This is a genomic window from [Clostridium] fimetarium (genome assembly GCF_900111235.1).
In the GTDB taxonomy this organism is placed as follows: Bacteria; Bacillota; Clostridia; order Lachnospirales; family Lachnospiraceae; genus Clostridium_N; species Clostridium_N fimetarium.
In genome coordinates this window covers 1-115,343 of record NZ_FOJI01000002.1, presented here as the reverse complement: position 1 = coordinate 115,343, position 115,343 = coordinate 1, and the positions used below count along the sequence as shown (strand labels likewise).

Genomic DNA, 115,343 nt, shown 5'->3' with positions numbered 1-115,343 from the left:
TACCCTGTCACCAAAGTTTTCAAAACATGTTCTGGCATAATGTTCAAATGCATCAACTGTCTTTCTGCTCTTCCATCCACCAAGTTCTTCATATACCCATACCGGTAAGTCATAATGGTAAAGTGTAACAATTGGTGTAATATTATTTTTTAAAAGTTCATTTATTAAATCATTATAGAATGCAACACCCTCTGGATTAACTTTTCCATCAGAACAAGGTATGATTCTCGACCATGCAATTGAAAAACGATATGAACCAAAACCACACTCAGCCATTAATGCAACATCCTCTTTATATCTATGATAATGATCAGCACAAATTGAATCATCTGCATATGGAGCTTTTTTCTTACTATTTAAATCTATCATAGCCGGTGTTCTTCCACCCTCTGCTACTCCGCCTTCAACCTGCCATGCGGCACTTGATGCGCCCCACATGAAATTTTTAGGAAATTTTGGATTTTCTTTATAATACATATTATTTCTCCTTATTCTCGAATGGGAAACATTCCCTTTCGCCTTTTAGTCTCTGAATCTCAGAGTCATATTTCTGAATGTAAGTGCTGTAAACAACATCAAACATGTAATCAATCCCATATTTTCCATATACAGATTTCTCCATCGATAAATCATTTGCACTTAGATGAAATACTCTGTCATAATTCTCCAGGAAACTCTGATCTCGATTCACTGTAATAAGAAATTTATATGCCTTACTGTTTTTAACTATATCCTTCGCTGCATAAGCCAACCTACCAGATGATGAAACAGTAATCAAACAATCTCTTTCATCAAGGCTTTCTAAAAGCTCATTATCCGTATACATTTCAGAGACCAGTCTGACCACTTTATTGCAAATAATCATTGCCTGCTGAAAATCTCTAATTCTTGCGGTTGTTGTGTTGGAAGTGATAAATACAATATTTCTGCTGTTATGCAGCCGCTCTACAAATCTGTCAACGCCTTCATTATCCATTCTGCGATTCAGTTCTTCCAGCATCGAATGGATGGATGCCGTGAGATGTTCTCTGTAATCTGGTCTATAAAAATGATTTACATCATCCTTGAATTCTTCATCAAATGAGTAGGTGTCTGATTTAAGATCCTTAAAGTTGTCATATCCAATAGACTGACAGAACCTTCTAACGCTTGCTCGCGATACAAAACACTCATCCGCAACATCATAGATATTAAGAGTATCCAAACCTCTATAATGTTCCAAGAAATAATGTGCCAGGACAAAATAGGAATCCCCCTGGTTATTTTCATTAATTACACTAAATAATGAATTAAGTAAACTAAGTCGATTAATTCTCATATCGACCTCCTCTCTCAAGAAGTATGACCTTTGATTCTTACAATTATAATATTAAATCTGCGCATTTTTAATATCAATGTTACCTACAAGTACATTCTATCATAACATTTGTACAAAGGTGGGGCATATTTTGCACCGTATTTGTGTATTATTACACAGCAATATCTATAATTGAATGTTTCGAAACTAAAATTTATCCAAACTGAACAAAAGTTCTTTTTGGATATAATGCCAATATGCAACTGTATTTCAGGCACAACAAAATTATGCCCACTTTAATTGTAATTATAAAATAGTTCACATGGAATAGAACCCAAAACGACCGTTTTGGGTGGGGAAAATAAGAATTTTAAAGGCTCATTTTAGTTTTTCTTCCTTATAACAGGAATCCATACTTCATATTTTGCATTTTCTGGATCTGGATTTAAGTAGACTTCAACATCTGGACCGTTATCATACTCATAACCAGAGGTAGGAAGCCACTCAGTAACGATTTGCTTTTCAAGTTCTTGTATTGCCTGTGGGCATTGTCCTTCTCCCGAAAATATAGCCCATGTAAAAGATGGAACCATATATTCTTCCAATGCGTTATCAATTATTTTTGTACTAGCAACCGCAATAAAGTATCGCCAATCGGCAAAATCATTGCAAATGCTTACCCCTAATATTCCCATTGGCTGACCATCCATCATAGTTGCTAATTTCTGTAGCGTACCATCCATTGCTACCTTTTGCCACATTTGTGGTACAATTTCAAAATTCTTCTCAATTTCTTTTTCTAGTGGTCTAGCTATTCCTACAATTCTAAATGCTTCCTTCTTTTCAATTCTGTAGTTCAATGCACAATCTCCTTTTATTGTTATTTTGAAGCTAATGGGAGGAAATGCTTTGAGAATCACACCATATTCTTTTGCCTGTGATGGCGCGATGCCATGAACACTTTTGAATGCACGATTGAAAGCGGTCGGTGAACCATATCCATATTTCAATGCAATATCTATCACTTTACAATCTCCACCTTGTAAATCAACGGCTGCAAGAGACATCCTTCGTCTTCGTATATATTCAGATAACGGTATATCTGCCATATACGCAAACATTCTTTGAAAATGATAAGTTCCACAACAAGCGATTTTAGCTACTTCTTCTAATTCAATTTCATCATAAATATTTTCTTCAATATAGTTTATAGCGCTATTTAATCGTACAATCCATTCCATCCTATTATCCCCCTCAACAATAATATACTCTGTTCTATCAACGCATGCCTCTCACTTTCTGCCCGATAAAGAGAGTGTTTTCGCAAAAATGAGGCAAGCAATTGAATGCTTACCTCGTTTTTTACCACATGTTCATGATTTCTTTAAATTTTTTGACATTTACAGCTGCGTCGCCGTTGAATATGGCTGAACCGGCTACGATTATGTTAGCACCGGCTTCTAGCGCGGATGGGAGGTTATCTATATTGATACCACCATCGATTTCTATATCCGTTTTCAGTCCTTTTTCGTTCAGTAATCGGCGAATTTCTTTTACTTTATCAAGTGATTCTGGAATGAATTTCTGTCCACCAAAACCCGGATTAACACTCATTACCAAGACCATATCTACGATATCCAGATATGGTGCAATTGCGGAAACTGGAGTCGGAGGATTAAGCGTAATACCGGCTTTTGCGCCGTTTGCTTTGATTTTTTCAATTGTACCCACAAGATCACTGCAAGCTTCAACATGAACAGAAATAATGTTCGCACCTGAAGCAACAAATTCCTCAATATATCTAATTGGCTCATTTACCATCAAATGAACATCAAATATTTTATCTGTTGTTTTTCTAACTGACTTAATTACAGGCATACCATATGAGATACTTGGTACAAATTGACCATCCATTACATCAATATGGATATATTCTGCGCCCGCCTCATCTATGGTTTTTATTTCTTCGCCTAATTTCGTGAAATCAGCTGATAGTAATGAAGGTGATAATATATTCATGTAAGCTCCTATCCAATCTGCTTAATGCGAATTTCATCCGCACTAGTATTTCTTTTGATCCTTTAATTCGTTATATATTTCCTCATAATTATGATATCTTGTTTTATTGATTTTACCAGCAGCTACTGCCTCTTTGACTGCACAATCTGGCTCATTAATATGAACACAACCATTAAATCTACATTTACCTTGATAGTCCGTAAATTCTTCAAAATAAAATCTTGCTTCCTCTTTTTCAATACTCGGCAAAATCAAAGATGAAAATCCAGGCGTGTCCAAAATATACGTATTTCCAGATATATTAAATATCTCTGTATGTCTTGTGGTATTCTTTCCTCGTCCAATTTTTTCACTAAGACCGCCGACTTCTACGTCGTTGCCTTTTGGTAAAATCAAATTCGTAATTGAAGATTTTCCAACACCCGAAGGGCCTGCAAAAACGGTTGTTTTATTCTCTAGCAATGCTCTTATCTCATCAATGCCTTCATTTTCGTAAGTACTTGCAAATACCATAATGCATCCGCTATCTACAAAAATGTCTTTTAGTTCTTTTATCTTTTCATCATTGACAAGTTCTTGCTTATTGAAACAAATAATCGTTTTAACTTGTTGCTTATTCATCATTAAAATAAATCTGCTGAGCAAGCTGATATTCGGATTTGGCCTTGTAACTGCAAATATAACAAGTGCTTGATCAATATTTGCAACCGCAGGTCTGATCAATTCATTATTTCTCGGTAATATATCTATAATATTACCGAGAAATTTTTCTTTATCCAGTAAATCGATTTCAACATTATCGCCTACCAGTGGTTTAATGTTTCTATTTCTAAAGATTCCCTTTGCCTTGCATTCCACTACACCCATACCAACCACATGAACGTAGTAGAATCCGGCAATACCTTTTACTATTTTTCCTTGCATGTTATGGCGTCACTGGTGCTACTGGGGCTACTGTTGCTGCTGTTGATTTCGTAGTAACACTCAATTGGCTTCCAGGACTAACAGACTCACCAGCTACTGGTAGCTGCTCTGTTACAAGATCAGTATCCTTAGCATCCTTTGTAGCAGAAGTTAAAGTCAAATTTCCTCCAGCTTTTGCTAAAGCAGCCTTTGCATCTTTTAGAGTCATATCTGTAAGCCTAGGCACCACTACACCAGTACTAATAGCCAATGTAATTGTACTCCCTGCAGTAGCTGTTCTACCTGCTGAAGTGTCCTGTGATATAACATTACCTATTGCAACCGTTTGACTTGCAGTTGGTTTTGATACTACTTTAAATCCAAGTGCATCAAGTGTCTGCCTTGCTGAACTTTCTGTCACATTATTATTGCCAGTCACATCTGGTACTGTAACATCTTTTGTTTCTTTGCCTCGACTAATATAAAGTTTTACAGTATCTCCTGCTTTTATAGTTCCGCTTTTTGGAGACTGATCTGTTACTATTCCTAGATCAACTGTTTCACTCCATACACGATCAATTGACCAAAATAGTCCTGCAGCCTTAAGTGCAGCTATAGCATCATCCTCTGTTTTTTTCACTACAATTGGAACAGTAGCTTGATTTGGACCTGTACTAATCGAAAGTGTTATTGTAGCATTCAAAGCAACTTTTGAACCTGCTACTGCACTTTGTTGAATAACAATTCCGCTTGGAATTGTTTCACTCGCCTGAAGAGCAGCCTTATAACCTATGTTAAATGAATTTAGCTTTTCTTTTGCCTGCTCTTCTGTAAGACCCTCTACTTTTGGAACTACAACCATGCTAGAACTGTCAACAGATGAGGTTTCAGCTATTGTTGATGCAGCGGAAGTTGTTTCTGGAGATGTTCCTCCACCACCAAATGCACCGGCAAGCTTAATAACTGCAAATATCGCAACGATTATAATAAGCGCTACAATTCCGATTCCAATCCATTTCATTATTTTGTCTAATTTTTCATTGCTACCATCTTCAATGTCTTCATCATCGTCAATTAAATCCTTGCTCTTATCAGAATCCTCTTCATCTTTGAAGAAATCATCATCATCTTCATCATCTTCATCACCAAGCAATTCCATGTCATCCTCATTACCATTAGATGAATTAATCATATCAGTCTTAATGCCTGCTGCTTCTACATCTAAAGGTTTAAGATCACCATATACTGGAGCCATTTTCACAAAATCTACATTTGGCATAACTAAAGATTTCTTCAAATCAGCAATTAAATCCGTAATATTTTGGTATCTTCTCTCAGTCTTTTTCTGTGAACATTTCTCAAATATCTTGTCAACGCTAATTGGAATATCTTCTGTGACTTGTGAAGGTGGAGCGATTTCATCTTGAATATGCTGAACAGCTACTGCAACTGTTGAATCTCCATCAAATGGAACTTTACCAGTAAGCATTTCATATAACGTGATACCAAATGAATAAATGTCACTTCTTTCGTCACTGTAACCACCACGCGCTTGTTCTGGTGAAATATAATGAACAGAACCCATTGCTGATGATGTGATTGTATTTGTTGTTGCTGCTCTAGCAATGCCAAAGTCTGTTACTTTAACCTTGCCTTCTTTAGAAATAATAATATTTTGTGGTTTGATATCTCTATGAATAATATGGTGCCTATGTGCCGCTTCAATTCCTTGTGCGACTTGAATTGCAATGCTGACAGCTTCTTTACTTGAAAGTTTACCTTTCTTTTCAATATATTGCTTTAATGTAATACCTTCCACTAACTCCATTACGATGTAATGTATTCCATTCTCTTCTCCAACATCATATACATTTACAACATTGGGATGAGTAAGTCCAGCTGCTGATTGAGCCTCAATTCTAAATTTTGATACAAAATTCTTATCTTGGCTAAATTCCTGTTTTAATACTTTAATCGCCACAAAACGATTTAGTTTATGACACTTTGCCTTGTAAACATCTGACATACCACCAGTACCAATCTGGTCGATAATCTCATATCTGTCAGCTAAAAACATTCCTTTTCTTAACATAAATTCACCTTTCCGCTTATGGTTCTATGATTATAATTGAAATATTATCTTTTCCACCATTATTATTTGCAGTTTTAAGTAGTTCAACTGCTGCATCTTCAACATTATTGCTGCTTTTTACTATTTGACCAATTTCATCATCCTCAATCATATTCGTAAGTCCATCTGAGCACATAATTATCCTGTCTCCTGGCTTAATATCAACTGAAAAGAAGTCGGCCATTACTGATCCCGAGCCACCAATTGCTCTCGTGATAATATTTTTTTGTTCATGCGTTCTTGCATCTTTTCTTTCGATTTCCCCTAGTGCTACCATCTCTTCAACTAACGAATGGTCTCTTGTAATCTGTTGAAGTTCTTCATTCATAACATACAATCTGCTATCCCCTACATTTGCGACATGTAAGACATTCCCTATTATAGTAGCTACAACAAGCGTAGTTCCCATACCCTCATAGTCCTCAGATTCCTTTGCTTTTTCAATTAGATTTTCATTAACGCTATTAATCGTTTCATCGATTAAAGTAATCTGATTCTTTTCATCGGAAGCTTCTACCATTTTAATAAAGGTATCAACAGCAAAGCTTGACGCCATATCGCCAGCCTTATGGCCACCCATGCCATCTGCAACAATGAAAAGATTTGGCAAAATGCCAACCGGCTTTTGTGAGCAATACACGAAATCCTGATTCATTAGTCTTGCTTGACCAACGTCTGTGATTGCAAATGCCTTCATATCTGCTCCTCCTGCTTAATATTACATTTTTCAACATAACTTTTTCTTAACTGTCCACAGGCACCATCTATATCTCTGCCCATTTCTCTCCTAATAGTAACATTTATTCCAGATTTTTCAAGTTTATTTTTGAAAAGTTGTATTTCTTTTTGTCTTGTCTGCTTAAAGTCCCTCTCTTTAATTGGATTTACAGGAATCAGATTAATATGACAATTTAATCCTCTGACAAGCGATATCAGCTGCATTGCACAACTTTCGCTGTCATTCACATTTTGTACAAGACTGTATTCAAATGTAATTCTTCTTCCTGTCACATCTATATAATATCGGCATGCTTCTATAATTTCTTGAATAGAATATTTATTTGCAATTGGCATTAGTGTTCTTCGCATCTCATCATTTGGTGCATGAAGAGATATTGCTAATGTAATCTGTAATTGCATATCTGCCAATTCTTTTATTTTTGGCACCAACCCACAGGTTGATACTGTCAGATTTCTAGCGCTAATATTAAGTCCATTTTCATCATTTAATAATTGTATAAATTTAATAAATGCTTCAAAGTTATCAAATGGTTCACCAGAGCCCATAACCACAACATTATCAACTCTTTCACCAGTTAAAGCTTGAATTCTGTATATCTGGTCCAGCATTTCTGATGGTGTAAGGTTTCTTTCCAGTCCATCTAGTGTGGACGCACAGAATCTACAGCCCATCCTGCATCCAACCTGTGAAGAAATACATACTGAATTACCGTGTTTATATATCATCAAAACACTCTCAATTACATTTCCATCATACAACTCAAATAAGTACTTTGTAGTCCCATCCAGCTGTGATACTTGAACACTAACAGGTACTAATGCTGTAAGCCTACAGGTTTCCTTCAGTTTTTCTCTAAAATTAACAGGCAAATTGCTCATCTCATCAAAACTAACCACCAGTTTTTGATGAAGCCATTCATATATCTGCTTCGCCCGAAATTTCTTATCTCCCAAACCAACCACAAACTCAGTCAATTCCAAAAGATTATACGACTTAATATCAACCTTATTCAGTTCCTTCGTCTCTAACTTAATATCATCCATTGAATTTTCTATTCTTTCTTTCCAAATTATGTGCAACTTCATTTCCCACCCGCAAATGAAGCCTACTAAAGTTACTTTCCGGTATCTTTTCTCTGTTCGTTTTATGTCTATTTTTCACTTTTTCTACTTGCTCTACTTTTTTTCCATACTGCTTTTTATACTGTTTTGCGTACTGTATTTTGTACTGTTTTCGTACTTTTTTCGTCCTATATTTTGTACTGTTTTCGTACTGTTTTGCGTACTGTTTTCGTACTGTTTTGCGTACTATATTCTGTACTGTTTTCGTACTGTATTTCATACCGTTTTGAATAGTTATTTTGCGCAGATTACTGTTTAGCGTCTTTTTTACATAGATTTATTTACTGTACAGATTGTTTTTTGCATAAATCATATGTTGCGAAGTTTTGTTTTCACGTTAGCCAATGTTTTAACGCCCCTCCGCATAAAAAAAAGTAAACGGTGAATATTAATTTAGAATCATAAATTTCCCCGCAGACCGGCTGAAAGCAGCGCCTATATTTTTTCCTAGACTCAGATGAAAAATCGAACGAAGTGAGACTTTTCATCATCTCTGAGGCTAGCAAAAAAATATACTGCTTGAAGGAAAGGCAAGGAGAAATATATGATTCTAAATTAATATTCACTCACCACCTTCTTTTGATCCTAAATCATTCCGTCCGTCTCAACTTCGCCACAAAAAACCCATCAGTTCCGTGAACCCCAGGAAGAAGCTGAACATATCCTTCTTGGATGGTTTTTTCGTCCTTAAAAAATGGAAGTTCCGCCTCTAAGCTTTCCAGTTCAAATGGAAAATTACTTGTAAACCATTTTAGATTTCCAGCATTTTCATCTTCATTAATTGTGCATGTGCTGTATATGAGTTTCCCACCTGGTTTCACATATTGCTGAATTGTCTCTAATATTTCTCTTTGTAACTTAACAAGATTCGCTTGTTTTTCAGGTGTCATTTTATATTTTATGTCCGCTTTTCTTCCAATTATTCCTAAACCTGAGCAAGGAAGATCTGCAAGAAGCACATCTGCTTTCTCTAAGACGTTCGTATCAAGTACTCGCGCATCCCAAGTTTTTAATGAAATATTAGGGGTTTTTAGCCGACTAATGTTCTCTATTATAAGACTGACTTTCAAATCCGTCAAATCTCTTGCATCAATATGACCACATTCTTCTGATTTTCCTGCATTTCTATTTGCAGTCACAAGGCTCTCCGCTGCGTGAATACACTTTCCGCCTGGTGCTGCACATGTATCAATCACATATGCACCAGCCTCAATTCCGGCTGCAACGCCTGCAATCATTGAGCTAATATCTTGAATCTGAAACATGCCATTTTGAAAGCTTTCAAGCTCTCCTAAATAATTATATCCACTTATTTCCAAAGCATAATCCACATATGGAACTTCTTTTACAATCACATTCTCACTCTCAAGTTTTGCCACTAGCGAAACCTTATCTGTAATTGCCCTGTTACATCTAATATATGTATGTTTGTCTTGGTTAAAACCATCCAAAATCAATTCTACAGTATTTTTATCATAAGATTTCAACCACTTATCCACAATCCATCTAGGAATTGAGTGCTTTATCGACAAATACCCTGCGAAATCATTTTCTTTTGGTGGATACTGTATTTCATTTATTCCTCTTGCTATATTTCTAAGCACTCCATTCACAAATCCTTTGAGCGTAGAAAATCCTCGCTTATTTGCCAATTTTACGGCCTCATTACATACCGCTGAATCCGGTACTTGCGACATATATTTAATTTGATATACTGACATTCGAAGGAGATTTCGAATAAGCGGTTTCATCTTCGTTATTTTGGTCTTAGAAAAAAAATCAATAATATAATCTAATTCGATCTGCTTTTCTATGGTTCCTCCTGCCAATCTTGTAATAAATGCTCTCTCATTTTTATCAAGATACTGATATTTGCTCAAAGCATTATTCATTACAATATGACTATATGCGTCATGTTCATTGACCTCTAATAAGATATCAAGAATGACAGCTCTTAAATTAACTGAATCAGTCACGTTTACGTCCTCCAAATTTTCACTTAACAAATGTAAGGCATTATTAACCCAATATTGTACCATTTCCCAATTCATTTCCTCTAAGAAATGCATCTGTTGTCATACGTTTTTTTCCTTCTAACTGCACTTCATTGATCTGAAGTGCTCTCTCACCACATTTTACGATGAAATTTTGTTTATTAATATCAACAATTGTTCCAGCTAAGCCTGCATACTCTTCATCCACAATATCTGCATCCCAAATTTTTAAAGTTTTACCGTCAATATGTGTAAATGCACTTGGCCAAGGATTCAGTCCTCTAATTAAACGTTCAATATTCTCGGCACTATTGTTAAAATCAATTTCTCCTAATGCTTTATCAAGTCTTTTTGCATAGTTTGATAATTCATCTTCCTGCTTCGTTCTAATTGCTGTGCCATTTTCCAATGCTGTAAGCGTCTCAACAAGTAGTTCAGCGCCGATGACGCTCAGTCTATCAAAAAGGCTTCCGCCTGTTTCTTTCTTATGAAGCGTGAGTTCCCTTTGCATTAATATATCACCGGTATCAATTCCTGCATCCATAGCCATGGTTGTAACACCTGTCTTTTTTAGGCCATCAATCACTGCCCACTGGATTGGTGCAGCACCTCTGTAAGCTGGTAATAGTGACGCATGAACATTTATACTTCCGAACTTTGGAATTTCAAGAAGTTCCTTCGTTAATATCTGTCCAAATGCTACTACTACAATTACTTCTGGTTTTAATTGTCTAATATCCTCTATCACTTCTGGTTTTCTAATTTTCTCTGGCTGAAACACAGAAAGATTCAGTTCTAACGCTTTTTGCTTAACAGGGGACATTGACATTTCTTTTCCTCTGCCCTTGGGTTTATCTGGTTGCGTAAAAACGCCAACCACTTCATGACCAGACTCTACTATTTTCACCAAAGTTCCCGCAGCAAAATCTGGGGTTCCCATAAATACAACTCTCATTCTTTTTCCTCCAACACGCAAGCAGATCACTTCCATTCTTTCAAGCGAGTCTTCAATTCGTTTTTTTACAAATCAAGTTCATCTTCATCTTCGTCGATTTCATCTTCTTCAAGTTCACCTTCTATTTTATCAACATACATAACTCCATCAAGATGATCGATTTCATGACACAAACATCTAGCAAGTAACTCAGTTCCTTCAATTATATATTCTTCCATATTTTCATTAAATGCTTTTACTTTTACATAATTAGGTCTGGTAACCGTTCCTGATTTTCCAGGAACACTAAGGCAACCTTCTGGTCCAGTTTGTTCACCGCTTTTTTCTAAGACTACTGGATTAATAAGTACATATGGAACCTCTTCAACTTCAATTACTACTACTCTTTTTCTAACTCCAACTTGTGGTGCTGCAAGACCAACGCCAAATGCTTCATGCATTGTATCAAACATATCCTGAATCAATTCTTTTATCCTAGGTGTAACTTCTATAACTTCTTTTGCTGTCTTACTTAAAATTTCGTCTCCATCTTCTCCTAAGATTCTGATATTTCTTATTGCCATCTCTGTAACCTCTTTTCCTATCGTTATTAACATTTATTGTATTTTATTATGTATTTATCCACTAAATGCATTTGTGTTATTCTATTTTAATTAAATTGTATCTACATATTCATTGGATTAAAATCAAACTGTACACTGATTTTTCTAAAGTCTACGTTATCCTTAGCGAATAGCTCAATTTCATCCTTATATTTTGTAAGCAATTGATATGACTTCGCTTTTATATATATAACTTTATTATAAATATCATTTGCCTTATATAAAGTAGCATTTACAGGACCAATCACTTGAATATTATCTGTTTCCTTGGGTTCTATCTTACCTTCTGATTCAACTTCTATCTTAACTTCGCTTTTACGTCCTTCTTCATCATGTACTACCCCACCGATCTTGGGTTTTATATTATGCCCAATCTTCATCGTACTTGTGGCAGTTTCTAGCGCTTTTTCATCTTTCGAAGATAATTTCACCAAAAGCATATTACACACTGGTGGATAATTCAAAAGAGTTCGATACATAATTTCTTGTTCATAAAACGCCTTATAATCCTGGCTCTGAGCAGTTATTATGCTGTAATGTTCAGGTGTATATGTCTGAATTACTACTTCACCTGCAATCTCACCTCTTCCAGAACGTCCTGCTGCTTGTGTAAGTAACTGAAAAGTGCGCTCTGCCGCTCTATAATCACTCGCATATAAAGACATATCCGCTGCTAATATTCCAACTAATGTGACATTTGGAAAATCATGTCCTTTTACAATCATCTGGGTTCCAATCAGTATATCAGCCTCTTGATTAAAAAATGCAGCTAGTATCTTTTCATGCCCACCTTTTTTAGAAGTTGTATCCATATCCATACGAAGAACTTTCGCCTGCGGATACATCTTCTTTACAGATTCTTCAACCTGTTGTGTGCCTGCACGAAATCCTGATATATACTTTGAGCCACATTTTGGGCATGCTTTTACCATTGGCTGTTCAAATCCACAAAAATGACACACAAGTTTTCCATTGTTATGTGAAGTAAGTGAAATATCACAATGCGGGCATTTCATTACATGTCCACAGGCGCGGCAAGATATAAATCCCGCATATCCTCTTTTATTTAAAAACAGCATGATTTGCTGTTTCTTTTCCAATCTATCGGTCATTAATTCCTGTAGCTTCGTACTAAATATCGAACGGTTTCCCTCTTTCAATTCTTCCCTTAAATCCACTACATATACGCTCGGAAGCTTACTTTCCTTTGCCCTCTCATCTAGCGTATATAACTTGTATTTTCCTGTAAGTGCATTGTTATAAGCTTCAAGCGAAGGAGTTGCCGAACCCAATATTACAGATGCATTATTCATTCTAGCAATCTCAATAGCGGTTTCTCTTGCATGATACTTAGGGGCATTTTCACTTTTGTATGCGCCTTCATGCTCTTCATCGATTACAATCATTCCGATGTTTTCAAATGGTGTAAATAGTGCAGATCTTGGCCCAATCATGATGTCAATTTCGCCCTTTAATGCACGTGTAAACTGGTCATAACGCTCACCTTTTGATAGACGAGAATTCATAATGGATACTCGATCACCAAATCTTCTATAAAATCGGATTACTGTCTGATATGTCAAAGATATTTCTGGAATCAGCATAATAACTTGTTTTCCTTGCTTAATCACATGTTCAATCAATTCCATATAGACTTCTGTTTTTCCACTTCCAGTAATTCCATGAATCAGATAAGTCTCACGTAGACCGTCATCATACTCTTTTTTTATAGAATCGGTTATATATTTTTGTGTGCTATTTAATCTATTTCTAATCTCATCTTTGGGCTTGATTTTTATTGGATTTCTATAGTATTCTTCAACGGATATTTCTATAATTCCTAAACCTTCAAATGATTTGATTGTCTGTGCTGCAATATTTAGCTTTCCTGTCACAAGACCATATTCAATTATTTCATCTTCAATTAACGATTCCATAAATCTGACTCTTGCGCCATTGTGTTTTCTTTCGAATTCAGCCAGATATTCCTTTGCTTTTTCTATTGGAATAATAAGTTTTATAGCCTTTTTTTCTTTTTGCTTCACGCTTTCCTTAATTGGAATTACAGTCTTTAGCGCTTGATTCATAGTAGATCCATAATTTTGCCTAATCCAAGCTGCAAGCTGAATCAGCTTACCTTCTACCTTCACTTTACCTTCTACCGCACTGGTGATTGGTTTGATTTTTGTAACATCAAATTCGGGAATATCAGTTATTTCTACTATGTATCCAGTCAACATACGGTTGCCCTTACCAAATGGTACATTAACCTGCATCCCAACCTGAATCTGGTCCTCTAATTCTGAAGGAATTAGATATTGAAATGTTTTATCCAGTTGTTCATGCGAAATGTCTACGATTATGTTTGCGTACATAGTTCTCCTAATTCTTTCGTTCTGTTGTTCCTTATAATTTACTTCTTTCGTTCGTTCTTCTGTTGGTTTGTTCTTCTGTTCGTTTGTTCTTTTTTACATTTGTTTTTTTTTACGTTTGTTCGTTTGTATGTTAGTTCTTTTGTACGTTAGTTCTTTTGTTCGTTCATACTTATGTTGTTTTATGCTTCGTTTTTTAGTTCCTCAAGCACCTCTGCAATAAGGACTCTCTCATCCATAGGATGCTTAACGCCTTTAATTTCTTGGTAATCCTCATGTCCTTTGCCTGCAAGAACAATAATATCACCTGGTTCTCCATGTTCAATTACATACTTAATAGCTTCTTTTCTATCTATAATCGTCACATATTTTCCTAAAGTCTTTGCCATACCCGTTTTTATGTCTTCTATGATTGCCTCGGGCTCTTCAAATCTAGGATTATCCGAAGTGATAACTGTCAAGTCAGCTAACGTTCCCGATACTTCACCCATCTCAAATCTTCTCAGTTTTGAACGATTTCCACCACAACCAAACAAACTAATTAATCTATGTGGATGGTACTCTTTCAGAGTTTTTAATATACTTTCCAATGCCATTGCATTATGCGCATAATCGATCATAAGTGTGAATTTATCCGATACAGGAATGATCTCTATTCTACCCTTTACTTGAACTTCATATAAAGCCCTTTTTAATATTTCCTCATCAACCTTAAAATGTCTTGTTACTGCAACTGCACAAAGAGAATTGTACACACTAAACTTTCCAGGTACTTGTAACTTAATATCCATATTTACTAGTCCGCTTGCTCGGTACTGAGTGCCAATCTTACCAGGTTCATGTAAAAATTCGATATTTGTAGCTCTAATATCTGCTGTATCGCCTAGTCCATATCGTTCTACCGTACATGTTGAATTTTTAAGAATTGCGTCCACATGCTCGTCATCAGCATTTACGATTGCAATCTTTGATTGTTTGAATAACATTGCCTTACATTCTAAATACTGTTCAAATGATTCATGTTCATTCGGTCCAATATGATCTGGCTCAAGATTCGTGAAAACTCCAATATCAAACGTAATACCTGCTGTTCTATGAAGCATAAGTCCTTGTGAAGAAACTTCCATTACCACTGCCTTGCAGCCAGCCTCTACCATCTTTGCAAATGACTCATGTATTTCATACGACTCTGGTGTTGTATTGCAAGCTGGCTTTTTATCCTCACCAATAATTGTTTCTATTGTTCCAATCAGACCAGTCTTGATGCCACATGCATCTAACACATTTCTAACCATATATGCAGTGGTTGTTTTACCCTTCGTACCTGTAATACCAATTGTAAACATTTTACTTGCAGGATAATCAAAATATGCGGCTGACATGAAGGCAAACGCATATCTTGTATCCTTAACCTTGATTATTGTTAAACCCTCAGGAAGCTTTGATTCTGACCAGATTTTTGTCAAATCCACACCATCTTGAACAATAATAGCTGAAGCGCCTTTTTCTACGACAGCATTTATATATTTGTGCCCATCTGATACTGCACCAACGATACATATAAACACTGTGTTTTCTTTTGCTAATCTTGAATCAGAAGTAAGATTACCAACCTCTACCTCAAGTTTTCCGTTCATTATCTCATAGTCCAAATGTTCCAGTAATTTGATTAATTTCATTACATAGCCTCCTGCTCTTTATAATCACTTACTTCTCTGAATTTCAACTGATTCCACACAATTATTCATAAGCATTGCAATCGTCATTGGTCCAACGCCACCTGGTACTGGTGTGATTGCACTTACTGTATCAATCACATCGTCAAAATCAACATCTCCACAAAGTTTTCCATTTTCCATTCTATGGATACCAACATCAATAATAACTGCTCCGTCTTTTACATATTCTTTATTGATGAACTTTGGCTTACCAATTGCTGCAACTAAAATATCCGCTCTCTTCGCAACTTCCTTCAAGTTCTTCGTTCTTGAGTGTGCAATTGTTACTGTTCCATTCTCTCTCAAAAGAAGAAGTGCCATCGGTTTACCCACAATATTGCTTCTACCAATCACAACACATTCTTTACCTTCAATATCAACATTAGAACGTTTCAGTAATTGTATGATACCAGCTGGCGTACATGATACAAATCCCGGCTGACCAATACATAATGCTCCAACGCTCTCTGGATGAAATCCGTCAACATCCTTCTTCGGATTAATTGACTTAATCACTAAGTCTTCATCAATATGCTTTGGCACAGGCAACTGAACTAAAATTCCATTCACGTCATCTCTATTATTCAAATCACATATTATCTTAAGTAATTCTTCCTGCGTAGTTTCATCACCAAGTTCATAAGCCAAGGACTTAATTCCAATATACTCACAAGCCTTCTTCTTATTATTCACATAAACCGAAGAAGCCGGATCACAACCAACCTGTATAACCGCCAACGTAATCTCCACGCCCGCCGCCTTATAATCCGCAACCCGCCCTTTCAATTCATCCTTAATCCGTCCCGCAATCACTTTCCCATCAATAATCTGTGCCATTATCCCATTTCTCCTTAATTCCCAACATTAATCCAAAATACTTTATTATATTTTAAATTTTGTTATTTGTATTCTTATATTCTTATATAGTTTATTCTTTTATTCTTTATTTTTTATGCTTTTATGCTTTTATGCTTTTATGCTTTTATGCTTTTATGCTTTTATGCTTTTACGCTTTTACGCTTTTACGCTTTTACGCTTTTACAGCCAATAACCGCATCCCCGTCGTTCTCACGTAGCCAGAAACTTACGTTATAATTATAGATTTTGCCGTAATCCGGCTGAAAGCAGCGCCTATATTTTGTCAAGACTCAGATGAAAAATGAGCGCAAGCGAGTCTTTTCATCATCTCTGAGGCTTGTAAAAAATATGCTGCTTGAAGGAAAGGTAGGCAAAATCTATAATTATAACGTACGTTCCGCCTGCATCAGAACAACCCAGTTATCTTATCGGTCTCACAATCAAAATCAATCCCCTCCGCTGCTGGAACCTTAGGTAGCCCTGGCATTGTAAGTATCTTACCCGTGATTGCAACAACAAATCCCGCACCAGCGTTTATATATACTTCTCTTATATCAATCGTAAAGTCACGTGGTCTACCGAGCAGATTTGGATTATCTGAAAGTGAATACTGCGTCTTAGCCATACATACAGGCATATTTTTAAATCCAAGGCTATCAAGCTCTGCAATGGACTTCTTAGCAACATCAGAATAAGTCACACCTACTGCACCATAAATTTCTCGTGCTATCGTCTCTATCTTTTCTTCTACTGATAATTCAAGTTCATATAATGGTGCAAAATCACTTGGCTTAGTTGCAAGTGTATTAAGGACTTTCTGTGCGAGGTCTATTCCACCTTTTCCGCCGTCTTTCCATACATTTGCAAGTGCAAATTCACATTGCGCATCTTCACAATGTTTTCTAATAAACTCATATTCTGCTTCTGTATCTGTAACAAATGAATTAAGCGTCACTATAATAGGAACTCCATATTTTTTGATATTTTCAATATGCTTATCAAGATTAACAATCCCTTTTGCTAAGGCTTTAAGGTTCTCCTGACCTAATTCACTTTTTGCTACGCCACCATTATATTTTAATGCTTTCACTGTCGCTACAAGGACTACTGCATCTGGTTTCAAACCTGACAAACGGCATTTTATATCAAAGAACTTCTCTGCACCTAAGTCTGCGCCAAATCCTGCCTCAGTAATAACAATATCACCAAGTTTCATGGCCATCTTAGTAGCTCTTACACTATTACAACCATGTGCGATATTCGCAAATGGTCCACCATGAATAATTGCTGGATTACCAGAAAGTGTCTGAATAAGGTTCGGTTTGATTGCATCCTTTAGTAATGCAGACATAGCACCGGTTGCTTTAAGGTCATCTGCTGTCACAGGCTTCCCATTAGAATTATACGCAACAACAATCATTCCAAGACGCTTTTTAAGATCTTTCATATCTTCTGAAAGACAAAGAATTGCCATTATTTCTGAAGCAACAGTAATGATAAAATGATCCTCTCTCATTACGCCGTCAGCTTTTCCTCCCATGCCAATAACAATATTTCTAAGGGCTCTATCATTAATATCCATACATCTTTTCCATGTGATTCTTTTTGGATCGATATTAAGTGCATTCCCATGCTGAATGTGATTATCAAGCATAGCCGCAAGCAAATTATTTGCAGATGTGATTGCATGAAAATCACCTGTAAAATGAAGATTCAAATCTTCCATCGGTACAAGCTGTGAATATCCACCGCCGGCAGCTCCACCTTTCATTCCAAAGCAAGGTCCAAGTGAAGGCTCTCTAAGAGCGACAATTGCATTCTTTCCTAACTCACATAATGCTTCTGTAAGCCCGACACTAATTGTTGTTTTTCCTTCTCCAGCTGGGGTAGGATTAATTGCCGTTACAAGAACAAGTTTCGCATCTTCATTATCTTTGCATTTATCATACAAATGCTCGGAAAACTTAGCCTTATATTTTCCGTATAACTCCAAATCATCTTCTGACACACCAATCTTTGCTGCAACATCCTTAACATTAAGCATTATAGCTTCTTGAGCTATTTCAATATCACTCTTCATAGGTATTCTCTTCCTCTCATATTCTTAGTTGGATTGCATATTTTTTAACAGTTCTATAATTTGATAAAAATTATGTATTTATAGAATTCTTCAATAAGAATTCTTCAAACTCTTCAATTGTCATTAATATTTTTCTTGGTTTAGTTCCTTCTTCAGGACCAACAATGCCAGCATCCGCTAACTGATCCATAATTCTTGCTGCGCGGTTAAAACCAATCTTATAATATCTTTGAAGCATTCCTATCGAGCCTTTTTCTTTTTCAATAATAAACTTACCAGCTTCCGCAAAATATGCATCTTTTTCTACGCCGAACGCCTGACTGTCACTCATTGATGCACTCTCGATTTTAGTGGAAACTTCTTGATTATATACTACATCACCAATATGTTCTTTGAGGAATTTCACAACTCTGCCAACTTCTTTATCCGATACAAAGGTACCCTGAACTCTGACCGGTTTTGGATATCCTGATGGATAGAACAGCATATCACCTTTTCCAAGAAGCTTTTCGGCACCATTCATATCAATAATCGTTCTTGAATCAACACCAGATGATACTGAAAATGCAATTCTTGATGGAACATTTGCTTTAATCAAACCTGTGATTACGTTAACAGAAGGTCGTTGTGTAGCAATTACCAAATGTATTCCAGCCGCTCTTGCAAGCTGTGCTAGACGACAGATTGCCTCTTCTACTTCACCAGGCGCTACCATCATAAGATCTGCAAGTTCATCTATAATAATTACGATTTCAGGCATCTTCTTCGGTCTCGTTTCCTCATCCAAATCCTTGCTATAAGATACTTTTTCATTATATCCCTTGAGATCTCTTACATTTTGTTCTGCAAACTTGTTATATCGGTCTGTCATCTCAGCCACTGCCCAATTAAGCGCCCCTGATGCTTTCTTTGGATCAGTCACCACCGGAATCATAAGATGTGGAATTCCATTATATACACTTAATTCAACAACCTTAGGATCAATCATGATCAGCTTAACGTCTTCTGGATCTGATTTATATAAAATACTCATAATAATTGTATTGATACAAACAGATTTACCGGAACCAGTTGCACCAGCAATCAGTAAATGAGGCATCTTCGCGATATCTGCAATGATAATCTGCCCAGTTATATCTCGTCCAGCTGCAAATGCAATGGGCGAAGGGTGCTTTGTAAATGGATCGGATTCCAATAATTCACGAAGCATTACACCTGTCGTTTCCTTGTTAGGAACTTCAATTCCGACAGCTGCTTTACCTGGGATTGGTGCTTCAATTCGAATATCTGCTGCAGCGAGATTAAGCTTAATATCGTCTGATAAAGATACTATCTTGCTTACTTTTACGCCTTGTTCCGGTTGAATCTCATACCTTGTAACAGAAGGACCACAGCTAATATTTGTGATTGTAACTTTAACGCCGAAATTTTGCAACGTCTGCACAAGCCTTGCCGCTGTCTCATTATTCTCTCTGTTTTGATTAATATTCTTCTTTGTTACATTTCTATCAAGAAGACTAATTGGTGGAAATATATATTCTCTCGTTTTTGTGTTTTTTAAATGATCGTTGATTTTGCCAGGGCCTTCCTCTATTGCTGTTTCAGATGTAGCAATACTTTCCTGCTGAAACTGTTCTTGTGCCTCTGATACTGCATCATAAGCCTCAGAATTCTTGATTCGAGACTTTCTCGAACGTTTTCTTGTGGTTTCTATGTTATCACTATTATCTGCAAATTCATTGCCTTCGTTATTCATAGGAACTGTTTCTAAATCTGGATCATATATATCGTTTGAGAATTCATCTTGCTTGTCAAAATCCATTGATATTTCATGTAAATCAATATTTTTCGAAGTGTTTTCTTTGGGGATACTTGTATCAAGCGCTACACCCTTAACTTTATTGTCCATTCTCTGAATCCGTTCCAATTCAGCTTCTTCTTGCTCTTTTTCCCGCTCTTGTCTTCGTTCATCAGAATGCTCTTTGTAATTTGCATAATCTTCCTTTGCAGACTTAAACACTTTTGTGCCACCATTCGTTACACCCTTAATAAATGATTTCTCTGTAATAAGTATTATACAAATTATTATAAATATGATCAAAATTACAAATGACCCAGCTGTTCCTAATGGGCTCAATGTCTTACATAATAATCCTCCTATGAACCCTCCGCCTAACTTCTTTTCTGCAGAATATGTAAAAAATGTTCCAACAGAACTTATCTTAGCTGGTGTACTCATAATAAGCTGAACAAAACCACATAAAAGCAACGTAAATACATACGCTGCCACAGTTTTAATCTTAGCTACACCCAGTTGTTTATTTGCAATTAAAAACAAAACACTTATCAGAACAATAAGTGGTAATATATATTCAATTATTCCTACCAACCCAAACATAAACCAGTTAATTCCAACACCAATGCTTCCAGCCAGATGGAAATTACTAAGTAACAAAATAATAGCAAATGCAAAGGTGAATAATATAATAATCTCATCCCTCAATTCGCTAGATTTAGACTTACTATTATTCACATTTTTAGTGCCAGTTCTTGTATTATTCGGTTTTGTCGATGCCTTGGAATTTTTGCCTCTTTTACGTACATTCGAAGCCATTAGACTACCTCCTGACATACTATCTCATATTAAAACCAGAACAATATTATAGCATTTCCCATTAATTTGTACAAGGATAGATTAAATATCCCCCAACATAAAGCAACCCCAATATGCAAAAAAACTTATCTCACATACTTGGGGTATTGTATTTATTCTTTTTTATCAGAATCTATTTGTTCTTTCTGAATCATAGATTTTATCTTATCCAAAGCTTCTTTGATACCACCAACTTCACTAATTAATCCCTCACGAACCGCATCTTCTCCAACAAGAATCGTCCCGAGGTCTTTGGAAAGAATTCCAGTATTCATCATCATTTTCTCTATTCTTTCCTTTTTACATTTTGAATGATGTGATATAAATCCTACGATTCTATCTTGGATTATTTTAAAATAGTCATATGTTTGTGGAGCACCTATAATTGTTCCGCTCATTCTAACTGGATGAATAATCATCGTTCCTGTTGGTACAATAAATGAATAATCTGTAGCAACTGCTAGCGGAACACCTATCGAATGAGAATCACCTAATACTAATGATACAGTTGGTTTTGAAAGTGAAGCTATCATTTCCGCTAATGCTAACCCTGCGCTCACATCTCCACCAACCGTATTAATCAAAAACAAGATGCCTTCTATTTCATCACTGTCCTCCAACGCGGCTAACTGTGGTAATAAATGTTCATATTTAGTAGTTTTTGTCGTTGCTGGCAAGGCTTCGTGCCCCTCAATTTCACCAATTATGCTGATTAAATTGATCTTTTTATGTTGCTTGTTTTTATCTAAAATAACTTGTCCATAATCTTCTATTCGTTTATCTTTTAACTCTTCTTTTTTATTATCATTATTATCATCCGTATTAATATTTATGTTACTTTCATTTTTTCCCATTGTCACATACTCCTTATTGATTTATAAGTAGTATTTGAAATATCGTTTACTTTATACATACGATATTTTTATAATATTCATCACTTATTTGGATATACTAGTTTTATTATATAATTCTATTTGTTTTGGGAAGGTTTAATTCGTGATGAATGAAAAAGTTAATATCAAGTCATGGCACATTATCGGTATATTTTTTACACTAATTCTTGGGACACTTCTGCACTTCACATATAAATGGTCTGATTATAACCCTATTGTTGGCTTTTTTAGTGCAGTGAACGAAAGTACTATCGAACATTTAAAAATGATATTTGTACCGTTTTTTCTATTTTCAATCTTAGAGTACTTCGCATATGGCAAGGGCATATCTGGCTTCGTTTTAACGAAAGCTTTGTCTGTTTCCATCGGAATAATTACGATTGTTGTAGTATTTTATCTCTATATTTGGATTGTGGGAACTGACTTACTTTGGATGGATATCGCTATTTTTGTACTAGCTATTGTTGTTGCCTATTTTGTTAGTTATAAGTTGTTGAAGAATCAGAGGGTTATTCTTATCTAATTGTCGTAAACAAGAAATACCACTATATCAGCATCACACGGATATAGTGGTATTATTTAGACGATTTTATGAAATCAACCACTGATTTTTTTTGTATACATTTTCTCAATTCGATTTATAATACTGTACAAACCAATTGCAATTATGCATAGAATTACAATGCTCATGATTACCCAATCTAATTTAAATACTTGCGAACCATAGATTATCAAATATCCAAGTCCAGCCTTTGCGGCAAGAAATTCGCCAATAATAACGCCGACTAGGGAAAGTCCTATATTAACTTTCATAGTACTAATAATCATAGGCAGTGAACTAGGAAGAATCAGCTTAATCAGAATGTCTTTTCTATTACCCCCGAGTGTATAAATAAGTTTTATTTTTTCGGTGTCAACTCCCTTAAAACTGGTGTAAATACTTATAATCGTCCCAAATACGGCTACCGATACGGCAGTAACGATGATTGTTCTTGTATTGCTGCCTAGCCATACAATCAAAATAGGCGCAAGTGCAGATTTGGGGAGACTATTTAACATTACAAGATATGGCTCAATTGTTTTTGAAAATAGTTCACACATCCAAAGTAAGATTGCCATCCCAAGTCCTATTAAGATAACTAAAGAGAAACTAACCAACGTTTCTATTAAAGTAATGCCTACATGAAGAAAAATTTGTCCATTTTTGCACATGTTTATAAATGTAATTAAAACGCGTGAGGGCGAACTAAATATAAATGAATCAATCCATTTAAAACGAGTTGAAACTTCCCATGCACCGATAAATATAACAAATAGCATTATTCTAAAAAATAGAACTTTGTATTTCTGCTTTTTGAAATTTTTGATATATTTTTCCTGCATTTCAGACATTATCAGTTAGCTCCTTCCATATTAAGTTAAAATAATCCTTAAATTTAGGGGAACTCCTTGACGATATTGGCGTACGATTTGGAATTTCCATATCTATTTCTACAATTTTTCGTATTTTACCTGGACGCTTTGAAAGTACAACCACAATATCTCCCATTGAAATGGCTTCTGATAAGTCATGTGTGACCAAAATTGCTGTTTTACTTTCTCTTCGTAAAATAGCGCCAATATCATCACACACTTCTAGCCTCGTTTGATAATCCAACGCGGAGAACGGTTCATCCAGAAGCAAAATGTCAGGTTCTAACGCTAGTGTCCTAATCAAGGCAACCCTTTGCCTCATTCCACCAGACAGTTGTGATGGTCTAGCATCTTTAAAGTTCTCAAGACCATATGCTTTTAACATTTCATTAATCGTTTCTGTGGTAGATTTGGTGATTTTGTTTTGGATTTCTAATCCTAGAAGTACGTTACTATATACAGTACGCCATTCAAAAAGGTTGTCTTTTTGAAGCATATATCCAATATTGGTATTTGAATCTTCAATTTTTTTTTCATTTATTTTAATCGAACCTGAATCTGGCTTAATTAGACCTGAAATAAGTGAAAGCAAAGTAGATTTTCCGCAACCAGATGGACCTACTATAGATATAAATTGTCCGGGCATAACAGATAGGTTAATATCGTTTAATGCCGTGGTTTCACCTTGTAGTGTATGGTAAGAATAAGTTACGTTACCGATTTCAAGGATTGGTTTCATATTACCTCCTATTGTCATATTAAGAACGAAAAGTTCTTATCATATAGTTTATGAAAAATTGCGAAGTAAGTTCTTATAAAAAGGAACTGATTTAATAGGAATCTGCCTAATATCAATCTTTTGTTGAAACTAAAGTGAATATTATGTATAATATGAAGATTGAACGGTAAAATACTAATAACATATTTATTATATGATAAGGAAAAAATATAAAATGACTAAATTGGAAGAAATAGTAAAATGTATAAGTGGGAATCACATATACATTCAGACACATAATTTTCCTGATCCTGATGCGATTGCTAGTGCATATGGTATTCAGAAACTGTTAAAATGTAAGAATATAGACTCAACAATTTGTTATTATGGGAAAATTGATAGAAGTAGTACATGCAAAATGGTTAGTCAGCTTGGAATTGAAATTGTTAATATGGATGATATGGATGATATTCGCACCCTGAATTCTGAAGATATGATAATTCTTGTAGATGGACAAAAAGGGAATTCTAATATCATTAATATACCCGGTGTTGAGATTATATGTATTGACCATCACAAAACATATGATAAAGAAAAAATAAATTATCTATATTCAGATATAAGGCCTGACGTTGGTGCATGCGCATCAATCATTGCAGAATACTTTTATGAAAGCCAAATTGAAATTGACAAGAATCTAGCGACTGCATTCATGTTTGCCATTAAAGTAGATACGGCAAATATGTCTAGGGGAGTATCTGATTTAGATTTGGAAATGTTTTATAAATTATATAAGCTCTGTGATCGCGACATTATTAAATCATTAGAAATGGGTACGATCCAATTTGATGATTTGCACGCATATGTAAATGCAATTAGTAGCATTAAAGTATATAACAATATTAGCTTTGCAAATACTGGAGCCGGGTGCCCCGAAGCACTAATTGCAACAATTTCAGATTTTATGCTTGCATTAGATGAAGTTAATCTGTCAGTTGTATATTCTGAAAAAGAGGATGGAATTAGGCTTTCAATCAGAAGCCAAAAGCAATATGATGCAGGTTTAATTGCGACCAAAGCATTACTTGGCATTGGAAATGGTGGTGGCCATGAACTTATGGCTGGAGGATTTGTACCCTCACAACAAGGAATTGATACAAATACATTGATTTCTGATTTAGAAAAAAGATTCCTTGATACTGTTTATGAACTTTATGCCAAATAAAATCATTATAAATTTAAATCAAAAAATTGGCTAGTCACTATATTACAAAGTGACTAGCCAATTTTTGTTTCATTTAATAATTACTATTTTAATATTTCTATTTAAAATTTCTAATTTAATATTTTCTATATAAAAAAGGCAACTGCGAGGGAGGAAGTTGCCTTTAAGGGGAGTATAAAGAATAAAAAAGGTTATAAAAATATTCTGAATATTCTTATGTTTTTAGTATACATCAGATATTCTATAATTACAAGTATCACGTTATACTTTTCTAAAATTATTTTACAAAAGTAACAAATGTAACTTTTACAAGCATTTAAAAACCGCAAGCCCTGTAATATCTTGGACTTGCGGTTTTTAGAATGATTAAGCTTCCGAAGGGACTCGAACCCTCGATCTACTGATTACGAATCAGTCGCTCTACCACCTGAGCCACGAAAGCAAACTAACCTTCAATACTATATTATATCCGGACTTTATTGTCAATACCTAGCTTTGTCTAAGGTCATGACAATTTCAATTGTATTATTATTTTTTTAATGTTGCTAGTTTATAAAATATGTAATAAAATAAACTTCTAACATATCAAATCATTGATTGATTTGATATACTTTGTTTCTTGTATTTATTCCATATAAAATAAGGGGAAATAATAATGAACTTCAGAAAATATTTTTCAAATAAAACAGAGGTTATACTTTTTATTTTGGTAATGAGTCAGATTTTGGCTTTAACCTTCTACAACCTCTTCCGGCTATCCTATATTCTAGATTTTGATTCAGCACCAGCTTTAATTCAGGCTGTAAAATCTTGGGAACAAAAAAGCCTATTTTTAAATGACTGGTGGTATACAACAAACTTGGGATGGGATACCTCTATTCCACTTGCGGCACTGTTGTATGGAGTTTTTCATAAAATCTATTTTGCATATGGAATGGCAAATAATATTATATTATATGCATTCCTATACATTTATTATCGAATATGTAAGAGAATTAAAATTAGCAGAACTGGAAAACTAGTTGTATTTCTGCTATTACTGACACCTTATTCCATTGGACAGCTTGATTATATGAATATGCTCTTGGCTTCACAGGCTTCTTATAATATCAGGGCACTTCTTACGATGATGTTTGTTAGTATCATGTTGGAATTTTACGCTGGAAAAACTTTACAGAATCAATGGGCGATATGCCTTGCTTTTATTGTTTTGTTATTTACATCTAGCTGTTCTTCTTCGTTGTATGCATTAATCAGTTGCGTGATTCCGATTGTAATATTTGTGTTTGTGAATTATATTCGCGAGGACAATTTTAACTTGAAATGTATTAAAAACCCAATCGTGTATTTTCCATTTCTATCAGTTATAATAGCAAGCATTGGAATTTTAATTTCGAAATTCATGAATATGACAGATGCAGTCGAAGGGAAAGCATTTACAACTGGAGTCAATTTTGGTCGAAACTTTATTAATACGCTTGTGGGGATTTTTGAATTGTTCGGTGGTATTAAATCAGATAAATCTGTTGCTGTCCTAAGTGCAGAAGGGATTTCTCTAATGCTAAAACTAATATTAATTTTTCTAATGTTATTTTCATTATTTTTTATCATTAGGAAAAGCTTTCTAAAAAAAGAACATGATAAATTTATTGAAATGTCACTAGCTCTCATCATTGTCAATTTGGGAATTTTATTCTTTGTAGATACAACTTATGGAAGTGTGACATTTGAATACCGATATCTAATTATCCCTATACTTCCGTTATTTATATATGTTGGTTATCTTACAGACTTCATATCTATGCATCATAACAAATCTCTTCGAAATATATATTTTGTTGGATTAGTTTCCATTTGCTTGATACTCAACATTGGACTATTTTCTTATGCATATCGTATAAATGACGGCTATGATCAATTAAAAGCAATTAAAACTGACATTGATAATCAAGGAATTGGACTAGTCAATGTTATCCGTGATAGTGCAGTTCAAAATGAGGTAGATGGAAAGATTTTAAAGACTATGGATGACTCTGAATTCATTGTTTCTGATGGAAGCAATGTCAGTTGGTGGGTGATGTCCGACACAAATCTTGAAAACAGCAATTATGTTGGAAAAACTGCAATACTTACCCAAAAGAATATCTTCGAAAGTCTTCCTAGCTACTACAAGGACCATGCTGTCCTAATAGATTCTTTTTCATACCATGACTATAATCTTTACGAATTACAGTCTAACCCATTTGATTATATTTCTGGATTTCCAAAAAGGGACAGAAGCAAGAGCTTTGATTTTCCTTATTCTTATATGTACAATACACAAAATGCAGTCATAGATACGAATGGAATTCTTCACTCCAATGGAACTGCAGGAACAGTACTAAGTGGTACAGTTCAAGCAATAAAAGGTGAATATTCAGTCATATTACATTACCGCATGGCTAGCAATTCTCAAGGCTCTAGTATTCTGAATCTTAGTGAAAATGATCAGATACTGTCTTCCGTTCAATTAGCACCTGACAAAACAGATTGTGTTTTACAAAATATATCGATTAAAAGCACAAAGATTCTAACTATTTCAATCGAAATCCCAGAAGGAACGATCATTGAGATTGAATCTATAGAATATAAAAGAAAATATCTTATCGTGAATTAAAATGAGGGGTGCGTTACAACAAAACGCACCCTTCATTTTACAATTTACTTATATATAATTATTTCAATGTAAAAACATTTACTCATTCTATTATTTATGGTTCAATTGTCGACTCAATGACCGATTCAACGACAGGTTCAACTACAGGTGCATCCGCTGGCTCATCTACTGATTCAACTACTGATTCAGCTACTGGCTCAGCTACCGGTTTAACTGTAGGTTCAACTACTGGCTCTTCTACTGGCGCAACTACTGGCTCAGCTACTGGTTCAACTACTGGTTCAACGACTGGGACAACTACTGGTTCAACTACTGGTTCAACGACTGGAGCAACGACTGGTTCAACTGCAGGCTTATCCACTGGTTCCACGATCGGCACAACGACTGGCTCAACGACTTGTTCAACGACGGTCTCAACGACTTGTTCAACGACTGGAACAACGACTGGTTCAACTACTGGTTCAACGACTGGTTCAACTACTGGTTCAACTACTGCTTTAACCACTGCTTTAACCACTGGTTCAACTACTGGAACAAAGACTGGAACAACGACGGGCGCAACGATAGGCGTAACAGCTGGTTCAGCTTTGACAACTTCACCCTTGATTTTAAGATAGAAGTAGCCGGTTGTTACAAGCATATATGGAGTCAACCATAAATATAATATGCCAAATGTGAAATTTGCTAATATTGCCCATCCTATAAAACTCAATTGCAATACAAACAAGCTCCACTTATATCCCTTTGTCATTTTCTTACTTAAAGCGATTGCTTCCATAACTCCTATTTCGGGATTATCTGCTAGTATGTACATTGCCATAGAATACCTATAAGATGCTATAATACCTGGAATAATAAGCAAACATGTCCATAAGAATGTAAATAACCCTACCATAAAGGTTACTGCAAACGCTTTAAAAATAAAATTAAATCCGCTAAACAAATCTGATACCTGAACAGATTCTAACCTCGCTATCTTTAACACCATCATTATCAATCCCAACTCAATTGACGGTACAATTAATATAGTTGCGATTAATCCAACAATTGGTATGATTGCAACCAATCCCGCAGCAACGCATAAAACAAAATAAACGACAATGGTCAAAGCCATTGTTCCCCCTTTACCTTGTAGTGCACTTTTGGCCTTCCCTTTTAATTCTGAACGATCAATATTCATTTTTTTCCTCCCTGGGATGATTTAGTAGTGTCAGTTAATATTTTATTAAGATTACTGGTGTTTTATTATATGTACAAGATTCGCAATAAAGTCCAAAAAAATAGTGGGGTATCTAATCTTCTTTAGATACTCCACCAGTTCTTTTCTCCTTGGATATTCCACCAGTCATATGTGAAACTTCGCTTTGTAAAAAGCTCGCTCGTTTTATTGAATCTTCCCCATACTTATTACGAATATTATCGACCGCCTTATCAAGCTTTGAAAGCTTATCGTAATTGTTCATATCAAACAAATCATATTGACGAAAGCACTCCAATGATACCTTACTAGATTGCACGCCAAGTTGCCTAATTGGTGCTTTCTTATCCCATAACTCAAGGAATATCTCGCAAGCTTTTTGATACAATTCATTTGTAACATCTGTAGCGTTTAAAAACTGCTTCTGATGTGTGGAATAACAAAATTCACAATCTGTAATAGAAACAGCTAAACATAAGGTCTTGACACCATCCACCCTAAGACGTGAAGCAACTGTCTCACATAAAGAAAGTAAAACTTGCTTTGCAGTCTCATAATCTGTTATATCAATTGCAACCGTAATAGAATTACCGTACCCCTTATTCGCTTGATGTTCAGTCACTACCGAAGTAAAATCATAACCATTCGCATAATTATAAATCACTTCACCATGTTTTTTAAAATGACTTTTTAGTATCATCACATCAGTATTTGCCAATTGTCCAATTGTTTTAATGCCTAAGTTGTAAAGCTTCTTTTCTGTGGAACTTCCGACAAAAAACAAATCTCTTACCGGTAATGGCCACATCTTTTCCTTGATTTCACAAGGAAATAATGTGTGAACTTTATTGGGTTTTTGAAAATCACCAGCCATCTTTGCAAGGAGCTTGTTACTGGAAATGCCTATATTTACTGTAAATCCTAATTCAGAATATATTCTATCTTTCAAATAATTCGCAGCCACTACAGGCGTCCCATATATATTTTGCGTTCCTGTCATATCGCACCACACTTCATCTATGGAATACTGCTCAACACATGGTGCAAACCCTTTCAGTAATTCTATAAATGCCTTAGATGCTTTCACATAAACGTCGAAATTAGGTTTGATAATGATTAAGTTAGGGCACTTTTTTCTTGCACTAGCCAACGGTTCTCCAGTCTGAATATTGAACTTCTTAGCAGGTGTTGACTTCGCCAAAACAATTCCATGCCGTTTTTCCTCGTCGCCTCCAACTACGGAGGGAACTTCTCTTAAATCAACAGTCTCTCCTAGCACATCCACTCTATACGCAGCTTCCCAGCTTAGAAATGCTGAATTAACATCTACATGAAATATAACGTTTTTTGATTGATCCATAATCTTAATTCACCCCTATATTTCTTAACCTCTTAACATTAGAGTCGGTTTATTTGCAAACGTTTGTTCGTATATATTTTATCAGATTATACGGTGTTTGTAAATGTCTTATTTTAAGTTTAGGACCCCTTTACACAAAAAAGAACCTACAGCAATAGACTTTTCGCAGTCCATTCTATAGGTTCCTTAACAAGTAATTATTTATTTTTTAATAATATGTATATCCGCGCTTTGGAACCATTGACATTATAGCTGCTCCAAATATTATAAGAATTACAATATAAATTGCAATTCCAATCAAAATCATTATTAAATATGCTTTAAAGAAATTCGATTTGCTTTTTTTCTCTGAACTACTAAATGCCCAAACGAATGCCAATACAATATTCACACAAGGAATACACATAAGCAACATTGTAACTAGCCAATCGCCTAATGACATAGGTTCTTCTAAATTAGACTGATTACAATTATACATTACTGGCTGTTGATATGGACGTTGTTGGTATAACGGTTGTTGATTCACTGGTTGCTGATTTACTGGCTGTTGATTTACTGGTTGTTGATTTACAGGTTGTTGATTTACGGGCTGTTGATTTACTGGTTGTTGACCTTCTTGTTGTTGACCTTTTGGTTGTTGACCTTCTGGTTGTTGACCTTCTTGTTGTTGACTTTCTTGTTGTTGGCTGGTCTGTTGTTTGCAATTGCATACCTGACCGTCCTCTAATTTTGCTCCACAATCTCTACAAAACGTCATGTGATTTTCTCCTCATAAGTTAAAACTAGTTCTATAATAGCATATATTATTATTCCTGTGCAATAATATTTATCCAAAAAATGTAAATGATTTTTAGAACCTAATGTAATTTCAGTAAATTATTGATAATATTATCTTCCCTATAAATCATTGGTGCAGTGGAAGGAAATACCGTAAACATTCTATATACATAATAAGCCATCATCGCCACACAAAGGCATCCCATGAACAGATAAATACCCTTCACACGCTTTCCTTTCACATATCTTACATAAACAAACCAAATCCCCAATAGAATCCAAAAAATCGCAAATGGACTTAATGCAAAAGACCTGCCAAATTGTCCCGTTAACAGGTAAAAAATAGATCTAGACATACCGCACCCAGGGCACGGAAGCCCCGTCACAATAACCATAGGGCAAAAGGCATGAAATACCTCATGGGTTAACATATAATAGATTACAAGGCAAATGATTGCCCACTTAAACTCAAGGACATCTTTCACTATTCGTTTTTGAATTACTTTTAGGTTTGTCTTTGGTTTCATCATCTTCTCGATTCTGTTTGCATTTTCATTACAAAACTCTCTTATCTAAAATACTCATTACAAAATATTCCAAAATGGTATGTAGTCAAATTATTTTATATTCTTTCCCTCTGAAATACAAGCATAAAATCCACCTACTCTTGATAATAAAAAAGGCAAGGTCAAACCAAAGTTTGTTCCTCACCGATTCCATATATTACATATTTATATGTTTGCATTTTTACTTTTTTACTTTTTACTTTTCACTTTTTCTTTTTGCATTTTTCTTTTTTACATTTTTACATTTTTATTCATTTTATTTTTATAGCACACAGCTATGTATCTTTTTATACTGTAACGATGATACCACCTTCATTTGCATACATACTACTTACTCCAGCAGTATCCACAATAATTATATCCTTAAATTTCATCAACTTCGAAATCTCACTCTTCACATATTCAGCACGTTCAAAACAATTGCAATGTGCAATCGCTAATATCTTATTTTCACAATCAACCGTTTTTTCTTTGATCATCGCTATCATCTTTGCTAACGCCTTATTAACACCTCTAGCCTGGTCGAGTTTGACAATCTTACCACCCTCAGCTGACATTAAAGGCTTAATATTAAGGGCACTTGCAATAATTGCCTGAAGATTTGTCAATCTTCCGTTCTTTCTTAAAGTTTCAAGAGATTCTAGCACAAAATATGTTTTCATATGTTGTGTAAATTCTTCAGCGATTGCAACAACTTCGTCAAATGCTAATCCCTGCTCAACTAGTTCTTTGACTTTCATTGCTATAAGAGCTTCTCCACAAGAGGCAGACATTGAATTAAATACATGCACATTATTGGTTCCACCCTCTTCTATATATAAGTTGCGTCCAAGTTGTGCGCTATTATAACTTCCGCTTAATTCTGCTGATAAAGTAACTACATATACGTCTAAGTTTTCTCCTACAAAATCATTCATATAACGCTCCGGAGATGGGCAAGCTGACTTCGGGCAATTCTTGCTTTCACGTACTTTCTTCAAGAAATCTGCCTGATCAAATGTTTCATCATCTATTATACTAAAATCATCTACCATTAATGTTAACGGTGCAAATGAAAAATGATCGTCCTTGGCTATTTCTTTTGGTAGGTCGCAACAACTATCAACAACTATTTTATAATTCATAACTATTTCCTCCGTTAATCAGTTCAATATCATCTAGTTTTTAATACTATGTAAGAATACCATATATTTCAATGTTTGTGAAGAGGGTTTTTATCTATTTATAAATAACTTTCTTTTTATTATTGCTTTTAAATGCAGGATTCCCTATAATACATTTAAGGTTACTTTTAAAATATGTACTATAACTATTACTACATAATTAAACTGCTTGGAGGTCTATATGATCGCTCTTAAAATTAACAATACCAAGGATTTTATGACGAAGCTTCTAGTGAAAGATACTTTTGATAATCTATATGTTTCGGAGGCTACTATTTCCACATACAATACCTTCCAAATCAATGGTCTAATCAATAAGAATTTCTATACGTCAGAAGAACCAGAATCAAACGATAGTGCTGAATATTCATTATGGAAGAAGCTTCGTCCCTTTTGCTTTGAATTAATAAAGGGTAGCAAAACACCTTCCTTTTTGAAAATAATATTTCTTCTTGCCACAAAAGATATTACAACGCTCATTGAAACAAACAATTTAGGATTTTCTTTAGATGATATTAATGGCCTTGTTTTAAATATTAAATATGCTGAAGGAGTGATTACCTGTATCACAGGCTCTTCTATCAAATTATTTACTATGGACAAGTCGCTTGAGCATGCGTTCGACTCCTATGTAAAACAGTTTTTATCTCAGAATAATATTGATTTTGAAGAACTTTAGCGCCACCTTTGTTAGCACTCTTTGTGAATGAGTGCTAATTTTATCTTGACAATCTAATATATGCGTACTAATATATGAAATATAGTTTAAAATATATATTAAAGGAGTAATTTATAATGAAAAATGAACATGGTAGTCTTTCAATTAACAGCGAGAATATTTTTCCAGTAATTAAAAAATGGTTGTATTCAGATCATGATATTTTCTTTAGAGAACTTATTTCAAATGGTTGTGATGCAATTACAAAATTAAAGAAGTTAGAAATCATGGGTGAATACAATGCACCTGAAGATCAAGAATTTAAAATTTTAATAAAATTAAACGCAGAAGATAAAACAATCAAATTCATCGATAATGGTATCGGTATGACTTCTGATGAAGTCAATGAATACATCAACCAAATTGCATTTTCTGGCGCAGAAGCTTTCCTAGAAAAATACAAAGATAAAACCAATGAAGATCAAATTATCGGTCACTTCGGTCTCGGATTCTATTCAGCATTTATGGTATCTGCTAGAGTTGCAATTGATACACTTTCATTTACAGAAGGTGCTAAAGCAGTTCATTGGGAATGTGATGGCGGTACTGAATACGATATGGAAGATGGAACAAAGGAAACTCCTGGTACAGAGATTACGCTTTACCTAAATGAAGATAGCTATGAATTTTCAAATGAATTCCGTGCACGTGAAGTAATCGAAAAATACTGCGCATTTATGCCTGTTCCTATATTCCTTGAAAAAGAGAATGGCGAACCTGAATACGAAACAATTGACGAAGCTGATGTGACTGAAAAAGATACTGTTATTGAAACAATTATCGAAGAAGCAAAAACAGAAGAAATTGAAAATGAAGATGGCACAAAAGAAACCAAGGAAACAGTTCCTGCAAAGAAAAAAGCAAAGATTTTAAAAAGACCTGTTCCATTAAATGAAATTCATCCTCTTTGGGCAAAGCATCCAAATGAATGTACAGATGAAGAATACAAGGAATTCTATCGTTCCGTATTTAAAGATTACAAAGAGCCATTGTTCTGGATTCATTTGAATATGGATTATCCATTTAACTTAAAAGGTATTCTATACTTCCCTAAATTGAATACACAGTATGACACTATGGAAGGAACGATTAAGTTATACAACAATCAGGTATTTATTGCTGATAACATTAAGGAAGTTATTCCTGAATTCTTACTTCTATTGAAAGGCGTTATCGACTGTCCTGATCTTCCACTGAATGTATCAAGAAGTGCTTTACAAAATGACGGATTTGTCAAAAAGATTTCTGATTATATAACGAAAAAAGTTGGCGATAAGCTTTCAGGTATGTACAAGACTGAAAAAGAAAGTTATGAAAAATACTGGGAAGATATCAATCCATTTATCAAATATGGTTGCTTAAAGGACGAGAAATTCTATGAGAAAATGAAGGATTATATTATATTCAAAAATCTTGATGGGAAATACCTTACAGCTGCTCAGTGCCTAGAAGAGAACAAAGAAAAACATGAGAATACTATCTTCTATGTAACGAATGAAACTGAACAAAGTCAATATATCAATATGTTTAAAGAGGAAGGTATCGATGCCGTTATCCTTACACAAAACATCGATCAACCATTTGTAACTCATATTGAAAGTAAGAATGAAAAGATGAAGTTCGCAAGAATTGATGCAGACCTGTCAGACGTCTTCAAAGAACAAACTACTGAAGATGAATTGAAAGGACTCACTGAAAGTTTAAGTGAAATATTTAAAAAAGCGCTGAACAATGATAAACTTGAAATCAAAGTTGAGAAGTTGAAAAACGCTAATATCTCTTCAATGATTACACTTTCTGAAGAAAACAGACGTATGCAAGAAATGATGAAGATGTATAATATGAGTGGTATGGATCCTTCTATGTTTGGTGGCATGGGTCAAACGCTTGTACTAAATGCTAGCAATCGTTTAGTTCAGTATATTATGAACAACAAAGAGAGCGAAAATACAAATATGATATGCGAACAGCTCTATGATCTTGCATTACTAAGCCATGCTCCTCTTACTCCTGATCAGATGACTAGATTCATTGTAAGAAGCAACGACATTATGATACTACTTGCTAAATAGTCTCTAAAATAAAAATTGTCCTTTTTAATTAAAACGGTTATAATATTAAGAGTTAGTGTATATATTTTACACTAACTCTTTTTAGTTTCTAAAGGCTAATGGTGACATAAAAAAAGAAGAAAAGAAGAGGGATATTATGGGGAATATAAAAGAAAGTGCTGCAAAGACAACGAAATACACATCTTCACAGATTTTTAAAGAATTAGTAGGCTATGCAAAAATAATTATATTAGCAATTGTTATCGCATTAATATGTAATAATTTTGTTATTGTAAATGCTCAGATTCCAAGTGATTCCATGTGTAATGGAATCAAAACCGGTGACCGCCTGATTGCCTTTCGTCTATCATATATTACCTCATCACCAGAACGTGGTGATGTTGTCATTTTTAAATTTCCAGATGATGAATCCATAGATTATATAAAACGCGTTATAGGTTTACCTGGTGACGTTGTACAAATCAAATCAGGGGTTTTGTACATTAACGAAGAAATATATAATGAGGATTATTTGAAAGAACCTATGACTGGAAGTTTTGGCCCTTACCTCGTTCCAGATGATCATTATTTTATGCTAGGTGATAACAGAAACGATTCAAAAGATTCACGACGTTGGATTAATACTTATGTTGCCAGAGATAAAATCATTGGCAAAGCCCTCTTGAAATATTATCCATACCTAGGAACTATCGAATAAAAGCATTGTTCTTTTAAGTAAAATAGTCTATAATTACATAATTCAGTTATTATTGATTATTTCAGTTATTATCGCTTATCGAGATTTTAATTGGTTCTATAATACGAATACCGCAATTAACTTTAAGAATATACGATTTGTATTTCCGATAGTTAAATTTTGCACGAAAGGTTTATACTATGACAACTAATAATGAATACGACGATTTAGAAGAAATCGAATTATCTGAATCTGATAAACCTTCTTTTGAAAATAATAGCAATAATGAAGAAAATCAGACTGGTAATAGTATTTTACGAGAATTTTTAAGCTATATGAAAATAATTGTAATTGCTATTTCAATCGCATTTATATGTAATCAATTTATTATTGTTAATGCAAAAGTTCCTACTGGTTCAATGAAAGATACTATTATGGAAGGAAACCGACTTATCGGTTTTAGACTGTCTTATCTCTTTTCAGATCCAAAGCGTCTTGATGTGGTTATTTTTAAATTTCCAGATAATGAATCTGAAAACTACGTAAAACGTATTATCGGTCTTCCAGGTGATAATGTAGTCATTAAAGAGGGACACGTTTATGTCAATGATGTATTATTGGATGAGCCTTACATTAAAGAGCCTATGTCAGTCAGCTCTCAGGTCTTAAATTACGCGGTTCCTGCCGGATGCTATTTTATGATGGGTGATAACAGAAATAATTCTGCGGACTCAAGATTTTGGGTAAACACCTATGTAGCGAAAGATAAGATACTTGCAAAAGCAATTTTTAAATACTATGATTCACATATTGTATTTGAACTAATAAAATAAGTATAGGATAAAATAGTTTTAAGAGGTTTACTTCTTAAAACTATTTTTTTATTGATTTTAATATTTAAGATTTCTTGATACTAATAGTTTTGTATTAATATTTAATATTTTTATATTTTTATATTTTATGGACATAATAAATCTGATATAAAAATTCTTAATAGGAGGTTTATTATGACTGCTCTTGATTGTAATGTTTCAACTTGTGGCTTTAACGACGAACGATGTTGTTGCAGATCTGAAATTGATGTAAAAGGTACGAAAGCGGATCATACAGATGATACTTGTTGTGGTAGTTTTAAAAAGGAAAGCTCAGAATTTCAAAATTCAACCCGTACTCCCAATACAAATTTAAGTGTTGGCTGTGAAGCCGTTAATTGTGCTTTTAATGATGGCAACAAATGTAGTGCTGACCATATTGATATTGCTGGTTCAAGTGCAAATGATGCTGGGCAAACTATCTGTTCAAGCTTTACATGTAAGTAATGTTAACAATAGCCACAAACCATTGAAATTATTCTGTTTCTTTGATTTATGGCTATTTCTTATATATATTATAAGAAATCAGTACTACACATTAGAAATGAATTCCTTTAAACCAGTTCACAATATTTGTTATTATCATTAGAAAAAAACATTTTGACTTTTTAACAGGTTCTGGTTCTGGTTCCGGTTCTGGCTCTGGCTCTGGCTCTGGTTCTGGTTCTGGTTCTGGTTCTGGCTCTGGCTCTGGCTCTGGCTCTGGCTCTGGTTCTGGTTCTGGCTCTGGCTCTGGCTCTGGTTCTGGTTCTGGTTCTGGCTCTGGCTCTGGTTCTGGCTCTGGTTCTGGCTCTGGCTCTGGTTCTGGCTCTGGTTCTGGCTCTGGTTCTGTATTTGGAAACTCACCATAATAGTAATCCATATCAGTTCTTGCACTTGACCCTTGAACTACCCCATCACTTGTATATTGCCATAAAATCCAGTTCCCTGCTGGGCATTGATCTGGTCCCCAAATAGCAAGCCATTTCATATAAGAATCAAAGCGTGAAATATCGAGTATATTGTCGAAATAATTCTTATTCGCATAGATACCTGCTTTATATCCAGAATTTGTCATATCATTACAGTAGATACAACAGAAATTGGTCAATATTGCACCGTTTTCTTCTGGAACTAGGTTATGCCTAGTTTTGTATCCGTCTGAATCTTCCATATCTATAAATACACCTAGCTGCGGATTTCTTCCTTCAATCATTCTAAGCGTGTGCCGAACTTCACTTTTCACCTCATTCTCGCTTATCGCATAGGAATATATATATACGCCATATGGAATCCCTAGATTTTGACAAGCATCCATATTCGCATTAGCCTGTGCATCATCTTGATTGACTTCATCATCACCATAGCCAATTCTAATAATCGCAAATTGAATACCATCCGCCTTTATTGCACCCCAATCTAGCGTTCCATTGTTTGAACTTACATCAATTCCTTTATTCATAATGTATTCACTCACTTTCTTCCACAATTCTGTAGAATTAATTGGTTTTGTTTTCTAAAAATCTGTTTTTTAATCCCTTATTTTTTTTAACGAACGGCAAAATTACACCCTCAATATTATTAATATTCCATAATACGACAAATGTTCATTATTTTATGACTAAATTTAAAAAAAAATGTAATATCTTTTTTGTTTAGCAATAATATATCTCGATTTTAAAGCATATAATATATTAAAAATTATGAAGGATATATATGGAGATCTATTTAGTTCAACCTGAAGATACAATCGATAAGATAGCAACTCAATATAATGTATCTGCCACAAGATTAATTTCAGATAACAATTTAGGTGATTCAGAAATGTTAGTTACAGGTCAGGCCCTAGTTATTCTATATCCCAGTCAAACATATACGGTTAGCCCAGGAGATACATTAGAAACCATAGCCCAAAATCATAATGTACCGCTAATGCAATTACTTAGAAACAATAATTATCTATTTGAGAGATCTAATATTTATCCTGGTGAAACCATAGTTATAAGTTATAATAATGACCTAGGTCCAATAAATACCTTTGGTTACGCTGCTGATTATATCGATACAACTATTCTAAATAAAACGCTGCCATTCTTAACATATTTATGTATTTCGGGTAATCAAATCACAGAAAACGCTGATATAATTTCTATAGATGATGAAAAAATAATAGGAATTTCCAAAAATTTTGGTGTTGCTCCTATAATGCTATTACCATCTTTAACAATTCAAGGATTAACTAATTTCGATTCTACTTATAATATTTTCATAAATGAAAAATTATCAGATAAACTTATTAATAATATTACTAATATACTAAACGGGAAAGGCTATTTAGGCGTAAGTATCACATTTGAACTTTTATATACGTCCAATCTTATATTGTACCAAAATTATATTAAGAAACTATCTAAGGCATTAAAAGCGGAAGGATTAAAATTGTTTATCACAATATCTCCAGTAAATACAAATATAACCCTAGAAGATATTAAAACAATAGCTCCTGATATAGAAGAATTTTTAGATGGAATAACCTTTATGGATTATAACAGAGGTTTAAATACAAATCCGCCACCAGGACCGGTTACATCCATCAATAATTTAGAAGCTTTTTTAACCGAAGCGACTTCAATTATAAGTGAAGATATTATAAATATTGGTTCCCCTGCTATAGGCTTTGATTGGGAATTGCCATTTGTTCCAAATGTTTCTACATTCGCTATCCTTAAATATTATACTGCCATCGAATTAGCGAATGATGAGAATTCAATCATTAAATTTGATAAATCTTCACAGACTCCTTATTTTACATATTCAAAGTCAACTGCTGGCGTTCCAATGGAACATATAGTCTGGTTTATTGATGCTAGAACAATTAGCTCACTTATTAATCTAATACCGAAATTTCATTTAGATGGCACTGGGATATGGATCATAATGTATTATTTCGCTCAAATATGGTCGATTATAAATCCTCAATACAAAATAATAAAAGTACTACCTGAGCCACAATCACTGTCCGCACAATTTTTTGAAAAAAAGTAAAACAAAAAGCCCCCTAACCACTAGTTTCCTAGTCATTATGGGGCTTCTATAAATGTAGTGGAAATTAAACGCGTGATAAATACTCACCAGTTCTTGTGTCAATCTTAATCTTATCATTCTGATTAACGAATAATGGAACATAAACGGTTGCGCCTGTTTCTACAATTGCTGCCTTTGTTGCGCCTTGTGCTGTATCACCTTTAACACCTGGTTCTGTGTCTGTGATCTCAAGTTCAACGAACAATGGTGGTTCAATTGCAAATACTTGTGCATTATGAGAACATAATTTGCAAACTTCATTTTCTTTAACAAACTTAAGTGAATCACCTACGTTGTCTTCACTAAGAGCCATCTGCTCATATGTTTCAATATTCATAAAGTTATATAAACCACCATCTTTATATAAATACTGAAAGTCTGTTCTATCGATGTGTGCCTTTGGAAACTTTTCATTTGGTCTGAAAGTTTTATCTGTAACAGCACCTGTCTTAATATTTTTTAGCTTTGTTCTTACGAACGCAGCACCCTTACCTGGTTTTACGTGTTGAAAATCAATAATTGTAAATATATTGTTATCTATTTCTATCGTCACGCCATTTCTGAAATCGCCTGCTTGTACCATAACTTGGTATACCTCCTTGCATAGTCTTTTAACATTTTATAATAAATACATACTTTACGCAACTACTTTTTTCGCCTATCTGTAATATATGTAATATTAGGTCTACTTATTCTCAATCAAAGCTTCCATCGCATACAAATACCCTTTCAATCCAAGTCCAACTACTTGCCCAGTACATACTGGTGCAGTTACGGAAACATGGCGAAACTCTTCTCTTTTATGTACATTTGAAATATGTACTTCTATTTTGGGGATATCTTCGAGTGAAGCCAATGCATCTCTAATGGCATAGCTATAATGAGTAAAAGCACCTGGATTAATTACAATTCCATCCACATTGGCGTAATATGCCTCTTGAATCTTATCAATAATAGCGCCCTCATAATTACTTTGAAAAATTTCAATTTCAATATCTAGTTTTTTTGCATGCGCTTCAATACTTTGCACAAGTGTCTCATAATTTGCAGACCCATAGATACCTTTTTCTCGAATTCCTAAAAAATTAATATTAGGTCCATTAATTACTAATAATTTCATTTTTTGCCTCCTAATAAAGTACTTGCTTTCGCAAGAATAATATCCTCAATCTCATTATATATCTGTTCATATGTTTTATCATCTGTGTCTACGATTATTTGTGCTATATCTTCATAGATATTTGCTCTTTGCATCATTAAATCATGAACTTTGATTCTAATATCACTTCCTGCAAGCAATGGTCTCTTTGTGTCATACGCTAAACGATGGACCAAAGTATCTTCCGTCGCTCTAAGATATATAACAATTCCTAAATTTTTAAGCAATGCTCTATTTTCCTCACGTAATGGAAGCCCACCGCCAACTGAAATAACAGAGTTACTAAATTTTTCATTCATTTCTTTTATCGTCTCAGTTTCCAAATCGCGGAAATATTTCTCGCCTTCAGTTGCAAAAATCTCTTTTATTTCTCTATTTTGTTTACTTTCTATGTATTCATCACTATCATAAAATGTCATACTTACATTTTGTGAAATCCATTTTCCTAATGTGGTTTTTCCACAGCCCATAAATCCAATGAATACAAGATTATTACGTGAATTACTCAACAAGATTCAACTCCTTTTTCATCAGTTCGTATACATGCATGATTATATCTTCGCTAACCTTTGTTTCATTCCAGAGTTCAAATGCACAAACGCCTTGATATAATAACATTTTCAAACCATTATAAGCTATTTTTTCTTTGCTTTCCACTAATTTCATGAATTTAGTTTTTGTAGGATTATAAATTATATCCACTCCCACTGAGACTTTGTCATAAAAATCTAGATTTTCAATAGGTGCACAATCGTCATTGGGATGTAGCCCTACGCTAGTCGTTTGAATTGTAATAAATTGCTTATTCGGTAGTAAATTATAATCCTCAATTTTCATACCAATTGCGACATTAATATCAAGCGCTTTGTTAACATCCTTTGCCAGTTGCTGTGCATTTTCTAATGTTCTATTTAAGATATAAATGCTGTTTGCGCCTTCTTGACCACATAGGAACACAATAGCCCTAGCTGCGCCTCCTGCCCCAATTATGATTACATCATTACCCATTAATTCTATATTTGCATCAATAAGTTGCCTTTGAAATCCCAATATATCAGTATTGTAACCCTTAAATCCACCCTTAGCCCTTACCAAAGTATTCACTGCACCAATGTCTCTTGCAAGTGGATCAATATCAACCAAAGCGTTAATCACTTCATTTTTATGTGGAACCGTTACATTTAGTCCAAATACATTGAGTTCATAAGCACCTTTCACGGCTTCTGCTACTTTACTACTTTCTACTTTAAATGTAACATATGCCAAATCGATATTCTCAAATTCCGCTAAATGATTATGAATCAATGGTGATATTGAATGAGCTACTGGATTACCAATTAATCCACAGACTTTCGTAGTTCCTTTGATTTCTCTCATACTTACCTCCTGGTGCTCCTGATGGTGCTCCTGATGCTTCTCTTGTAAAAATATAAAATAATTTTTTCCAAATATCTTTTTAATACAATCTGAATTTCTTCCTTTTTCCCAATTGGTTTAACTAAAATAGTTCGAATTCCCGCTCTGTTCGCTCCCCACACATCTGTAAATAACTGGTCGCCTATAAAAATGGTATTCTTCTTATCTGTGTTCATCAGTTTCATTGCCTTTATATAATTGACCGTAGAGGGCTTATGTGCATTACTCACAAACATAGTATGAACCTCATCAGCAAATGGTTTTACTCGTGGTTCTTGATTATTTGAAATGAGACACGTATTGAAACCTATTTTTTTTAGCTTTTCAAATAAGTCAATCACTCTTTGATCAGCCACTACGCCATGTTCAACCAACGTATTATCTATATCAAAAATCAATCCTCTATAACCATCAATATATAATTTATCAAAGTCAATCAAATAGGTAGAATCAAGATATTCTCCCGGATAAAAAATCTTAAACAAAACATACCTCCTCTTTGCTTCCGCTTATATTATTTTGTTTCTATTTTCTACTTTACTTATGCATCGGTGAATATGAAAATAGGCCGCGTCGTTAGGGCAGCCTATCAGTTACTTAAGAATTTTTTTTAACTCATCCATAAAGGTATTAACATCCTTAAATTCTCTATATACCGAAGCAAATCGTACATATGCAACTGGATCGATATTTTTGAGCTTGTCCATTACAAGCTCGCCAATTCTAGCTGTTGGAATTTCATTTTCTCCTGTATTAAAAATAGATGTCTCTATCTCATCAACCATTGCATTTATCTTGCTAATTGGGACTGGCCGTTTTTGACAAGAGCTAATAATTCCTCTTACAAGTTTTTCTCTATTATACGGTTCTCTATTATTATCTTTCTTAATTACAATGAGTGGCATCGTCTCGACTTTCTCATAAGTCGTAAATCGTTTTCCACATTCATCACATTGACGACGTCTTCGAATCGAACTATCATCAGTTGGTCTTGAGTCAATAACCTTAGTATTTTCTTTTGCACAAAATGGACACTTCAAACCCCTACCTCCATAATTAAAATAAATATCAAGAATCCCTCTATATAATAAAGTAACAATAAAAATATTATTACTTTAAATTATAGTTTAATATTTAACTATGGTCAACAGTTTTATTTATACACATTTATTTGTGATTTCTTCTATACATACTTCTACCAAAATAACATCCGGTCCTATACATTGAACGCATTTATAAGGGATAATATATTCTATTTCACGTCCCAAAAAACCACAAATTTTTGCTGGCCCTGGTATAATCAAGGCGATTATGCAACCATTACATATATCAAAGATTACATCAGCAACAAATCCAAGAATTTTGCAATCTTTTGTATTAATTACCTCTTTGTCTCTAAGATCGCAAATGCGCATATAGGCTCCCTTCTGTCCTTTTAACAGATACTCAAACTATTGTTCTTAAAATATTATATGCACAAATATTCTATATTGACACTCAAGTACAAAAGTTGTATAGTACACAAGAACTTAATAAGTTTGCTAGGGGAGCCTTCGGGCTGAGACTATTTAGACCCTCACTACTTGATCCGGTTAGTACCGGCGGAAGGAAGCATTTTTACAATACTTTTCCAAAGTGGTCCCCTCCTACAAAATAATATTATTTTAGGAGGTTTTTTTATGTTTAATTTTTTAGTCAGCTATGATGCTGAAGGTGGAGCTTACACTCTTACAAAAGGTGGTTTTATATGCCTTGCAATGATTTTAGTTCTTTTATTAATTGGAGCTGCTTTTCTATTTAACAAACAACATTCAGTAAAACTAGGAACAAAACAACTTGTTTTTTCAGCTGTAGCTATTGCTCTCGGTTTTGCCACATCTTACCTGAAAATCTATAGTATGCCTTGGGGTGGATCTGTAACTCTATGCAGTATGCTATTTATATGTCTTGTAGGATATTTCTATGGTCCTAAACTTGGACTCATCGCTGCACTTTCCTATGGTATTCTCCAATTATTCCAAGACGGCGGAAGCTATATGCTTGATCCATTTCAAGTTTGCTGTGACTACTTCTTCTCATTTATGGCACTTGGATTATCAGGATTCTTTTCTAACAAAAAGAACGGTCTTTTGATTGGATACATCGTTGGAATCTTGGGAAGAGGTGTGTTTTTATCAATTGGTGGTTATATCTACTGGATGTCATATATGCCAGAATCTTTTCCAAAAATTCTAAGTGGCATCTACCCAATCGTCTACAACTATTCTTACATATTGATTGAGGGAATCATCACGGTTGCAATCATATCGATTCCAGCAGTTAAAGATGCACTTAAGCGAATCAAGGAAACTGCTATAGCCTAAAACGGAATTCGCAGCCTGCTTCGCAATGTATTCGCATTCCGCTTCGCTACATGCTCATAAACTAATGCCTGCTTCGCAGGTATTTCAGTTGGAGCAAGCTCCAACTGAAACAAGAAAAGCGCCCACTTCTAACGAAGTGGGCGCTTTTCTTCATTAGTTTAAATAATTACGCATAGACTTTAATGCGCATTTTTCTAAACGGCTTACTTGGGCTTGGGAAATTCCTACTTCGGTCGCTACCTCCATTTGCGTTTTTCCTTGATAGAAGCGTAGATTAATAATATTTTTTTCGCGTTCTGAAAGCCTTTCTACTGCATCCCTGAGTGCTATATCTTCAATCCAGTTTTCTTCTTTATTTTTTTGATCACTAACTTGATCCATTACATATAAGGTATCTCCACCTTCTGAAAACACTGGTTCATATAAGGACATTGGTGTTTGTATAGCATCTAATGCCATTACAATTTCCTCTTTTGAGATACCGATCTCTGATGCGATTTCCATAACAGTTGGTTCTAGTTGGTTTTTTTTCATAAGACTTTCTTTTGCGTATATTGCTTTGTATGCTGTATCACGAAGCGATCGACTAACTCTTATAGAGTTGTTATCACGCATATATCTTCTAATTTCTCCTATAATCATTGGCACTGCATAAGTGCTAAATTTTACACCTTGTGTTACATCAAAATTATCAATTGCCTTTATCAGGCCTATACAACCTATTTGAAATAAATCATCCACATTTTCACCATTTCCAGAAAATCTTTGAATGATGCTTAATACCAATCTTAAATTACCCTTTATATACAATTCTCTTGCCTGCTCATCGCCTTCTAGTACTCTTTTAAATAATTCCTCCTTCTCACCATTTTTTAGAAGCGGCAGTGTCGCTGTGTTTACGCCACATATTTCAACTTTATAGACAGCCATGATTAACCTCCTCGAAAAAAAATTTGTTTATAGGTTAATGATTGCCTAATGAAAAAATTTTATACTGTAATTGATTACCAAAACTAAAATTTTTTTGGGGAAATTTTTATTGAAATGTAATTTATAAATTTGTTGAATATACTAAGAATATGAAGTAGAATAGAATTATATATCTTACCAAGGAGGTATTTAAAAATGAATGGGAAATATGTAGCATATGTTGGAAGTTATACGCGCGAAAAAAGCAATGGTATACATATATATGATATGGATGTTGAAATCGGGCGAATCGTTGAACGAAAAGAAATCAAAATTAATAATCCTTCATATATCGTACTTTCAAGTAACCAAAAGTATTTATATTCTATTGCAGATGAAGGTGTTGTTGCTTATAGTATTTTGCCAGACGGTGACTTAGAATTAATGAATATGAAACCTATTAATGGAATGAGAGGATGTCATCTTTCCGTTACAAAAGACAATAAGTTTCTATTCGTATCAGGTTATCATGATGGGAAGGTTACTGTTATGAGTCTTACCTCTAGTGGAAGTATTGACATGGTTGTAGATGAAGTATTCCACCAAGGATTTGGAAGCATTGCAGAACGTAATTTTACGCCACATGTCAGCTGTTGTGTCCTTACACCAGATGAAGAACTTTTATGTGTATGTGATAAAGGAATCGATCAGATTAAATTATATGAATTTAATAAAGAAACTGGCAAATTAAAGTTGTATGACATTATTCGTTCCCAACTTGAATCTGCACCAAAAGAGATTATTTTCAGCCAGGACGGGCGATTTGCATATGTCGTTTGTGAACTCAAGAATTATATTAATGTATATTCTTATAATAAAAATGATGACAAAGAAAAATTTGAATTTATTCAGAATATATTTACACTTCGAAGAGATCACCGAGTAAATAGCGCTGCCGCTAATATTATCTTATCACATGATGGTAAGAATTTATTATGTTCTAATGCAGGTGACAACACGGTTACAATGTACAAAGTAGATCAGGAAACTGGAAAACTTTCAACGGTTTCTTCACTTCCACTTAGTGGGGATTACCCTAAGTTTCTTCAACTTTTCCCTGATGACAAGCATTTTTTATCAATGAATCACAATGCTGGTACAATTACTGATTTTACTGTACATTGGGATAGAGGATTGATTGTAATGAATGGGCCAGAAGTCAAGATTTCGCAGCCTAACAACATGGTAATTAAGAAGCTTAAGTGATTTTATTTGATGTTGGACGGACGAAAAAGCAGAGTCATTTCCTCTTGTTCGCTATTGCCTCTACACAGGATTGGGATTGTATGTATTCGGTGGACACAAAAAGATGTGTCCGCCGCCTACATACAATCCCAATCCTGTGTAACGGCAAATGCGGACAGTTGAGGAAGATGACTCTGCTTTTTCTGTTATGTTCCATAATGCAAAAAAGATAAATAAAAAACACTGGGCAGGCGCTAGGGGCGAAAAGCCGTCCAACGTGTATACACACCATACTTTTAAAGCTAGTAATGGAAATATGGAGGGACATAAGGGGGGAATATGTTTGTTCGGCTTTGGGTTGTAATATTTATTTGTTGTGAATTCTACTTTTTTATAGAATCCACGGAGTCCATTGAATCATAAAATTGCTTTAAAGATAAATATGGCTGTAAATTACCTGAGCTGTACTGCAAATCCATGAAGTCTTTGGTTAGAGATTTAAAATCTATTTTAGTGTTAATATTACTTAAATCATAGGTCAATGTTCCATTTGTTCCATCGGCTGCTAGTAAGAAGTCTCCATATGCATCTGATGTTTTTCCTTGTTCATCACTATAAGTTGAGTATGCCATCATTTCTAAGAAGGATGCATTCGATGGGTCTACATTTTTTGCATCAACTGTCATCTCCTGTTCAACACCATCAGTACCCCAATATTTTACTTGATACTCTGAATCGTTATTACTGTCCGCTTTAAATACCGATGCACTAACTCCATTCGCAAATCCCACACACGTTTCAGCATTATCTCCAGTTCTTTTGTCCATAAAGTGTAATGTAATATTAGACGTGCTTTCTGAAAACGAACCGACGCCCTTATTGCTTTGACTCTTTTGGTGTGACATTGATGTTTGGTAACCTTGTGCATAATTGTCACCCCCAACACTTAAAATCCCCATAATAATTCCCCTCTCCATTTACAATTTTTTTCTAACAATATCCTACAATAAATATATCACCAAACCCACCCCCAAACTTAACCTTAATCCAATTTCATCCCCCAATCAAATCCCCCCCGGGCGCTTCTTTTGCTCTTCGCGCCCAATCTATCAGATTCGGGCAAGACAACAAGCATACAAATCCACACCCCCTCAGGGCGCTTCTTTTGCTTTTCGCGCCCAATCTATCAGATTCGGGCAAGACAACAAACATACAAACCCCCCCCACCCCTTCGGACGCTTCTTTTGCTTTCCGCGCCCAACCTATCAGATTCGGTCAAGACAACAAGCATACAAATCCACACCCCCCTCAGGGCGCTTCTTTTGCTTTTCGCGCCCAATTTATTAGATTCGGGCAAGACGACGAGCAGAAAAAACGTAGCTATGTCCTCAATTGTCCGCATTTGCCGTTACAGCCATGTGCGATTGTCTGCAAGCGGTTGACACATCTTTATGTGTCAAACCGAGTGCAGACAATCACACATGGCTGTAGAGGCAATAGCGAACAAGAGGACATAGCTACGTTTTTTCGTCCGTCTTCCACCAATCTCAATAAATTACCTGTACTTTTGGGCTTGCTCGTTTATCAAGTCCATATCCTCAAAGTAATTGATTTTCATCTTGCGCTTCACATCTGCAAGCGTTTCGGCGGCCACTTTTTCTGCGGCTTCACTTCCCTTTTTCAAGATGTTGTAAACTTCTGGGATATCTTTTTCATATTCTTTTCTTCTTAATCGAATTGGTTCTAATTCTTCTTGAAGAACTAAATTCAAGAATTTCTTAACCTTAACATCACCTAATCCCCCACGCATATAATGAACTTTTAGTTCCTCTAAGCAATTATAATCACTGAGGTATCTCTCAAAATGCTCTGGTTTACTAAATGCGTCAAGATATGTGAATACAGAATTACCTTCCACTTTACCTGGATCTTCAACACGAAGATGGTCTGGGTCAGTGTACATTCCCATAATCTTCTTTTTCACATCTTCTGGCGTATCTGAAAGGTAAATGCAGTTGTTTAATGATTTACTCATCTTGGACTTACCATCAGTTCCTGGCAGTCTTAGACAAGCCTTATTATCTGGTAATAATACATCTGGTTCAACCAATGCTTCACCATATACGGAATTGAACTTTCTTACGATTTCTCGTGTCTGCTCTATCATAGGAAGTTGATCTTCTCCTACTGGGACTAACGTTGCCTTAAATGCCGTAATATCAGCAGCCTGACTTATTGGATAAGTGAAGAAACCAACAGGAATGCTCGTTTCAAAATTTCTCATCAAGATCTCTGCTTTCACAGTAGGATTTCTCTGCAATCTTGAAACTGTTACAAGATTCATATAATAAAATGATAACTCCGTTAGTTGTGGAATCATAGATTGAATAAATAAAGTTGATTTTGTTGGATCAAGCCCACAGGATAAATAATCCAAAGCGACCTCTATAATATTTTGACGAATCTTCTCTGGATTGTCAGCGTTATCTGTCAGTGCCTGTGCATCTGCTATCATTATAAATATTTTATCGTATTCTCCAGAATTCTGAAGTTCTACTCTTCTTTTTAAAGATCCAACATAATGTCCAACATGAAGTTTCCCAGTTGGCCTATCCCCTGTTAAAATAATCTTTGACATCTAATATATCCTCCATTTTGCTTACCAAATCTAGCTGTAATAACTGTAGAAATGCGCTTATTAAATTAAGTAATTTTAAGATTCACAGTATTTTTTTTAATAATTCATATAATATCACAAATTTATGAAAATAACAATTGAGAAATCATACAAATGATAGTAGAATAAGAAAGGTAGTCACATTTAATTGCAAACTTTTTACTTAGATTTTATTAAATACTTACCAAAAATATAACACTGGAGGTATCCCCCATGAAACATTTACTTAGTCCACTTGACTTATCAGTTGAGGAACTCGACGATTTGTTAAACCTAGCTGACCGAATCGTGGCTGACCCAAAGAAGTACAGTCACTGCTGCGATGGCAAGAAGCTAGCAACTCTATTTTATGAACCAAGTACTAGAACGCGACTTAGTTTTGAAGCTGCAATGCTAAACCTTGGTGGTTCTGTTCTCGGATTTGCATCTGCTGATTCAAGTTCAGCTTCAAAAGGTGAAAGTGTATCTGATACAATTCGTGTTATTTCCTGCTATGCAGATATCTGTGCAATGCGTCATCCAAAGGAAGGTGCTCCGATGGTAGCCGCTAGCAAATCTTCAATTCCTGTAATTAACGCTGGTGACGGTGGTCATCAACATCCAACACAAACCCTTACTGATTTACTTACAATTCGTTCTCTTAGAGGAGAACTCGGCAATCTCACAATTGGTTTATGTGGAGATTTAAAATTTGGGCGTACAGTTCACTCACTCATTCATTCACTAATTCGATATGAAAATGTGAAATTTGTACTTATCTCGCCAAAAGAACTTCGTATTCCTGACTATATTCGTGAAGATGTTTTAGATGCAAATAATATTGAATATGTGGAAGTTGAACAACTTGAAGATGTCATGCCAAAGCTTGACATCTTATATATGACACGTGTTCAGAAGGAACGATTCTTTAACGAGTCAGAATATTTAAGAATGAAAAACTTTTATGTGTTAAATGCGCAAAAGATGCAGTTGGCCAAGCCTGACATGTATGTACTTCACCCGCTTCCTCGTGTAAATGAAATCTCAGTTGAAGTAGATGACGACCCACGTGCCGCATATTTTAGACAAGCTCAATATGGAGTCTATGTTAGAATGGCTCTAATCATGACCTTATTAGAAGTGGAGGTAAACTAATGTTAAATGTAGGACAATTAAATGAAGGCTTCGTTCTTGATCACATCGAAGCCGGAAAGAGTATGGAATTATATAATTATCTCGGTCTTGCTAAATTAGATTGTTGTGTTGCCATCATCAAAAATGCACGCAGTAATAAGATGGGGAAAAAGGACATTATCAAAATTGAAGGTGGCCTTAATCTTGTAGACCTTGATATTCTAGGTTTTATTGACCATAAAATAACCGTCAATATTATCAAGGGTGGAAAAATCTGTGACAAAAAAGAACTTGCACTTCCAAATACAATTACGAATGTAATTAAATGCAAAAATCCAAGATGTATCACATCAATTGAACAAGGATTAGACCATGTATTTATATTAACCGATAAAGAAAATCAAATATACCGTTGCCTCTACTGCGAAGAAAAAAACGTGAAGTAAGAATTCGCGACTTGCCCGAACGGGCGAAAAAACGTAGCAATGGCCTCCTGTTCGCTATTGCCTCTACAGCCATGTGTGATTATCTGCATTCGGTTTGACACGTAAAGATGTGTCAACCGCCTTCAGATAATCGCACATGGCTGTAACGGCAAATGCGGACAATCGAGGTCATTGCTACGTTTTTTCTTGGCTTCTTGCAAAAGCTAGACGAATTTGGTCCAAAAAGATAAAGATAAGCAATTTATACTACTTACCGCGTAACATTCCTTAACCATTTATAAGACTTATAGCGCCACAAAGCAAATGGTACCTTAATGATTTCATCACTGAGCAAAATCACATACACGATCGGCACACTCAATTTAAATACAAATGCGGCTAAAAATCCTACTCCTATTGAAACTATCCACATTACTCCAACATCAATAATCAATCCAAACTTCGTATCCCCACCCGCTCTAAATACACCTACAATCAATGTTGTATTGATTGCCTGACAAATTACAAAATAAGACATTACAAGCATCATTTTAGAAAGATAGTAATGCGCCTCTTCTGACATATTTAAGTTTGCCAATACAATTGGACGCGCTAATAACAAGAATATCGCGCCTAAAACTCCTGCAATCAAACTTATTTTTACAAACCGTCTCCCATACTCTCTGGCTACTTCTATTTTGCCTTCACCAATCACTTTACCAATCATTATAGCTGTCGCCGATGCCACACCAAACGATACCACCGTAGCTAACTGTCTTACAACTTGTGCTACTGAATTAGCTGCTGTTGCTGCGCTTCCAAGATGTCCGAGTATTGCTGCAATTACTGCAACACCTGACCCCCATAATAATTCATTTAAAATGACTGGGCAGCTAAATTTTACAAAATCTGATGATAACTGCTTATCCTTCACAAATAGCATATTGAATCGAAACTTAAATATCTTATTTCTTTTTCTATCATAATATACAACGATTGAAAATTCTATAATTCTAGCAATTACTGTGGCTAGTGCCGAACCTCGAATTCCCATTGCAGGCACTCCAAATAATCCAAATATCAGGATAGGATTTAATGCCAAATTAATAATAAATGAAACCAAATATACAAATGTCGAAATAAATACATTTTCAACACTTCTAAGTGTATTGAGATATACCATTGTAAGTGCGGATATCACATATGAAAAACACATTATCTTAAGGAATTTTGCACCCTCTTCAATCACGACTGGATCATTTGTTAGCAAATGCATAATTTGAGCAGGAAAAATGTATGTAACTACTAGAAAAAAAATACTAATATACAATGTCAGTTTAATTGATATCCCAAGTATTTTCTCAATTGTAGGCACATCGCATCTTCCCCAGTATTGGGCAATCAAAACAGACGCACCTGATGTTAGTCCAAAGAATATCAAAGTCATAATAAATTGAATCTGTCCAGCCAGCGATGCCGCCGACAAAACTTTTTCCCCAACTTTTCCTAACATAATTACATCCGTAGCCGAGACACCCACATTAATTAGATTTTGCAGTGCAAGTGGTATTACTAAAACCATCACTGCTTTATAAAAACTTTTACTATCTTTTATACTATCTTGCATCATATTCTCCTTCTTATATAATAAAGCAATATCTAACTGATAATGTCAATCCGCATCAATACTGATATATATAATTCATATCAAAATACTGACGCTTTCAATCCATATCAAAGCTAATATTTACAGTACGCTTTTATAATATGCAGGAGGCCTACTTTTATATTACATTTCATCACAAACTTGAAAAATATAGAATTTCAAGTACAATGACTCATCCGCTGACCATAGAATTGGATGATCCGGAGCCTGAGTACGAAATTCTATCTGACGTAATCGCTTATGCACATTTCTTGCAGCCTCTGCAATTGTTTTTGTAAATAATTCTGTATCCATAAAATGGGAACAGGAACATGTTGCTAAAAATCCACCATCATTAATCAGTTTCATCGCCCTAAGATTGATTTCCTTATACCCTTTAACCGCATTTTTGATTGAGTTTCTAGATTTTGTGAATGCAGGTGGATCAAGAATAATCAAATCAAACTTTTCACCATCATTTTCAAGCTGTGGAAGCAATTCAAATACGTCCGCACACTCAAATTTTACAACATCTGACAAACCGTTCACTTCCGCATTTTCTCTAGCTTGGGCAATCCCAAGTTCTGATGCATCAACACCGAGAACACTCTTCGCCCCACCCATGCCAGCATTTAATGCAAATGAGCCTGTGTGTGTAAAGCAATCTAATACCTTTGCACCTTTGCACATCGGTTTGATTGCAGCTCTATTATATTTTTGATCAAGAAAAAATCCTGTTTTTTGTCCATCTTGTACATCTACAAAATATTTGATTCCATTTTCAATGATTTCAACCTTTGTGTCAAATTCTTCTCCAATAAAGCCTTTCATACGTTCCATTCCTTCGAGCGTACGTACTTTTGCATCACTTCTTTCGTATACTCCACGAATGTTAATATTCATCTCTTTTAGAACCATTTTAATTTTGTCTATAATGATAAGCTTAAATCGATCAATACCAAGCGCCAATGATTCTACAACAAGAACATCACTAAATTTATCAACAACAATACCGGGTAAGAAGTCTGCTTCACCAAATATAATTCTACAAGATGACATATCAACTGTCTTTTCTCTATATTCTATAGCATTTCTAACTCTTTTTTCTATAAATTGCTCATCTATCTCTTGGCCTTTTTTTCTAGACATAATTCTAACAGTTATCTTTGATTTTCTGTTAATAAAACCAACGCCCATATAATATCCGTCAAAATCATGTACTTCTACTATATCACCATCTTCAAAGTCACCTGTTATTGCATCTATTTCATTATCAAAGACCCACATTCCCCCTGATTTGAGAACACGACCTTCACCTTTTTTTAACTTTACAATTCCATCCGGCATATATATGCCTCCATTCTGCCACACCAGTGACTTTTTAAAACGATATCCACAATGATAGTGTTTATAGTAACAAATATATTAATAATTTACAAGGATTTCTTTGAATATTAAACTAGCGTTTCGTACATAATACATTTACATTAGCAATAGTAAGGAGTAAATATTTTGAACATAGAATTTGTAAAGTGTGGATTATTGGGATGGTGTATGGAAGTTTTATGGACTGGAATTAACTCTTTTTTCAAGAAAGATATCAAACTGACTTGTAACACCTCTATTTGGATGTTCCCAATATATGGAATGGCTTCATTTTTAAAGCCTTTAAATAAACTGATTTGTAAAAAGAACACGCTATGCCGAGGTATTATCTATACGCTCTGCTTTTTTACAGTTGAATACACGACCGGCATTTTCCTGAAAAAGCGAAATATGTGCCCTTGGGATTACAGCTCCGCCAAATATAATTACAAAGGCGTAATCCGCTACGACTTCGCCCCCCTATGGTTCCTAGTAGGCCTCTTCTTCGAAAAAACCCTCTGCCACATGACCAAGTCCCCCAAGAAGTAGCCCACAACACTTGGTACTTGCACTTAGCGCTTGCACTTAGCCCTTGCTTTTGCCCTTCAGCCCTTAACCCCGAGTATCCGAAGCCGTAACCGTAAAATTATTGATTTGATTTCGCTGTATATTTGACTCGTATGATAAGTTACTTATGGATTCATTTTATGCGTTAAGAAAAAAAGTTCTACTGTCTGACGAACGAAGTGAGGAGTTTAGAACTTTTTTTCTTGCCCTTAGCATAAAATGAATCCATTAGTAACTTACATACGAGTCAATAGGAAGCAAAATCAAATCAATAATTTTACTTACTACCCTCGTGATACTCCGCATCCGTATTCACGTTCCAGATATTATCCTTTGTTTTAACTCCACCAATAATATTCTTAACACTCTCAAATGAGGTTACCATTGAGTGATCCATATTGTTATATCGATGTTGTCCATTACGTCCTACACAAAATAGATTTTCATGTTCATTTAGGAAATCAATCACAACATCAAGTTCTTTATAGGTGTCAAAATATGCTGGATATGCTTTCTTGACTTTCTCTCTATGAAAATCAAGAACATCTTTTTTATCGATAACGCCAATTTTTACAAGCTCCTGAATTGCCATTTTAGCACAGTCTTCATCGCTCATATTCCAGAATTCATCACCTTCATTACAAAAATATTCAAGACCAATCCATACAGTTTTATTGACATCTTTCACCATATATGGGGACCAATTGTTAAATATCTGAATTCTACCAAGTTTTACACTTGTATCCTGAACATATATCCAACAATCTGGAACAATATTATTCATTGTTTTCATATCTGTCATATTCTTGATCTTCATCTTATCGACAAGTACACCAACCGTAACGAAATCACGATATGGAAGGCCTGCTGCAACTCTGTTTACGTTTTTAGGAACTTCTTCGCCTTCCCATGCAAGTACCAAATCCCTTACTGGCATTGAAGAGATAAAGAAATCTGCTTCTAATTCTATATCTTGTCCTTCATTTGAATAAGTAACAGATTTTAATTTTTCTCCTGCTACATTTATCTTAACAACTTCACTATTTTTGTAGAGTTTCCCACCCATTTTTTCAAATTCTTGTGCGGTAATTTCCCATAACTGGCCTGGTCCAAATTTGGGATAAACGAATTCTTCAATCAAAGAAGTTTCCACTTGTCTACCTTTTTTACTGGGAATCAGTTTAGCAAACATATCTTTAATAATTGCAATTATGGAAAGACCCTTGACCCTTTGGGCGCCCCAATCTGCTGATATCTTACTTGGATGACGGCCCCATAGTTTTTCTGTATATCCTTCAAAAAACATACCATATAATACTTTACCAAATCTATTTATGTAAAAATTCTCAAGAGATGACTCATTTTTCTTAATTATACTTGATTTTAAATAACTAAATCCTGCTACAATCGTTGTGAAAAATCCCATATTCTTAATTGTCTGCATTTTCATTGATATTGGATAATCAAAAAATTTCTTATTATAGTAAATTCTTGAAACCCTCTGTCGAAGGAGCATTACACGATCTTCTTTTTCTGGATCGGGACCTTGCTTTGCAATATTCTTGGTTCTGCATAGACATTTATCATCGAAAGCTGGTTTACCTTGTAATGGCATTATGTTTTCCCACCACTTTGTAACTTGTTTATCTTTTGAAAAAAATCTATGTCCACCAATATCCATACGATTTCCATTATATTTTACTGTACGTGAGATTCCACCAATTGCTTCAGAAGCTTCAAGAATAATGACCTCGTATTCATCTGATTGTTTCATAAGTTCATATCCTGCAGTAAGTCCAGCTGGACCGGCTCCAATAATTACCACCTTTTTTTTCATTACTAATATCTCCCTACTTTGGTTTATAATACTGATCTGTAATACTGCTTTATAAAACTATTTAGCGCCATACCATGCAATATGTTAGTACTGAAGACACTGCAAACAATACCGTTAAAACCCAAATTCCATATGATATTCTTTTATACACAATACTTTTTTTCTTATCTAACTCATTTACTAACAAACCAATTGCTATTGCGCCAATTATCAAAGTTGGTACAATATATCTGTAGTCCATTGTGCAAGTATGTGGAAATTGAAAACAAAACTTGATAAATGAACCAACGATTGTGATATACATCATAACAAAGAAGCTTTTGATTACATAATCTATATTTTCGAGCTTTTTTAAGCACACATAAACCATGGCAAATAGTGATAATAGAACCAAAATAACATTTACCCAAAACAAAAATGTTGCGAACGGTACAATCATACTCGAATTCTTACTATAATTATACTCGCCAAATAACGATGTTTTCAAAATAGCAATTAGTATGTTATGTTCAAAACTCGGACTACCCCAATTTTCAAATACACTTTTTACCTGTACCAAATCGAAATCAAGAAATCTTTTCCAAGTTGGATAGGATCCTATATATTGGTTGATATCATTTGTAAGCTTGGGAACATACCCAATTGGCATTTCAAATCTAACATAAGCATATACGCTCCACCAAATACCTATTGGAACCGATATAACTAAAAAGACTACAAACTGCTTTATTAACACTAACACGCGAAGTGGTTGTTTCTTATCATCTATTTTATTCTTATTATTTAATTGTCTGGCATTTTTCCAATCTATCACAGATCTGATGAATTTAAAAATAAATACAACTGCAATCCCTGGGGCTATCAGTACCCCAGATGCCTTTGTCATCATTGACAATCCCAAACAAAGCGCAATAATGATCATATTCTTCATGCTAGATTTCTTGTACCACTTAATTGTTGCTAAAATCGCTGCCACATCAAGCATAAGACATAATATATCATTATTAATACTTCCTGACAATAAAATCATAGTAGGATGTAAGCATATCAATGTAAATGCTATCACTAACCCTTTTCCCTTGATTCCTAATTCACGCAATATCTTGTAACAAATAAAAGTCGTTATGCATGAATAAATCAAGGTTAGCACTTGAAGGTTTTCCACTGCAATTGCAAAATTAAATCCTACAAAAACATTGAGTTTAACCCACCAAGCTGCCAAAATATGATGCAAAGGTGGTTGGTAGAACTGCCATAAAGTTCTTGGGTCAAAATCTGGAAGTTTAAAATGATTGTACCAATAAACTATGTATGCAACATGGCCTTCATTATCATCTAGGCCTAATAAATCATGCTGCCTGACATTAAAATTTGTATAGCCTATATATAGTATCCTAATTGCTACTCCAACAAAAGCAACTAAAACAATTAGCTTATCTGTTTGTGACAATTCTTTAAAAGACTTCTTATACCGTATTAATTTATCTTTCACCTTATCTACCATATCCCTTATATTATTTGAAGTTAATTAACTATTTTAATATTACCTATTTCGTTAATCCAGTCATACTTGTTATTGATATTTTTAAATACCTTTTCTGCATTTTTAGGCATTGGTGAGAAATAGACTGTCTTTGACTTATTATACAAAACCTGTTCAATTGAATATGATGCAATTTCACTCTTGATTTGTTCGTATTTCGTTCTTAAGTCTGTCTTATCCTTACATATGTTATATTCGTCGATTAAAGCATCTAAATCTGCACTAATAATCTTATAAGGGTTATAAGATGCATTATGACTGTTAATACTAGTACTATAATATTTTTGTTTGAATTGAGGCGTTAACTTTTCATTCCAAACGCCACACCACATCTGTGCTTTTCCAGAATCAATAGCCTCCCACATAACATTTTCATCGACAACATCTTTTATATTTAATTTGATATGATAAGCCGCCAATCTTGTTACCGCCTGTTTTATAGCTTCCATCGCCGGATGATTCCCAGTTCCGTCTGCGCCTATATAAATTGTATATTCCGCAGGGCTGAGTACTATATCTGATGGCAAATCCTGTGTAAATGCTTTCGATAGATTACTTCTTAGTTCACAACTTTCCTTGGATAATGGGTCCCCATTTACATTTACATTATTAACATTAAAACCCACGTAACCATAAGCATTCGTATTATAAAATAGCTTATATGAATTTTCTGCTATTTTACTACAATCTAATCTTACGTTTAGATTAAGTGGTTTTGTTCCATAAAATTTTGGATTAGCAATAAGACTGACTGCATTTTCAGTACGTTCACTCACGGTATACTTTCCAGCGCCAACCGTGCAATCAATTGAACTGCCAACCTCTAATGTACTATTATACTTATGTTTAGGAAGCACAAAGATATCACAAACATCATAAATATAGGATGAATCAAAGCCCTTAATTGTAATTTCTACGCTTGTATCACTAACTTGCTTGATTCCACTGACTTGGGATACACTGTCACCTCTGTCTGTAGTTTTGCTAACTACTTCTAATGCTTGTAAAAGTGCAGCTTTCTTAAAATAATCATAATCTCCTGTATATGCATATCCAAGTGAATCATAATCATATCCATATTCTGATATCACTTCTGCCAAAACTGCTGCCTCATCATGCGTTGCGCTATTATATTTTTCCTTTGGCCCATATAAATAAGCAAATAAATCCTTAGCGACTGGATACTTACTTGTCAAATCAGCATATTCACTAACACCATACAACGTTCTAACCCATTCGAGCTGACTTGTCAAAAATGGTGTAATCACATTCTTTGCAATAAGCGTTTTGGTTGAATCCGTTGGTTTATCAAGTTCGGCTCTTGCCGCTGTTAATATCTGTTCCACATTCGAACTATTATATGTATATTCTTCAAGACCTACAATTGGTAAGTTTGCGACTGCGCTGTCACTATTTCCCGTCTCATCTAAAAGCCAATAATAAGAGAAAACAACATCATCTGCAGTAAGTTTAACCCCATCGCTAAAGCTAAGCTTACTGCTTAAGTTTATAACTACTTTCGTTGTATCACTGGGACTATCATATTTCAATGAAATATCAGATGCTACCCCATCATATACAATATCTCCATTCTTATCTGTTGTTAGTAATGACAGTTGCGTCATTTTAACAACATCACTTTCCATCTCACTGCTATCTGTATAATCAACAACTAACGTTGTATACTTGTTGATTTTTCGTCTGTTTTCAAGTATATATATCGTACTTACCACTAGTACGATTCCAATACCTAGTATCACAAAGTTTTTAATTTTAATTTTTCTTTTTTTAACTTTTATAATTTTCACTTTTGTGTTCTTACTTTTTTTACTCTCAATTTTTCTGTTCCAAATTTTTCCAATCGTAATCTTCAATCTGTCTATTCTCCCTGTGTGATAAATCAAACATTTATTTGTAAATTCAATTTTATATTGTTTTAACAATTATGTCAATTATCCTTCTGCTTGATTGCCACATAAATTATATATAACCACTCCTACAATTGCAATTGCAAGTCCTAAAAATTTCATCCAAGAAAACGCTATCTTTTTCGAACCAAATATCCCAAATAATTCAATTAGATATGCAGCCGCAATTTGAGTGATTACGATTATTAAAGAGGCCTTAGCAATACCTAGTGACGACATACTTTTTACTACGGTATAGGTGATAAATGCACCCATCACGCCACCTAATAATGCATATTTTCTCTCGATTTGAAATAATCCCAATATTTCTGGACGACCATTTGCAAACCACATAATGATACAAGTGATTAATGCCGTAAGTTGAACAAAACCTGCCGCCACCCATATACTTGTGCTCTTTGTAACATCGGTATTAAATACACCTTGTGTGCTCATTAATGCTCCAGATATCATTGCGATTAAAAATCCTGCCATCGTTTCCTCCGTATACTATATATTTTATACATAATATGGTCTCCACGATTGCAGGATTTATTCATTTTTACACCATCTATATTACAAACAGAGGCTGTGATTTATCTACTTACTACTGGTTGTTTTGGGCATTAATTGAGTAGTTACATAGTTATTTAATGTATTAAAACTGTCCTCAATACTTGTCCCATTCCAAACTTGGTGAAGCATAATCTCAAGATTCAAATAGAAATCACCAATATTAATAAATTGCGCTTTTACGATTGAATTTGAGTAAATATTGTAAAGGTTAGAATATTCTGGGCTCGGGTAATTATCTAAATCTGATCTTGCACTCGCATTACCCGCCAATTTATAGAATTCATTTGCATAATCATATGTCATTGCTTTTGCAGCACTTTTAGCCGCTGCCACATTTTTCGAATATGGATTAACCACCATCATCTGCGTAGTTGACAGCGCATTGGTTTTTAAGCTACTAGTCAAATCAGGTATTTTACATATTCCATATTGAACGCCTGAATCATTGATGTTTTTTAGTTCACTTGTATTTGCAAGCGTATATATTAACTTATTATTGCGAAATAATGTCATACAGCTCAAAGGTGATGATGTAGGATCTGTAATAATTCCATAATCTGTTTTAAATTTTAAATATTCGCCTAAACAAGCTTTCATACTATTTGCATTCAGCTGAAATACACTCTTGTCATCACTACTTGCGCCCCCGATATTCATATACGAACCAAGAAATGCGTAATTCGTAAATAAATTAGCCACATCCCACTTTACGATATATTCTACTTCAGCATTTTCATCTGTGTGTTGATAACTATTATTATAATTTGTTAGATCCGTAAACGTATTAACCGCCTTTGCATATTTGCTGTTATATACCATGACTGTTGTATTAAATGTGAGTGGATATCCCAAAAGTTTATTATCGTAAGAAGAAGCTGCAATACCTGCTTTTCCATATACCGCGTCTGTATAAGTAGCTTTATATGTGTCATTTGATGCAACTAGTCCCATCAAATAGGCCTTTTCTAAATTATCTGAGGAAAGCATAAATAAATCGGTAGCATTTTGTTCCTTTATACTTCCATTATACAAGTTCTCCAGATATTCCTCTGGGGCAACTACTGTAGGAACAATCGTTACTAACTGATTTGATTCGTGATATTCCTTCGCCACCTGAAGTAAATAATCCGTTAATCCGTTATCTGTGTACCATAAATTTAAAGTGACCTCTTGCTGAACATCATCTTTTGTCTCTTGTCCAGTACTTGGACTCGAACATGCAACGCAACTTGTTACCATAACTGCTACAAGCAATAATACTGTAATCTTTCTAACCACAGAAACCACATTAACTCCTATCTGCTCTGCTTCGTGCAAATTTCATTTACACGCAGGCAACTATTCAAGATTTTACACCAAAGCTCTCTTTAATTTTTCAATCATCTTATCAACATCAGCTTTTGAAATCACAAGTGGAGGTACAAAACGAATCACATTACTTCCTGCCGCAAATAAAATCAGTCCATCGTCCATCGCTTTGTTAATAATACTCGTAGGGGAAACACTAAGTTCTAATCCCTGCATAAGTCCAAGTCCTCTTCTTGCAACTGCTACATCAAATTCATCTACTAATTTGTCTAACTGTATTTCTAAGTACTTGGATACCTTTTTAACATTATCAAGTACATTGAGTTCTTCAAATAATTCGAACACTTTAACGACTGCTGCACATACAAGTGGATTACCACCATAAGTTGTCCCATGATCTCCAGGAACAAGTGCGTTAGCAACTTCTTGCGTTGCAAGGAACGCGCCTACTGGAACGCCACAGCCCAATGCTTTCGCAACCGTTAAGATATCTGGCTTAATACCGTACTGTTCGTAAGCAAACATAGTACCGGTTCTACCCATTCCACACTGTATTTCGTCAAGAATCAATAAAATGCCTTTTTCATCACAAATTTTTCTAACGCCTTTTATGAATTCTTCTTTTGCTGGATATATTCCACCTTCACCTTGAACAGTTTCAAATATTATAGCACAAGTTTTATCATTTACCAATGCTTTAACACTTTCAAGGTTATTATACTCAGCAAACTTAATACCTGGTATCATTGGTCCAAATGCTTCTTGGTAATGCTTATTTCCTGTTACTGCAAGTGCTCCCATACTTCTACCATGGAAGGAATGATGCATTGCGATAATTTCATTATCTGTACTTCCAGTCTTTAAAAATGAATATTTTTTTGCAAGTTTAATTGCACCTTCAATTGCTTCTGTACCACTATTTGTAAAGAATACTCTATCCAATCCAGATGCTTTGGTTACAAGTTTTGCAGCTTTTGCTACTGGCTCATTATAGAATAGATTTGAGGTATGAATCAACTTATCAATCTGTGCTTTCAATGCATCATTATATGCTTTGTTATTATATCCCAAAGCAAATACAGCAATCCCAGCCCCAAAATCAAGGTAGTCTTTACCCTCAGAATCATACAGATAGACACCATCTCCTCTTTCCAGTGAAATCTGGAATCGATTGTATGTGTGAATCAAATGTTCATCTGCTGTTTTTATGATATCTTTTGTATTCAATTTATCTTTACTGTTTTCTTCTTTTTTCGTCATAATATTATTTCTCCTCATAAAATCGTTCAGCATCTTTATTTAAAATTGCAGTACCAATTCCCTTATTCGTAAATATCTCGAGTAATAGGCAATGTGGAATTCTTCCATCCAAAATATGGACTCTAGATACTCCGCTCTCAATTGCATCAATACAATTATTCAGTTTTGGAAGCATTCCGCCACCGATTGTTCCACCGCCAATTAATTCACGTGCATCTTCAATTGAAAGTTCTGAGATAAGAGTATCTTTATTGTCATAATCTTTGTATACACCTTCGATATCAGTCAGAAATGCAAGTTTTTCAGCTTTTATAGCTGTTGCGATCGCACAAGCTGCATCATCCGCATTTATATTGTATGAATGAAAGTCGTCGTCTACGCCAATTGGGCATATTACTGGAACAAAGTCATTTTCAAGAAGTGTGTGGATTAAGTCTGGATTCACCGTCTTAACTTCACCAACAAAACCGATGTCTTCACCCTCTGAATATTTCTTATCAACAATAAGTGTTCCGCCATCCTTGCCACTTATTCCAACTGCTTTCACGCCAAGTTCTTCAATTAGTGATACAAGACTTTTGTTTACCTTATTTAGGACCATTTCAGCGATTTCCATTGTAGGTTCATCCGTCACTCTAAGGCCATTTACAAATTTCGTTTCCATTCCAACTTTATCAACCCATTTGCTGATCTCTTTGCCGCCACCATGAACGATGATTGGCTTAAATCCGACTAATTTCAGAAGGACTACATCTTCTATCACTTTTCTTTTCAGATCTTCATCCACCATAGCACTTCCACCATATTTTACAACAATAATCTTATCTTTAAATTTTTGTATATAAGGTAATGCCTCTATTAATACTTGCGCTTTGGCAAGTTCTATTTCCATGTCTTTCATAACTTGATATCCTTTCCATAGCATCCAATTTCTTAGTCCTGCTGACTTCTTTTTCGTATTATATATATTCTCGCGTCCAAATGATATCCAAGAAGTGCTGATGTCTCTTCATCCCAACTCTGTATAATCTATACACGCTGTATACTCTATACACTCTATGAACGATAATCTGCATTAATTTTAATATAATCAAAGGTTAAATCGCAGCCCCAAGCAGTCGCTGTTTCATTGCCTGATTTCATATCTGCAATTGCTGTCACTGGATTTTGTGAAAGAATCTGTGTTGCAAATTCTTCACTGTAATCTGTAGCCATGCCATCTTCAACAATCTTGAGCTTACCCGCTTTGCTTTCAAAATAGATGTCTACGATATCTGGATCAAAGTCAGCTGTTGAATATCCCATTGCGCACAGGATTCTTCCCCAGTTTGCATCATGACCAAATATTGCGGCTTTTGTAAGGCTTGAAGTCACGATTGATTTACTGAGTGTCACCGCTTGATTTTTTGTGTCTGCATTAATTACCTTTACTTCGAATAGACAGGTTGCGCCCTCTCCATCACCAGCAATTTTTTTTGCAAGTACTGTACTTACATATAATAGCGCGTCGTAAAATAGTTTATAATCATCATTTTCGGTCGTAATCTCATTGTTTTTTGCCAATCCATTTGCCAATATAAGGACGGTATCATTCGTTGAGGTATCACCATCTACTGAAATCATGTTAAATGTATCATTTATTATATTACTTAATGCTTTCTGAAGCATTGGCTTAGCTATTTTTACATCTGTTGTAATGAAGCCAAGCATAGTTGCCATATTTGGATGTATCATTCCAGAACCTTTGCACATACCACCAATTGTTACTGTTTTACCATTGATTTCAATGGTTACAGCAACCTGTTTGCTTACCGTATCGGTAGTCATGATGGCTTCTGCTGCAAGATTTCCGTCTTCTATTGTAAATCCTAATTGTGAAGGAAGTTTGTCGATGCCTGCGCATATAATATCCATTGGAAGTTGCTTCCCAATGACGCCTGTTGATGCAACTAACACTGCGTTTTCAGGAATCGAAAGATTCTTTGCTGCTCTAGCTGCCATATCTTTACAGTATTGGTACCCTGTAGCGCCTGTACAGGCATTTGCTACCCCACTATTGATTACTATGGCTTGTGAGTACTCTGAATTGTATACGACCTCTCTATCCCACTTTACGGGGGCTGCAAATACTTTATTCAGAGTAAAGGTACCTGCTGTTACACAAGGTACTTCGCTCAGTACCAATGCCATATCTTTTTTTTCATTATTCTTGATTCCTGCGTTAAGGCCTGTTGCCTTGAACCCCTTTGCTGCTGTTATACCGCCATTTATAATATTCATATTTGCTCCTGCCTGTCGTTAGATTTTATTGTACTTTTACTATTTTAATATATTTTATACCCGCAGCATCATGGAAACATTGGTACTTGCAACAAACCAGTATTTTCAGGTAACCCAAACATTAAATTCATATTCTGTACCGCCTGACCAGCTGCGCCTTTTACCAAATTATCGAGTGCGCCCATAAATATCAACCTGTTCGTTCTCTTATCAACTTTAAAATTAATATCTACATAATTACTTCCTTCAACCCATCTCGTTTCAGGATAATCATTTTCATCCAGTAATCGAATAAATGTCTCTTTGCCATAATATTTTTCATAGACCGCTTTTACATCTGCATAACTAACATCTTTTTTCAAATTCGCATAAGCGGTTACCAGAATTCCTCTGTTCATCGGTACAAGATGTGGTGTAAATATAATCTTAATATCTTCACCTGCTGCATAACTTAATTGTTCTTCAATCTCAGGAGTATGTCTGTGTGTTAAAACGCCATAGGCTTTCATGTTTTCATTTACTTCGCAGAAGAGATTGTCGACTTTCGCTCCTCTTCCAGCTCCGGAAGTTCCTGACTTTGCATCTATAATGATAGATTTTGCATCTATTAATCCTTCTTTTACAGCTGGATAAATTGAAAGTATCGAGCAAGTTGTAAAACAACCTGGATTTGCAACAAGTCTTTTCCCTTTGATTTGTTCTCTATTAATTTCACATAATCCATATACTGCCTCCTCAATAAATTGAGGACTCTTATGCTTTATGTTATACCACTCTTCATATATAGAAACATCTTTCAGTCTGTAATCAGCGCTCAAATCAATAATCTTTACCTTTGATAAAATCTCTTCGTTTAGAATGGAGGCACAAAATCCTTGTGGTGTAGCTGTAAATATCACATCCACTTCATCAGCCAAAGCTTCTATATTATCATCCATACATACATCATCAACAAGCTTAAACATATTATGATAAACTGCCGAGTATTTCTTATCTACATAACTTCTTGAGCCAAGCCATTTAATTTCAACTTCCTTATGTCCCAAGAGTAATCTTACTAACTCATTACCTGAATAACCAGTTGCTCCAATAATTCCTACTTTAATCATAACATTCGCCTTCCTTATATCATCATTATTAGATTCCTATTTTTTGAACCATTTTCTTTGATTCATTTATTACGTTCTTTCATTTAAATAATTAATTCTATTTTTTTATTATAACAACTTTTTCTCTAATGTAAAGGTTATTTTGAATATTTTTAATATTTATGCAGTATATTTGCATAATATGCATCTTTTTCTATTGCATTAAACATTTTTTTGATGTATATTAGTACATAGTTAAAACTTAAATGCGCAGAAATCAGCGCAAGAATGGAGATTATTATATGAAAGAAAAAGTTATACTTGCGTATTCCGGTGGTCTTGATACTACCGCTATTATCCCTTGGTTAAAGGAAAATTATGATTATGAAGTAATTTGTTGTTGTATCGATGTAGGTCAAGAAAGCGAACTTGATGGACTTGAAGAAAGAGCCAAATTATCAGGTGCCGAAAAATTATACATTCTTGACGTTGTAGATGAATTTGTAGATGATTATATCGTTCCAACCGTTCAAGCAAACGCTGTTTATGAGAACAAATATCTTCTAGGTACTTCATTTGCAAGACCACTCATTGCTAAAAAACTTGTTGAAATTGCAAGAAAAGAAAATGCTGTTGCAATCTGCCACGGCGCTACCGGCAAGGGAAATGATCAAGTTCGTTTCGAACTTTCAATCAAAGCACTTGCTCCTGATATCCAAATCATCGCTCCATGGAGATGCAATGAAACTTGGAACATGCAATCAAGAGAAGATGAAATCGAATACTGTAAAGCACATGGAATTGATCTTCCATTTTCAGCTGATAACAGCTACAGCCGTGACCGTAACCTATGGCACATCAGCCATGAAGGCCTTGAACTTGAAAGTCCAGCAAATGAACCAAACTATGATCACCTCTTAGTTTTGGGCGTTAGTCCTGAAAAAGCTCCTAACGAAGGCGAATATGTTACTATGACATTTGAAAAAGGCGTACCTACAAGTGTAAATGGTAAGAACATGAAAGCTTCAGATATTATCAGAGAACTTAACAAATTAGGCGGAAAACATGGCGTTGGTATCGTTGATATCGTTGAAAACCGTGTTGTTGGTATGAAATCTCGTGGCGTGTACGAAACTCCAGGTGGAACAATCCTCATGGAAGCACACACACAACTTGAAGAACTCATCCTTGATAGAGATACCTTAGCATACAAGAAGTTAGTAGCTACTAAGTTTGCTGATATTGTATATGAAGGAAAATGGTTCACACCACTTCGCGAAGCACTCCAAGCATTTGTTGTATCAACTCAAGAATATGTAACTGGTGAAGTTAAATTCAAGCTTTACAAAGGTAACATCATCAAAGCTGGAACAACATCACCTTATTCATTATATAGTGAAACACTTGCAAGCTTTACCACTGGTGAATTATATGATCACCATGATGCTGAAGGGTTTATTAACCTCTTTGGCCTCTCTATGAAGGTTCGTGCTATGAAAGAGGCGGAACTCAAGAAGTAAATGTGGGAACCAAAACAAAACACCCAAAGTTTAGTGGCTCAGTTGGCTTCGCCAAGATTCGCCTCTAAACTTTGGGTGTTTTGTTTTGGTTTGATTTACTTATGATGGGTAGCGCTATTTCATAGCGGCTCACGGCGCGAAGGGCGGCGGCCACTCGAGTAGGGCTCGCGGGAATCAGGAGGGGGATGTCATTTTTACAAATATATTATGGGGATTCCTATTATATATATCCATTTTATAAAGACTGTTCAATTCATTATCATATTGAAATGTCATCACATATTGCAACCATTATCATAACGAAGACCTCATTCCTTTATAATATCTGAATAGTTTACTTTAATATAGCCAAATGCGTTGTTATATGTAAGTTTACTCTTTACAATCCAGTCGGGCATTCCCATTGGAGCAACCTGTATTACTAGATTGCAATTTTCCTGCGTTACTTTATTTATTATAAAATAAATGGTATCAATATGTAACTTTATGTAACCATCTGCTTCACCTTCAGCACCATATATTGCACCCTTTATCATTATGAATGCCTCATTCCCAAATTATATCTGAATATTTTACTTTGATATAGCCATAACCAGTATTATACAGCGTAGTAATCTTTGTAATAACATTATCACTACTCATTCCTCGTTTTAAACATTCTTCCTCCTTAGTCATTCCAAATGGTGCCACTTGGATTGCTATATTACAATTTTCCTCAGTTACTTTATCTATTATAAAATAGACTGTGTCACTATAAGATTCACCCGCACGTATTTTTACAGGCCCAAATCTTGCTGATTTATCTTGTTCTTTCTGAGAATCAAAATAAATACAGTGTCGATTTTCACCTGTTTTTATTATTTCATATTGATCAGTTAACTGGTAACAGTTTAATCCAAGACAACTTGTAACTTCGGTTGTACTATTCTTGTTTGTTATTTTAAAATCCACTTTTACTATACAGGTATTTTCTTTTTTCAAGCTTCCATCTATATTAAATATGCCAGTCACAGGGAATCTATCTTCTGTTACTACTGTTACTAATTCATTTGGAAGTCTATCTAATATTCTAAAATTACTAAATTCAAATTGAAAAATTTTTTTAGGATGTTTTATTATGTTACCACCATCTTCATCTGCAGTACCATATACAATTAATGGCTGATCAAATCCGACTATTTGCGTTTTAATAAAATCTTCTTTTTCTAGTTCCATCAACATATCTTTTGAATCACTACTGCTAGTACTTTCATCAATCGCACTTGTAGTCTGAGTCTGAACTTTCTTATCCGCAATGTAGTATTTGTAACTGGAAGCCAATGAAATAATAAGTATTGTTGCAATCACTATTTCAGTAACTCTGTTTTTTTTCATCTTTTATACCCCTTCTTTATTGAAGCTAGTATTAGAACACATTATTCTAATACTAGTTCAATCTTGTATCATTTCCCCGAATGCGACTTCCTAAATGGCTTAACTATGAATACCATTTTATTTATTTAGCTTTAACAAATAATAATTGTCCCTATCAGCCGTTGATATGGCAAAATCTTCATTCTCGAAGTTCTCCCACTTTTTACTGGTTACATTATTCTCTGCAATTGTATAAGCAAGTATTATTTGGGATTCAGAATTACTTTTTACTTTATAACCTTTGGGATTATATACATCCATCAAATTCATATCTGTGCCGTTACTTACATTCCCAGTTATAATTTGAAATCCGGACGGTTTAAAATCTGTATCACTATTATTCTTAACATTAACTGTTACTAACATTACTTTCTTACTTGCATTAGGCACATTGGGTTTTTCACCAAAATTTTTATTGTAGTCATATTCATCCAATACATCCTTACAGATCTCCGGTGAACCTACTTGAAAGTCCAATATTTTCATCGTACATCCTTTGTATTGCATTTCCTGCCCCATCGCATATGTATGATTTTTTTGTGATGGGAATTTATCATTTATGTAAACCACTCTAATTGTGATTGCAATTACTAATAAAATAACAAGGCTTAATAAGATTTTGCTTTTACGCTTCATTCACAATTCCCTCCGATACTATGGATTTATCCCCAACTATAAAATGATTTGTGATTTTTCCTTCATATATTTCGAAAATTTCATCAGATAGATATTCCAACTCCGTTCTATCATGGCATGCAATAATGATTAGAGCGCCTCTTTCTTTTTGTTCTTTTAGTATTTTCCTTACTAGTTCAATGCCCTGCTCATCCAAAGCATTTACAGGCTCATCTAATATAATAATATCTGGATTTTCCATGATTGCACATGCAATCCCCAGTCTTTGCTTCATTCCAAGCGAGTATTTCCTATATGTTCTCTTATCATCTGGGTTGAGACCCACCGCTTTAATCGCATTTCTTACATCGTCATCTGATATCTTATTTTGAATTGAAGCCAATAGTTTCAAATTTCGAAATCCTGTATAGCTACTAATAAATGATGGATTTTCAATTAGTGCCCCTACACTTTTTGGAAACGAAATATCTTTTCCGAGAACATCTCCATCAATATTCACTTCTCCTGACTCTGGAATGATAAGGCCACATATTGCCCTCATTAACATGGTTTTACCTGAACCATTGCTTCCTCTCAGTCCGTATATTCTTCCGCCTTCTAATTCAATATTAATATTTTCCAAAATAACTGCTTTTCTGATTGTTTTATTTACATTAGTGATTTTTATATTCATAAGTTTTCCCCTATCTGCTTTTCGCATTTATTAAATAATATTTTTTTTATTGAAGTAAATAATACTTCCGGCTATTGATATTGTTAAAATAATTATATTCACTAAAATTGCGGTTAATATGCCGATTCCATCTTTCATGAAAACTTCGCTTCTTTGTACCATTGAAAGATTAGCAATTAAATATGGTGTCATCGAATATGCCGATAAAATCAAAATCGAAGCAACGATTAGAAAACTTATTATCGGCTTTACAATGAGTGACAAAAACATCTGCATTTGTGATATGGCCAAAGAACTTAGTATTGGTAGAAATATGATTGCGAATAAATACTTTGCCTGTCCCACATCGACATTGTTAAGTTCAAAATTTTCACTACAAACAGACTGCGTTAGTGTTAATTGTAGTCGTCCTGTTTTAATTAAGGCAGCAATGATAGTACCAATATATATAACTAGATAAAACGCTAATACGGCTAATACATTCCATATTATTTTACTTATAATCCACATATTTCTTGAACGAACTCTGGTAATTATATTATTTCCGCATTTTTCAAGATCATCAATTATATAGTTACCTATAAAAAAAGCAATCATTAGATGAAATGCCATCCATTCAACAGGAATATCAAATTGCGTTTTTCCATCTGGAATAAATTTCTTCATTCCGTGAAACATATTCATAAGATAATCTAAAAACCCTGGTGTAGAATTAATAATTTTATGAATATATTGAAATTCGCAATTTCTAATAAAAACCAATGTTATCATAAGCGAAAGAGTTAACATCGCAAGATATTTTTTCCATTTATCAAGAATCCCCCAACTAATATCATATTTCAATAATTTTCGTATAATTTTATAAGACATCTTTTTTCGCCCCCCTTAGCGATGTAATTGCTAAGAGAAATAATACAAGAAATTCAACATATATAAAGGTCATTTTATCTGTCAATAAAAAATTGATTTTAGCAAACACAATTGGCGATAGATAATAGCCAAGATAATATTGTGATAGCATATGCATCCCATAACAGATTATAAATGGAGTAAGAACAATGGCAAATCGATTATCCTCCCAATAGGTAAAGACCATGCACAGGCAATTAATAAGACCAAATAATACAAAATCAAAAACAATAAATATGATTACATATAGAAATGTATAATCACTGTAAAAGATTTCATTAAACATATGAAATCCCTTAATCATATATCCACCCGATTCAACATACGGACGTGTGGATGGCATCGATATAATTGCTAATATATAGCTTAATAGGATAGGAGTAGCTGCTACAACGCCTCCGCTAATAAATAATGTAATTAGCTTTGATAAAAAGTAATTTTTTTTATCTGTCTTAATTAATATATTATTGATATAGCCATCTTTCTTGTCCATAAAAAGAGAAGCTCCATATGGAATAGCCGCTAAGATTGGTACAATAAAGGTAAAAAGATAACTAAAAGTATCAAAAGTCAGCCCCAAAATACAGTGATATGACGAAAGCAAATATGTAGTTTTATCATAGTCCAAAGTACTATAAAAACCTTTCATATATTTTGTAACTACTAAAATATAGAACAAAATTGCAATTCCATTTCCTACCACTAGTGAAAAAAGCATTCCTTTACTTCTAAATGCCCTTGTTAATTCCATTTTCAACATAGCTTTCATAAAACATTACCCCCTAGTATTATTTAAAAATTCTTTTTTTCTAATGATGATTATCGACGAAAATATAAATGCTATGATTATCAATGATAGAATAATTACATCAAATATAAATTTATCACCTGTAATAAAATCCATTTCTCTCAATCTTACTTTACTAAATAAATTTAAAACAAATAATGGATTACACGAATTCCACAAACAATAAGCAATTACGATAAAGCTTGAAATTATCTGCGAATTGGTTATCCAATATATTAGATTGCATAGAATCGATATTATACTTATTACCAATGCTCCTATAATAATTGTGCTAAATATTACAAAAGCCTGTTTACCTTGAACTGTTATTCCATGCGTCCTTTTAAAAAACATGCTATCTTCTAAATCCCAATTATATGTAATAATTCCTTTTATAGCTCCGAAGATAAAGTCAAACAATACAACGCTACACATAACAATGAAACTATTAATAATAATATGCATATTTTGTCTAAGCCAAATAATTCTTTTATCTTTATATCTTAAAATCAAGTTCGTATTGAAATCATATTTTGTCATATGCATTGCTAAATATGCTGGGAAAATCGTTAAAAATGTTCCAATATAATTGGGGTTCAGAATCATTAATATCAAATCCATTTTACAGATACTAAAGTTATAGTTACTATACTGATTGATAAATCCAATTGAATACCCAATCGAAGAAGCATAAATTATAAATAGCATTAGAAATATCATTTTCTTGTTTTCCATTAGTTTTTCTTTATACATACTTGTCCCTCCCCCAAAAGTTAACATTGCATCATAATACTAATTCTAAATCTATCATTTTCATTTTCAATCAAAAATTCACCATTGTATTTTTCTACGACTCTAGTTATATTTTTTAGCCCCATTCCATGGTTCTTTTTATCTAATTTACTAGTAATTATCTTTCCATCTGCTATAGTGATTTTTTGTGATGCATTAGATGAGTCAATATATAAAATTCCAGATTCATATTTTACAGCCAGCCTAATCTCTTTTTCGGATTCTAAGCAATGTTCAATTGAATTATCAATCATATTGCCGAACAAAATTACAAGATCAGTTTCTTTGATATTTATCTCATCAGGAACAATTAGCTTTAATTTACATTTAAATCCTTTCTCTACCGCCTCATTGATTTTAAAATTAAGGATACTATCTATTAATAAATTACCAGACTTCGCATATTCATTTTTGCCTAACATGGAATCTAACTCATCTTTATAATCAAATATATTTGCATCATCTCCCGATTTACTTTGCATGTACATCATATGGTTCTTTAAATCATGGCGTAGTGCATGCAGTTTCTCGTTGCTTTCCCGCATTAGCTCAAATTGTCTGTTATAATATATATTTTGCTGCTTTATTAATTCATCTTCTCTTTTCTTATCATCAATCGAATTGATATATTCAAATGTATAAAACATAATAATATTTATTATACAGATACCAATTATATCCACGATTAACCATACTGTAATGTCCATTGTCGAAACCATATTATATATAATAAGAAGAGAAATAAACGGAGTTATTACAATAAAGAAAGATTGTTTTTGCAATTCAAATAAATTATCTAGTAATTTTTTGAATTTTAAAAATCCTATATATACAAATATCATTAAGAACCTCGAAAGCAATAATATTGTATAATAGAATTCTATCCCTCTATTTTCATAAGACTTACTAATTGCCAGTATTGTAATATATATCATATTAGTAAATATAAATATTAAAAACGTGATACATATTCTTGAATAATAATTATTTCCATAATTTAATGTGATCACAAATAACATCGCCGCTAATACAAAATACGGTTCTATACCACTTTCGTAATTATGGAATAACATTATTGTAACAAAGAACAAAATATAAGATAGAATTTCAGTTGATTTATCACTCGTTTTTTCCTTGTAAATACAATTCATTAATAGATAAATAATGTAACAATATATTATATTAGCAATCAATAAATTCATATTAGTGATTAATAAATTTATCATTTTTTTGCCTCCATATATTCATTAATTGTTGGCGGGCTTTCGTCTTGTATGGCTTGCTAATATTTAACTCACTTCCATCGTTCATTATAACAAGATCATAGGTATATCTAAAAATATGCATTGGATTAATCACGCATGACTTATGGATTCTAATTAGTCCCGCATCTTCAAATCGAACTATATAATCATCAATTTTCCCATAAAAGCTCTCTTCTGAATTAATAGTAATCACTTTTAATTTTCGTGCTTCACTGTTAATAAACCTGATATCCTTAATTTTAACTGCATTCATATCATATCCGCTTTTAAATTCAATTGTATTTTCTTCGATCAATAGGCGACTTATGTTATTAAAAGTGTCCTCAATTTCCTCTTTGCTAAAAGGTTTTACCAAAAAATCGGCTGGTCATATTTTAAATAACTGCATTGCATAATTTTCTTTTGATGATATGTATATTATCTGGGTAATTGCATCATTAAGCTCGCTTCTGATTTTATGTCCAATATCTACTCCACTTATGGAATTCAACTCAATATCCAGAAAAATGATGTCATATCTTTTCCCAGAAGTTAGGTTTCCAATCAGTTCTTCTCCTGTATAAAAGACTTCTACAAGATTAATATTACTTACTATTGTCTGTTCAATTAATTCACAAATTGCCGTTTCATCATCACATATTGCAACCTTTATCATTATGAATGCCTCACTCCCATATAATATCTGAATAATTTACTTTGATAAACCCATAACGATTATTATATACTGTGATACTCTTTCCCGTAGTATTTGGGATGTTATCTCCAAGTGGTGCCACTTTTATTACCAAATTACAATTATCTAGTGTAACTTTATCAATTATAAAATAAACGGTGTCACTATTGGTTTCATCCGGATGTAGTTTTACATCTCCAAAAGTTTCTGAACCCTCGCTTCCCTTTTGTGAATCAAAAAAAATAGATCCTTTATTTGTACGTAAGTCGATAATTTCATATTGGTCGTCTACATGATAACAACTAAATCCAGACAGCATTGTAACAGCCGTATCCTTATTTTTACTTGTAATTTTAAAATCCACTTTGGCTATACAGGTATTTTCTTTTTTCAAACTCCCATCTGCATTGTATGCAATAGGATATACAAGATATTTCTCTTTCAATATTTCGGCTGGCAGTTTATCTAGTATTCTAAAGTTACTGAATTCAAACTGAAAGTTACCAGTAGAAGCCTCTTCAAAAGAGTTTCCTATTTTACCATATAACGTTAATGGCTGATTGAATTCCACTACCTGTGTTTTAATGAAATCTTCTTTTTCTAACTTCATCACCTTATCTTTTGTATCATTGCTGTCAGCACTTTCCACACTAATAGCTGTATTCTGATCTGCCTTCTGATTTTTCTTATCACCTATGTAATATTTGTAGCTTGAAGCAAGTGAAACTATAAGTATTGTAGCAATGATTATCTCAGTAATTCTATTTTTTTTCATTTTATTATACCCCCTTGTAGAAAAATGAAGCTAATTGCCATATTTCAATCATTATTATATAATGCAACCGCTATCCTTGCGAATGCATTTTATACCCCTAGATTAATGAAACTAGTAAAAGTATCAAATACATCCTACTAACACCAGCTTCAATAATAAACATTATTCACCCATAAAATTCCCATCGCAAGAAGCCTGTAATTAATAGATGATAACTGACTTCCTAGCAATCATCAAATTATTTTATTACATATAACAAAATTCCCAAACACCCTATCGACACTATATTACATATATAAAATAACATAAAAATCAATTCATTTCCTAGTATTGTAAAAAACATACCCTACTTATGTCAAAAATAACTACATTACAAGATTTAAAATCCATATATATCCCAGCATTTTTCAAACATATTCCTTCATTCCCTTATCCTATGAATTGTACATATTATCCAATTATAATACACTATTTACAAATTGAAAACAAAACAATCTCTCCCCGCTCTTTGCCCTTTTCTTTTACCCTTGCCCTTTTCTTTTATTCTTGCCCTTCTTCCCCCCAAGACAAAACAACAAAGTTTGCAGGTGAATTATGGCGCAGCCATCTGAACCTGCAAACTTTGTTGTTTTGTCTCCTTGAAAGTTTGGATGAAACGTTGTATTATTAGACACAATCATTATTATATAAAAATTTATAAAGATAAAACAGAAAGAGGCATATAACTATGGCAAATGGTATTTCTACTGATCAATATAAAGATTTAGATTTAATAAAACAAGAAACACTAAGTGTTCTGGACGAATTGCTTAGCGTTGCAAATTTAGATAGAGGAGATATTTTGGTTGTGGGATGCTCTACAAGTGAGGTCTCAAAACATAGCATAGGCTCATTTTCTAATGCAGAAATCGGCAAAGTAATATTTGAAACGCTTCATACCGAACTCGAAAAGAATGGGATTCATTTAGCGACACAGTGTTGTGAGCACCTTAACCGAGCTATTATTATAGAAAAATCAGTTGCCAAGGAATATAGACTCCCGATTGTTAATGTTGTTCCACAACTAAAAGCTGGTGGCTCATTTTCAACTGCTGCATTTGCTGGATTTACAAATCCTGTCGCTGTTGAATATATTCAGGCACAGGCAGGCATCGATATCGGTGATACTTTGATTGGTATGCATCTAGCTCCTGTAGCTGTTCCCGTTCGAGTTGCGACGAAGGAAATAGGCGGTGCACATATTGTCTGTGCAAGAACAAGAGGGAAATATATTGGTGGCGAAAGAGCCTGTTATAACGGCTAATTATCATAAGTAAAACATCAGTTACTTAGTATATGAATCATATACATTTAACTATTTACTATTTACAAGATTAAAGCATAACAAATAAATATGAGGGAATTATCTTTTCCCTTGCGCCCTTAGAAGGAGACACATGAATAATTACAAACTCTACATTCAGTATGATGGTCACAAATATAATGGCTGGCAAAAGCAAGGAAACACGGACAGCACGATACAGGGTATCCTCGAGGATACAATTTCAAAATATCTTAGTGTATTCGACTCTCAAAGCATTCCAATTGAGCTTAATGGTTCAGGACGTACCGACGCTGGCGTGCACGCCGATGGACAGGTTGCCAATTTTAAAACGAACATAGAAATATCCACAGATGATTTTCTTACAAACATTAACGACAATCTCCCAAAAGATATACGCGTTTTTGGCATAGAAAAAGTTGATATTACCTTCCATGCAAGATTAAGTGCAACTGGCAAATTTTACTCCTATTACATCGATAATGGTGATGTCGCTAGTGTATTTAAGAAAAATTACAATTTGCGAGTTGAAGCGCCACTAAACTTAGATGCAATGAGAATGGCTGCTTCCTTCCTTGAAGGAGAGCACAACTTCATATCATTTTGTGCAAAAACTGATTTAAAAAAAACAACCGTCAGAACGATATATGATATCAAGATAACTTCCAATAATGGCCTAGTCAGAATTTGTTACCATGGAAATGGTTTTCTATACAATATGGTTCGCATTCTAACCGGTACCTTAATTGAAATTGGCCTAGGCAAGATGTCCCCTGGCTATATCATCGAAATACTAGCCCAAAAAGATAGAGGCTTAGCCGGCCCAACCGTTTCTGGAAATGCATTATTTCTAGATAAAGTTGAATATTAATAAATTTAGCAAAGTAGCTTTTCTATGCAGTTGCTTTTCTATGCAATCGCTTATAAGTAATCTATATTCTTTGCAGAATTCCTTATAAGTGATCTATTTCTACTAGCTCATAGACCGCGTTACACGATATACAAATCAAAGTCCATGCTTGAATTTCTATTTATATAAAACCCTTTAAACAAGAAATCCCCTACTTATAATGATATCAAGCATTATAAGTAGGGGATTATCTTTTTTTCTTTATCTTTTATCTTTATCTTTTATCTTTATCTTTTTTCTCTTTTTTTCCGCCAATATGATTTCAGTGTCAAAACTCTTTTCAACCGTAACCGGTGAATAACCATTTATCATTATGCATTTCGCCGCCGACCGGCTGAAAGCAGTGTTAATGTTTTGCGCGAAGGCATAAGTCAAGCTGACATGCTTGCATGTCAATTTGACGCCGCCCGCGAACCGAAGCATTATGCTTCGGTTGTCATGACTCAGATGAAAAATGAGCGAAGCGAGTCTTTTCATCATCCCTGAGGCATGTAAAAAACATGCTGCTTGAAGGAAAGGCAAGGCAAATGCATAATGATAAATGGTTATTCACTCAACACCTCCAAAAGTTTTCCCCACTAAAATCATATCTTACTCATGTACTCATCCATTGCATCAGCAACCTGCTTTGAATAATGAACTGCCTCAACTACGGTCTTTGCACCTTGTACTACATCTCCTGATGCAAATATTCCTGGACGAGTCGTTTCACCTGATTCATCTGTTATAATTAGACCTTTTTTATTGACATCAATACCAGTTGTTGTTGTGATCACCTTATCCTTAGGTCCTTGACTAACTGCAACGATGATAGAATCAGCATGATATAGCTTCTCACTACCTGCAACATTGGTCTTGTTACCAAATTCATCCATTGCAACATCACAAAATATTGGTCCATCTTCAGTCAATTCCACTGGTGATTTAAGATATTCAAACTTAACGCCGTCAATTTCAGCATACTCAACTTCACGAGCACTCGCTCTTACTTTTTCACTTCGCGTATAAACGGTTACATTTCTTGAACCTTTTCTAAGAACGGTCCTAGCAACATCCATTGCTGAGTTACCAGCACCAATAATTGCTACTGTATTTCCAAGTGTATAGGAATCCGGATTTACAAGATAATCAATTGCGAAGTTTACATTACCAAGCGTTTCACCCTTTATTTTAAGTGAATTAGGGCGCCATACGCCAGTACCTATAAATACGGCCAAATATCCATCTCTAAATAGATCATCTATGCTGATTGCTCCGCCAATTGTTGAATTCGGGCGAAACTTAATTCCCATTGCCGTCATTTTTTCTCTATAATTGTCAAGAATATTCTTCGGCAAACGAAATTCCGGGATTCCGTAACGAAGTACTCCGCCTATCTTTTCTCTTGTTTCAAATACGGTTACATCATATCCACGACTAGCTAGTATGATTGAAATTGTGATTCCCGCAGGTCCAGAACCAATTACTGCAGCTCTTTTATTTTTGCGCTCCACTTTTTCGGGTGTCATTTTTGCAAAATAATTGTTAGAGATATAATTTTCAATACTACTTATGTGAACAGGACTTCCCTTCCTGCCTAATATACAGTGACCTTCACATTGTGCCTCATGATCACATACAAGTGAACAAATGATTGACAATGGATTATTTTGAAATAACATTTCACCAGACTCTGTAATTTTCCCATTTAAAAATTCTTTTATCATTGTTGGAATTTCTGTTGAAATAGGGCAACCTACTCTACACAACGGATTCTTACAATTCAAACAACGCTTTGCTTCATTAATTACATGATCTGCCATTTCCTTAACCTCCTATATTTGATAATTTATTTCTTGCCATTATAGCATAAGTATTAGCCATAAGTATAGTATATCAGCGTTAGTAGATTTATTAACAAGTGCATATACTAAATTTTCCCAATTTTATAATAATATATACACAAAAAAAGGAAACATAAGATTATGCTTCCCCATTACCGATTTTACAAAATATTTAACAGCGTATTTTATAAATATTTTAATCATTTACTTCTTTTGAAAAGCTACATCTTTCCCATCAATCGTCATTGTTAGGGTGTCGCCATCAAGCTTATAATTATAACTATTTATTGTATCTTCACCTAAAATCTTCATTACGATTGAAATTGTTTCTCCCTCAATTGTATATGTAAAATCAATTGTTGACATCGAATAGATTGTATTTGTATAGGTTCCTGTTCTATCTGCATTAAATGTATATTCGTCTTTTACTTCACTACTATTAGACTGTAACCATGCTCCTACAACCGTATTTTTCTTACTACCACATGCAATTAATGAAAAAGTAAGCACTAATATTGTCAAAACAGCTAATATTTTCCTTGATACTCTATTATTCATACCGCTCCTCATTTCTAAACAGTTTTTGTGCGTATATTTTTGCTATTTGTTATTATATATTAAGCTATTTTAAATAGCAAGATATTCCACCACTTTAGAAAACTCCATTCCATGGGATGCCTTTACCAAAATAGTGTCGCCTGTATGAATAATATTTTTGAGCTGCAAGAGCAACTCATCACGCGTATCAAAATGTAGAACATGACCTAAATTGGAACGATTCGAAGCCTGATTACTATTTTCTACGGCATTACTAATTTCTTTTGCCAATGAACCAACGGTAATTAGGATATTAATCTCTTTGCTTGCAAGATATTCACCAACTTCATAATGAAGTTTTCTCTCGTCTATGCCCAATTCAAACATGTCTCCAAGGATACATACTTTTCGTCCAATAGCAGTATTGATCACATCGATTGAAGCTTTCATGGATACTGGATTTGCATTATAACAATCGTCAATAATTGTATAGCCATTTTTCTTGATAATATGATTTCTTCCACTAAGTGATTCCAAGCTCTCGATTCCAGCTTTTATCTCTTCTTTTGATAATCCTAAGACTTTGCCAACAACGGTTGCCGCAAGTGCATTGTATACCATATGATGACCTGGAATTGGAATAACTACGTCGAATGCTTCTTCCTCACCACAGTGAATTGTCGCTTTCATACCATCTAAGCCCAGATTTTCAATTCCATCTGCAAAATAATCACACTGATTGTCGATTCCAAAAAAATATGGAGTTTTTCCATTCACACTATGTATCGTAACTAATTTATCATCATCACCATTTAAAATGACACTTCCATCGGCTGCCATGGACTTAAATATCTCAGTCTTTGCTTTCAATATTCCATCCCTGGATTTCAGATTCTCCAAATGGCAAAGTCCTATATTGGTAATCACACATATATCCGGTTTTGCAATTTTTGTCAGTCTTGTCATTTCACCAAAATCACTAATTCCCATCTCTAAAACGGCAACTTCATCATCTTGGGTCAATCTAAAAATTGTAAGTGGCAGTCCTATTTCATTATTAAAATTACCTAGCGTTTTTAAGACTCTGTACTTCTTAGAAATCACAGCAGCAATCGTTTCTTTCGTACTTGTTTTACCAACACTACCTGTGATACCGATTACTTTCACATCTAGCACGCTTCGGTAATACTGCGCAATATCTTTGATTGCTTGAAGTGAAGATTCGACTTTGATATATGGATGGTTTTTATCTGCTAGTTCTTTTTCAGTTATACAACAAAGTGCACCCTTTTCATATACCGATTCAATATAATCATGGCCATCACTTCGCTCGCCCTTAATTGCAATAAACAGACTATCTTTTTCGACTTTTCTGCTATCTATGATAACCCCACTAACGGTTACCTCTTTGTCATCCTCGGTTATGTCTTTGTCTTCTTCGGTTACGTCTTTGTTCTCTTCTAGACCATAGTAAATGCCATTGCAAGCCTTAGCAATGGCAGCCAACGTCATACCTTTCATATTAACTCCCTATCCGTGTGCTTTCGCAGTTTACTGATATTTCTTCATGGAAATTTCGATTATATGTTCACATAGTTGATCATATGACATACCGGTAGCCTGTGCCTCTTGAGGTAATAAGCTCGTGGATGTCATCCCTGGTAATGTGTTTATCTCAAGGCAGAAAATCTTGTTATTTTCATCTAACATAAAATCTACTCTGCCATATGTCTCAAGATTGATTGCAAAACAGGCGTGTACTGCATATGCCTGCATTTTTTCTGTAATTTCATCTGTTAACTGGGCTGGACATGTTTCGTCAACTAAACCTGCATTATATTTGTTTTTGTAATCGTAGAAACCATTCAAAGGTGCGATTTCAATTATTGGAAGTGCGATACCCTCAATTACTCCTATTGAAAATTCTCTACCTTTTACATATTCTTCAACAACAATATTATCTTCCCATACAAATGCTTCTTTCAACGCTTTTTCGTATTCGGCAATATTATTTACAATCGATACGCCCACGCTTGAACCTCCGCAAGAAGGCTTAACCACACATGGAAATGGAATATCTTGTTCGTTTTCAACATCTTTGCTCGTAACCGTAAATCCTCCTGGAACAGGTACTCCGGCCGCTGCTAATATTGTTTTTGTTATATCCTTATTCATAGCCAATGCACTGCTTAAATATCCTGTGCCTGTGTATTTGATCTCCATAAGGTCAAATATTCCTTGAATCTTGCCATCTTCACCATTAGAGCCATGTAGCCCCATAAATACAATATCAGCTGCCTTACATAATTCTAATACATTAGGGCCAAAGAAACTTTCACCCATTACATTTCTTTTCTTAACAATCTCTGCTACTTCAAGTGTTCTTTTCTTTAGAACTTGGGCCAATACATCCAAATCTTCTCTATTATGAAATACATCATTTATATTATTATAAGTTTCTTCATAACCCAAAAAAACATCGATTACAATAGCATTGTGACCTTTTCTTCTTAACGCATTGCAAACCATTGTTCCTGTAACAATTGAAACATCTCTTTCTGTGCTGGTTCCGCCAGCTAAAACTACTATATTCATATTTTTATATCTCCTTATTACATTTTAACACATGATTTTTCCAATAACTACTATATCACTTAATCACAAAGTCGGCAACACGCCATTCGTCATTTGTTTTAACAAAGTAATATCTAAGATTCGTAGGATACTGAAATATCTTCTTTGACAATATAAAACTAATTGTAACTGATACATCACAAGAATAGCAATTCGTCGAATACATTTGATAATTACTAACTATCAAATCTTCAAATTCTGGTAATGTATGATTTCCATACCATATATTGACTGATGCAATTGTCTTTAAAGAATTATATGAATCCGAATTTGCTATCAAGAATGGGGAAAGCGATGCAAATTTTGCATCATTATATACGTATTTTCCATATATTTGAGTAATATCAACAATACGGCTTTCCTGTGATTTATTAAAATCTAGATTACTCTCAAATGCGAATTTTAAGTTATGTGTGTTTTGATATGATGGTAATAACTTTGCATTGAAAATATTTCCAACCGCTGTAATCTCAGGCTTTGAGTATAATCCTGAAACGCTATATTTTACCATTGTTGGTACAGTGACATATTTTGCTGTAGAAGCCAAATCAGTAATTGCAATATCTTTTTCTTTTATGTAATCCTTTGAAAGTGGTATTCCATTCACATAGACCGTTGCACCATTTGGTGCCGAAATTACATAATCATCTAAGGGTTTTAGGATATCACTTATGCTCTGCATTTCCCATCTATCCATTTTAAAACTAGCTTTTTCAGTGCTCTTTACAAGTGTGACTGTGGCTACTATCACTCCATCTTTTTCCACGTTATAAACCGGAGTATCTTTTGAATACGCTCCCGGCTTTTGTTTAAAATCCCATTGTCCATCCATCGACATATTATCAAGATATTTAATTATTGTGTCATCATTTTCTAATGCTGTTAACTCATATGTCATATATTTTACTAATTGTGAAGAGTCACCATCTTCTAACAATTCAAGGACTTTCTCCATCTCGTGCTTTGGCTGTGATTTTTCATATGCAGACAAAAAGTTCCAAAATAATATAAATCCAGCAACACTTAAGGTAACCCCTATAACTACCATTACACCGTAAACTTTCCAGAAAATCTTTTTTTTCACTTACTTCTCTCCTCAAGGACCATTTTAATCAGAATCAGCAAACTTTTAAAATCATCTTACAATAATTGATGTAGGGATATTTCTTGGCCCATTGATTGATGAATTATTATTAATGTATTCTCCATTATCATATAACACTGTTGATGATCCGCCATCCAAATTAGCAGCATTTACAGCTCCGTATTCCAACATTACATCTACAATATCCGAATAAGTAGCGCCCATAGTATTAGCTTGTCTTCCATCAATCACTAATAAAAGTATTGCACCATCTGCCCTCTGTCCTATTGCAGTTCGCGGATTCACGCCACTACCAGAACCATTGATAGTTACTGAAGTACCATTCACAATAAGAATAGGGCCAAAGCATAATGCATCTCTAATACCCCTGTCAAGCGCTTGTTTTCCGGTCATTCTACCAACTACCAAAACATTTTCTTTATCAAATCCAATCACCTCATATAAAGTCGTTAATGAACCATATTTTAATTTTCCTTCAGATATTACGATTCCAGTTGGCGTTCCGCCATTCCCAACCCCACCTTCATCTTCAAAACCGCCTCCATTAACAGCAATAACCGCATTATAAGATTGTGCAATTTCTTTGACAGTCTTTCCACTGTTTGAACCACCATAATTGCCACTTACTCCCACCGTAACTCTAGATGGGTCATGGACAATAGCCATCTTTCCCTTGTATGTAGATGATACTATATCTTTGATTTCTATTGGTTTCACATTCGCTTGCGCTTCAATCGCTGTCTGGCTTACTGCTATTAAATTTGAATCAGTAACCTCTGATGAAGAAACCACCGAATTCACAGCTCTAATTTCTGCTATTTTTTCATCTGAGAAGAAACTTGTAGCCAAAATTTTGCCAGCACTTGATTCCATTACTGAATCTACGAAAAGATCTCTAACCGTTTCAGATGGACCATAATTAATTATCGTTACTACACCCATTAAATTAATAAATAGTAGTAAAATAACAGTTATAATAGACACCATCGTTCTAACTAAAATCTTTTTCAGTGTTTTTGACTTTTTATTGTATGTATGACCTTTGCTATTTTGCCTTGTTTCTATCTCTAAATCATTTAACTTATTTGTTTCGCGTGTATCTGTATATTCTTGTGCTGCCCCTAATTTTTCTACTTCATCTGTAACTTCCTGGTCTTGATTTTTGGCTATTGCTTCCACTTCTTGCTCTTCGCCTATAACTTCTTGTTCTTGATTTTCGGCTATTATTACTTGTTCTTGCTCTTCGCCTATTACTTCCTGTTCTTCATTTTTGGCTATTACTCCCACTTCTTGATTTTCGCCTATTTCAGCTAACTCCACAATTTCAATAGTTTCGCTGGAATCATTATTACATACACCCTTATCCTCAATTCCCATATCTGCTGTGACCCCTTTAACCTTTTAATAAAATAATAATCTCACTACTATATTATACTTTATTTGCTAAAATAAGCCAATATAAAATACAACAATTTTTAAATATTGTATTTCACAATCAGCTTACATTTACTACAATCTAATATATTAAATCTTACTATCATCCGGTTTTTCACTCAAAATATTTTCTAGGCCTTTATCTGATATATTTTTTATTGTATGAATCATATGCATATTCGCTAATTTTTCAGCCAACGCTTCATCACCTGATTTAATAGCATTTAAAATTGCTTCATGCTCATCGATAGATGCATTTACACGTTCTTTTCTAGATAGTGTTATTTTTCTGACTCTTTCCAAATAATGATGATATTCTGAAAGTGTATGCTTCAAAATCACGCTACCGCATGCATTGTATAATTCTTCATGAAACTTATTATCTAATTCAAATACCTGTTCAAAATTACCCTTCGAACTATGAAATTTCGATAAATACACAATTTCTTCAAGCTCGCTAATCTGCTCTTTTTTAATAAGCTTTGCAGTCCATTTAGCGCATAAACCTTCCAATAGTGATCGAATTACATATATATCTTGAATATCTTTTGAAGATATCCCAGTTACGTAAGCACCCTTGTTCGGTATGATTTTTACTAAGCCTTCAAGTTCTAGTTGCCTTAATGCCTCTCTTACCGGGGTTCTGCTTACACCTAATTCTTTTCCAATCGCGACTTCCTTTAATTCCTCATTCGTTTCATACTGACCCAACAGAATTGCTTCTCTAATTCGGTTAAAAGTACGTCCAGTTAAGGAATAATTATCATGTGATGAATTATTATTTTCCATTTCACTCCTACTTGGTATGCGAATGCAATTCGCATTATTTAGCACCACTTAAATCAGGATGTGAATGATGAAATCATTCACAATTTACTCCTACTTTAAATTAAATTAACTCCGATTTTTTTACAGATCCCATCAATACATTGAATAAGTTCAGCATCAGTGATAGTCGTAACACGTCCTGATTCGTATTCTTCATCAACCCACTTTTTAACTTCAATAACGAGCTCACAGTTTTTATCCACTCTTCTTTCTTCCTTCAGTTGAAAGTATGCGTTAATCCAATGAGCAACACCAGCAAGTCCTGATGAATTAGACACCGCTACCATTACTGGTCTATTAAGAAGCTTCTCTGTATTAAATATATTGTAGATTTCCTCATTCTTTAAAAGTCCATCTGCATGAATACCAGCTCTAGTTACATTAAAGCTTCTTCCAACAAATGGAGTTCTAGAAGGCACTCTATATCCAATTTCTTTTTCATAATATTCTGCCAACTCTGTAATTACGGTTGTATCCATTCCATCTAACGTACCCTTTAGTTGAGCATATTCGAATACCATAGCTTCTAATGGTGTATTGCCAGTTCTTTCACCAATACCAAATAGCGAGCAGTTAACGCCGCATGCACCATAAAGCCAAGCTGTTGTTGAATTAACAACTGCTTTATAGAAGTCATTGTGTCCATGCCATTCCAGATTTTCTGACGGTACATTCGCATTTGTAACAAGTCCATAAATAATACCTTGAACGGAACGAGGAATCACCGCACCTGAGAAATTCACTCCATATCCCATTGTATCGCAAGCACGAATCTTAACTGGTATTTTATATTCATCTTGTAATTTCATTAATTCTAGACAGAAAGGAATTACAAACCCATAAATATCCGAACGTGTAATATCTTCAAGATGACATCTTGGACTTACGCCCATTTCTAGACATTCTCTAATAACACCCAAATAATAATTCATACATTCTTTTCTAGTCATCTTCATTTTATAAAAAATATGATAATCAGAACAACTTACTAAAATCCCTGTCTCCTTCAAACCAATATCCTTAACAAGCTCAAAATCTTTCTTATTTGCACGTATCCAACTTGTAATTTCAGGGAACTTATATCCTCTTTCCATGCATTTGTATACTGCATCACGATCTTTTTTGCTATAAAGGAAAAATTCCGAAGCTCTAATAATGCCCTTTGGTCCACCAAGCTTATGTAAATAATCATACATAGTCAAAATCTGCTCTGGCAAATATGGAGCTCTCGACTGTTGCCCATCCCTAAATGTTGTATCAGTAATCCAAATATCATCTGGCATATTATGAGGAACTACACGATTATTAAAAGCTACTTTAGGAACTTCATCATAAGGAAAAAGATTTCTATATACATTTGGTACTTCTGCATCCACCAAATGATAAATATGCTCCTCCAATTCCAATAAATTCGTATGTTTATTAATATAAACTGGTCTGTTATCCATTATTTCCTCCTAATTAACTTTAATCAAATATTTTCACTTCTTTTGTATGATTGTATACAATAAAACAATCTGTGTCAAGTACGATTTTTATCTGAGTTTTTCCACAATATCCACAAAGTTATGCACTATTTTCTGTTAAACTGCGATTATGTCAAAAGTTTTCAACAAATTGATTTGAATTGTGTAAATATTCTGTTATTTATATAAAAATTGAGTAAAATATATAAGTAACTCCTTATTTCACTTTTAAAAAAAAGCTATATACAATATTAGGGTAGTATGACATTAATATTTTAGCATTTTCAACTAAAACCACCTAATAATTTATTGTATATAGCTTTTGTTATTATATTTTGAGTATATTTTAATCATTTACTACTAATTTTAATCAGTTACTTCTCTGTCAAAAATATCAACATATTCTCTTCTATCCTGAACATTTCTATAAGCTGGTCGAATTATTTTGCCGGCATTAATAAGTTCCTCTATTCTATGTGAACACCATCCTGAAATGCGTGCGACTGCAAATATTGGAGTATATAATTCCGTTGGCAAATCAAGCATACTATAAACAAACCCGCTGTAGAAATCTACATTGGCACTTACACCCTTATATATCTTTCTTTCTTTCGCAATTAGTTTTGATGCTATCCTTTCAACATTTGAATAAAGCTCAAATTCTTTTTCACGACCTTTTTCAACTGAAAGTCTCTTAACAAATCCTTTGAAAACATTAGCTCGTGGATCTGATAATGAATATACTGCGTGTCCCATTCCATATATCAACCCAGTTTTATCAAATGCTTTCTTTTGAAGAATACTATCAAGATGTGCGGAAAGTTCTGCTTCATCATTCCAATCACTTACATTCTCCTTGATTTCATTAAACATCTGAACTACCTTTATATTAGCGCCTCCATGTTTTGGTCCTTTCAGTGAGCCAAGTGAAGCTACAATTGTAGAATAAGTATCTGTTCCTGATGAAGTAACAACATGTGTAGTAAATGTAGAATTATTACCGCCACCATGCTCCGCGTGAAGTACCAACGCGATATCTAGAATCTTAGCCTCAAGTTCTGTATATTTACTGTCACTTCTTAATAAATGCAATATGTTCTCAGCGGTTGATAATTCCGGTTTTGGCTCATGAATAATTAAACTACCACCCATATGGTAATGTTTATAAGCTTGATAACTGTAAACAGCTAATAATGGCAACTCTGATATAAGTTGTAATGATTGTCTCACTACATTAGATATATTAAGTGCATCCGCTTTATCATCGTACGAATACAACATAAGAACACTTCTAGCGATAGCATTCATAATATCATGACTTGGTGCCTTCATAATAATGTCTCTCACAAAATTAGGAGGAATCGATCTATAATATCCTAGCAATGCATTAAAATCTTTCAATTCTAATGCTGTTGGCATAGTTCCAAACATAAGAAGATAGGTTACTTCTTCAAATCCAAATCTGCCTTCTTTATAAAATCCATCAATAATTTCCTCTACATCATAACCTCGATAAAAAAGTTTTCCTTCGCATGGAATTTGATTTCCTTCTTCGTCGGTATCGTATGATTTGATTTCAGAGATTTCAGTAAGTCCAGTTAAGACACCTCTACCATTCAAATCTCTTAGGCCTCTTTTAACTTCATACTTTTCATATAGCGAAACATTTATTTTACTATTACTTTTACATTTTTGTGCTAAGCTTCTTATCTCTGGTGTGATTTTTGTAAACGAATCATCATTCATATAATACCCCCTTGTTTGTTTTTCCATAAAAGTGTGTTATGGCAAGTATAACATATTCAAGGGGTACTACACAATCAAATTATATTAATTTTCTTATTAATTATTGTAAAGTATTAATATTTTTAGCCAATAGACACTGATTTCCTAAAATAGTGCAACTATTATGACTATTTCTTTTGATACTAATTTTAATCACTAATTTTAGCTTCTATCTTAATCTATTACACTCATATTTTATATGTGCCAACAAACAATTCCTAAGTGAGTCATAACGCCTATCCATTGAGCCTTCTTCTACTATAATATCTAATGATATTGCAATATCATTAATTAACCGGTCATCCATTTTTTCTCTTAAAAATGTCAGTACATTTAATTTATCTTGGTAATCTTTTGCATCAAGAAATTGTAAGAGCCTTGGATCAGCAACGCCTTCCTGGTCTTCATCATCATATTCAGCATACACCTTCACTTTATTACTTATAACGGTCTCAACTTCCTTACTCCCCATTGTAACTTTCTCAAAACGATATTTCTGGTTTATTTCTGGATACTTAATATGATCCACTTCACTCATAAACATATCATATGGTCTTACATATACTTTGAAGTCGCCATACATCGCTTGATAAACTACCATTTTATCCTGATTCTCAGAATCATAAGCAATTTCTCTAATTTGGTATAATTGATCCTTAAAATGTTTGTAAAACTCTCCTATCAATAGCACTCTTTCCTCATTCATAAATTCTCCTCCATCTTATGATATAAAATATTACATTTACAAATAGCCCTATATCCAGCTTTCACTAGTTATTAGGGCTATTTTATCATTCGGCTATGCAGCCAACTCTACTCTGTTAATATCTAATAGATTAAGTATACCTTCTACCACTAAATGGCATAATGCAACTATGTACTTACAATCTTCATAAACTGTTTTACTTGCTTTGAGGTATTGTTCATGCGTAGCTAATACAAATTCGCATAAATCTTGCGGGGTTGTAAATGTTTTTGCCAAATCAATATTGACATAAACTTCTCCACTATTAATATAATCCTTTAAGGCAAATTTTAATTCTTTTTCGTATACACAATGTTCTCTAATATTTCCATCAAAAATAGCATTGTGGGGATATGTAAAATAATCTGCCATATAGTGAGTTATCTCACCAAGTTTTCTACAATACGACGTTGAAATATGTTTATATCCTTCATTATCAATCGTGCATCTATTAATCGACTGTTTAACCAATTCAAATGTCTCATCCATATTATGTTTCGTTGTAACAAATGATGGCCTACAATCTGGCAAAATACTTCCTACAATAAAGGCTTTTCTATGCTCATCAAGTATAGTACTGTCCACATTATCTAAAATATACATAGATAATGAAAAATGTGATTTCTTTCTCATACTTCCTCCAATTATCATTGATACATATATATACTATACCAATTGAATAATAATAGTTACTTTTAAATGAATCTCAGTAAACATAATACTATACTCATTGTAGAAAATATACAATCACTATTTTTTACTTATTTTCTATACTATACTTTTTATTTACCTAAAATAAAATTTATAGTACCAAAAGTAAGCATGATTGGAATACAAACATATGATTTTTCCTGAGATATTGATTCATTGGCTATTTCTGGAGGTGCCAATTTCAATTCAATATTGGAATCATTTGACATATTCACCATGAATAGACCATTATGTAGATTCAAGAAATCCTGAGCTGCTGCAATAGAATAGTCATCCAAAACGGGAATATCCTCTCCTGCATAACGTGATACAAACTGTAAAAGTGAAATCTCATCAGTCTGAATAAATGTTAAGGTAGAAAATTCGCCTGATATCTTTTGGCTTACTTTTATATCATTATCTGATAACAACATGCGTTCTGGTGAGACTGCAACAAAATCATCTCCAACAAATCTTACTAAATTATTAAAAAGCAACTTTATGTATGTACCAATATATTTAGATGTATTACTGTCATCAAGTTTATAAAATGCCTTAATTACACTGCTTAGCTTGTCCCCTTTTTGGGAATCAGACATATCCTCTTCGGATAAGTTATACTTTGCTTTAAATTTCGTAAGTGCCTCTTCTAGCTTGCTATTAGTCATATATTCTTTATCTAATAAAGATTGGCTAAGTAATAAATATCTTGCAGGTTGATTTGATAAAAGCTTTTCAACTTGTGTATTGGTCAGATATCCTAATTCTACAGCAATATCTCCTATCCTTTTATCAACTTGTGCTTGCCTTGCATGAACTTTTTCTACTTGAGCAGCTGTTAAATACCCTGCATCAATTGCTAATACTCCTAGTTTAACTCTAGAATTTTTCATTTTTTTAAGACCTTCAATAAGTTGTCTTTTTTCAATATAATTTTCTTCTAAAAGGTAATTCGCAAAAAATTGTGCAAACATATTTAATAACCTCCCGTCAATGCCTTTTTTATGGCACTTGATATTTTGTCATTCTCAAGTGGCTTCTGAACGAAATCACAAGCTCCTGCTTTTATAGATTCTTTTAGATAATCTTGTGTTCCTACGCTGGAAGTCATAATTATCTTTGCATCTGGATTAATCTTAATTATGTCCCCTACTGCCTCAACACCGTCTTTCTTTGGCATTACGATATCCATAAATACAATATCTGGCTTATTTTCCTTGTATTGTTCAACTGCAGCTTCTCCGTCTGTAGCCTCCAATACGTTTTGAAAACCTATACTGTTTAAGTAATCTTTCAGCTTTCTTCTCGCAAATACTGAGTCATCACAAATCAAAACTTTAACCCCATTAAAATCCATAGCTAGATACACTCCTTTATTGTTGTTGTACAAACTCTAACGTGATTTTACACCTTATTTAGTAACTTTGCAACATGTTCATAAAGCATTTATGTTTGACAAATATATTTTATTTGTATATCCTAGATTTATTGATAAATAATATTATTCTACTCTAGAATTTTATCATAAAATCTGTTATGCAATTGAAAGGATATAGAAAATGAAAACTATCGATTTACATGTACATTCTACTTATTCTGATGGGACGCTTACGCCAGAAGAGCTTGTTATATTAGCAAAAAAGCAAGGCCTCTCCGCCATGGCCTTAACCGACCATGATACAATTATTGGAGTTGAAGAAGCAGTAGTCGCCGGTCAAAAATACAATATAGAAATTATTCCTGGCATTGAACTTAGCGCTGCTTACGGTTCTAAAGAAATCCACATCATCGGATTATATGTGGACTATAAAGACAAAACATTTAACGATGTATTAGAAGATCTAAGGGATATAAGAAATGAACGTAATTTAAAAATTATCCAAAAATTTAAAGAAATAGGCATTGAAATATCAATTGATGAAATGAAACAGCTTTATGGTAACGCAGTTATTACCAGAGCACATTTTGCTGATTACCTTTTAGCTAAAGGCTATATCAAAAGCCGTAGCGAAGCATTTGAACGCTATATTGGTGAAAATGGCCCATGTTTCATGGCTAGAGAAAAGCTAACACCTGAAGCGACAATACAACTTATCACAGCAGCACATGGTGTTCCCATTCTTGCACATCCTACTCTTTATCATTTAGGAACTTCTGAAATGAACAAATTACTTAGCTATCTTTGCAAAGCCGGGTTAAAAGGAATCGAGGCAATATATTCTACTCATTCAATTGGTGAAGAAATCCAGATCAAAAAATTAGCAAAAGAAAACCACCTGATTATCTCAGGCGGCTCTGATTTTCACGGTACTAACAAACCTTATCTTAACCTTGGAACCGGACGAGGACACCTCTGCATCCCATACGAAGTACTTGAAACCATCAAGATAGCTGCTAATCTTTAACTTCTTCTTTTTTAAGTCCCAAAATTTCTAGTTTATCAAACTAGAAATTTTGCTCCTTGATTTTCGCATTTTCCCTTGGTATAAATCTTCTTGTTCCTTTTCTTTTATCATCCGAATTATTCCTAGCGATTGCCTCTGCACAAAATATCTCTTGTGCATTAATCACTTCTTTTCGCCCTCTTCTATCTACTTTTTCATAAGAACCATCTGTCTGAAGTATATGGCTTTTTTCATTATCACTAAGCTGTATTTCTAAAATGTGTAATACTTCTTTTTTTAGATTTTGATCTTCAACCGGGAAAATTATCTCAACTCGCTTGTCGAGGTTTCTTGGCATCCAATCGGCGCTTCCTAAATAGATATCGTCATAACCACCATTTTCAAAGTAGAACATTCTTGCATGCTCTAAGAAATTACCTATAATTGAACGTACCGTAATATTCTCACTTAGTCCAATGACGCCTGGAATAAGACAGCATATGCCTCTTACTATCAAATCGATTTTTACACCCGCACAAGACGCTTTGTAAAGTTCATCAATTAAGCGCTTATCGCTAAGCGAATTCATCTTGATTATGATATGCGCAGATTTTCCTTCTGTTGCGATCTTTATCTCTCTGTCAATCAGATACAAGAATTTATCTCTAAGCCAAATGGGTGCTAACGATAATTTGTTCCATTTCAATGGCTCTGAGTATCCTGATATCATATTAAATACGGCAGTCGCATCTTCACCAATTTGATTTGCACAGGTCAATAATCCAAGATCTGTATATAACTTCGCTGTTGAATCATTATAATTACCAGTTCCAAGATGAACATAACGTTTTATACCATCTTCTTCTCTTCTAACTACAAGTGTTATCTTACAATGCGTTTTTAATCCCATAAGTCCATATATTACATGACATCCAGCCTTTTCGAGCTTTTTTGCCCATATAATATTGTTTTCCTCATCAAATCTTGCCTTCAATTCTACTAATACTGTAACTTGCTTGCCTCTCTCAGCTGCTTCTGCTAGTGATGCAATAATTAGTGAGTGTCCACTCACTCTGTATAAAGTTTGTTTGATTGCTAAAACCTGTGGGTCATTTGCAGCTTTCCTTATAAAATCAACAACTGGTTCAAACGATTCATATGGGTGATGTAACAGAATATCGCCTTCTTTAATTTGTGTAAATATATCTTCATCACAATTTAACCCACATACCGACTGTGGCATATATTTCGGACTCTTTAATTGATCAAATCCATCAATGGAATATACCTTCATCAGAAATGTCAAATCGAGTGGTCCATTAATATAGTATATATCTTTGTCTTCAATTTTCAGATTCTTTTTAAGCATCTTTAACAATCTTTTATCTATCTTTTCTTCGACTTCAAGCTTAATTGCCTCTCCCCACTGTCTTTTCTTAATCTGTTTTTGGATTTCCTGTAAAAGGTCTGCAACATCTTCCTCATCAATTTCGAAATCAGCATTTCTCATAATTCTATATGGATATGAGGTTATAACATTATAATTTAGATATAGCTTCTGTATATTTTTTTCAATTATTTGCTCTAATAAAATTACAGTTGTTCCTTTTTCACTAGGTATTTGAATAATTCTTGGAAGTACTGAAGGTACCTGAACCGTTGCAAAGTCCAATTCCTTATCGCCATTTTTTCTCTGTAATAACGATGCAATATTAAGTGTTTTGTTTCGTATCAGCGGAAATGGTCTCGAAGAGTCAAATGCCATAGGTGTCAAAACCGGATACACCTCATTTTCAAAATACTTGTCTACAAATTCCTTTTGTTTATCATTCAATTTATTAAAATCAGATACTATATTGATATCGTTCTGTGCTAGATGTGGTATCAAAATGTGATTTAACGTAGAGTACTGAAGTGATACCAACTCATGTTCAAGCTCATTTATTTTATCTAATTGAATTGAAGGTGTCATTCCTGCAATATCCTTTTTTTCATAGCCTGCAGAGACCATATCTTTAAGGGACGCCACCCTAATCATTACAAATTCATCTAGATTAGAAGCCGTAATGCTTAAAAACTTCAGTCTTTCAAATAGTGGAATGTTTTTGTCTCTCGCTTCACTTAATACTCTATTATTAAACTGCATCCAGCTTAATTCTCTGTTAAAATAATTTTCACTTATAGGCATTTCCATATTATATCCCCTCCTTACTTTTTCCTTTGTTTTATTACAATACTGATTCCATAAACCTCTTCAAAGAAAGTTGCTTTCTCATCGAGCAATCCTTTTTCCAACGTTATATCATCATATGTATCTGTTGAAATAATTAGTTGTTTTTCTTCCACATACATTTTTGTATTAATCATCTTCTGCTTGTGGCTTCTGTCTAGTGCATTCGCAACACGCAGAATTGACATCATCTTTGTTACCGTTATATACATATTCTTATATTTGCCATCTATTATCTCACTTCTGTAGTCAAAATCCAGCGTATTGTATTTTACAATATGAGCAACGATATCTCGCTCTGCATGAGACAATCCAATAATTTCCGTTGACATAATGATATTGTAAGCTGCCTCTGCTGGATATATCAGACTAACATATTTGCCACAATCATGAAGGATTGAAGATATCTGTAGTATCAGTCTTTCTCTTTTTCCTAGTCCATGGTACTTCTTCATTGCATCAAATATCTTAAGTGCATTTTCCTCAACAAATATTGTATGTTCCATATTACACTGATATCTGATTGAAATCACCCGAGCTGCTGAAAGAATATCGTCCATGAAATCATGATTCGGCTTAATTAATTTATTCTTTTGTGCATACTCAACTGCTAATCCATCTCCAAGTTTTACATTTGGCATCCATAAATTAACGGCATGTGTAAAATGAAATATTCTTCTAAACAACATAACACTAGGTATAATCAAACTTGCCTGAACTTGTGGGACATTAAGTATATCTGCAAGTTGTTCCTCTGTATTGTTAAGAATCAATGCATACAAATCGTAGAATTCCTCTTTTGTAATAATTTCTTTCTTTTTCAGCCCATTTTCCATCGCTTTTTGATTGAGGCATATATAGGTACTATTTTCTCCAGTACCTATAATATTTATTATATTTCTATCCTTCATAAATATCTTGTATAACGTTTCAATGTCATTATCAATATACTCTTCAATAATTTCACGATAATTCGCAGCATTCTTAGCAAGCTTCGCAAGCATTTCCCGAATTCTTAACGCACCTAATCGAATATTTTGAGTAGTTATCAACGAACCCTTATCAAATAAAGTAACTTGTGCACTGCCAGCTCCCATATCTATTAATAAAGTCCCATTTTCAATGATTTTATCGAAGTTTTTTTCATTAATTGCAAATGCCTTATAACTTATATATCTTTGCTCTGAATTGGATAATATATCAACATCAAGACCTGTTCTCACCTTGATTCTGTCAATAATATTTTGCGCATTAACAGCTTCCCTTATTGCACTTGTCGCACACGCTCTATATGCTTTAATATCATATGATTTCATAATCTCACGGAAATCATACAAAACATCACATAACTCATCAACTAATTCGGAACTTATCTTTTCAAAATTATAAGTTTCCCGCCCTAACTCAATAATATGACTAATTCTGTCAACTTCATTAATCCCATTCTTAATTGATATTTCAAATATCTTCATTTCCAACTCATACGAACCCACGCTAATTGCCGCAAACAATGTAATTGCCATACACACTCCCTCCCCCGCCAACTCGCGGCCACTTTATTTTCTTTTGTTCCTATCTTCAGTTACTGTTTCTATTACTATCTTTTGTTACTGTCTTCTGTTAATATCTTCTGCTCTTATCTTCTGCTCTTATCTTCTGCTCTTATCTTCTGCTCTTATCTTCTGCTCTTATCTTCTGCTCTTATCTTCTGCTCCTACCGTCATTGCGCCGTACTTATTCCAGTTCGATTCAACCGCAAAATCATTACTTTGTCTTCGCAGAATCATTTGACGGTATGCCTAAGTTACTTATGGATTCATTGTGTGCGTTAAGAAAGAAAGTTCTACTGTCTGACGAACGAAGTGAGGAGTTTAGAACTTTCTTTCTTGCCCTTAGCACACAATGAATCCATTAGTAACTTGCATACAAGGAGATGATTCTGCGAAGACAAAGTAATGATTTTGCCACTCTCGACCTCAATAATTCCCAAGCAACTTTATAGAGTTTGCTTCTTCTTCTATTCCTCTTAACGCATTTTTAACTGCAAGATCATCAATATTTCCCATGAAATCTACAAAAAAGCGAAATTCCCAGGCTCTTCCTTCAATTGGCCTTGACTCTATTTTGGTCATATTGAGACCATTATATATGATATGGCTCATGAGATTATACAAAGTTCCAGCTTCATCATTTGTTTCAAAACAAATACTCATTTTTTTGGCGCCTTTTACAAATATTCTCTTATTGGTAACAATAACAAATCTGGTTGTATTATTATCCTCATCGTTGATATTTTCAGCAAGGACTTTAAGTCCATAGCACTGAGCTGCTTCTTTACTAGCAATTGCGACCTGCGTCGGATCCTTATCTTCTAATATTCTTTTTGCACTTCCTGCCGTATTGGGCTGACCTATCTGCTGCCAATCCTTATGACCGTCAAGATATTTTTCACACTGTAGTAAACCCTGTGGATGTGAATATACCATTTTAATATTGTTCATATCAGTCTCTGGTAATCCAAGGAGTGCATGTTCTACTTTCACATATGTTTCTGCAATTATATAGTTATTGTATTCCTGAAGTAAATCGTATACTTTTGCAACCGTACCTGTAGTTGAATTTTCAATAGGAAAGACTGCAAAATCTGCATCTCCATTCTTAACAGCTTCCATAACATCACGCCAAGTATCAACTTGAATGTGATTAACATTCTCACCGAAAAAACGTTTCATAGCAATATAGGTATAAGCTCCTGGAACTCCCTGATATACAACTTTACAATGTTCTTTATCTATATGATCTATAATTTCACAAGGTTGGCGAAGTGTTAATCCATTAAGTTCCATCAATCTATACTGCATCTTACGGCTCATCGCCATAATCTGAGTAAATAATTCGTTCACACCATGCTTATTGGTTTCATCTTTAACCATATTCTCTATCGCTTTTAACTTTGATTCTTCACGTGAAGTATCAAGGATCTTTTTGCCTGTTTCTATTTTATAATTTGCAACATCTGTGGCAAGTTGCATTCTTTCTTCATATAGGGAAACTAACTGTTTATCTATTTCATCAATCTGTCTTCTTATTTCATTTAGATCTAGCATAAAATGTACCTCTCATATAATTCATTTTTATTAAAAGTAAGCTAACAATTAAGGAAACGTATCCTTAAGTTTGAAGTATTATAACATATTTATACTATTATAACACTATAAAACATGCTATAATAGGACATAAATTTAATATTATTTCGAGTTATTATAACAAATATGAGGTATACGAATGAAAAAAAGGAAAACATATATATTAATTTTTTTAGTAATTTTAATTATAGGAATTTTTGCTTATTTCCAGATAAAATCAAGAATACATTTCAATGATGATAATGTTGTTGGTAACACTGCTGGTAACCTAAACAATGGCGGAACGTTTAGCGAGGATAATGGAATTTTATATTTTTCCAATCCATATGATGGTAACAAGCTATATTCGATGAATTCTGACTGTACAGATCCAAAAAAGTTAATTGATGACCGCATTGCTTCCATTAATGTTCATGGAAACTATATCTATTATGTCAAAAACAATTCAATAGGAAGTGCTGCCAATGCAGCATTAAACAGCGACCTCACAGGAGTATTTAGATGTAACCTGGATGGTAAAAAAGTTGTTTCGTTATATGATAATATTTCAAGTACGATAAGTCTTTGTGGCAATTATATATATTATCAACACAATGACAAAAAGACCGCATCTTCTCTTTACAAAGTCAAAATTGATAGCTCTGATAATAAGTTGATTTCAAAAGTAGATTACAATCCTTCTAGCTTTTACAATGGCAAGATATATTTTTCCAGTATAAAAGAAGACCATAATATCTACACGCTAGACACGAAAACCAACTCCATTTCAGCCTACTATTCAGGAAATACAAGTTATGCCGATATGGAAGGGGATTTTCTATATTATATTGATCTTGATAAAGGATCCTCACTTTTACGACTGAATACAGAAAATAAAACTGTCGAACTTTTATCCGCCGGCCATTGCCTGAACTATAATGTATATGAAAACAAGATTTTCTTTTTAAAAGATGGAGACGACGCAGGCTTATACCGAATGAATATAGATGGTTCAAATGTAGAGCTCATTGCAAGCGGTAATTTTATTAACGTTCAATGCACTTCTAACTATACATTCTTCCAGTATTTTAATAAGCCAGATCAATTATATAGAGTTTCTACTGCAGGCGCTATTCGTACAATTGAACAAATCACAATAAAATAAAGAAAATGTTTTAAATAAGGGTAATACTATAAAATGAGGCTCATGTTATGAAATAAAAGAAGAAGGAGATTCTAAATGAAAAAGAAATATATTCAAATGTTTGCTACTATTAACAAATTTTTGCTAATGTTGTTGGGAGCAGTCCTTGCATCGATCGGCCTCGAGATATTTTTAATACCAAATAACATAATAGACGGTGGAATAACCGGTATCTCAATAATGGCAAGTTATTTTACAAATATTCCGTTAGGCGTATTTATATTTATACTAAATGCACCGTTTCTAATTCTCGGTTACAAGCAAATAGGAAAGACATTTGCACTCTCAACATTATTTTCAGTTGTTTGTCTTTCAATTGGTGTATCAGTTTTACACCCCTTTTCTGCTCTCACGCAAAACACATTATTGGCAACAATATTTGGTGGAATTATACTTGGGGCAGGTATCGGATTAATAATAAGAAATGGTGGATCATTAGATGGTACTGAAATCATTGCAATCATATTAGATAGGAGAAGCAGTTTCTCTATTGGAGAAATCGTAATGTTCTTTAACTTATTTATATTAGGCGGTTCAGCCTTTGTATTCGGATGGGATAGAGCAATGTATTCACTAATTGCCTACTTTATTGCTTTTAAGACGATAGATATTACTGTGGAGGGTTTAGATGAATCAAAATCGGTAATTATTGTATCCCAAGAACATAAAGAGATTTCCATGGCGTTAACAGACAGGCTTGGAAGAGGCGTTACCTTGTTACATGGGGAAGGCGCATATAAAGGTGACACCACAAACGTCATATATGTTGTTGTATCACGATTAGAACTTGCTAAATTAAAAGGGATTGTTCATGGGTTTGACGAAAATGCATTAATTTCTGTTGGAAGTGTGGAAGCTACCGGAAAAAATTATGGAAAGAAAGCGATTCATTAAAAAGGATGATTTCAACACAACATAAATCATAAGCGAATAAAATAGAATTTTGAAAATAGGTAGGGCGAATAACTTAGTTATTCGCCCGTTCATTATTATAATATCAAATTAAATATTTTAATTTTTCACATTTGTAACTATATATAATTATATTCCCTCAGAATCGTAATCTTTTAAATTAAATTATATACTATAATAATGTTGACCTATGATAGTGTTGACCTATGATATCACCCACAATACTGACTCTTTTAAAGCTTACTTCTTCCTGAAATGTTTTTCATAACACTCTTGCAATTATTTTACTACTTTCTTCATGCCTATTCTTCGTTGCTTAATTATACTTAATATCATAAGCAACGTTACTTCAAGAAGTGTCACAAGTATTACATTCGAATACTCAAGATTATAATTTGAAGCAAATGCTATTATGAACACATATATACTAAGAACTACTAGGCTTTTCGTTTTAATCGCTTGAATATTTTCTTCATCTATTGGCTTAATAGAATTCTTGATCGGAGAATATAATATAAATATTATATAGCAAATCACTATCCCTAATATTAGAAATAGTTTTTCATCAAATGAAGCCAATATTTGTTCACTAAATTCAACACTAATAAAACATGAAACAAAAGTAATAAAAGTGGACTGCCAATGTTTATTCGCATGATATCCCCCAGAAAACATTCTTGTAGTCGTAAAAACAAAAACAAAGACTACCGTAAGTAAAAATTTCTGAATTACTACACCAATTATTAGTAATAATATCGTATCTACTAATCCGCTTAACAGAAGTATATATATATTATGATATATCTTCTTTTCTGATTTTTCTATTACCGCCCTACTCAAATAAGATTCAGTTAACATATAAGAAAGTCTAGACATCATGAGTTGTTCACATTCCCTTCTCTTATACAATAACTGATATTAATTTTTTTTCAATAGACTTGGCATACTTTACAGTATAAATGGCATACTTTGCATTATAATGCAATTTTATATTGTTATTTGTAGTTTCAAGTCGATTCTAGTCGGATTTGATTCATTGGGATTCACTCGTTTATTTTCATAGATTTGCTTCTGTTTATTGGGCTTTGTTAATTGGCTATATTAATTTGGTATCATAATATGTACTGCAAATTGATTGTTCTTCTCGTAGCAATCAAAATTACCTTCAAATTTATTTATAGTATCTCTTACGCTTAATAATCCAATACCATGTTCTTTTGGGCTCTTCTTGTTCGTATTTAGAGTTGGGTTATTTTTTAAAACTGAGGTTTCAATATTATTAGTAACAATGACATTATATATCCCTTTATGCCTAAATATTTCCAATATAATTTTGTGTTCAATTAACAATTCAAGCTCTGCCTCAATTGCATTATCTAGTATATTTGAAATCATTATTGCAATTTCCAATTCTTTTTCTTTCTCAATAGCAGCCGAAACTTGTAATTCGAAAGATATGTTTTTACTTTGACAAATCCCAACTTTTTCATTAAGGATTGCATTAATCATATTATTATTCTCTATATATACAATTGAGTTATCAGATTTTATATCAACGAATTCTTCTATTTTACTAATAACATCTTCTATCTCATTATTTTTTAGCATATCCAAGAAAATAGTAAAATGTCTGTTAATATCATGCTTCAGCTTTCGTGTTTCGTCATACATTTTTTGCGTTTTTAAGAGTGATGATTTTTGTTCCTCTAACTGTATTTTTAATATTTTATTAATTGATTGATATTCCTTATCTTTACTGATTTTACCTATCAAAGCAAAAGAAATAGCTGTAATTGCTAATAGTAAGGTTGTAACTGAAATCATCTGAATTTGTTCTAACAAATTCATACTTACATTTACAACAATATTTAATAATATAATTGAGATTACAGTTGCGGACACAAAATATATAACTACTAATATCCACTCATCTCGCTTTAACTTTACAAATTCATTCACCCTATCAAGGCATAAGTAAGCGAAAAATATAAGCAATAATTTTGTAATTACTAAAACCATTATTCTTTGAACAGATCCTTCTTGTACTAGCATTTCTGCACTAATACCACTAAAAAGGGATACTAACTGTATTGTGGCCATATTAATAATAGCCATAACTAAAATGATTACAATATCTATAGTTGCCTTTTGAGTCTTGCTTCCTTTTAAAAATGTTACAGCATATGCAAAAGTCAATATAATTTGTGTTACTACCTGCAGTACAAAATAATCTGAGAGATAATAAGCTATCATAAATAACGGTATTATTCCAAATGCAGATATTAACATCTCATTTTTATATTTCACTTTAAAATATCTGTTTAAAAAATATACAATTACGATAGCGTCTAATATACTAGCTAAAATTTCAGCGGTTTTACTAATTATTTCCATGTACACATGTCCTCACATATTCTAAGTGCATATTTTTTGTCATTTCGATTTTTTTTCTACTTATTGGTAAAACCATATCGTTATCTAGATAGATTCCATCGTATTTTACAAAACGAATATGGCTTACATTCACCAAGTATGCAATATGTACCCTTATGAATTCATAATTAATCAACTTTATTTCATAATCAAAAATTTTACCTCTTATCTTATAATCCTTATCCATACATTTAATAAAAATATAGTGGCCTTGGCTTTCAATATAAATGATATCCTTTAATTTTAATTTTAGTTTTTTCTTATCTATTTCAATTTCACAAAATTCATTTTCCTTCTTATACTTTTCCTTTAATCGATTAATTACTAACTCTAATTCCTCATTCACTCTTGATTTTCTTATAAAACTAAATGGTCTATAATTAATTGCATCAAAAACCAGGTCATCTCTATTCGTTACAAACACAATATTGATCTTGTCTGATATTGAACAGATTTCATGTGCCACTTCCAACCCAGATAAATTCTCCATCTCTATATCCAAAAATATCACATCAAAATATATTTCTTTTGAGATGATTGCATCTAAAATAGCCCCACCTGAATTAAATTTGAATATTTCATGATCTCCGCCATGTCCGTCTATTATACAAATAATTTTATTGTATAGGTAGTCTAACATAATATTCTCGTCATCACATATCGCAATTTTATACAATGTTTCACCTCGTAATTCACTTATGTCATTTTAAATACTATATCTTATAATGTATTGTACTATATGGTAAATATTAGTCAACCGAAAGTGTCCTTTTGTTCGAAAAAAAGCCACATTTGAGAAGAATTTCCCACCTGTGACTTTACTTTTCTAAGTTTTCACGACTATAACTTTATATTTTTAGGTTTACATGATTATAACTTTATATTTTTATGATTCTATGATTTTATGCTTCTATGATTTTATATTTTTCTGTTTGCACGATATAACATTCGTGATTAAATATATTTTAATTGTAAATGAGCAAAACTATAAGCCGGGTCATGTATTAGATGATCATCTATCTAGGTCTATTGTTACCAATAGACTCAAGCGGCCTACCTAAAAGCACGACGAGCAGCCGTATCGCTTTTAATTTGGTCTTGCTTCGAATGGGGTTTACATCTGCCCTAGTTGTTACCAACCAGGCGGTAGTCTCTTAAGCTACCCTTCCACCCTTACCCTCGTACTTAATGCACGAATGGCGGTATATTTCTATTGCACTAGCCTTGGAGTCGCCTCCACCGGACGTTATCCGGCATCCTGCTCTGTAAAGCCCGGACTTTCCTCACATGCGGCCTTTCGGCACTTGCATCTGCGATCATCTGTCTTACTCACCTACAAGTTAATATTATATATCAAATTATAACATCCATCAAGAATTTTCTGATAATTCTTTTTAACTAAATTCTTCCATACTCACATAAAATCTGAAACACATCAATTTTAAATTGATCTGCCCCATTAATTCCAACAAAATGACAACCATACACTGTTTCAGGTTCGCCGTCATTCTCCATTCGAATTATTTTAATAATCGAACTGAATCGTTCTCCATTCGAAAGTACAATTACAGTATCGTAGAGTCCGTTAAATACTAATACTTTCTGTGTTTTAAAACCCATTCCTTCTTTGGAGATATTTACCACGTCCACTTCTATTTCTTCATTAGAATCAGTAGTAATTTCTTCATTTTGAATTGTTCTAAGCTTAATTTTTACATTCATCCCTGTTCGCTTAGATTTTCTATGATCATTTTCCATATACTTATCCCCCTATTTCTCTCAAAAATATAAACCCAATTTATTATACAACTAATGAATCAACATTGCATCCCCAAAACTAAAGAATCTATATTTTTCCTCCACTGCAGTTGCATACGCATTTAGTACATGTTCTCTTCCTGCTAATGCGGAAATCAGCATGATTAATGTGGATTCAGGTAAATGGAAATTCGTTATAAGCGCATCAATGGACTTAAATGTATACCCTGGATATATAAATATCTCTGTCCACCCACTACTCGCCTCAATCGTTCCATCTTCTTTTGCCGCTGATTCAAGTGTTCTGGTGCTAGTTGTTCCAACAGCAATTATCCTACCGCCATTTTTTTTGGTTTCATTTATTTTTTTTGCCGCTTCCTCATTAATCATATAAAATTCTGAATGCATATGATGTTCAAGGATGTTTTCTTCCTTAACTGGTCGAAATGTTCCAAGCCCCACGTGAAGCGTTACACTTGCAATAGTCACACCTTTTTCCTTGATTTTACCTAGTAATTCCTTAGTAAAATGAAGTCCAGCCGTTGGTGCTGCAGCTGATCCCTGATACTTTGCATAGACTGTTTGATACCTATTTTTATCTTCTAGTTTATGTGTAATATAAGGGGGTAAAGGCATCTGCCCCAACTCATCTAATATTTCTTCAAATATACCATTATACGAAAATTGAATCAGCCTATTTCCTTCTTCGACGATATCAATTACTTTAGCAACTAATTTCCCATCTCCAAACGAAATCTCTGTTCCAACTTTTGCTTTTTTACCTGGCTTAACAAGTACTTCCCAAATATCCTTTTCATCTGGCTTTCTCTTGAGCAAAAGCACCTCAATTGTTGCCCCTGTTCCAACTCGCTCGCCAATAAGCCTTGCCGGAATTACCTTTGTATCATTTATTACTAAGCAATCATTTGGTTCTAAATAATCTATAATATCCTTAAATATTTTATGTCTAATTTCACCTGTATTCTTATCTAGGACCATCAATCTTGAACTAGATCTATCGGATAGGGGGTCCTGAGCGATTAAGGCTTCGGGGAGTTCATAAAAGAATTCTTCTTTGTTCATATTTTCCTACTTTCTACTTGAGTATATGGAGGGAACTCATGCACTGCTGGTGTCTGGCATATGCTTGTTCCATGAAACTTTTTTAGTGCAACTAAGCATGGCATTCAAGTTTTCTTATTTGCAGGCACTCTTGAAACTCGCTGCGCTCAGACAGTCAAGAGTGCCTGCGAAAAATTGACTGCCATGCAAAGTTGCACACAAAAAGTTCCAAAGTCACAATCATATGCCAGACACCAGCAGTACATTCGGAGTTTCGGCCCATGGACTTATGGTATTGGCGTCGGCTGGCGCCGCGCCCGGTCACGACCGAGTGGTTAACAAAGGAAGTTTTAAAGCGCTAGATTCCTTTGTTGCCTCCCGGGGGGAGGGGAGTGGTTATGCTTCCGAGGGGCTACAACGGAAGCTTAAAAGCGCTAGATTCATTTGTCGCCTCCCGGAGGGGAGTGGCTATGCTTCCGAGGGGCTACAACGGAAGTTTAAAAGCACTAGATTCATTTGTAGCCTCCCGGGAGGGAGTGGCTATTCTTCCGAGGTGCTACAACGGAAGCTTAAAAGTGCTAGATTCCTCTGTCGCCTCCCGGGAGGGAGTGGCTATACTTCCGAGTGGCTGCAACGGAAGCTTAAAATCGCTAGATTCCTCTGTCGCCTCCCGGGAGGGAGTGGCTATACTTCCGAGGGGCTACAACGGAAACTTAAAAGCGCTAGATTCCTTTGTCGCCTCCCGGGAGGGAGTGGCTATTCTTCCGAGTGGCTGCAACGGAAGCTTAAAAGTGCTAGATTCCTCTGTCGCCTCCCGGAGGGAGTGGTTATGCTTCCGAGGGGCCACTCGGGGGCAGTTGCAGTGATGGAAGCTCGAATGTATGATTGGTGTTGACAGGTGGGCTTCCGACTTAGAAGCTTTGCGTGTAGTTCTTAATATGCGAATTCAAGAAATTTCGCATACGACTTTTAATTGTTTGAGCCGCTAGGCGAGTTTTAAAAGTCGTATGCATATAGAAATCTTGAATTCGCATATTTAGAACTACTAGCAAAGCTTCTTGGAGGATGAACACCTGTCAACACCAATCATACATGAGTTCCACATAAGACTTAATTGTTTGAGCCGCTAGGCGAGTTTTAAAAGTCGTATGCATATAGAAATCTTGAATTCGCATATTTAGAACTACTAGCAAAGCTTCTTGGAGGATGAACACCTGTCAACACCAAGCATACATGAGTTCCACATAAGACTTAACCTGTCAACACCAATCATACATGAGTTCCACATAAGACTTTCTTATTGACGCAGTTCTATGCCTAGATCACTAAGCTCCTTGAGTATTTTACTCATAACCTCATTAATGTCTTTATCTTCAAGGGTTCTGTCAATTGCTCTGAAACTGATTGAGTATGCAACTGATTTGTAACCGGATTCGATTTGTGAACCTTCGTAAATATCGAATAGATTGTAGCTTTCGAGAAGCTTTCCGCCTCTTTTTTCTATAATTGCTTCGATTGTTCCTACCGTGATTGATTTTTTCATTACCATACTGATATCTCTTGATACTGCTGGATATTTTGCGATGCCTTTATATTTTCTGTCAAAGGTAGCTAATTCGACTACTTCTGGCATATCAATAACTGCAACATAAGTTTTTTCGCCGATGTCATATGTGTCTAGAACATCTGGGTGAACTTCACCTAAATAGCCAATTACATTGTTATTGTACATTACATTTGCTTGTCTTCCTGGATGAAGAAATGGTTTCCCTGATTCTGAATCGTAAGTTGGTCTTTTGTTTAAGCCAACCTTTTCAAGGAATTCTTCAATAACTCCCTTCATTGTAAAGAAATCTCCTTCTCCAAAAAATCCTAATGTAAATTGCATTCTTTCTTCTGGAAGTTCCGTTACTGGAAGCTGTTTTGGAAGATAAATATTTCCTAATTCATATAATTTAACATCTTTATTTCTTCTATTGTAGTTCGTTGCAAGTGATGTAAGCATTCCATTTAATGAGATTGTTCTCATTATGCTGAAATCTTCACCAAGTGGATTTAATATTGTAACAGTCTTTTTTAACTCTGAATCTGCTGGTATCTTTAATTTATCAAATACTTTAGGACTTTCAAATGAATAATTCATTCCTTGTGAAAATCCGCAAAATTCTGCTATATCTCTAGCAACATCTTCAACTCTTGCCTTAAATGATAATTTTCCAGTTGTTGCTTCGCCTGTTGGAAGTGAAGTCGGAATATTATCATAACCAAAGAATCTAGCAACTTCTTCAGCAAGATCATTCATGCATAAAATATCCTGTCTAAATGTAGGCGCTATAATTTCATTGGTGCTTTCATCATATTCAAGTTCAAGTTTTTTAAGGTATCCTAGCATATCTTCTTTTGAAATATTAGTTCCAAGTAATTTATTGATTTTCTCTGGATTAAATGCTACTCTTACTGGTTCTCTTTTAACGGGGTATTCATCAACCATTCCGCCAACGACTTCTCCAGCTTTAAGTTCTTCAATTAACTCGCAAGCTCTATTAATTGCAGCTTCTGCATTGTTAGGATCAAGTCCCTTTTCAAATTTTCCTGAAGCATCTGTTCTAAGTCCAACTTTTTTAGAGGAAATTCTAATATTTGTTCCATCAAAGCAAGCCGCTTCAAAAAGCATTGTTTTAACATCATCTGTAATTTTTGAGTTTTCTCCACCCATAATACCTGCTATGCCGACCGCTTTTTCTTCATCACATATCATAAGAATGGATGAATCAAGTTTTCTGGTTTGTCCGTCAAGTGTAACAAATTCTTCACCATCATTTGCACGTCTTACGATTATTTTATTTCCAGCAATTGTATCATAATCATAAGCATGCATTGGCTGTCCAAATTCTTCCATTACATAGTTTGTAATATCTACAATGTTATTAATTGGTCTAATTCCACATGAAGCAAGTCTTCGTTGCATCCATTCTGGTGATGGAGCAATTTTGATATTTTTAACCATTCTTGCAGTGAATCGTGGGCAAAGATCTTTTGCTTGAATATCAACTTTTATAAAATCATTTACATTTTCGCTATTTCCTGTTGCTTTTACAACTGGAAGTATAAGTTCTTTTCTAAATGTTGCTGCGACTTCTCTTGCAATACCAATAACACTGTAACAGTCTACTCTGTTTGAAGTTACTTCATATTCAAATACTGCATCTCGAAGTCCAAGATATTCAATACAATCTGCACCAACTACTGCATCGTCTTTTAAAATGTATAAACCATCTTCTGGGGCATCTGGATAGAACTCTCTTGATGAACCAAGTTCTTCAATTGAGCACATCATTCCAAATGATTCTACTCCTCGAAGTTTGCCTTTTTTGATTTTAATTCCGCCTGGCGTTATTTTACCGTCATGACCACCTGCAACACGACCGCCGTCGATAACAACTGGGACTTTGGCTCCTACGAAGGTGTTTGGAGCGCCAGTTACGATTTGAACGGAAGTGGTTCCTATATTTACTTGGCAGATTACTAGTTTGTCTGCGTCTGGGTGAGCGGTTATTTCGGTGATTTGGCCAACTAGAATTTTGTCTAGGTCAGCATCGAAGGCTGAAAAGCTCTCTACTTTGGTACCGGAGAGGGTCATGGCATCGGTGTATTGTTGGTTTGTGATGTCGGAGGGGAGAGATGGCACATATGCTTTAATCCATGATAATGATGTATTCATAATTTTTTGGGGTCCTTTCTGGGGAGGGGGGGATTATTGGGGTTATGATATATTTGTTTAAATTATAAATTAGTTTCATAAATTAGTTTCATAAATTATAAATTAGTTTAAATTACTTTTGGGGGTGCACGAGCTGCGCCGTGCAAGGGGGGACGGGGGGGGGGAAGCAAAAATATTTCTATGGTGACTAAACGGGAATCTGCCGTGTCAAGCGAAAAAATCTTCGATTTTTTCGCTTGGGGGCGTTCGCCCCATACCTGCGACTATAAATGAAAATGCGTGAGCGAGCTCACGATTTTTATTTATAGTCGCAGGTACACGGCTCATCGTGGGTCAAAATTGTCGCAAAAACCTTACGTCGTTTTCATACAGCAATCTCATATCATCAATTTCATATTTCAACAATGCAATTCTTTCAAGCCCTACTCCAAATGCAAATCCTGTATATTCATCGGGGTCTATTTTGCTCATTTCTAGGACTCTTGGGTGGACCATGCCACAGCCGAGTATTTCTATCCAGCCTTCGCCTTTACACATTCTGCAGCCTTTTCCACCGCATTTGAAGCATGTGACATCCATTTCTGCACTTGGTTCTGTAAATGGGAAATGATGAGGTCTGAATTTTACTTTTGTTTCTGGTCCGAAAAGTTCTTTTGCAAACTCTGCTAATGTTCCTTTTAAATCCGCAAAGGTTATATTTTTATCAATTACTAGACCTTCTACTTGATGAAATGATGGTGAATGTGTTGCATCCACTTCATCTGCTCTAAAAACGCGGCCTGGTGCGATCATTCTGATTGGAAGCTTGCCTTTTTCCATTTCTCTAACCTGTACTGGCGATGTTTGCGTTCTAAGGACTATATTTTCACTGATATAAAACGTATCCTGTTCATCTTTTGCTGGATGATTTGCAGGAATATTAAGTGCCTCAAAATTGTAGTAATCGTACTCAACTTCGGGTCCCTCTACAACTTCATAACCCATTCCAATAAAGATTCTTTGTACTTCTTCAAGAGCAATTGCATTCGGATGACGATGGCCTACATTATTTTTCTTTGCAGGAAGCGTTACATCGATTACTTCATTTTTCATCTGAAATTCTCTTTTTTTCTTTGCCATTTCATTTTTTGCTATTTCAAATACTGCTTCTATTGCTTGCCTTGTATCATTTACCATTTGACCTACCATCGGTCTTTCATCAGCAGATACATCTTTCATTCCTTTTAATACTTCTGTAAGTTCACCCTTCTTACCAAGAAATGCAACCTTAATATCATTCAATTTTTCTAAAGAATCACTCTCTTTGATCTGCGCCAATGCTTTTTCTCTAATACTCGCTAATCTTTCTTTCATTTTAAATTCCTCCTTAAACTTATTAAAAACACTATTTGTTCTGATTTCCGAAACATTGTTTGGTTAAATTCAAGCTACACTTTACTTGAAATTGTGCCCACTCGGGAGCAATAAAATAACTCCGCCCCTAGAAAGGGACGGAGTGAAATATTCCGCGGTACCACCCTAATTCCTGCTAACATATTCATGTTATTCTTACAGGCACTTAGTATGCTTAACGTGCATAACCGTTGTTTCCTACTGTATCTGCTTTACGCATAGATATTCTTATGCCAATCGATACATTTTAAAAACACAGCTCCAGTGTGAAATTGAATTCTTACCCGAACTAATGGAAGCTTACAGCCCATGGCTTCCAATCTCTATTAGAAAATAAGAATCTATTAGATTATACTTCAATCACTATTTCTGTACAATCTACACCTTCATCGCTTTTAAATATTATATATTGTATAAAATAACTATTATACAAACCTATCGTCTATTTTATCATAGAGAAAATATTTTGCAAGTAAAAATTTCTAAACTATTAAATTTTGAAACCAGTTAAATTTTAAAAACCAGTTAAATACAAATTAATTAAAATTTACTTACTAGTTTTACTTTCATAATTCTCAAGCATTTTTAATACTTCCTTTGTATATTGAGGATTATCAATGGTCACTCGCTTAATGTCCATTTTTACCTCATTTAATCGATTCATATTATACTCAATCTGCGTTTTCAACTTCTGACGACGAAGTGATAATCCATGTCTTACTTCTGCCATCTCCTTTGGATCAATAAGTGCTTTGACCTGCGCTTGCCAAATATGAGGATCATAAAGTCGCAAATCCTTAAGGTTTGTTTCAAGTCTAATTTCTGCATCATTTAATTCATCGGTCAAACGGCTAATTTTTAGTTTTTGTTTTTTTGCTTCGAGATATGCTTCATACTGATTACTGAGTTGATAAGAGCTTTTAACACCATACTTGGCATATTCATAATCAATTGTATTTGCATTATTTATATATTTTATTTTAACCTTATTTAATAAACTGATTGCCTTATTCAGTTTTATTTCTGTCACGATTACTTGTCTTTCTATATTCTTTAAGTATGCAAAAAGTCCAATTGAAAATAATGCAGATAACCCAATAACGATTAAAAATAGGAAATTAGTCTCCTCTTCAATAATCAGGCTTGATGCAACAAATATACCAAATATAATGAATAAACCAAGTATTGACATCATTGAAACTTTTTTAATTTGCTTATGATTTTTAATTAAATCTTTTGCATCCATTCTAAGTGATGCGCGCTCACCCTCAAGTATTTTGAGATCTTTTTTAACTGTTTGAAAATAAGACTCATTATTCTGTAATTGCATTAACGCACCTGGCATTTCCGGTTCAATACGCTCCATTCTGAAATATACGTCATTTGATAACTTACGTTCAGTTGTATGAGAATTTTTTCTGTCAACGGTCAAACCAGAAATGGTTTCTGCTAATTTGCTTAAATTTTTCCTGATATTTTCAGGTGCTGCTTCAATTAGCTGTATATCTGAAGCATAAGAGATAACAACCGAATACTCTTGCTTTGCTTGATCAATATATTTTGATGTTTCATTTAATATGTCACATTGACTATTGATATATTTCTCAATATCTTTTTGGGAAAATCTTCTGAGATTAATATGCTCAAGCCTATTTGACTCTCTTTCTTTTATTGCTCTTTCATACTGTTCTTTAATTCCTTTTTCATATTGTTCTTTCAATTGAATATCCGTCAAATGTGAATTCAATTGCGCTTCCAATTTTGCTTCTTCTTCTAAATCAAATACGGCACGTGAATATCTAACTTTAGATATTGTTCTTTTCATTTCACTATTATCATATATTAAATCTTCTAAATTTCTTAAATTACTTTCATAATCATCTTCTTCATGTTCTTTTTTTCTATTCCCAAATAGCCCGAATAATCCCATTTTTCTCCATTCTAAGTAGTGAATTTAGTATATTGCTTTTTCCATTCCTCTAAAACTACATCAATTGCTTTGTAAGATTCACTTACAAGTCCATCATTTTTTAATGAATTTATATGTTCTAGTTCTTTGTATTCTTCACTATATGACGCATTATCCATCAGGGTTTCAATTTCCCTATTAAGAACATATACCTCTTCTGAATCTTCATTGGAATCGTTTGTATCTTTAAATTCATTTCCTAGTGCAAGTTTTTCTGCGACCATTCTACATTTCAAAGATTCTTCATGCTGCCCGATTTTATAAGCCTCATTAAAATATTCAATGGATTGCTTAAACAAATACAGATTCGCATAAGATACCCCCATATTGTGGTATACTTTTGCATAAAAAATTCCAGGCAAAGTATTATCTTTATCACTATTTATTATATTACTATAATTTTTCATTGCACTAAAGTAGCATCTGTTTTCTAGAAAGCCGTCCGCTCTAGCCTTCAACCGTTCTAATACATTCTGTGTATCAAGCGTTAGCAATATTTCGCGTAATTCTTCAATCTCACTCAAGTTATAATAATCAACATATTTAAGTATCGTTATGACGATTTCAGCAAGTCCAGCTTTTTCTCTTATAAAATAATCTAACTTATCCGCTAATTCTGCTTCTTTTATTTCATAACGAATAAACGCAACCAATTTATTATCAACCAAATCAATTCCTATCAAATATATGTTATTGTATATGTAATAACACAGTTCTTCTAAAGAATATATCTTTAAATCCATATTACTTATATAATATGGATTTTCTGCCTCTCTAGTTCTGCACAAGATCAAACCGCTCATATCTTCCTCATTTCTACACCTTATATCTTTTTATCTTTTTATCTTTTATCTTTTATCTTTTATCTTTTATCTTTTATCTTTTATCTTTTATCTTTTATCTTTTATCTTTTATCTTTTATCTTTTATCTTTT

At 34.1% G+C, this 115,343-nt stretch carries 103 protein-coding genes, 1 tRNA gene, 1 other RNA gene and 1 riboswitch (1 of these 106 running past the window's edge); of the genes, 20 read left to right on the top strand and 85 right to left on the bottom strand.

Going from position 1 to position 115,343, the window contains the following annotated elements; translation table 11 throughout:
• The 18 genes from BMY18_RS02965 to BMY18_RS02880 form a co-directional block, all read right to left on the bottom strand.
• On the bottom strand, window positions 1–477 hold the beginning of the coding sequence (locus BMY18_RS02965) for a glycoside hydrolase family 1 protein (RefSeq protein ID WP_092450437.1). It extends 999 nt beyond the left edge of the window; 477 of the gene's 1,476 nt are visible here — the first part of the coding sequence; the start codon lies at window positions 475–477; the stop codon falls past the left edge of the window.
• A 1-nt stretch (window position 478) separates the two neighbouring features.
• Window positions 479–1,318: a MurR/RpiR family transcriptional regulator gene (locus BMY18_RS02960; RefSeq protein ID WP_092450435.1), complete on the bottom strand. Its 840-nt coding sequence runs from the start codon at window positions 1,316–1,318 to the stop codon at window positions 479–481.
• Between the two features lie 362 nt (window positions 1,319–1,680).
• On the bottom strand, window positions 1,681–2,538 hold the full coding sequence (locus tag BMY18_RS02955) for an AraC family transcriptional regulator (RefSeq protein ID WP_092450434.1): 858 nt from the start codon (window positions 2,536–2,538) through the stop codon (window positions 1,681–1,683).
• Between the two features lie 121 nt (window positions 2,539–2,659).
• Window positions 2,660–3,316: a ribulose-phosphate 3-epimerase gene (rpe, locus tag BMY18_RS02950; RefSeq protein ID WP_092450432.1), complete on the bottom strand. Its 657-nt coding sequence runs from the start codon at window positions 3,314–3,316 to the stop codon at window positions 2,660–2,662.
• Between the two features lie 42 nt (window positions 3,317–3,358).
• Window positions 3,359–4,240 carry a ribosome small subunit-dependent GTPase A gene (gene rsgA, locus BMY18_RS02945; protein WP_092450430.1) on the bottom strand — a complete coding sequence of 294 codons (882 nt, stop codon included), beginning with the start codon at window positions 4,238–4,240 and terminating at the stop codon, window positions 3,359–3,361.
• Window position 4,241: 1 nt separating this feature from the next.
• On the bottom strand, window positions 4,242–6,311 hold the full coding sequence (pknB, locus tag BMY18_RS02940; RefSeq protein ID WP_092450428.1) for a Stk1 family PASTA domain-containing Ser/Thr kinase: 2,070 nt from the start codon (window positions 6,309–6,311) through the stop codon (window positions 4,242–4,244).
• Window positions 6,312–6,327: 16 nt separating this feature from the next.
• A complete protein-coding gene (locus BMY18_RS02935) occupies window positions 6,328–7,047 on the bottom strand; it encodes a Stp1/IreP family PP2C-type Ser/Thr phosphatase (protein ID WP_092450426.1) in 720 nt (239 codons plus the stop codon).
• Window positions 7,044–8,105 (bottom strand): dual-specificity RNA methyltransferase RlmN, encoded by a 1,062-nt coding sequence (gene rlmN / locus BMY18_RS02930; RefSeq protein ID WP_092450963.1) that lies wholly within the window; start codon window positions 8,103–8,105, stop codon window positions 7,044–7,046. Before rlmN ends, BMY18_RS02935 begins: the two co-directional genes overlap by 4 nt.
• Window positions 8,106–8,127: 22 nt before the next feature.
• Window positions 8,128–8,433: a hypothetical protein gene (locus BMY18_RS02925; RefSeq protein ID WP_092450424.1), complete on the bottom strand. Its 306-nt coding sequence runs from the start codon at window positions 8,431–8,433 to the stop codon at window positions 8,128–8,130.
• 370 nt (window positions 8,434–8,803) lie between these two features.
• Window positions 8,804–10,189, bottom strand: coding sequence for a 16S rRNA (cytosine(967)-C(5))-methyltransferase RsmB (rsmB, locus tag BMY18_RS02920; protein WP_242940945.1), 1,386 nt, complete (start codon window positions 10,187–10,189; stop codon window positions 8,804–8,806).
• Between the two features lie 43 nt (window positions 10,190–10,232).
• Window positions 10,233–11,162 (bottom strand): methionyl-tRNA formyltransferase, encoded by a 930-nt coding sequence (gene fmt, locus BMY18_RS02915; RefSeq protein WP_092450420.1) that lies wholly within the window; start codon window positions 11,160–11,162, stop codon window positions 10,233–10,235.
• 65 nt (window positions 11,163–11,227) lie between these two features.
• A complete protein-coding gene (def, locus tag BMY18_RS02910; RefSeq protein WP_092450418.1) occupies window positions 11,228–11,725 on the bottom strand; it encodes a peptide deformylase in 498 nt (165 codons plus the stop codon).
• 101 nt (window positions 11,726–11,826) lie between these two features.
• Window positions 11,827–14,139 carry a replication restart helicase PriA gene (gene priA / locus BMY18_RS02905; RefSeq protein ID WP_092450416.1) on the bottom strand — a complete coding sequence of 771 codons (2,313 nt, stop codon included), beginning with the start codon at window positions 14,137–14,139 and terminating at the stop codon, window positions 11,827–11,829.
• A gap of 179 nt (window positions 14,140–14,318) precedes the next feature.
• Window positions 14,319–15,815 carry a UDP-N-acetylmuramoyl-L-alanyl-D-glutamate--2,6-diaminopimelate ligase gene (locus tag BMY18_RS02900; protein WP_092450414.1) on the bottom strand — a complete coding sequence of 499 codons (1,497 nt, stop codon included), beginning with the start codon at window positions 15,813–15,815 and terminating at the stop codon, window positions 14,319–14,321.
• 24 nt (window positions 15,816–15,839) lie between these two features.
• Window positions 15,840–16,691 carry a bifunctional methylenetetrahydrofolate dehydrogenase/methenyltetrahydrofolate cyclohydrolase FolD gene (gene folD / locus BMY18_RS02895; RefSeq protein ID WP_092450412.1) on the bottom strand — a complete coding sequence of 284 codons (852 nt, stop codon included), beginning with the start codon at window positions 16,689–16,691 and terminating at the stop codon, window positions 15,840–15,842.
• A 427-nt stretch (window positions 16,692–17,118) separates the two neighbouring features.
• Window positions 17,119–18,792, bottom strand: coding sequence for a formate--tetrahydrofolate ligase (locus tag BMY18_RS02890; RefSeq protein WP_092450410.1), 1,674 nt, complete (start codon window positions 18,790–18,792; stop codon window positions 17,119–17,121).
• 70 nt (window positions 18,793–18,862) lie between these two features.
• The gene (locus BMY18_RS02885) at window positions 18,863–21,406 is read right to left on the bottom strand and encodes a DNA translocase FtsK (RefSeq protein ID WP_242940944.1); all 2,544 of its coding nucleotides are present in this window, start codon (window positions 21,404–21,406) and stop codon (window positions 18,863–18,865) included.
• 152 nt (window positions 21,407–21,558) lie between these two features.
• The gene (locus tag BMY18_RS02880) at window positions 21,559–22,299 is read right to left on the bottom strand and encodes a ClpP family protease (protein ID WP_092450406.1); all 741 of its coding nucleotides are present in this window, start codon (window positions 22,297–22,299) and stop codon (window positions 21,559–21,561) included.
• 145 nt (window positions 22,300–22,444) lie between these two features.
• Here BMY18_RS02880 and BMY18_RS02875 point away from each other — a divergent pair, with 145 nt between their 5' ends.
• The gene (locus BMY18_RS02875) at window positions 22,445–22,861 is read left to right on the top strand and encodes a DUF6512 family protein (protein WP_092450404.1); all 417 of its coding nucleotides are present in this window, start codon (window positions 22,445–22,447) and stop codon (window positions 22,859–22,861) included.
• A 74-nt stretch (window positions 22,862–22,935) separates the two neighbouring features.
• Here the strand turns inward: BMY18_RS02875 and BMY18_RS02870 are convergent, their stop codons facing one another.
• Together BMY18_RS02870 and BMY18_RS02865 are read right to left on the bottom strand one after the other, a co-directional pair.
• A complete protein-coding gene (locus BMY18_RS02870) occupies window positions 22,936–23,730 on the bottom strand; it encodes an ABC transporter permease (RefSeq protein ID WP_092450402.1) in 795 nt (264 codons plus the stop codon).
• Complete coding sequence (locus tag BMY18_RS02865; protein WP_092450400.1) at window positions 23,723–24,490, bottom strand: ABC transporter ATP-binding protein; 768 nt, start codon at window positions 24,488–24,490, stop codon at window positions 23,723–23,725. The genes BMY18_RS02870 and BMY18_RS02865 overlap by 8 nt, the downstream gene beginning before the upstream one ends.
• Window positions 24,491–24,704: 214 nt before the next feature.
• On the opposite strand from BMY18_RS02865, the gene BMY18_RS02860 reads away from it, so the two are divergent.
• A complete protein-coding gene (locus BMY18_RS02860; protein ID WP_092450398.1) occupies window positions 24,705–25,694 on the top strand; it encodes a DHH family phosphoesterase in 990 nt (329 codons plus the stop codon).
• A gap of 369 nt (window positions 25,695–26,063) precedes the next feature.
• Here the strand turns inward: BMY18_RS02860 and BMY18_RS02855 are convergent.
• A tRNA-Thr gene (locus BMY18_RS02855) sits at window positions 26,064–26,136 on the bottom strand.
• A 213-nt stretch (window positions 26,137–26,349) separates the two neighbouring features.
• Between BMY18_RS02855 and BMY18_RS02850 the strand changes: the two genes are divergently transcribed.
• Window positions 26,350–28,350: a hypothetical protein gene (locus BMY18_RS02850; protein WP_092450396.1), complete on the top strand. Its 2,001-nt coding sequence runs from the start codon at window positions 26,350–26,352 to the stop codon at window positions 28,348–28,350.
• A 94-nt stretch (window positions 28,351–28,444) separates the two neighbouring features.
• Here the strand turns inward: BMY18_RS02850 and BMY18_RS21235 are convergent, their stop codons facing one another.
• From BMY18_RS21235 to BMY18_RS02825, 5 genes are all read right to left on the bottom strand, one after another.
• Entirely contained in the window at window positions 28,445–29,530 is a 1,086-nt protein-coding gene (locus BMY18_RS21235; protein ID WP_207647420.1) for a DUF975 family protein, read from the bottom strand.
• Between the two features lie 112 nt (window positions 29,531–29,642).
• Window positions 29,643–30,908, bottom strand: coding sequence for a Y-family DNA polymerase (locus BMY18_RS02840; protein WP_092450395.1), 1,266 nt, complete (start codon window positions 30,906–30,908; stop codon window positions 29,643–29,645).
• Window positions 30,909–31,116: 208 nt separating this feature from the next.
• Window positions 31,117–31,665, bottom strand: coding sequence for a hypothetical protein (locus tag BMY18_RS21230; RefSeq protein WP_207647419.1), 549 nt, complete (start codon window positions 31,663–31,665; stop codon window positions 31,117–31,119).
• 100 nt (window positions 31,666–31,765) lie between these two features.
• Window positions 31,766–32,212 (bottom strand): DUF2752 domain-containing protein, encoded by a 447-nt coding sequence (locus tag BMY18_RS02830; RefSeq protein ID WP_170841269.1) that lies wholly within the window; start codon window positions 32,210–32,212, stop codon window positions 31,766–31,768.
• A 326-nt stretch (window positions 32,213–32,538) separates the two neighbouring features.
• Window positions 32,539–33,375, bottom strand: coding sequence for a DegV family protein (locus BMY18_RS02825; protein ID WP_092450391.1), 837 nt, complete (start codon window positions 33,373–33,375; stop codon window positions 32,539–32,541).
• A gap of 220 nt (window positions 33,376–33,595) precedes the next feature.
• Between BMY18_RS02825 and BMY18_RS02820 the strand changes: the two genes are divergently transcribed.
• From BMY18_RS02820 to BMY18_RS02800, 5 genes are all read left to right on the top strand, one after another.
• A complete protein-coding gene (locus tag BMY18_RS02820; protein WP_092450389.1) occupies window positions 33,596–34,093 on the top strand; it encodes a DUF5721 family protein in 498 nt (165 codons plus the stop codon).
• 116 nt (window positions 34,094–34,209) lie between these two features.
• Window positions 34,210–36,204, top strand: a complete 1,995-nt coding sequence (gene htpG / locus BMY18_RS02815; RefSeq protein WP_092450388.1) for a molecular chaperone HtpG — start codon at window positions 34,210–34,212, stop codon at window positions 36,202–36,204.
• 136 nt (window positions 36,205–36,340) lie between these two features.
• The gene (gene lepB, locus BMY18_RS02810; RefSeq protein ID WP_092450386.1) at window positions 36,341–36,901 is read left to right on the top strand and encodes a signal peptidase I; all 561 of its coding nucleotides are present in this window, start codon (window positions 36,341–36,343) and stop codon (window positions 36,899–36,901) included.
• A gap of 179 nt (window positions 36,902–37,080) precedes the next feature.
• Window positions 37,081–37,713: a signal peptidase I gene (gene lepB, locus BMY18_RS02805; protein WP_092450384.1), complete on the top strand. Its 633-nt coding sequence runs from the start codon at window positions 37,081–37,083 to the stop codon at window positions 37,711–37,713.
• Between the two features lie 174 nt (window positions 37,714–37,887).
• Window positions 37,888–38,199 (top strand): DUF1540 domain-containing protein, encoded by a 312-nt coding sequence (locus BMY18_RS02800; RefSeq protein ID WP_092450382.1) that lies wholly within the window; start codon window positions 37,888–37,890, stop codon window positions 38,197–38,199.
• 91 nt (window positions 38,200–38,290) lie between these two features.
• Here BMY18_RS02800 and BMY18_RS02795 read toward each other — a convergent pair whose 3' ends face one another.
• Complete coding sequence (locus BMY18_RS02795) at window positions 38,291–39,193, bottom strand: GH25 family lysozyme (RefSeq protein WP_139197207.1); 903 nt, start codon at window positions 39,191–39,193, stop codon at window positions 38,291–38,293.
• Between the two features lie 254 nt (window positions 39,194–39,447).
• Here BMY18_RS02795 and BMY18_RS02790 point away from each other — a divergent pair, with 254 nt between their 5' ends.
• On the top strand, window positions 39,448–40,776 hold the full coding sequence (locus BMY18_RS02790; RefSeq protein WP_092450378.1) for a LysM peptidoglycan-binding domain-containing protein: 1,329 nt from the start codon (window positions 39,448–39,450) through the stop codon (window positions 40,774–40,776).
• 64 nt (window positions 40,777–40,840) lie between these two features.
• On the opposite strand, the gene efp is transcribed toward BMY18_RS02790, so the two are convergent.
• The 7 genes from efp to BMY18_RS02755 all read right to left on the bottom strand — a co-directional run bounded on the left by efp (window position 40,841) and on the right by BMY18_RS02755 (window position 44,805).
• The gene (gene efp / locus BMY18_RS02785; protein ID WP_092450376.1) at window positions 40,841–41,398 is read right to left on the bottom strand and encodes an elongation factor P; all 558 of its coding nucleotides are present in this window, start codon (window positions 41,396–41,398) and stop codon (window positions 40,841–40,843) included.
• Between the two features lie 102 nt (window positions 41,399–41,500).
• Entirely contained in the window at window positions 41,501–41,935 is a 435-nt protein-coding gene (gene aroQ / locus BMY18_RS02780; protein WP_092450374.1) for a type II 3-dehydroquinate dehydratase, read from the bottom strand.
• A complete protein-coding gene (locus BMY18_RS02775; protein WP_242940943.1) occupies window positions 41,932–42,483 on the bottom strand; it encodes a shikimate kinase in 552 nt (183 codons plus the stop codon). Before BMY18_RS02775 ends, aroQ begins: the two co-directional genes overlap by 4 nt.
• A complete protein-coding gene (gene aroE, locus BMY18_RS02770) occupies window positions 42,476–43,351 on the bottom strand; it encodes a shikimate dehydrogenase (protein WP_092450372.1) in 876 nt (291 codons plus the stop codon). The genes BMY18_RS02775 and aroE overlap by 8 nt, the downstream gene beginning before the upstream one ends.
• A 2-nt stretch (window positions 43,352–43,353) precedes the next feature.
• Entirely contained in the window at window positions 43,354–43,875 is a 522-nt protein-coding gene (locus BMY18_RS02765) for a YqeG family HAD IIIA-type phosphatase (protein ID WP_092450370.1), read from the bottom strand.
• 108 nt (window positions 43,876–43,983) lie between these two features.
• Window positions 43,984–44,430 carry a transcriptional regulator NrdR gene (nrdR, locus tag BMY18_RS02760; protein WP_092450368.1) on the bottom strand — a complete coding sequence of 149 codons (447 nt, stop codon included), beginning with the start codon at window positions 44,428–44,430 and terminating at the stop codon, window positions 43,984–43,986.
• A gap of 117 nt (window positions 44,431–44,547) precedes the next feature.
• Window positions 44,548–44,805 (bottom strand): PRC-barrel domain-containing protein, encoded by a 258-nt coding sequence (locus tag BMY18_RS02755; RefSeq protein WP_092450366.1) that lies wholly within the window; start codon window positions 44,803–44,805, stop codon window positions 44,548–44,550.
• 118 nt (window positions 44,806–44,923) lie between these two features.
• A riboswitch (TPP riboswitch) is annotated at window positions 44,924–45,017 on the top strand.
• 52 nt (window positions 45,018–45,069) lie between these two features.
• Between BMY18_RS02755 and BMY18_RS02750 the strand changes: the two genes are divergently transcribed.
• Window positions 45,070–45,753: an energy-coupled thiamine transporter ThiT gene (locus tag BMY18_RS02750; protein WP_092450364.1), complete on the top strand. Its 684-nt coding sequence runs from the start codon at window positions 45,070–45,072 to the stop codon at window positions 45,751–45,753.
• Between the two features lie 153 nt (window positions 45,754–45,906).
• On the opposite strand, the gene sigG is transcribed toward BMY18_RS02750, so the two are convergent.
• Window positions 45,907–46,683: an RNA polymerase sporulation sigma factor SigG gene (gene sigG / locus BMY18_RS02745; RefSeq protein ID WP_092450362.1), complete on the bottom strand. Its 777-nt coding sequence runs from the start codon at window positions 46,681–46,683 to the stop codon at window positions 45,907–45,909.
• A 195-nt stretch (window positions 46,684–46,878) separates the two neighbouring features.
• Here sigG and BMY18_RS02740 point away from each other — a divergent pair, with 195 nt between their 5' ends.
• Window positions 46,879–47,928, top strand: coding sequence for a lactonase family protein (locus BMY18_RS02740; protein ID WP_092450360.1), 1,050 nt, complete (start codon window positions 46,879–46,881; stop codon window positions 47,926–47,928).
• 362 nt (window positions 47,929–48,290) lie between these two features.
• On the opposite strand, the gene BMY18_RS02735 is transcribed toward BMY18_RS02740, so the two are convergent.
• Window positions 48,291–48,866, bottom strand: coding sequence for a hypothetical protein (locus tag BMY18_RS02735; protein ID WP_092450357.1), 576 nt, complete (start codon window positions 48,864–48,866; stop codon window positions 48,291–48,293).
• Window positions 48,867–49,462: 596 nt separating this feature from the next.
• Window positions 49,463–50,545 (bottom strand): tryptophan--tRNA ligase, encoded by a 1,083-nt coding sequence (trpS, locus tag BMY18_RS02730; RefSeq protein WP_092450356.1) that lies wholly within the window; start codon window positions 50,543–50,545, stop codon window positions 49,463–49,465.
• A gap of 252 nt (window positions 50,546–50,797) precedes the next feature.
• Here trpS and pyrB point away from each other — a divergent pair, with 252 nt between their 5' ends.
• A complete protein-coding gene (gene pyrB / locus BMY18_RS02725; protein WP_092450354.1) occupies window positions 50,798–51,718 on the top strand; it encodes an aspartate carbamoyltransferase in 921 nt (306 codons plus the stop codon).
• Window positions 51,718–52,143: an aspartate carbamoyltransferase regulatory subunit gene (locus BMY18_RS02720; protein WP_092450352.1), complete on the top strand. Its 426-nt coding sequence runs from the start codon at window positions 51,718–51,720 to the stop codon at window positions 52,141–52,143. The genes pyrB and BMY18_RS02720 overlap by 1 nt, the downstream gene beginning before the upstream one ends.
• A 250-nt stretch (window positions 52,144–52,393) precedes the next feature.
• Here the strand turns inward: BMY18_RS02720 and BMY18_RS02715 are convergent, their stop codons facing one another.
• Together BMY18_RS02715 and BMY18_RS02710 are read right to left on the bottom strand one after the other, a co-directional pair.
• The gene (locus tag BMY18_RS02715; RefSeq protein ID WP_330385917.1) at window positions 52,394–53,752 is read right to left on the bottom strand and encodes an MATE family efflux transporter; all 1,359 of its coding nucleotides are present in this window, start codon (window positions 53,750–53,752) and stop codon (window positions 52,394–52,396) included.
• Window positions 53,753–53,911: 159 nt separating this feature from the next.
• On the bottom strand, window positions 53,912–55,114 hold the full coding sequence (locus BMY18_RS02710; protein ID WP_092450348.1) for a class I SAM-dependent rRNA methyltransferase: 1,203 nt from the start codon (window positions 55,112–55,114) through the stop codon (window positions 53,912–53,914).
• Window positions 55,115–55,279: 165 nt separating this feature from the next.
• Here BMY18_RS02710 and BMY18_RS02705 point away from each other — a divergent pair, with 165 nt between their 5' ends.
• Window positions 55,280–55,681, top strand: coding sequence for a putative ABC transporter permease (locus BMY18_RS02705; RefSeq protein WP_092450346.1), 402 nt, complete (start codon window positions 55,280–55,282; stop codon window positions 55,679–55,681).
• A gap of 295 nt (window positions 55,682–55,976) precedes the next feature.
• On the opposite strand, the gene BMY18_RS02700 is transcribed toward BMY18_RS02705, so the two are convergent.
• The 9 genes from BMY18_RS02700 to argC all read right to left on the bottom strand — a co-directional run bounded on the left by BMY18_RS02700 (window position 55,977) and on the right by argC (window position 67,519).
• Window positions 55,977–57,536, bottom strand: coding sequence for an NAD(P)/FAD-dependent oxidoreductase (locus BMY18_RS02700; protein ID WP_092450344.1), 1,560 nt, complete (start codon window positions 57,534–57,536; stop codon window positions 55,977–55,979).
• A 61-nt stretch (window positions 57,537–57,597) separates the two neighbouring features.
• Window positions 57,598–59,040 (bottom strand): ArnT family glycosyltransferase, encoded by a 1,443-nt coding sequence (locus BMY18_RS02695; protein ID WP_092450342.1) that lies wholly within the window; start codon window positions 59,038–59,040, stop codon window positions 57,598–57,600.
• A gap of 20 nt (window positions 59,041–59,060) precedes the next feature.
• Window positions 59,061–60,953 (bottom strand): periplasmic substrate-binding domain-containing protein, encoded by a 1,893-nt coding sequence (locus tag BMY18_RS02690; RefSeq protein ID WP_092450340.1) that lies wholly within the window; start codon window positions 60,951–60,953, stop codon window positions 59,061–59,063.
• Between the two features lie 78 nt (window positions 60,954–61,031).
• Window positions 61,032–61,481: a DMT family transporter gene (locus tag BMY18_RS02685; protein ID WP_092450338.1), complete on the bottom strand. Its 450-nt coding sequence runs from the start codon at window positions 61,479–61,481 to the stop codon at window positions 61,032–61,034.
• A gap of 105 nt (window positions 61,482–61,586) precedes the next feature.
• Window positions 61,587–62,849 carry a sugar ABC transporter substrate-binding protein gene (locus BMY18_RS02680; protein ID WP_092450336.1) on the bottom strand — a complete coding sequence of 421 codons (1,263 nt, stop codon included), beginning with the start codon at window positions 62,847–62,849 and terminating at the stop codon, window positions 61,587–61,589.
• Window positions 62,850–62,912: 63 nt separating this feature from the next.
• A complete protein-coding gene (locus BMY18_RS02675; RefSeq protein WP_092450334.1) occupies window positions 62,913–64,130 on the bottom strand; it encodes an aspartate aminotransferase family protein in 1,218 nt (405 codons plus the stop codon).
• Window positions 64,131–64,134: 4 nt separating this feature from the next.
• On the bottom strand, window positions 64,135–65,031 hold the full coding sequence (gene argB, locus BMY18_RS02670) for an acetylglutamate kinase (protein ID WP_092450956.1): 897 nt from the start codon (window positions 65,029–65,031) through the stop codon (window positions 64,135–64,137).
• A 155-nt stretch (window positions 65,032–65,186) separates the two neighbouring features.
• Window positions 65,187–66,410, bottom strand: a complete 1,224-nt coding sequence (argJ, locus tag BMY18_RS02665) for a bifunctional glutamate N-acetyltransferase/amino-acid acetyltransferase ArgJ (protein WP_092450333.1) — start codon at window positions 66,408–66,410, stop codon at window positions 65,187–65,189.
• Window positions 66,411–66,478: 68 nt separating this feature from the next.
• Window positions 66,479–67,519 (bottom strand): N-acetyl-gamma-glutamyl-phosphate reductase, encoded by a 1,041-nt coding sequence (gene argC / locus BMY18_RS02660; protein WP_092450331.1) that lies wholly within the window; start codon window positions 67,517–67,519, stop codon window positions 66,479–66,481.
• Window positions 67,520–67,800: 281 nt separating this feature from the next.
• On the opposite strand from argC, the gene BMY18_RS02655 reads away from it, so the two are divergent.
• Window positions 67,801–69,018, top strand: coding sequence for an argininosuccinate synthase (locus tag BMY18_RS02655; protein ID WP_092450329.1), 1,218 nt, complete (start codon window positions 67,801–67,803; stop codon window positions 69,016–69,018).
• Window positions 69,019–69,326: 308 nt separating this feature from the next.
• Here the strand turns inward: BMY18_RS02655 and BMY18_RS02650 are convergent, their stop codons facing one another.
• From BMY18_RS02650 to BMY18_RS02600, 11 genes are all read right to left on the bottom strand, one after another.
• Window positions 69,327–69,554, bottom strand: a complete 228-nt coding sequence (locus tag BMY18_RS02650; RefSeq protein WP_092450327.1) for a hypothetical protein — start codon at window positions 69,552–69,554, stop codon at window positions 69,327–69,329.
• A gap of 10 nt (window positions 69,555–69,564) precedes the next feature.
• Entirely contained in the window at window positions 69,565–70,392 is an 828-nt protein-coding gene (locus BMY18_RS02645; RefSeq protein WP_092450325.1) for a hypothetical protein, read from the bottom strand.
• Between the two features lie 117 nt (window positions 70,393–70,509).
• Complete coding sequence (locus BMY18_RS02640) at window positions 70,510–71,067, bottom strand: hypothetical protein (protein WP_092450323.1); 558 nt, start codon at window positions 71,065–71,067, stop codon at window positions 70,510–70,512.
• Window positions 71,057–71,740 (bottom strand): ABC transporter ATP-binding protein, encoded by a 684-nt coding sequence (locus BMY18_RS02635; RefSeq protein ID WP_092450321.1) that lies wholly within the window; start codon window positions 71,738–71,740, stop codon window positions 71,057–71,059. The genes BMY18_RS02640 and BMY18_RS02635 overlap by 11 nt, the downstream gene beginning before the upstream one ends.
• Window positions 71,741–71,770: 30 nt before the next feature.
• Window positions 71,771–72,610 carry a hypothetical protein gene (locus BMY18_RS02630; RefSeq protein WP_092450319.1) on the bottom strand — a complete coding sequence of 280 codons (840 nt, stop codon included), beginning with the start codon at window positions 72,608–72,610 and terminating at the stop codon, window positions 71,771–71,773.
• Window positions 72,600–73,418 (bottom strand): hypothetical protein, encoded by an 819-nt coding sequence (locus BMY18_RS02625; protein WP_092450317.1) that lies wholly within the window; start codon window positions 73,416–73,418, stop codon window positions 72,600–72,602. Before BMY18_RS02625 ends, BMY18_RS02630 begins: the two co-directional genes overlap by 11 nt.
• 6 nt (window positions 73,419–73,424) lie before the next feature.
• Window positions 73,425–74,189, bottom strand: coding sequence for a hypothetical protein (locus BMY18_RS02620; RefSeq protein WP_092450315.1), 765 nt, complete (start codon window positions 74,187–74,189; stop codon window positions 73,425–73,427).
• A gap of 20 nt (window positions 74,190–74,209) precedes the next feature.
• Window positions 74,210–75,454 carry an ATP-binding protein gene (locus BMY18_RS02615; protein ID WP_092450312.1) on the bottom strand — a complete coding sequence of 415 codons (1,245 nt, stop codon included), beginning with the start codon at window positions 75,452–75,454 and terminating at the stop codon, window positions 74,210–74,212.
• Window positions 75,432–75,746, bottom strand: a complete 315-nt coding sequence (locus BMY18_RS02610; RefSeq protein WP_139197205.1) for a LytTR family DNA-binding domain-containing protein — start codon at window positions 75,744–75,746, stop codon at window positions 75,432–75,434. Before BMY18_RS02610 ends, BMY18_RS02615 begins: the two co-directional genes overlap by 23 nt.
• 114 nt (window positions 75,747–75,860) lie before the next feature.
• On the bottom strand, window positions 75,861–76,148 hold the full coding sequence (locus BMY18_RS02605) for a LytR/AlgR family response regulator transcription factor (protein ID WP_092450308.1): 288 nt from the start codon (window positions 76,146–76,148) through the stop codon (window positions 75,861–75,863).
• A 10-nt stretch (window positions 76,149–76,158) separates the two neighbouring features.
• On the bottom strand, window positions 76,159–76,941 hold the full coding sequence (locus tag BMY18_RS02600) for a hypothetical protein (protein WP_092450306.1): 783 nt from the start codon (window positions 76,939–76,941) through the stop codon (window positions 76,159–76,161).
• 727 nt (window positions 76,942–77,668) lie between these two features.
• On the opposite strand from BMY18_RS02600, the gene BMY18_RS02595 reads away from it, so the two are divergent.
• A complete protein-coding gene (locus tag BMY18_RS02595) occupies window positions 77,669–78,244 on the top strand; it encodes a TIGR01440 family protein (RefSeq protein WP_092450304.1) in 576 nt (191 codons plus the stop codon).
• Between the two features lie 133 nt (window positions 78,245–78,377).
• Entirely contained in the window at window positions 78,378–79,133 is a 756-nt protein-coding gene (gene truA, locus BMY18_RS02590; protein ID WP_092450302.1) for a tRNA pseudouridine(38-40) synthase TruA, read from the top strand.
• A 623-nt stretch (window positions 79,134–79,756) separates the two neighbouring features.
• Here truA and BMY18_RS02585 read toward each other — a convergent pair.
• From BMY18_RS02585 to BMY18_RS02525, 13 genes are all read right to left on the bottom strand, one after another.
• Complete coding sequence (locus BMY18_RS02585; RefSeq protein WP_092450300.1) at window positions 79,757–80,974, bottom strand: NAD(P)-dependent oxidoreductase; 1,218 nt, start codon at window positions 80,972–80,974, stop codon at window positions 79,757–79,759.
• A 225-nt stretch (window positions 80,975–81,199) separates the two neighbouring features.
• Complete coding sequence (locus BMY18_RS02580) at window positions 81,200–81,553, bottom strand: DUF5640 domain-containing protein (protein ID WP_092450298.1); 354 nt, start codon at window positions 81,551–81,553, stop codon at window positions 81,200–81,202.
• Between the two features lie 69 nt (window positions 81,554–81,622).
• Window positions 81,623–83,053 (bottom strand): UDP-N-acetylmuramoyl-tripeptide--D-alanyl-D-alanine ligase, encoded by a 1,431-nt coding sequence (locus BMY18_RS02575; RefSeq protein WP_092450295.1) that lies wholly within the window; start codon window positions 83,051–83,053, stop codon window positions 81,623–81,625.
• Window positions 83,054–83,083: 30 nt separating this feature from the next.
• Window positions 83,084–84,127 carry a D-alanine--D-alanine ligase family protein gene (locus BMY18_RS02570; RefSeq protein ID WP_092450292.1) on the bottom strand — a complete coding sequence of 348 codons (1,044 nt, stop codon included), beginning with the start codon at window positions 84,125–84,127 and terminating at the stop codon, window positions 83,084–83,086.
• Between the two features lie 55 nt (window positions 84,128–84,182).
• A complete protein-coding gene (locus BMY18_RS02565) occupies window positions 84,183–85,250 on the bottom strand; it encodes a hypothetical protein (protein WP_092450290.1) in 1,068 nt (355 codons plus the stop codon).
• A gap of 51 nt (window positions 85,251–85,301) precedes the next feature.
• Window positions 85,302–86,648, bottom strand: coding sequence for a phosphodiester glycosidase family protein (locus BMY18_RS02560; RefSeq protein ID WP_207647418.1), 1,347 nt, complete (start codon window positions 86,646–86,648; stop codon window positions 85,302–85,304).
• A gap of 147 nt (window positions 86,649–86,795) precedes the next feature.
• A complete protein-coding gene (locus BMY18_RS02555) occupies window positions 86,796–87,494 on the bottom strand; it encodes a GntR family transcriptional regulator (protein ID WP_092450288.1) in 699 nt (232 codons plus the stop codon).
• Between the two features lie 95 nt (window positions 87,495–87,589).
• Entirely contained in the window at window positions 87,590–88,981 is a 1,392-nt protein-coding gene (locus tag BMY18_RS02550) for a beta/alpha barrel domain-containing protein (RefSeq protein WP_092450285.1), read from the bottom strand.
• Window positions 88,982–89,365: 384 nt separating this feature from the next.
• Complete coding sequence (locus BMY18_RS02545) at window positions 89,366–90,745, bottom strand: citrate/2-methylcitrate synthase (RefSeq protein WP_092450283.1); 1,380 nt, start codon at window positions 90,743–90,745, stop codon at window positions 89,366–89,368.
• 208 nt (window positions 90,746–90,953) lie between these two features.
• The gene (locus BMY18_RS02540) at window positions 90,954–91,490 is read right to left on the bottom strand and encodes a DUF1653 domain-containing protein (protein WP_092450281.1); all 537 of its coding nucleotides are present in this window, start codon (window positions 91,488–91,490) and stop codon (window positions 90,954–90,956) included.
• Between the two features lie 93 nt (window positions 91,491–91,583).
• Window positions 91,584–92,162, bottom strand: coding sequence for a zinc dependent phospholipase C family protein (locus BMY18_RS02535; RefSeq protein ID WP_170841268.1), 579 nt, complete (start codon window positions 92,160–92,162; stop codon window positions 91,584–91,586).
• A gap of 149 nt (window positions 92,163–92,311) precedes the next feature.
• Window positions 92,312–93,193 (bottom strand): hypothetical protein, encoded by an 882-nt coding sequence (locus BMY18_RS02530; protein WP_092450277.1) that lies wholly within the window; start codon window positions 93,191–93,193, stop codon window positions 92,312–92,314.
• A gap of 2 nt (window positions 93,194–93,195) precedes the next feature.
• Window positions 93,196–93,576 (bottom strand): response regulator, encoded by a 381-nt coding sequence (locus BMY18_RS02525; protein ID WP_092450275.1) that lies wholly within the window; start codon window positions 93,574–93,576, stop codon window positions 93,196–93,198.
• A 202-nt stretch (window positions 93,577–93,778) separates the two neighbouring features.
• Between BMY18_RS02525 and BMY18_RS02520 the strand changes: the two genes are divergently transcribed.
• The gene (locus BMY18_RS02520) at window positions 93,779–94,624 is read left to right on the top strand and encodes a PHP domain-containing protein (RefSeq protein ID WP_092450273.1); all 846 of its coding nucleotides are present in this window, start codon (window positions 93,779–93,781) and stop codon (window positions 94,622–94,624) included.
• A 40-nt stretch (window positions 94,625–94,664) separates the two neighbouring features.
• Here BMY18_RS02520 and BMY18_RS02515 read toward each other — a convergent pair whose 3' ends face one another.
• From BMY18_RS02515 to pheA, 3 genes are all read right to left on the bottom strand, one after another.
• Entirely contained in the window at window positions 94,665–96,797 is a 2,133-nt protein-coding gene (locus BMY18_RS02515) for an RNA degradosome polyphosphate kinase (protein ID WP_092450270.1), read from the bottom strand.
• A gap of 14 nt (window positions 96,798–96,811) precedes the next feature.
• Complete coding sequence (locus BMY18_RS02510) at window positions 96,812–98,356, bottom strand: Ppx/GppA phosphatase family protein (RefSeq protein WP_092450269.1); 1,545 nt, start codon at window positions 98,354–98,356, stop codon at window positions 96,812–96,814.
• A 453-nt stretch (window positions 98,357–98,809) separates the two neighbouring features.
• Window positions 98,810–99,940 carry a prephenate dehydratase gene (gene pheA, locus BMY18_RS02505; RefSeq protein WP_092450267.1) on the bottom strand — a complete coding sequence of 377 codons (1,131 nt, stop codon included), beginning with the start codon at window positions 99,938–99,940 and terminating at the stop codon, window positions 98,810–98,812.
• A gap of 178 nt (window positions 99,941–100,118) precedes the next feature.
• On the opposite strand from pheA, the gene BMY18_RS02500 reads away from it, so the two are divergent.
• The gene (locus BMY18_RS02500; protein WP_092450264.1) at window positions 100,119–101,123 is read left to right on the top strand and encodes a DUF5050 domain-containing protein; all 1,005 of its coding nucleotides are present in this window, start codon (window positions 100,119–100,121) and stop codon (window positions 101,121–101,123) included.
• 75 nt (window positions 101,124–101,198) lie between these two features.
• Window positions 101,199–102,056, top strand: coding sequence for a YitT family protein (locus BMY18_RS02495; RefSeq protein WP_092450261.1), 858 nt, complete (start codon window positions 101,199–101,201; stop codon window positions 102,054–102,056).
• A gap of 297 nt (window positions 102,057–102,353) precedes the next feature.
• Here the strand turns inward: BMY18_RS02495 and BMY18_RS02490 are convergent, their stop codons facing one another.
• The 10 genes from BMY18_RS02490 to BMY18_RS02440 all read right to left on the bottom strand — a co-directional run bounded on the left by BMY18_RS02490 (window position 102,354) and on the right by BMY18_RS02440 (window position 115,212).
• Window positions 102,354–102,953 carry an accessory gene regulator B family protein gene (locus tag BMY18_RS02490; protein ID WP_092450259.1) on the bottom strand — a complete coding sequence of 200 codons (600 nt, stop codon included), beginning with the start codon at window positions 102,951–102,953 and terminating at the stop codon, window positions 102,354–102,356.
• Between the two features lie 222 nt (window positions 102,954–103,175).
• Window positions 103,176–104,468: a GHKL domain-containing protein gene (locus BMY18_RS02485; protein ID WP_092450257.1), complete on the bottom strand. Its 1,293-nt coding sequence runs from the start codon at window positions 104,466–104,468 to the stop codon at window positions 103,176–103,178.
• Complete coding sequence (locus BMY18_RS02480) at window positions 104,455–105,183, bottom strand: LytR/AlgR family response regulator transcription factor (protein WP_092450255.1); 729 nt, start codon at window positions 105,181–105,183, stop codon at window positions 104,455–104,457. The genes BMY18_RS02485 and BMY18_RS02480 overlap by 14 nt, the downstream gene beginning before the upstream one ends.
• Before the next feature lie 296 nt (window positions 105,184–105,479).
• Window positions 105,480–105,839, bottom strand: an RNA gene (rnpB, locus tag BMY18_RS02475) — RNase P RNA component class A.
• 66 nt (window positions 105,840–105,905) lie between these two features.
• Window positions 105,906–106,265, bottom strand: coding sequence for a PilZ domain-containing protein (locus BMY18_RS02470; RefSeq protein ID WP_092450253.1), 360 nt, complete (start codon window positions 106,263–106,265; stop codon window positions 105,906–105,908).
• Window positions 106,266–106,316: 51 nt separating this feature from the next.
• Entirely contained in the window at window positions 106,317–107,348 is a 1,032-nt protein-coding gene (gene queA, locus BMY18_RS02465) for a tRNA preQ1(34) S-adenosylmethionine ribosyltransferase-isomerase QueA (protein ID WP_092450251.1), read from the bottom strand.
• Between the two features lie 1,276 nt (window positions 107,349–108,624).
• A complete protein-coding gene (gene pheT, locus BMY18_RS02455; RefSeq protein WP_092450247.1) occupies window positions 108,625–111,048 on the bottom strand; it encodes a phenylalanine--tRNA ligase subunit beta in 2,424 nt (807 codons plus the stop codon).
• A gap of 333 nt (window positions 111,049–111,381) precedes the next feature.
• Window positions 111,382–112,401, bottom strand: a complete 1,020-nt coding sequence (gene pheS, locus BMY18_RS02450; protein WP_092450245.1) for a phenylalanine--tRNA ligase subunit alpha — start codon at window positions 112,399–112,401, stop codon at window positions 111,382–111,384.
• A 586-nt stretch (window positions 112,402–112,987) separates the two neighbouring features.
• The gene (locus tag BMY18_RS02445; protein WP_092450243.1) at window positions 112,988–114,370 is read right to left on the bottom strand and encodes a DUF2304 domain-containing protein; all 1,383 of its coding nucleotides are present in this window, start codon (window positions 114,368–114,370) and stop codon (window positions 112,988–112,990) included.
• Between the two features lie 11 nt (window positions 114,371–114,381).
• Window positions 114,382–115,212, bottom strand: a complete 831-nt coding sequence (locus tag BMY18_RS02440; protein ID WP_092450241.1) for a hypothetical protein — start codon at window positions 115,210–115,212, stop codon at window positions 114,382–114,384.
• Window positions 115,213–115,343 lie beyond the last annotated feature (131 nt).

Excerpts from the sequence above, each read along its gene's own strand:
- BMY18_RS02860 (WP_092450398.1), top strand. The coding sequence starts at position 24,705 with ATGACTAAATTGGAAGAAATAGTAAAATGTATAAGTGGGAATCACATA.
- BMY18_RS02600 (WP_092450306.1), bottom strand. The coding sequence starts at position 76,941 with ATGAAAAAAAATAGAATTACTGAGATAATCATTGCTACAATACTTATA.
- aroE (WP_092450372.1), bottom strand. The coding sequence starts at position 43,351 with ATGAGAGAAATCAAAGGAACTACGAAAGTCTGTGGATTAATTGGTAAT.
- def (WP_092450418.1), bottom strand. The coding sequence starts at position 11,725 with ATGGCAATAAGAAATATCAGAATCTTAGGAGAAGATGGAGACGAAATT.
- BMY18_RS02555 (WP_092450288.1), bottom strand. The coding sequence starts at position 87,494 with ATGGAAAATAATAATTCATCACATGATAATTATTCCTTAACTGGACGT.
- BMY18_RS02960 (WP_092450435.1), bottom strand. The coding sequence starts at position 1,318 with ATGAGAATTAATCGACTTAGTTTACTTAATTCATTATTTAGTGTAATT.
- BMY18_RS02445 (WP_092450243.1), bottom strand. The coding sequence starts at position 114,370 with ATGGGATTATTCGGGCTATTTGGGAATAGAAAAAAAGAACATGAAGAA.
- lepB (WP_092450386.1), top strand. The coding sequence starts at position 36,341 with ATGGGGAATATAAAAGAAAGTGCTGCAAAGACAACGAAATACACATCT.
- BMY18_RS02710 (WP_092450348.1), bottom strand. The coding sequence starts at position 55,114 with ATGCCGGATGGAATTGTAAAGTTAAAAAAAGGTGAAGGTCGTGTTCTC.
- BMY18_RS21230 (WP_207647419.1), bottom strand. The coding sequence starts at position 31,665 with ATGACGTTTTGTAGAGATTGTGGAGCAAAATTAGAGGACGGTCAGGTA.
- BMY18_RS02820 (WP_092450389.1), top strand. The coding sequence starts at position 33,596 with ATGATCGCTCTTAAAATTAACAATACCAAGGATTTTATGACGAAGCTT.
- BMY18_RS02575 (WP_092450295.1), bottom strand. The coding sequence starts at position 83,053 with ATGAAAGGTATGACGTTGGCTGCCATTGCTAAGGCTTGCAATGGCATT.
- BMY18_RS02535 (WP_170841268.1), bottom strand. The coding sequence starts at position 92,162 with ATGAGAAAGAAATCACATTTTTCATTATCTATGTATATTTTAGATAAT.
- trpS (WP_092450356.1), bottom strand. The coding sequence starts at position 50,545 with ATGTCAAAGATTATTTTAACAGGGGATAGGCCAACTGGGAAACTTCAT.
- BMY18_RS02695 (WP_092450342.1), bottom strand. The coding sequence starts at position 59,040 with ATGGTAGATAAGGTGAAAGATAAATTAATACGGTATAAGAAGTCTTTT.
- BMY18_RS02530 (WP_092450277.1), bottom strand. The coding sequence starts at position 93,193 with ATGTTTGCACAATTTTTTGCGAATTACCTTTTAGAAGAAAATTATATT.
- BMY18_RS02635 (WP_092450321.1), bottom strand. The coding sequence starts at position 71,740 with ATGAATATAAAAATCACTAATGTAAATAAAACAATCAGAAAAGCAGTT.
- BMY18_RS02630 (WP_092450319.1), bottom strand. The coding sequence starts at position 72,610 with ATGTCTTATAAAATTATACGAAAATTATTGAAATATGATATTAGTTGG.
- BMY18_RS02650 (WP_092450327.1), bottom strand. The coding sequence starts at position 69,554 with ATGATAAAGGGTGCAATATATGGTGCTGAAGGTGAAGCAGATGGTTAC.
- BMY18_RS02500 (WP_092450264.1), top strand. The coding sequence starts at position 100,119 with ATGAAAAAAAGGAAAACATATATATTAATTTTTTTAGTAATTTTAATT.
- BMY18_RS02605 (WP_092450308.1), bottom strand. The coding sequence starts at position 76,148 with ATGATAAAGGTTGCAATATGTGATGATGAAACGGCAATTTGTGAATTA.
- pheS (WP_092450245.1), bottom strand. The coding sequence starts at position 112,401 with ATGAAAGAAAGATTAGCGAGTATTAGAGAAAAAGCATTGGCGCAGATC.
- BMY18_RS02715 (WP_330385917.1), bottom strand. The coding sequence starts at position 53,752 with ATGATGCAAGATAGTATAAAAGATAGTAAAAGTTTTTATAAAGCAGTG.
- BMY18_RS02570 (WP_092450292.1), bottom strand. The coding sequence starts at position 84,127 with ATGAATATAGTAGTTTTAGCTGGCGGAACCAGCACAGAAAGAGATGTT.
- priA (WP_092450416.1), bottom strand. The coding sequence starts at position 14,139 with ATGTACGCAAACATAATCGTAGACATTTCGCATGAACAACTGGATAAA.
- queA (WP_092450251.1), bottom strand. The coding sequence starts at position 107,348 with ATGAACAAAGAAGAATTCTTTTATGAACTCCCCGAAGCCTTAATCGCT.
- BMY18_RS02935 (WP_092450426.1), bottom strand. The coding sequence starts at position 7,047 with ATGAAGGCATTTGCAATCACAGACGTTGGTCAAGCAAGACTAATGAAT.
- pknB (WP_092450428.1), bottom strand. The coding sequence starts at position 6,311 with ATGTTAAGAAAAGGAATGTTTTTAGCTGACAGATATGAGATTATCGAC.
- BMY18_RS02735 (WP_092450357.1), bottom strand. The coding sequence starts at position 48,866 with ATGGGGATTTTAAGTGTTGGGGGTGACAATTATGCACAAGGTTACCAA.
- BMY18_RS02800 (WP_092450382.1), top strand. The coding sequence starts at position 37,888 with ATGACTGCTCTTGATTGTAATGTTTCAACTTGTGGCTTTAACGACGAA.
- BMY18_RS02890 (WP_092450410.1), bottom strand. The coding sequence starts at position 18,792 with ATGAAGAGTGATATTGAAATAGCTCAAGAAGCTATAATGCTTAATGTT.
- BMY18_RS02675 (WP_092450334.1), bottom strand. The coding sequence starts at position 64,130 with ATGACGAAAAAAGAAGAAAACAGTAAAGATAAATTGAATACAAAAGAT.
- BMY18_RS02440 (WP_092450241.1), bottom strand. The coding sequence starts at position 115,212 with ATGAGCGGTTTGATCTTGTGCAGAACTAGAGAGGCAGAAAATCCATAT.
- folD (WP_092450412.1), bottom strand. The coding sequence starts at position 16,691 with ATGGCACAGATTATTGATGGGAAAGTGATTGCGGGACGGATTAAGGAT.
- pyrB (WP_092450354.1), top strand. The coding sequence starts at position 50,798 with ATGAAACATTTACTTAGTCCACTTGACTTATCAGTTGAGGAACTCGAC.
- BMY18_RS02470 (WP_092450253.1), bottom strand. The coding sequence starts at position 106,265 with ATGGAAAATGATCATAGAAAATCTAAGCGAACAGGGATGAATGTAAAA.
- BMY18_RS02625 (WP_092450317.1), bottom strand. The coding sequence starts at position 73,418 with ATGAAAGCTATGTTGAAAATGGAATTAACAAGGGCATTTAGAAGTAAA.
- BMY18_RS02795 (WP_139197207.1), bottom strand. The coding sequence starts at position 39,193 with ATGAATAAAGGAATTGATGTAAGTTCAAACAATGGAACGCTAGATTGG.
- argB (WP_092450956.1), bottom strand. The coding sequence starts at position 65,031 with ATGAAAGACATGGAAATAGAACTTGCCAAAGCGCAAGTATTAATAGAG.
- BMY18_RS02640 (WP_092450323.1), bottom strand. The coding sequence starts at position 71,067 with ATGAAGCGTAAAAGCAAAATCTTATTAAGCCTTGTTATTTTATTAGTA.
- BMY18_RS02790 (WP_092450378.1), top strand. The coding sequence starts at position 39,448 with ATGGAGATCTATTTAGTTCAACCTGAAGATACAATCGATAAGATAGCA.
- BMY18_RS02700 (WP_092450344.1), bottom strand. The coding sequence starts at position 57,536 with ATGAAAAAAAAGGTGGTAATTATTGGAGCCGGTCCAGCTGGACTTACT.
- BMY18_RS21235 (WP_207647420.1), bottom strand. The coding sequence starts at position 29,530 with ATGAATATTGATCGTTCAGAATTAAAAGGGAAGGCCAAAAGTGCACTA.
- BMY18_RS02885 (WP_242940944.1), bottom strand. The coding sequence starts at position 21,406 with ATGGCTTCGAATGTACGTAAAAGAGGCAAAAATTCCAAGGCATCGACA.
- BMY18_RS02870 (WP_092450402.1), bottom strand. The coding sequence starts at position 23,730 with ATGTCTGAAATGCAGGAAAAATATATCAAAAATTTCAAAAAGCAGAAA.
- BMY18_RS02540 (WP_092450281.1), bottom strand. The coding sequence starts at position 91,490 with ATGAATGAGGAAAGAGTGCTATTGATAGGAGAGTTTTACAAACATTTT.
- BMY18_RS02520 (WP_092450273.1), top strand. The coding sequence starts at position 93,779 with ATGAAAACTATCGATTTACATGTACATTCTACTTATTCTGATGGGACG.
- fmt (WP_092450420.1), bottom strand. The coding sequence starts at position 11,162 with ATGAGAGTTGTATTTATGGGAACCCCAGATTTTGCTGCGGGAACTTTG.
- BMY18_RS02880 (WP_092450406.1), bottom strand. The coding sequence starts at position 22,299 with ATGGGAAAAAATGAAAGTAACATAAATATTAATACGGATGATAATAAT.
- BMY18_RS02495 (WP_092450261.1), top strand. The coding sequence starts at position 101,199 with ATGAAAAAGAAATATATTCAAATGTTTGCTACTATTAACAAATTTTTG.
- BMY18_RS02755 (WP_092450366.1), bottom strand. The coding sequence starts at position 44,805 with ATGCGCATTTGCGATCTTAGAGACAAAGAGGTAATTAATACAAAAGAT.
- BMY18_RS02830 (WP_170841269.1), bottom strand. The coding sequence starts at position 32,212 with ATGAAACCAAAGACAAACCTAAAAGTAATTCAAAAACGAATAGTGAAA.
- BMY18_RS02550 (WP_092450285.1), bottom strand. The coding sequence starts at position 88,981 with ATGGATAACAGACCAGTTTATATTAATAAACATACGAATTTATTGGAA.
- rpe (WP_092450432.1), bottom strand. The coding sequence starts at position 3,316 with ATGAATATATTATCACCTTCATTACTATCAGCTGATTTCACGAAATTA.
- truA (WP_092450302.1), top strand. The coding sequence starts at position 78,378 with ATGAATAATTACAAACTCTACATTCAGTATGATGGTCACAAATATAAT.
- BMY18_RS02490 (WP_092450259.1), bottom strand. The coding sequence starts at position 102,953 with ATGATGTCTAGACTTTCTTATATGTTAACTGAATCTTATTTGAGTAGG.
- rsgA (WP_092450430.1), bottom strand. The coding sequence starts at position 4,240 with ATGCAAGGAAAAATAGTAAAAGGTATTGCCGGATTCTACTACGTTCAT.
- BMY18_RS02850 (WP_092450396.1), top strand. The coding sequence starts at position 26,350 with ATGAACTTCAGAAAATATTTTTCAAATAAAACAGAGGTTATACTTTTT.
- sigG (WP_092450362.1), bottom strand. The coding sequence starts at position 46,683 with ATGGCTGTCTATAAAGTTGAAATATGTGGCGTAAACACAGCGACACTG.
- lepB (WP_092450384.1), top strand. The coding sequence starts at position 37,081 with ATGACAACTAATAATGAATACGACGATTTAGAAGAAATCGAATTATCT.
- BMY18_RS02620 (WP_092450315.1), bottom strand. The coding sequence starts at position 74,189 with ATGTATAAAGAAAAACTAATGGAAAACAAGAAAATGATATTTCTAATG.
- BMY18_RS02585 (WP_092450300.1), bottom strand. The coding sequence starts at position 80,974 with ATGGCAGATCATGTAATTAATGAAGCAAAGCGTTGTTTGAATTGTAAG.
- htpG (WP_092450388.1), top strand. The coding sequence starts at position 34,210 with ATGAAAAATGAACATGGTAGTCTTTCAATTAACAGCGAGAATATTTTT.
- efp (WP_092450376.1), bottom strand. The coding sequence starts at position 41,398 with ATGGTACAAGCAGGCGATTTCAGAAATGGCGTGACGATAGAAATAGAT.
- BMY18_RS02485 (WP_092450257.1), bottom strand. The coding sequence starts at position 104,468 with ATGGAAATAATTAGTAAAACCGCTGAAATTTTAGCTAGTATATTAGAC.
- BMY18_RS02875 (WP_092450404.1), top strand. The coding sequence starts at position 22,445 with ATGAATGAAAAAGTTAATATCAAGTCATGGCACATTATCGGTATATTT.
- BMY18_RS02720 (WP_092450352.1), top strand. The coding sequence starts at position 51,718 with ATGTTAAATGTAGGACAATTAAATGAAGGCTTCGTTCTTGATCACATC.
- BMY18_RS02510 (WP_092450269.1), bottom strand. The coding sequence starts at position 98,356 with ATGGCAATTACATTGTTTGCGGCAATTAGCGTGGGTTCGTATGAGTTG.
- BMY18_RS02955 (WP_092450434.1), bottom strand. The coding sequence starts at position 2,538 with ATGGAATGGATTGTACGATTAAATAGCGCTATAAACTATATTGAAGAA.
- BMY18_RS02645 (WP_092450325.1), bottom strand. The coding sequence starts at position 70,392 with ATGAAAAAAAACAGAGTTACTGAAATAGTGATTGCAACAATACTTATT.
- BMY18_RS02525 (WP_092450275.1), bottom strand. The coding sequence starts at position 93,576 with ATGGATTTTAATGGGGTTAAAGTTTTGATTTGTGATGACTCAGTATTT.
- BMY18_RS02545 (WP_092450283.1), bottom strand. The coding sequence starts at position 90,745 with ATGAATGATGATTCGTTTACAAAAATCACACCAGAGATAAGAAGCTTA.
- BMY18_RS02655 (WP_092450329.1), top strand. The coding sequence starts at position 67,801 with ATGAAAGAAAAAGTTATACTTGCGTATTCCGGTGGTCTTGATACTACC.
- BMY18_RS02740 (WP_092450360.1), top strand. The coding sequence starts at position 46,879 with ATGAATGGGAAATATGTAGCATATGTTGGAAGTTATACGCGCGAAAAA.
- BMY18_RS02925 (WP_092450424.1), bottom strand. The coding sequence starts at position 8,433 with ATGAAATACAGTACGAAAACAGTACAGAATATAGTACGCAAAACAGTA.
- argJ (WP_092450333.1), bottom strand. The coding sequence starts at position 66,410 with ATGAATATTATAAATGGCGGTATAACAGCAGCAAAGGGGTTCAAGGCA.
- BMY18_RS02685 (WP_092450338.1), bottom strand. The coding sequence starts at position 61,481 with ATGGCAGGATTTTTAATCGCAATGATATCTGGAGCATTAATGAGCACA.
- pheT (WP_092450247.1), bottom strand. The coding sequence starts at position 111,048 with ATGAATACATCATTATCATGGATTAAAGCATATGTGCCATCTCTCCCC.
- BMY18_RS02840 (WP_092450395.1), bottom strand. The coding sequence starts at position 30,908 with ATGGATCAATCAAAAAACGTTATATTTCATGTAGATGTTAATTCAGCA.
- BMY18_RS02560 (WP_207647418.1), bottom strand. The coding sequence starts at position 86,648 with ATGGGAATTGAGGATAAGGGTGTATGTAATAATGATTCCAGCGAAACT.
- BMY18_RS02580 (WP_092450298.1), bottom strand. The coding sequence starts at position 81,553 with ATGAATAATAGAGTATCAAGGAAAATATTAGCTGTTTTGACAATATTA.
- BMY18_RS02865 (WP_092450400.1), bottom strand. The coding sequence starts at position 24,490 with ATGAAACCAATCCTTGAAATCGGTAACGTAACTTATTCTTACCATACA.
- BMY18_RS02825 (WP_092450391.1), bottom strand. The coding sequence starts at position 33,375 with ATGAATTATAAAATAGTTGTTGATAGTTGTTGCGACCTACCAAAAGAA.
- BMY18_RS02900 (WP_092450414.1), bottom strand. The coding sequence starts at position 15,815 with ATGAAATTAATCAAATTACTGGAACATTTGGACTATGAGATAATGAAC.
- argC (WP_092450331.1), bottom strand. The coding sequence starts at position 67,519 with ATGATTAAAGTAGGAATTATTGGAGCAACTGGTTATTCAGGTAATGAG.
- pheA (WP_092450267.1), bottom strand. The coding sequence starts at position 99,940 with ATGCTAGATCTAAATGAAATAAGAAGACAGATTGATGAAATAGATAAA.
- BMY18_RS02610 (WP_139197205.1), bottom strand. The coding sequence starts at position 75,746 with ATGAATGCAGTTAAAATTAAGGATATCAGGTTTATTAACAGTGAAGCA.
- BMY18_RS02515 (WP_092450270.1), bottom strand. The coding sequence starts at position 96,797 with ATGGAAATGCCTATAAGTGAAAATTATTTTAACAGAGAATTAAGCTGG.
- BMY18_RS02615 (WP_092450312.1), bottom strand. The coding sequence starts at position 75,454 with ATGATAAATTTATTAATCACTAATATGAATTTATTGATTGCTAATATA.
- aroQ (WP_092450374.1), bottom strand. The coding sequence starts at position 41,935 with ATGAAATTATTAGTAATTAATGGACCTAATATTAATTTTTTAGGAATT.
- BMY18_RS02595 (WP_092450304.1), top strand. The coding sequence starts at position 77,669 with ATGGCAAATGGTATTTCTACTGATCAATATAAAGATTTAGATTTAATA.
- BMY18_RS02750 (WP_092450364.1), top strand. The coding sequence starts at position 45,070 with ATGTTTAATTTTTTAGTCAGCTATGATGCTGAAGGTGGAGCTTACACT.